This window comes from Mesorhizobium sp. M1D.F.Ca.ET.043.01.1.1 (genome assembly GCF_003952385.1).
Lineage (GTDB): Bacteria > Pseudomonadota > Alphaproteobacteria > Rhizobiales > Rhizobiaceae > Mesorhizobium.
The window spans coordinates 6,969,465-7,084,807 of the sequence record NZ_CP034444.1; the positions used below are offsets into that span (position 1 = coordinate 6,969,465).

At 59.5% G+C, this 115,343-nt stretch carries 85 protein-coding genes and 11 pseudogenes (2 of these 96 cut by a window edge); 69 read left to right on the top strand and 27 right to left on the bottom strand.

The annotated features are described in order from the left end of the window. On the top strand, window positions 1–572 hold the 3' portion of the coding sequence (locus tag EJ067_RS33640) for a TniB family NTP-binding protein (RefSeq protein ID WP_126089342.1). 352 nt of this gene lie to the left of the window's left edge; only the last 572 of its 924 coding nucleotides appear in the window; the start codon falls outside the window, past its left edge; it ends in the stop codon at window positions 570–572. Window positions 573–583: 11 nt separating this feature from the next. Next, window positions 584–1,702, top strand: a complete 1,119-nt coding sequence (locus tag EJ067_RS33645; RefSeq protein WP_189510250.1) for a TniQ family protein — start codon at window positions 584–586, stop codon at window positions 1,700–1,702. Here EJ067_RS33645 and EJ067_RS33650 read toward each other — a convergent pair. Next, entirely contained in the window at window positions 1,635–2,573 is a 939-nt protein-coding gene (locus EJ067_RS33650) for a recombinase family protein (protein WP_126089344.1), read from the bottom strand. The genes EJ067_RS33645 and EJ067_RS33650 overlap by 68 nt on opposite strands. 532 nt (window positions 2,574–3,105) lie before the next feature. On the opposite strand from EJ067_RS33650, the gene EJ067_RS33655 reads away from it, so the two are divergent. Further along, window positions 3,106–4,062 carry a DUF1403 family protein gene (locus EJ067_RS33655; RefSeq protein WP_126089345.1) on the top strand — a complete coding sequence of 319 codons (957 nt, stop codon included), beginning with the start codon at window positions 3,106–3,108 and terminating at the stop codon, window positions 4,060–4,062. Window positions 4,063–4,064: 2 nt separating this feature from the next. Beyond that, entirely contained in the window at window positions 4,065–4,763 is a 699-nt protein-coding gene (locus EJ067_RS33660) for an SMC-Scp complex subunit ScpB (RefSeq protein ID WP_126089346.1), read from the top strand. A gap of 8 nt (window positions 4,764–4,771) precedes the next feature. On the opposite strand, the gene EJ067_RS33665 is transcribed toward EJ067_RS33660, so the two are convergent. Then, on the bottom strand, window positions 4,772–7,384 hold the full coding sequence (locus tag EJ067_RS33665; protein ID WP_126089347.1) for an AAA family ATPase: 2,613 nt from the start codon (window positions 7,382–7,384) through the stop codon (window positions 4,772–4,774). Window positions 7,385–8,039: 655 nt separating this feature from the next. On the opposite strand from EJ067_RS33665, the gene EJ067_RS33670 reads away from it, so the two are divergent. The 6 genes from EJ067_RS33670 to EJ067_RS33695 all read left to right on the top strand — a co-directional run bounded on the left by EJ067_RS33670 (window position 8,040) and on the right by EJ067_RS33695 (window position 18,186). Further along, window positions 8,040–9,299 (top strand): DNA repair exonuclease, encoded by a 1,260-nt coding sequence (locus EJ067_RS33670; protein ID WP_126089348.1) that lies wholly within the window; start codon window positions 8,040–8,042, stop codon window positions 9,297–9,299. Then, the gene (locus EJ067_RS33675) at window positions 9,296–12,766 is read left to right on the top strand and encodes a YhaN family protein (protein WP_126089349.1); all 3,471 of its coding nucleotides are present in this window, start codon (window positions 9,296–9,298) and stop codon (window positions 12,764–12,766) included. The genes EJ067_RS33670 and EJ067_RS33675 overlap by 4 nt, the downstream gene beginning before the upstream one ends. Window positions 12,767–13,485: 719 nt before the next feature. Beyond that, the gene (locus tag EJ067_RS33680) at window positions 13,486–16,548 is read left to right on the top strand and encodes a type ISP restriction/modification enzyme (protein ID WP_245468110.1); all 3,063 of its coding nucleotides are present in this window, start codon (window positions 13,486–13,488) and stop codon (window positions 16,546–16,548) included. A gap of 100 nt (window positions 16,549–16,648) precedes the next feature. Continuing rightward, window positions 16,649–16,930, top strand: a complete 282-nt coding sequence (locus tag EJ067_RS33685; protein ID WP_126089350.1) for a hypothetical protein — start codon at window positions 16,649–16,651, stop codon at window positions 16,928–16,930. A 17-nt stretch (window positions 16,931–16,947) separates the two neighbouring features. Next, the gene (locus EJ067_RS33690; RefSeq protein WP_126089351.1) at window positions 16,948–17,904 is read left to right on the top strand and encodes an HrgA protein; all 957 of its coding nucleotides are present in this window, start codon (window positions 16,948–16,950) and stop codon (window positions 17,902–17,904) included. 57 nt (window positions 17,905–17,961) lie between these two features. Continuing rightward, the gene (locus EJ067_RS33695; RefSeq protein WP_126089352.1) at window positions 17,962–18,186 is read left to right on the top strand and encodes a hypothetical protein; all 225 of its coding nucleotides are present in this window, start codon (window positions 17,962–17,964) and stop codon (window positions 18,184–18,186) included. A gap of 38 nt (window positions 18,187–18,224) precedes the next feature. Here EJ067_RS33695 and EJ067_RS33700 read toward each other — a convergent pair whose 3' ends face one another. Next, window positions 18,225–18,935 carry a topoisomerase DNA-binding C4 zinc finger domain-containing protein gene (locus tag EJ067_RS33700; protein WP_189510253.1) on the bottom strand — a complete coding sequence of 237 codons (711 nt, stop codon included), beginning with the start codon at window positions 18,933–18,935 and terminating at the stop codon, window positions 18,225–18,227. An 87-nt stretch (window positions 18,936–19,022) separates the two neighbouring features. Between EJ067_RS33700 and EJ067_RS33705 the strand changes: the two are divergent. The 4 genes and pseudogenes from EJ067_RS33705 to EJ067_RS33720 form a co-directional block, all read left to right on the top strand. Continuing rightward, window positions 19,023–19,331: pseudogene (locus tag EJ067_RS33705) on the top strand (CapA family protein); the annotation flags it as partial. 330 nt (window positions 19,332–19,661) lie between these two features. Then, window positions 19,662–20,129 carry a hypothetical protein gene (locus tag EJ067_RS33710; protein ID WP_126089354.1) on the top strand — a complete coding sequence of 156 codons (468 nt, stop codon included), beginning with the start codon at window positions 19,662–19,664 and terminating at the stop codon, window positions 20,127–20,129. A gap of 2 nt (window positions 20,130–20,131) precedes the next feature. Further along, window positions 20,132–20,815 (top strand): DUF2971 domain-containing protein, encoded by a 684-nt coding sequence (locus EJ067_RS33715; RefSeq protein ID WP_126089355.1) that lies wholly within the window; start codon window positions 20,132–20,134, stop codon window positions 20,813–20,815. A gap of 362 nt (window positions 20,816–21,177) precedes the next feature. Then, the gene (locus tag EJ067_RS33720) at window positions 21,178–23,316 is read left to right on the top strand and encodes a hypothetical protein (protein ID WP_126089356.1); all 2,139 of its coding nucleotides are present in this window, start codon (window positions 21,178–21,180) and stop codon (window positions 23,314–23,316) included. An 81-nt stretch (window positions 23,317–23,397) separates the two neighbouring features. Here EJ067_RS33720 and EJ067_RS33725 read toward each other — a convergent pair whose 3' ends face one another. Next, window positions 23,398–24,165, bottom strand: a complete 768-nt coding sequence (locus EJ067_RS33725; RefSeq protein WP_245468111.1) for a hypothetical protein — start codon at window positions 24,163–24,165, stop codon at window positions 23,398–23,400. A 231-nt stretch (window positions 24,166–24,396) separates the two neighbouring features. On the opposite strand from EJ067_RS33725, the gene EJ067_RS33730 reads away from it, so the two are divergent. Continuing rightward, complete coding sequence (locus EJ067_RS33730; RefSeq protein ID WP_126089850.1) at window positions 24,397–25,419, top strand: IS110 family transposase; 1,023 nt, start codon at window positions 24,397–24,399, stop codon at window positions 25,417–25,419. Window positions 25,420–25,916: 497 nt separating this feature from the next. Then, window positions 25,917–27,041, top strand: a complete 1,125-nt coding sequence (locus tag EJ067_RS33735; protein ID WP_210211679.1) for a TIR domain-containing protein — start codon at window positions 25,917–25,919, stop codon at window positions 27,039–27,041. 254 nt (window positions 27,042–27,295) lie between these two features. Here the strand turns inward: EJ067_RS33735 and EJ067_RS33740 are convergent, their stop codons facing one another. From EJ067_RS33740 to EJ067_RS33760, 5 genes are all read right to left on the bottom strand, one after another. Next, complete coding sequence (locus EJ067_RS33740) at window positions 27,296–28,687, bottom strand: aspartate ammonia-lyase (protein WP_126089357.1); 1,392 nt, start codon at window positions 28,685–28,687, stop codon at window positions 27,296–27,298. 8 nt (window positions 28,688–28,695) lie between these two features. Then, on the bottom strand, window positions 28,696–30,105 hold the full coding sequence (locus EJ067_RS33745; protein ID WP_126089358.1) for an aldehyde dehydrogenase family protein: 1,410 nt from the start codon (window positions 30,103–30,105) through the stop codon (window positions 28,696–28,698). A gap of 153 nt (window positions 30,106–30,258) precedes the next feature. Next, on the bottom strand, window positions 30,259–31,662 hold the full coding sequence (locus EJ067_RS33750; protein WP_126089359.1) for an aspartate aminotransferase family protein: 1,404 nt from the start codon (window positions 31,660–31,662) through the stop codon (window positions 30,259–30,261). A gap of 123 nt (window positions 31,663–31,785) precedes the next feature. Continuing rightward, the gene (locus tag EJ067_RS33755; protein WP_126089360.1) at window positions 31,786–33,147 is read right to left on the bottom strand and encodes an ArgE/DapE family deacylase; all 1,362 of its coding nucleotides are present in this window, start codon (window positions 33,145–33,147) and stop codon (window positions 31,786–31,788) included. Between the two features lie 366 nt (window positions 33,148–33,513). Beyond that, window positions 33,514–33,930, bottom strand: coding sequence for an Lrp/AsnC family transcriptional regulator (locus EJ067_RS33760; RefSeq protein ID WP_210211680.1), 417 nt, complete (start codon window positions 33,928–33,930; stop codon window positions 33,514–33,516). A gap of 251 nt (window positions 33,931–34,181) precedes the next feature. Between EJ067_RS33760 and EJ067_RS33765 the strand changes: the two genes are divergently transcribed. From EJ067_RS33765 to EJ067_RS33875, 21 genes and pseudogenes are all read left to right on the top strand, one after another. Then, window positions 34,182–35,438, top strand: coding sequence for a sarcosine oxidase subunit beta family protein (locus tag EJ067_RS33765; RefSeq protein ID WP_126089362.1), 1,257 nt, complete (start codon window positions 34,182–34,184; stop codon window positions 35,436–35,438). A gap of 9 nt (window positions 35,439–35,447) precedes the next feature. Then, complete coding sequence (locus EJ067_RS33770) at window positions 35,448–35,714, top strand: sarcosine oxidase subunit delta (protein WP_126089363.1); 267 nt, start codon at window positions 35,448–35,450, stop codon at window positions 35,712–35,714. Next, on the top strand, window positions 35,711–38,674 hold the full coding sequence (locus EJ067_RS33775) for a sarcosine oxidase subunit alpha family protein (protein WP_126089364.1): 2,964 nt from the start codon (window positions 35,711–35,713) through the stop codon (window positions 38,672–38,674). Before EJ067_RS33770 ends, EJ067_RS33775 begins: the two co-directional genes overlap by 4 nt. Continuing rightward, window positions 38,667–39,221, top strand: coding sequence for a hypothetical protein (locus EJ067_RS33780; protein WP_126089365.1), 555 nt, complete (start codon window positions 38,667–38,669; stop codon window positions 39,219–39,221). The genes EJ067_RS33775 and EJ067_RS33780 overlap by 8 nt, the downstream gene beginning before the upstream one ends. A gap of 425 nt (window positions 39,222–39,646) precedes the next feature. Next, window positions 39,647–40,165, top strand: coding sequence for a GNAT family N-acetyltransferase (locus EJ067_RS33785; RefSeq protein WP_189510255.1), 519 nt, complete (start codon window positions 39,647–39,649; stop codon window positions 40,163–40,165). A 711-nt stretch (window positions 40,166–40,876) separates the two neighbouring features. Continuing rightward, a complete protein-coding gene (locus EJ067_RS33790; protein WP_189510868.1) occupies window positions 40,877–41,092 on the top strand; it encodes a hypothetical protein in 216 nt (71 codons plus the stop codon). A gap of 52 nt (window positions 41,093–41,144) precedes the next feature. Then, complete coding sequence (locus EJ067_RS33795) at window positions 41,145–43,568, top strand: FAD-dependent oxidoreductase (protein ID WP_126089367.1); 2,424 nt, start codon at window positions 41,145–41,147, stop codon at window positions 43,566–43,568. 28 nt (window positions 43,569–43,596) lie between these two features. Further along, a complete protein-coding gene (locus EJ067_RS33800) occupies window positions 43,597–45,135 on the top strand; it encodes a trimethylamine methyltransferase family protein (RefSeq protein WP_126089368.1) in 1,539 nt (512 codons plus the stop codon). 188 nt (window positions 45,136–45,323) lie between these two features. Further along, the gene (locus EJ067_RS33805; RefSeq protein WP_126089369.1) at window positions 45,324–45,650 is read left to right on the top strand and encodes a hypothetical protein; all 327 of its coding nucleotides are present in this window, start codon (window positions 45,324–45,326) and stop codon (window positions 45,648–45,650) included. Between the two features lie 31 nt (window positions 45,651–45,681). Next, window positions 45,682–46,737: a GlxA family transcriptional regulator gene (locus tag EJ067_RS33810; RefSeq protein ID WP_126089370.1), complete on the top strand. Its 1,056-nt coding sequence runs from the start codon at window positions 45,682–45,684 to the stop codon at window positions 46,735–46,737. A gap of 224 nt (window positions 46,738–46,961) precedes the next feature. Then, a pseudogene (locus EJ067_RS33820) lies at window positions 46,962–47,147 on the top strand (ABC transporter permease); the annotation flags it as partial. Continuing rightward, a pseudogene (locus EJ067_RS33825) lies at window positions 47,140–47,729 on the top strand (ATP-binding cassette domain-containing protein); the annotation flags it as partial. The pseudogenes EJ067_RS33820 and EJ067_RS33825, both read left to right, overlap by 8 nt. Window positions 47,730–49,058: 1,329 nt before the next feature. Continuing rightward, complete coding sequence (locus EJ067_RS33835; protein ID WP_126089372.1) at window positions 49,059–50,126, top strand: GlxA family transcriptional regulator; 1,068 nt, start codon at window positions 49,059–49,061, stop codon at window positions 50,124–50,126. A gap of 916 nt (window positions 50,127–51,042) precedes the next feature. Continuing rightward, window positions 51,043–53,085 (top strand): hydantoinase/oxoprolinase family protein, encoded by a 2,043-nt coding sequence (locus EJ067_RS33840; RefSeq protein WP_126089373.1) that lies wholly within the window; start codon window positions 51,043–51,045, stop codon window positions 53,083–53,085. Window positions 53,086–53,102: 17 nt separating this feature from the next. Further along, a complete protein-coding gene (locus EJ067_RS33845; RefSeq protein WP_245468112.1) occupies window positions 53,103–54,800 on the top strand; it encodes a hydantoinase B/oxoprolinase family protein in 1,698 nt (565 codons plus the stop codon). 239 nt (window positions 54,801–55,039) lie between these two features. Then, a complete protein-coding gene (locus EJ067_RS33850; RefSeq protein WP_126089374.1) occupies window positions 55,040–56,179 on the top strand; it encodes an extracellular solute-binding protein in 1,140 nt (379 codons plus the stop codon). Between the two features lie 144 nt (window positions 56,180–56,323). Continuing rightward, window positions 56,324–57,193 (top strand): ABC transporter permease, encoded by an 870-nt coding sequence (locus EJ067_RS33855; protein WP_189510257.1) that lies wholly within the window; start codon window positions 56,324–56,326, stop codon window positions 57,191–57,193. Then, complete coding sequence (locus tag EJ067_RS33860; RefSeq protein ID WP_126089376.1) at window positions 57,190–58,014, top strand: ABC transporter permease; 825 nt, start codon at window positions 57,190–57,192, stop codon at window positions 58,012–58,014. The genes EJ067_RS33855 and EJ067_RS33860 overlap by 4 nt, the downstream gene beginning before the upstream one ends. Continuing rightward, window positions 58,011–59,132: an ABC transporter ATP-binding protein gene (locus tag EJ067_RS33865; protein ID WP_126089377.1), complete on the top strand. Its 1,122-nt coding sequence runs from the start codon at window positions 58,011–58,013 to the stop codon at window positions 59,130–59,132. Before EJ067_RS33860 ends, EJ067_RS33865 begins: the two co-directional genes overlap by 4 nt. A gap of 281 nt (window positions 59,133–59,413) precedes the next feature. Then, window positions 59,414–60,535 (top strand): ABC transporter ATP-binding protein, encoded by a 1,122-nt coding sequence (locus EJ067_RS33870; protein ID WP_126089377.1) that lies wholly within the window; start codon window positions 59,414–59,416, stop codon window positions 60,533–60,535. A gap of 493 nt (window positions 60,536–61,028) precedes the next feature. Next, entirely contained in the window at window positions 61,029–62,681 is a 1,653-nt protein-coding gene (locus EJ067_RS33875; RefSeq protein ID WP_126089378.1) for an MFS transporter, read from the top strand. Between the two features lie 482 nt (window positions 62,682–63,163). Here EJ067_RS33875 and EJ067_RS33880 read toward each other — a convergent pair whose 3' ends face one another. After that, a complete protein-coding gene (locus EJ067_RS33880; protein ID WP_126089379.1) occupies window positions 63,164–63,658 on the bottom strand; it encodes an Lrp/AsnC family transcriptional regulator in 495 nt (164 codons plus the stop codon). 441 nt (window positions 63,659–64,099) lie between these two features. Then, window positions 64,100–64,315 (bottom strand): annotated as a pseudogene (locus EJ067_RS33885) (transposase); the annotation flags it as partial. Between the two features lie 264 nt (window positions 64,316–64,579). Here EJ067_RS33885 and EJ067_RS33890 point away from each other — a divergent pair. Then, on the top strand, window positions 64,580–65,800 hold the full coding sequence (locus tag EJ067_RS33890; RefSeq protein WP_189510857.1) for an IS110 family transposase: 1,221 nt from the start codon (window positions 64,580–64,582) through the stop codon (window positions 65,798–65,800). Between the two features lie 90 nt (window positions 65,801–65,890). Here the strand turns inward: EJ067_RS33890 and EJ067_RS35875 are convergent. Beyond that, window positions 65,891–66,023 (bottom strand): annotated as a pseudogene (locus EJ067_RS35875) (IS256 family transposase); the annotation flags it as partial. Between EJ067_RS35875 and EJ067_RS35880 the strand changes: the two are divergent. After that, window positions 66,010–66,171 (top strand): annotated as a pseudogene (locus EJ067_RS35880) (tyrosine-type recombinase/integrase); the annotation flags it as partial. The pseudogenes EJ067_RS35875 and EJ067_RS35880 overlap by 14 nt on opposite strands. A gap of 243 nt (window positions 66,172–66,414) precedes the next feature. Here the strand turns inward: EJ067_RS35880 and EJ067_RS33905 are convergent. Beyond that, window positions 66,415–67,168, bottom strand: a pseudogene (locus EJ067_RS33905) (IS256 family transposase); the annotation flags it as partial. 191 nt (window positions 67,169–67,359) lie between these two features. Between EJ067_RS33905 and EJ067_RS33910 the strand changes: the two are divergent. Both EJ067_RS33910 and EJ067_RS33915 read left to right on the top strand, forming a co-directional pair. Continuing rightward, window positions 67,360–68,394, top strand: coding sequence for an IS110 family transposase (locus EJ067_RS33910; protein ID WP_126089381.1), 1,035 nt, complete (start codon window positions 67,360–67,362; stop codon window positions 68,392–68,394). Between the two features lie 490 nt (window positions 68,395–68,884). Further along, window positions 68,885–71,385 (top strand): annotated as a pseudogene (locus EJ067_RS33915) (FAD-dependent oxidoreductase). 199 nt (window positions 71,386–71,584) lie between these two features. Here EJ067_RS33915 and EJ067_RS33920 read toward each other — a convergent pair. The 3 genes and pseudogenes from EJ067_RS33920 to EJ067_RS33930 all read right to left on the bottom strand — a co-directional run. Next, window positions 71,585–72,870: pseudogene (locus tag EJ067_RS33920) on the bottom strand (ISL3 family transposase); the annotation flags it as partial. Between the two features lie 79 nt (window positions 72,871–72,949). Further along, a pseudogene (locus EJ067_RS35600) lies at window positions 72,950–73,263 on the bottom strand (Crp/Fnr family transcriptional regulator); the annotation flags it as partial. Between the two features lie 65 nt (window positions 73,264–73,328). Beyond that, window positions 73,329–73,700, bottom strand: coding sequence for a MucR family transcriptional regulator (locus EJ067_RS33930; protein ID WP_126089853.1), 372 nt, complete (start codon window positions 73,698–73,700; stop codon window positions 73,329–73,331). A 446-nt stretch (window positions 73,701–74,146) separates the two neighbouring features. Between EJ067_RS33930 and EJ067_RS33935 the strand changes: the two genes are divergently transcribed. The 8 genes from EJ067_RS33935 (at window position 74,147) to EJ067_RS33970 (ending at window position 82,519) form a co-directional block, all read left to right on the top strand. Beyond that, complete coding sequence (locus tag EJ067_RS33935; protein ID WP_189510259.1) at window positions 74,147–75,007, top strand: DUF6502 family protein; 861 nt, start codon at window positions 74,147–74,149, stop codon at window positions 75,005–75,007. Then, window positions 75,007–76,041, top strand: coding sequence for a DUF5666 domain-containing protein (locus tag EJ067_RS34870; protein ID WP_189510261.1), 1,035 nt, complete (start codon window positions 75,007–75,009; stop codon window positions 76,039–76,041). Before EJ067_RS33935 ends, EJ067_RS34870 begins: the two co-directional genes overlap by 1 nt. 591 nt (window positions 76,042–76,632) lie before the next feature. After that, the gene (locus EJ067_RS33940; protein WP_126089383.1) at window positions 76,633–78,042 is read left to right on the top strand and encodes a glycosyltransferase family 1 protein; all 1,410 of its coding nucleotides are present in this window, start codon (window positions 76,633–76,635) and stop codon (window positions 78,040–78,042) included. Then, window positions 78,039–78,866 carry a hypothetical protein gene (locus EJ067_RS33945; protein WP_126089384.1) on the top strand — a complete coding sequence of 276 codons (828 nt, stop codon included), beginning with the start codon at window positions 78,039–78,041 and terminating at the stop codon, window positions 78,864–78,866. Before EJ067_RS33940 ends, EJ067_RS33945 begins: the two co-directional genes overlap by 4 nt. Window positions 78,867–79,283: 417 nt before the next feature. Next, complete coding sequence (locus tag EJ067_RS33955; RefSeq protein WP_245468113.1) at window positions 79,284–79,571, top strand: gamma-butyrobetaine hydroxylase-like domain-containing protein; 288 nt, start codon at window positions 79,284–79,286, stop codon at window positions 79,569–79,571. 9 nt (window positions 79,572–79,580) lie between these two features. Beyond that, window positions 79,581–81,317, top strand: coding sequence for a fumarate reductase/succinate dehydrogenase flavoprotein subunit (locus tag EJ067_RS33960; protein WP_126089386.1), 1,737 nt, complete (start codon window positions 79,581–79,583; stop codon window positions 81,315–81,317). Window positions 81,318–81,327: 10 nt separating this feature from the next. Then, complete coding sequence (locus EJ067_RS33965; protein ID WP_031256548.1) at window positions 81,328–81,561, top strand: ferredoxin family protein; 234 nt, start codon at window positions 81,328–81,330, stop codon at window positions 81,559–81,561. A gap of 1 nt (window position 81,562) precedes the next feature. Then, on the top strand, window positions 81,563–82,519 hold the full coding sequence (locus EJ067_RS33970; protein ID WP_126089387.1) for a HEAT repeat domain-containing protein: 957 nt from the start codon (window positions 81,563–81,565) through the stop codon (window positions 82,517–82,519). On the opposite strand, the gene EJ067_RS33975 is transcribed toward EJ067_RS33970, so the two are convergent. Further along, window positions 82,502–83,347, bottom strand: coding sequence for a Crp/Fnr family transcriptional regulator (locus EJ067_RS33975; RefSeq protein WP_126089388.1), 846 nt, complete (start codon window positions 83,345–83,347; stop codon window positions 82,502–82,504). The two genes, EJ067_RS33970 and EJ067_RS33975, sit on opposite strands and share 18 nt — an antisense overlap. 333 nt (window positions 83,348–83,680) lie before the next feature. On the opposite strand from EJ067_RS33975, the gene EJ067_RS33980 reads away from it, so the two are divergent. Genes EJ067_RS33980 through EJ067_RS33990 form a run of 3 tightly spaced genes read left to right on the top strand, consistent with a single transcriptional unit; the run spans window position 83,681 to window position 86,714 of the window. Further along, window positions 83,681–85,093: an ABC transporter substrate-binding protein gene (locus EJ067_RS33980; protein ID WP_126089389.1), complete on the top strand. Its 1,413-nt coding sequence runs from the start codon at window positions 83,681–83,683 to the stop codon at window positions 85,091–85,093. Between the two features lie 8 nt (window positions 85,094–85,101). Next, window positions 85,102–85,884, top strand: coding sequence for an ABC transporter permease (locus tag EJ067_RS33985; protein WP_126089390.1), 783 nt, complete (start codon window positions 85,102–85,104; stop codon window positions 85,882–85,884). Then, window positions 85,884–86,714, top strand: a complete 831-nt coding sequence (locus EJ067_RS33990) for an ABC transporter ATP-binding protein (RefSeq protein ID WP_126089855.1) — start codon at window positions 85,884–85,886, stop codon at window positions 86,712–86,714. Before EJ067_RS33985 ends, EJ067_RS33990 begins: the two co-directional genes overlap by 1 nt. A gap of 162 nt (window positions 86,715–86,876) precedes the next feature. Here the strand turns inward: EJ067_RS33990 and EJ067_RS33995 are convergent, their stop codons facing one another. The 7 genes from EJ067_RS33995 to msuE form a co-directional block, all read right to left on the bottom strand. Beyond that, window positions 86,877–87,707: an ABC transporter ATP-binding protein gene (locus EJ067_RS33995; RefSeq protein WP_126089391.1), complete on the bottom strand. Its 831-nt coding sequence runs from the start codon at window positions 87,705–87,707 to the stop codon at window positions 86,877–86,879. Continuing rightward, window positions 87,704–88,528 (bottom strand): ABC transporter permease, encoded by an 825-nt coding sequence (locus tag EJ067_RS34000; RefSeq protein ID WP_126089392.1) that lies wholly within the window; start codon window positions 88,526–88,528, stop codon window positions 87,704–87,706. Before EJ067_RS34000 ends, EJ067_RS33995 begins: the two co-directional genes overlap by 4 nt. Next, window positions 88,525–89,367, bottom strand: coding sequence for an ABC transporter permease (locus EJ067_RS34005; RefSeq protein ID WP_245468114.1), 843 nt, complete (start codon window positions 89,365–89,367; stop codon window positions 88,525–88,527). Before EJ067_RS34005 ends, EJ067_RS34000 begins: the two co-directional genes overlap by 4 nt. 1 nt (window position 89,368) lies before the next feature. Then, on the bottom strand, window positions 89,369–90,460 hold the full coding sequence (locus EJ067_RS34010) for an ABC transporter substrate-binding protein (RefSeq protein ID WP_126089393.1): 1,092 nt from the start codon (window positions 90,458–90,460) through the stop codon (window positions 89,369–89,371). Between the two features lie 28 nt (window positions 90,461–90,488). Beyond that, window positions 90,489–91,418 carry a TauD/TfdA family dioxygenase gene (locus EJ067_RS34015; protein ID WP_126089394.1) on the bottom strand — a complete coding sequence of 310 codons (930 nt, stop codon included), beginning with the start codon at window positions 91,416–91,418 and terminating at the stop codon, window positions 90,489–90,491. Window positions 91,419–91,488: 70 nt separating this feature from the next. Next, window positions 91,489–92,814, bottom strand: coding sequence for an LLM class flavin-dependent oxidoreductase (locus EJ067_RS34020; protein WP_126089857.1), 1,326 nt, complete (start codon window positions 92,812–92,814; stop codon window positions 91,489–91,491). A gap of 174 nt (window positions 92,815–92,988) precedes the next feature. Then, window positions 92,989–93,546 carry an FMN reductase gene (gene msuE / locus EJ067_RS34025; RefSeq protein ID WP_126089858.1) on the bottom strand — a complete coding sequence of 186 codons (558 nt, stop codon included), beginning with the start codon at window positions 93,544–93,546 and terminating at the stop codon, window positions 92,989–92,991. 692 nt (window positions 93,547–94,238) lie between these two features. On the opposite strand from msuE, the gene EJ067_RS34030 reads away from it, so the two are divergent. The 13 genes and pseudogenes from EJ067_RS34030 to EJ067_RS34090 form a co-directional block, all read left to right on the top strand. Beyond that, complete coding sequence (locus tag EJ067_RS34030) at window positions 94,239–95,363, top strand: substrate-binding domain-containing protein (protein WP_126089395.1); 1,125 nt, start codon at window positions 94,239–94,241, stop codon at window positions 95,361–95,363. 103 nt (window positions 95,364–95,466) lie between these two features. Further along, a complete protein-coding gene (locus EJ067_RS34035; protein ID WP_189510263.1) occupies window positions 95,467–97,011 on the top strand; it encodes a sugar ABC transporter ATP-binding protein in 1,545 nt (514 codons plus the stop codon). A 62-nt stretch (window positions 97,012–97,073) separates the two neighbouring features. Then, window positions 97,074–97,991, top strand: a complete 918-nt coding sequence (locus EJ067_RS34040; protein ID WP_189510265.1) for an ABC transporter permease — start codon at window positions 97,074–97,076, stop codon at window positions 97,989–97,991. A gap of 54 nt (window positions 97,992–98,045) precedes the next feature. Continuing rightward, window positions 98,046–99,164, top strand: coding sequence for a carbon-nitrogen hydrolase family protein (locus EJ067_RS34045; protein ID WP_126089398.1), 1,119 nt, complete (start codon window positions 98,046–98,048; stop codon window positions 99,162–99,164). A gap of 207 nt (window positions 99,165–99,371) precedes the next feature. Next, complete coding sequence (locus EJ067_RS34050; protein WP_126089399.1) at window positions 99,372–100,088, top strand: GntR family transcriptional regulator; 717 nt, start codon at window positions 99,372–99,374, stop codon at window positions 100,086–100,088. 181 nt (window positions 100,089–100,269) lie between these two features. Further along, a complete protein-coding gene (locus EJ067_RS34055; protein WP_126089400.1) occupies window positions 100,270–100,737 on the top strand; it encodes a VOC family protein in 468 nt (155 codons plus the stop codon). A gap of 10 nt (window positions 100,738–100,747) precedes the next feature. Next, window positions 100,748–101,485, top strand: a complete 738-nt coding sequence (locus EJ067_RS34060; protein WP_126089859.1) for an SDR family NAD(P)-dependent oxidoreductase — start codon at window positions 100,748–100,750, stop codon at window positions 101,483–101,485. An 11-nt stretch (window positions 101,486–101,496) separates the two neighbouring features. Further along, entirely contained in the window at window positions 101,497–102,252 is a 756-nt protein-coding gene (locus tag EJ067_RS34065) for an SDR family oxidoreductase (protein WP_126089401.1), read from the top strand. Window positions 102,253–102,269: 17 nt separating this feature from the next. Then, window positions 102,270–104,459, top strand: coding sequence for a thiamine pyrophosphate-dependent enzyme (locus EJ067_RS34070; RefSeq protein WP_126089402.1), 2,190 nt, complete (start codon window positions 102,270–102,272; stop codon window positions 104,457–104,459). 17 nt (window positions 104,460–104,476) lie between these two features. Next, the gene (locus EJ067_RS34075) at window positions 104,477–105,760 is read left to right on the top strand and encodes a pyruvate dehydrogenase complex dihydrolipoamide acetyltransferase (RefSeq protein WP_126089403.1); all 1,284 of its coding nucleotides are present in this window, start codon (window positions 104,477–104,479) and stop codon (window positions 105,758–105,760) included. Between the two features lie 120 nt (window positions 105,761–105,880). Beyond that, window positions 105,881–106,690 (top strand): 3-oxoacyl-ACP reductase FabG, encoded by an 810-nt coding sequence (gene fabG, locus EJ067_RS34080; RefSeq protein ID WP_126089404.1) that lies wholly within the window; start codon window positions 105,881–105,883, stop codon window positions 106,688–106,690. Window positions 106,691–106,734: 44 nt separating this feature from the next. Further along, on the top strand, window positions 106,735–107,523 hold the full coding sequence (locus EJ067_RS34085) for a shikimate dehydrogenase (protein WP_126089405.1): 789 nt from the start codon (window positions 106,735–106,737) through the stop codon (window positions 107,521–107,523). Window positions 107,524–107,697: 174 nt separating this feature from the next. After that, window positions 107,698–107,924 (top strand): annotated as a pseudogene (locus tag EJ067_RS34090) (hypothetical protein); the annotation flags it as partial. Here EJ067_RS34090 and EJ067_RS34095 read toward each other — a convergent pair. Continuing rightward, window positions 107,870–108,739, bottom strand: a complete 870-nt coding sequence (locus EJ067_RS34095; protein WP_126089406.1) for an NAD(P)-dependent oxidoreductase — start codon at window positions 108,737–108,739, stop codon at window positions 107,870–107,872. The pseudogene EJ067_RS34090 and the gene EJ067_RS34095 sit on opposite strands and share 55 nt — an antisense overlap. Window positions 108,740–108,800: 61 nt before the next feature. Beyond that, window positions 108,801–109,730, bottom strand: coding sequence for a 5-dehydro-4-deoxyglucarate dehydratase (locus EJ067_RS34100; RefSeq protein ID WP_189510267.1), 930 nt, complete (start codon window positions 109,728–109,730; stop codon window positions 108,801–108,803). Between the two features lie 142 nt (window positions 109,731–109,872). On the opposite strand from EJ067_RS34100, the gene EJ067_RS34105 reads away from it, so the two are divergent. From EJ067_RS34105 to EJ067_RS34120, 4 genes are all read left to right on the top strand, one after another. Next, window positions 109,873–110,889 carry a substrate-binding domain-containing protein gene (locus EJ067_RS34105; RefSeq protein ID WP_126089408.1) on the top strand — a complete coding sequence of 339 codons (1,017 nt, stop codon included), beginning with the start codon at window positions 109,873–109,875 and terminating at the stop codon, window positions 110,887–110,889. Window positions 110,890–110,968: 79 nt separating this feature from the next. After that, window positions 110,969–112,399 carry a sugar ABC transporter ATP-binding protein gene (locus EJ067_RS34110; RefSeq protein ID WP_126089409.1) on the top strand — a complete coding sequence of 477 codons (1,431 nt, stop codon included), beginning with the start codon at window positions 110,969–110,971 and terminating at the stop codon, window positions 112,397–112,399. 12 nt (window positions 112,400–112,411) lie between these two features. Next, window positions 112,412–113,389 carry an ABC transporter permease gene (locus EJ067_RS34115; protein WP_245468115.1) on the top strand — a complete coding sequence of 326 codons (978 nt, stop codon included), beginning with the start codon at window positions 112,412–112,414 and terminating at the stop codon, window positions 113,387–113,389. Then, window positions 113,386–114,330 (top strand): ABC transporter permease, encoded by a 945-nt coding sequence (locus EJ067_RS34120; RefSeq protein WP_126089410.1) that lies wholly within the window; start codon window positions 113,386–113,388, stop codon window positions 114,328–114,330. The genes EJ067_RS34115 and EJ067_RS34120 overlap by 4 nt, the downstream gene beginning before the upstream one ends. A 25-nt stretch (window positions 114,331–114,355) precedes the next feature. Here the strand turns inward: EJ067_RS34120 and EJ067_RS34125 are convergent, their stop codons facing one another. Next, window positions 114,356–115,343, bottom strand: the 3' portion of a protein-coding gene (locus EJ067_RS34125; protein ID WP_126089411.1) for a mandelate racemase/muconate lactonizing enzyme family protein. It continues 158 nt past the right edge of the window; the window shows 988 of its 1,146 coding nt (coding positions 159–1,146); its start codon lies beyond the right edge, outside the window; its stop codon occupies window positions 114,356–114,358.

Here is a 115,343-nt window from a genome sequence, read left to right on the forward strand (position 1 = left end):
CGCTCGGCGCGCCGGGGCCGATGACGGACTCCACCTATCGTCTGAAGGAGGTTTGCCGGCGCCTTTTGCGCAGCATGTCTGTGCGCATGCCGATCATCGACGAAATCCACGCCATGCTTGCCGGCAGCTTCCGCCAGCAGCGCATATTTCTCAACGTCCTCCGCTTTCTCGCCAACGACCTGAGGGTTCCGCTGATCTGCGCCGGGACCAATCTGGCCCGGCAGGCGCTGCTGACTGATCCCCAGCTCGCCGAGCGTTTCGAGGCCTTCCACCTCGACCGTTGGGCCGATAATTCCCAGCTATCACAGCTTTTGACGAGCCTGGGCGGGATCCTGCCGCTGCGCCGTCCCTCGGATTTGGCAACGACGGCTGTCCGCCGAAAAGTACTCGACCTGACCGACGGCGTGACCGTGCGGATCTTTCGCCTGATGGAGACGGTGGCGGTCGAGGCGATCCGCAGCGGTAGCGAGTGCATCACCGTCGGCAGTTTCGACGGCGACGATCTCGTCCTGCCGCTTGTGACGATGACGCGCCACATGGAAAAGGGGCTGCAGCGCCGGGCGAGCCGGTGAGGCCCGTCCGCGTGCTGCCCGTTGCGCCGCGGCCATTCGACGACGAATTGCTTTCCTCCTGGCAGGGGCGCGTGGCCTGCCGCTACGGATGTACGTGGCGCGACATTGAAAGTTGGCTCGATCCGGACATCCATCCGGGACGGCGAAGCGGTCTGATCGGGCAGGACTTCGACCCCGGCGACGCAATAATCATGCTTTGGGCTCGCGCCTGTCGGATGGATGCGGGCCGGCTTGCTCAAATGGCGCTGCGCCGGCAGGCGCGCGCGCTCAACTGGTACATCCAGGATCGCTGGCACCAAGGCGTTTGTCCCGCGTGCCTCGACGAGGATCACGCAGGCAACCGGGATCATTATCTTCGCCGCGCGTGGGCTCGGGTCGAGGCGATGGTCTGTCCCCGGCATTTGATCATCCTGCAGGACACGTGTGGCCGTTGCTTCGCCCGGGCGGGCTTTCGCTTCGACTGTCGAGAGGGGAGGGCGCGTCTCGCCTGTGGGATCTGCTCGGCTCCTGTGCATTTCGGCGGCGTTGGCGTGGCCGTTTCGGAACGGGAAAGCTTCCTGCTTGAACTCGCCGACACCGTCGCATCGGCCGTCGATGAGGGACCGCAGGGGACGGCGGCCAAAGACATCATGCGCGCCGCGCTGTTGTTGTGGGCGCCGTCGCGGCCAGGCGGAAAGCCTCTCATCGCATGGCTGGGACCCCCGCGCCCGAGAAGCAACGACATGCCGGCCGATTGCACTGACCCGCTCGCCACCGCAGCATTGCCAGGGAGGATGGCAACCCTGTTCGGGATCGCCCGGCTGCTGGACCTGGCCGATGCCAGAAGCCGCATCGGGCCGCCGCCTGCCTTCCTGATGGAAAAATTCGCGCAAGATGACCTGTCGCCTTCTGCCGCGCAGCGGGTCGTGCGCCGGCCGCAGAAGGACGAGTGCCCCGCCGTCACGTACACGCCGCGCTCGGACGCCGAATATCGTGTTTTGGCCGACGAGATCCTTGCCAGCGGTGAATGGAGGGCCGTGCAGGGCGCTGGCCGCATCGTACGAGAGCAGGCGCTGGCGCGCCTCATGACCGAGGCGCTGGATCGGGCACCACGAGCCCGAGCCGACGTGCCCGGTCCAGCAGCGCCTTGACCGAGGAAGCTTGCCACTGGCGCCCGCCACGCGGCGTGCGCTCGTGCATCCGTTCCAACTGAGCTCCGATTTCGAGCAGGGTAAGATCCGGGTCGGCGAGCGCAATACCGGCGACGAGGGTCATCAACCGGTCCTCCGGCGGACGGCGGCGGGCACGTTTGATCAGGGCGGGTTCGGCGATGCGCTCGCGAACCAGCCGATGCACCGCGCGCCGTAGTCGCTCGATCGTCCAGTCGTGGCCTTTTCGGTTGAGCACCCGCACGACGTCGTCCCAACTGTGCTGCGGGCGCAAGCGGCGTACGGTCGGCAACCAGGTTTGCGCCGAGCTGATGAGATCGTCGATATAGGCGCGCTGGCGTGCGGCAGATATTGCCCGGACAGCTTCGGGGCGGCGTTCGCGAAGTCCGGGATTGCCGGCCAGCCGGCCGCGCGCCTTGGCTGCCTTCATGCCAGCCTTGGTGCGTTCGGCGATCAGCGCGCGCTCGAGCTGAGCGACCGCGCCGAGCACCTGCAGCGAGAACACGCCTTGCGGCGTCGAGGTGTCGATCGGATCGCGCAGTGAGCGGAAGTGTGCGCCGCGCGCCTCCAGTTGCTCGATGACCTCCAGCAAGTGGCTGACGGAGCGGGCGAGACGATCCAGCCGCACGACGATGAGAACGTCGCCAGCGGCGATCTCGCGCATCAGCTTGGCCAGCACCGGCCTTGAGCGTGAGGCGCCGGATCCGTGCTCTTGGTGAACGACACGACAGCCGCTGGCCTTGAGCTCGTCGACCTGGGCGTCGTTGAGCTGGTCCTCGGTCGAAACCCGTGCATAGCCGATCAGGCGGCGCGGAAGGGGAGGGGAAATGGGCTGGGTGCGTGAACTGGCCATTTGCGGGGCATTTTTGGGCCGGTTTTTACAGAATTGCAATGTGTCAGGAAACGTTCCTTTGCAGGCGTGTATTATCGACCGATTTGCAGGCCCGTAGAGCGTGATCGAGGTGTTAGGAGGCGCCCAAGGACTCGGAAAGGGTCAAATCGAATCTACGGGGCCGCCAGGGCCGAAGGCGCCGAATTCCTGGCTTTCGGGGGATGGTCGAAGGAAATGCAGCCGCTCATGGCCCGTGGTGGCATGAAAACCGGCATTCGTGACGTCGGCGGGGCTCCGAATTCCACCTATCCTGGCCTACCCGTCCACCCAATTGGGGCGAGAATCCACCGAACAAGGATGAGGCAGACACCTGAAACCGCGGAAATGCGGGCTTTTCCACCGATCCAGGACCAGCGACAAAGGCCGTTTCAAGGCACTCATTTAGAAACGACTGATAAGGCAACATTATCATTCGTTATGGTGCGCCGACAGGCTGTGCGTTTTGCGCCGAAAATTATAGCACAAAGCGCACCGGCATTTTACCCTCGAAGGTATGATTCGCCTCGATCCCGCGTCCGCCAGCCTGGCTGCGCCGCCCGCCGTTCCCGCCTGGGCGCTCGCGGCCGATGGTGTTCTGCATGACGCAGACGCTGCTTTCCGGGCCGGCGCCGCGCTGGCTTCGCTCGACACGCTTGGCCGCGCGCAGCCGGCCTGGGCCGGCGCCTGGCGCCAGCGGCTGGCGCTTCGCTGTGCCGCCGCTAGCATGCGGCTCGCCGGCCGCGCCGAGGACGAGGCCGCCTTGCGCGACGCCTGGCAGCTTTGTCCGGCCGGCGCCGATCCCGGTCCCGCCGGCGCCATTTTTGGCGCCTGGCGCCAGCTGGCGCTGCAGCCGCCGGCGGTCGGCGCCGATCGGCTGGCAAAAATGGTCGAGATGCTCGGGCTCGCGTGGGACGACGAGGGGCTCGCCGAACTCTGCAGGCACATCGAAAATCTGGTGGAGGGGCAGACGCCGGCGCCGTTCGCCGCGGCGGCGACCGCCACCCGCGTCATCGCCATGCGCCCCGATGCCGAGCTTTTTGGCTGGTGGCTCGCCGACCTGGTGCTGGCGCAAAGCCTGCGCTGGCCGCGGCCGCTGCCGCTGTTGATGACGCAGGCCTTTGGCCCGGCCTTCCGCACCGAGGCTGTTGGTGGCAAGCGCATCCGACCCGGGGACAAGAATTTTGAACGCTCGGTCTGCGTCGCGCTGGTTCAGGGGGCGGCCGAGGCCTGCCGGCTGGCCGCCGAGCTGTCGCGCCGCGCCGAAAAACTCCTGGCAGTGGCGCCAAAACTGCGCGCCAAGGGCGCCGGCGACGTGATTTTTTTGCTGCTGAATGCAGATGCCGTCGCCGGATCGCTGGTCACAAAGAACCTGTCGCGCTTTGCGGCGCGACGGCTGTTCGAGCGGCTGCAGCAGCTCGAGGCCGTGCGCGAGCTCTCCGGCCGTCCCACCTTCCGGCTGTTTGGGCTGTAGCGATGAGCCAGGCCTCCGTTCGCCGCAAGCCAGACGATCAGCCGGCGCTGCTCGACACCGAGCTCGAGCACCTGCCGCCGGAACTGCGCTGGCGCGAGTGGATGGGTCGAGTCGAAGCGGTGATCTTTGCGGCAAATGAACCCGTGCCGCGCGAGGTGCTGGCGCGGGTGGTGGGAAGAAACTGCCACATCGATCTGATCATCGACGACATTCGCGCCGAGCTCGCCGGCCGCCCCTACGAGCTGGTCGCGGCCGCCGGCGGCTGGCAGCACCGGACCAAGAAAGCCTTTGGCGACGTCATCCACGCCGCCTTCGGCACGCCGGCGGGGCAGGGTGCAAAAGAACTGTCGCAGGCGGAGGCGCTTGTGCTGATGTGCATCGCCTATTTCCAGCCGATCACCCGCGGCGAACTGTCTTCCTTCTTCGGCAAGGAGGTGTCGCGCGATCTGATCGGCGTGCTGCGCGCGCAGGAGCTCATCGCCTCGGGGCCGCGCAGCCCGCAGCCGGGCGCGCCCTACACCTATGTGACGACCAAGACCTTCCTGTCGCAGTTCGGGCTCGACACGCTGCGCCAGCTGCCGGATTTCGAGGCGCTGGAGGACGCAGGGCTGCTGTCGAAAGAAAAGCTGCTCGCGGGCGACATCATGCCGGGGTTTTCGGACCCCGGCGAGAGTGGTGCCTACGCCGCCATCGATGAATAGAGGGCCTCTTAGGTGATGGCTTTTTGGCGTGTGCGCAAGGATTCCGCCCAATCGGTGAGGGCCTTAATATCGTCTGAAACTTCAGTCGGCGCCGGCGGCTCTTCATTTCGGACGCGAGAGGGATCATGGGCTTCGATGATGTCGCTGCACTTTTTGAACGCGGTACGGAAGGTCTCTGCGTCGGCTTCTAGGAGAACTGACACCTTCTTCAGGTTTTTCGTGTCGATGTAATCGCGATGACGTATCAATACACCTGCAAAGACGATCTCTTCCAGGGCGCGTTCCCAGGTAGCGCGGAGATGACCATAGAGCCTGATTGCTGCATTGCGATACCCATCTTCGTCATTGGCGTCGTAGAGCGCTTTTGCCGCCCGTTGGTCTTTCTCAAGCCGGTCGACCCGCGCCCTTACCCCCGCATGATCCCAAGGGAGACCATCTCCTACTATGCCCGTTCCATTCGGACCGCGCGATAGATTGGACATTTTCGTCGGAAGGCCTTGGCGGAATGCACCGTCATTCAAGTCGTTTACGAACACCAAGTCGTGCGTAAACACGATGATCTGCCGTTCCTTTGCCTCTTCCACAAGCCGATGCGCAACTTTCCGCCGCCATCGGTGATCGAGGGACGTCACCGGATCGTCGAAGATCAGTGCAGATTTATGGGTGGCAGTTGCCAGCTCGGTGAGGAAAGCCGCCAGAGCTACGCAGGTTTGTTCTCCCTCGCTCAACACCAGGTGCACCTTAGTTCTGGCATTGGCAAAGAGGCGGATTTGATAGTTCGGCGAGCCATACTGGCCGCCGGATCGGACTACCTCGACACGGACTTTCTCCGCGGCGAGCCGAACGATTTCGCGCTGAAAGCGGTCACGCATTCGGGGTGTGATAATCTCGTCTGCGAGTTCGTTACCGAGTTTGGTGATCGCCGTCGTCGACGTCTGGCCTAGGCACTTGGCCAGGCGATCCAGCTTCACAAGCCGATCTATCTCCTTCCCGGCGATGTCGTGTAAGTGGCCAGCAGCGGCTCTATCTTTCAGCTCGTCGTGCTCCGCCTGCAGGATCTTGCGGCCTTCAAGGTCTGCAGCGGCTTCCAACTGACGAGCATAGACGCGTGCTTCGCTTTCAATCTCCACTAGTTCTGCTTCGGGAAGGGCAGCTTGTGGCGACAGCGCCATCCCACCAGGGCTGACAAGATCCCTGAGGCACTGCAACCTACGCAAATCGGCTGACGCCATGAAGCGCAGTACTGCCGCCGCCGCAGTTGGATGGTGGATAGCAATACGTCGCCGGATCTCGCCTATGAACCTGATGTCGGGGTGCCTGGATCGGAAGTCCGTGAGCGCGGTGTCGTAGGCCTTCTCAGCAGCCGTAGCCTGCTTTTCCGTGTCCTCGCGGATGAACCTCTCAAAGGTCACCAGGCGTGCGCCCGCGTCGGCGTTCAACGGTTGATGGCAAAGTACGCAGTGCTCTCCCTCCACTGGCGGGAACTGCTGTTCAACGTGCTTCGAATAATGTCTTGCAGCCTCCCAAAGGGCTCGCCATGTTTCGGCGCCGACCCCAGGAAACGTAGCATCCTTGAAGGCGGTCTCGGCCGACAGCAAAGCCGCCGCGCGCTTAACCCTTGCATCGTCCGCAAGGCCCTTCAGCGCGTTGAGGGCGTCGTCCGTGTAGACTTCCTGTACCTTCTTGATATAGCGCAGGACTTTCGCGATGCCATCGGCGAATTGGTGCTGTTCGGTCGCCGCCTCGACTGGATTCTTTGCCAGGTCTTCGGCGAGCTGCTGAAGACGCGCCCGTTCGGCATCAGTCATGGTGGCTAGGGCACAAAGGCCATCGAGCTTGGTGTTGTGTTTGAGCTGAGACATGATCCGCCCGACAGCTGTGGTCCCCTGCCACGTTGGCGTGTCGAAAACCGGGTCTTTCAGTGCCTTCAGATGACCTTCCTCGACCTGGATCGAGGTCTTGAGTTGGGTGCAAATTCCAGCAAGATCATCCGGAATATCGAGCCCGAATGGCCGGAACGCGACCTCGTTTTTATCCTGGATATGGACTGCACCGCATTCTCGGTCGAACACGCTCACCGCAGAGAGTACCGGATCCGGGTTTGCATTGTCCTCCCAAGGGAGAACGGGTTGCAGCACCCCATCTCTAGAAATGGTGAAGTTCGCGGTCGCTTTGCCTCCGAAGGAAAGCGAAAATGCATCTGGCATTATTTCGCCGGCTTTGCGCGCCCGGCAAGCGCGCTTGAGTACTCGGCCGTATCCGGATTTGCCAGCGCCGTTTGGCCCATAGATGATCGTTAAACCCTTTTGTTCGAACGCAAGCGTCTGCTTCGGAGCAAGTTGATTGACCCCTACGACGTCACTGAGCGACGATAGCGTGATAGCGGATCCATTTCCTGGGTTAGCCGGCAAATGCGCCGACTCAAGTGGCGCGGCTTCGAGCTCGATATCAGGCGCGCCATGCTCCTTCTTGCATAAATCGAAGATCTCACTGACGCCCGCCGCATCAATAGTGCCTGACGTCACAATGCGCCGGAGGGCATCCCTCTGCCATGCCGGCCTGCTTTGCGACCAATCGAGAATCGTTTGAAGAACAGTCTTACGCGGTGCGGGCTGATGCATGGCACGATTTACCTGAGGAGGTCGTGTGGAATGGCAGGAGACCGCAACCTATACTAGCGACGCCGAGAAGCAATCATGGGGTCAGCACAAGAGGCTGGAAGGCTCCCGCTCCGCCGGTGCTAGGTGGCATCGGTTAGAATAGACGAACCAGGAGCGTACGAATGGAAGAGATTTCTACCGTTGGGATCGACCTGCGAAGTCGGTGTTCAGATTCATGCGATTGATGGCACCGCAAAGTGGTCGTCTGGCGCCAGCGCTGCCAGCAGATGTTGAAGTTTTTTGCCACCCTGCCTCGTTCGGTATGGAAACGTGCGAGCGCCAGCCCGATCCCGCGACCGGCCCCAGTAATTAACATCGTCCTGGTCATGCCGCGGCCCTATCTCGAGTCCATGAATGAGGGGTGACAGACATGCGATGCCCCGGACACGGCTCAGCAATCAATCGCGAGCCAGCCGAGGGCAACGCGGTCCGCACACGGAGCCGTTTAGCGGTCGAGTGTTGATGTTTATCATAGGATCTAGCTCGCCTCCCGTTGCCCAACGCTGTCGGACTTTGCTACCGAGGCCTAGGAGACCGCTAGCCGTGACGTTCGGGCGACTAGGCCTTGGTGTCCGCATTTGCCTGAGCTTCTGTTCGGGCCTGGAGAGCGCCGCGGATGGCATTTCGATTTGTTCATACAGCCGACATCCATCTCGATTCGCCTTTGCGCTCGCTTGCGCTGCGCAATCCCGAGCTTGCCGAACTCGTCGGAGATGCCAGCCGCCAGGCATTCACCGCGATAGTGGATTTGTGCCTTGCGGAGGATGTCGATGCGCTTGTGATCGCCGGCGACCTTTATGATGGCGACCAGACCTCGATGAAGACGGCGCGCTTTCTGGCTTCCGAGTTGACGCGCCTCCATCAGGCCGGTGTCAGGGTCTACATGATCCGCGGCAACCACGACGCCATGTCGCGGATTTCGAAGCAACTCGTCTTGCCCGACACGGTGACCGTCTTTGCCGGCCGCTGCCAATCCGTGGTCCAGCCTGGCTCTGGAGTGGACGTTGCGTTCCATGGGCTGAGCTTCGCCAGTCCCAAGGCGCCCGAAAGCCTGCTGCCCAAATATGCCGGCCCACAGGAGGGAACTGCGAACATCGGCATCATGCATACGAGCCTGGCCGGCTCCCCAGGTCATGACGTATATGCCCCTTGCAGCGTCGCCGACCTGCACGGGCACGGCTTTGACTATTGGGCGCTGGGCCATATCCACGTTCGTCAGGTCTATTCCGGTGCGAGCACGCTCGTGATGCCAGGAATCCCTCAGGGGAGGGACATCAATGAGGCGGGTGAGAAATCGGTCACGCTGGTCACCATTCGCGACGATCGCTCCGTCGAGATCGAGGAGAGGCTCATTAGTTTCGTGCAGTTCGAGCGGGTGAGCGTCGATCTAACCGATGCGTCGGAATGGAGTGAGGCCGTCATTCGTATCCGAGCAGGATTGGAGCAATCCCGGGAGGTTACCAGATCGCGCTACCTTGTTGCTCGCGTTAGCTTGGTCGGCACAACCGCCCTTTCATGGTCGCTGATGCGCGACCGGGACCTGGCCGTCGCAGAAGCCGAACAGGCAGCAGAACAGGTGGGCGACACCTGGGTGGAGAAGCTGGAGCTTGATCTTTCGGCTCTTGCTGCCGGAGATTCGGGAACTGCCGCCGATCCTACTTTGGAACTCGCGCAGTCCATGCGCGCCAATGCGAACTCGGAAGCATTTCGATCCGAAGCGCGGGAATTCGTATTGAAGACGATCGCGGACCTGCCGCCCGATGCGCGCGGCTTCGCCGGCAAGGACGAAGCAGGCCTCGAACAGTTTCTCGACGATGCGCTTGCCGGAAGCGTTGACCTGGTCACGGCCCGGCTCAAGGCAGGTGCGACGCGATGAGATTGCGGCGCCTTGACCTGACCCGCTACGGCAAGTTCACCGATCAGGCGATCGACTTTGGAGAGAAGCCGGTTGCAGGTCCGGATCTGCATATCGTTTTCGGCTTGAATGAGGCCGGGAAATCGACCGCGCTCTCTGCCTACCTGGATCTTCTCTTTGGCATCGAAGAGCGCAGCCGCTACAATTTCCTGCACGAATATAGCTCCATGCGCATCGGCGGACTGCTCGAATTCGAGGCGCAGACGCTTGCCGTTTCACGCACCAAGAGTCGCAGCAACTCACTCTACGACGCCGAAGGCCGGCCACTGAGCGAAATTGCCATTTCGCCGCACCTCGCTGGCTTGTCCCGCGACGCCTACAGCAGCATGTTCTCGCTGGATGACGAGACGCTGGAGGCAGGGGGCAAGGCGATCCTTGAATCGCGTGGCGATCTCGGCAAGCTCCTTTTCACCGCCAGTGCTGGGCTCGGCCATGCCAGCGATGTGTTGGTCGCCTTGGGAACGGAGGCAGATGGGCTTCACCGGAAACAGGCTCAGACGACCGATATCGCGCTGCTGAAGAAACGGTTCGCGGAACTCAAGTCGCGCAAGGAGACGATCGACACGCTGGCCTCGACATTCGAGGCGCTCGAGGCGGAACGGGCGGAAGCCCAGGAGAAGTATGACCGCAGCCTGACTGAACGCGCGGTGTTGTCGGCCCGGCTCGCCACGATCGACCGATATGTTCGCGCCGCTCCGCTCCTGGCCGAAATAAAACGCAAGGCAACCAGGCTGGCTGACCTGCCTGACCCCCCGTCTCCAAAGAGAACCTGGAGTGGCAGCGTCGCGGAATTGATCGATCAGGACGCGCGCTTAAGAACGCGTCTCCAGGCGAATGCCGACGAGATCGATCGGGCAAAGGCAAAGATCGAAGTAATCGACGTCGACGGCACTGTGCTGGCGATCTCGGAGCAGGTGCGAGGACTTGCCGACCGGAAGGCGCGCTATTTGTCCGCGGGCATGGATCTGCCGACCCGCAAGATGGAAGTCCAACTGCTCGACCAGACGATAGCTAACTGTCTCGCCGCGCTTGGAAGGTCGGCCGAACAGGATCCGTCCCGGCTCATCCTGCCGGCCTTTGTGGTTGGCACGCTTCGCAACATGGTCGAACAGCGCTCCGGCATCACGACGAGCCTGCGGATGGCCCGCGATGAGGCCGCTGCCGCGCTCGACGGGCTCAATGCGGCCCGAGGTCGCGTTGGCGAGGAGAGGGCGGTCCCCGAGCCCGCAAGAGCCCGGCTGATGGCAGCCGTGTCGGAAGCCAAGGCCAGCGGTCACAAACGCGAAATCGCAGAGGCGCGCGGGTTCGAGGAAGAGCGTCAAACAAGGCTGGCCGATGCGATGCGGCACCTTCGGCCGTGGTCGGGAGATGCAGAGGCACTTTCCAAAATGCCGGTCCCAGTGCCGACGCAGATGGCTGCCTGGAAGAAACTGGCCGCCGACCTTCAAAGGGACAGGGCAGTCTTTTCCGAGCGTCTGGCTGAGCATGAACAAAGCCGGATCTCAACGTCGGCTCGTCTGACTGCTGTCCGCGCCTCGGCCGACATCGCTGACGATGACACAGCCGCAGCCATTCGGCGTGAGAGGGAAGAGGCCTGGCGAAGTCACCGGGCGGACCTAAAGCCCGAAACCGCAGACGCCTTCGCCGTGGCACTGGCCAGGGACGATCAGGTCGGTGCTGCGCGATTGGCTCACGCCGGCGAGCTTGCGGACCTGCGCGTAATCAAGCAAAAGGCGGCCGAAACCGAATTGGCGAGTGAGCGCGTCGCTGCCCAGCTCTGCGAGCTGGAAAAACGCACTGAAACGGCGTCGATTGAAATCAAGCAAATGGCCAGCACCCTGCTTAAGGATTGCCAAGCGCAGTCGCTCGACCTCTTGATCGGACTTTTGGAGGAGCGGCTGTCCGCGCGCGCTGACGCGCTTGGCGCCTGGGACGACATCCTGCTCGCACGCGCGAGAATTGAACGAACAACAGCTGAAGGAGAGCGGATCCATCTAGGATTGGCCTCGGCTCTTCGAAGCGTTGGAATTCAGCCGGAAGCCGGTGAGGCCCTGGAGGCGATGGTGGTCGCTGCTGACCGTTTTCTGGACAGGCAGGCGAAGGTCGACGCGGAACGCGCGGAAGCGCTAAGAAGCGTCGCCGCGAAGGAAGAGGAGCTGGCCGCCAGGCGGCTAGCCGTTGAAATTGCAGAGCGGCGGGATGTTGCATGGCAGGCCGACGTCAATGAAACGCTGAAGGGGACTTGGCTCGAAGACGGCATCGCCGGAACCGGGCTCGGCAGCGTGCTCGATCAGCTGTCGGACCTGTCAAAGGCGCTGCAGGATCGTGAGGCCATGCGTACCCGCATAGGCAAAATGGAGGCTGACAGGACTGGCTTTGCTGACGAGGTGGCCCGGCTTAGTGCGCAGGCCGGGGATCCCACAGGTGACGAGGCGCCGGAACAGGCGAGCGCCAGGCTGACCGAGCGTCTGGAGCAAGCGCGGCGCGCGCGTGAGGCGAGGGCGAATCTCCTCCTCGATGTTCAAAAGTTGCGAGACGTTCAGGAGGCATTGAGCGCCGAGATCGCGGCACACCAGACGACCAAGCAGGAGGTGCTCGACGCTTTCGGGGTGAAAACTCTGCCCGAGGTCGCAGAGCGTGATGAACAACTTCGCGAGCGAGACAGCCTGCAGCGCGCAGTGGCCGAGCTTGAAGAACGAGTGACGAGCGAGGTCGCCCTCGAGGACTTCGCCCAGGCGCGCTCATTGCTGGAGAGCGTCGATCTCGATGGGCTGGCAATTGAAAAGGCCGAAATCGAGCGGCACCTCGCCGACCTCGATGAAGCCATACAACAGCAACTCGTCCGGCGTACCCGAGCGACCGACAAGCTCGACGCGATTGGCGGCGACAGCCAAGTTGCCCGGATCGATGCGGAGCGCCGCACCGTTCTTCTCGAAATCGAGGAGAAGGCTGCCCGCTATATCGAGTTGAAGCTTGGCGTCATGTCGGCAGCAAGCGCGCTCCGGGTCTATCGCGAACGTCACCGCTCTGGAATGATGAGCCAGGCCTCGGACGCCTTCGCACTGATAACGCGCGGCCAGTACACAGGCTTGACGACCCAGCCGGCAAAAGGCGGTGACGTCCTCATCGCCACGCAGCGGGATGGCCAATCGAAGGTCGCAGACGCTTTGTCGAAAGGCGCGCGTTTTCAGCTCTACTTGGCTCTACGCCTCGCGGGATATTACGAGTTTGCCAAGCTCAGGCCCTCTGTTCCGTTCATCGCCGACGACATCATGGAGACCTTCGACCATCTCCGGTCGGAGGAAGTTTTCCGCCTGTTTGGCGAGATGGCCAGCGTAGGCCAGGTGATCTATCTCACCCATCACCAGCACCTATGCGAGATTGCGAAGTCGGTCATTCCCGACGTTATGATCCACGAGCTCGGGTGATCTACGCGGCATTGCCGTTGGCCCGCACTCGCCGACAAGCGACACTTTACCGACCGCACTCGGACCTTCATCATGTCCCCGTGGACGTAGGCTCTGCTGCTTCTTGATTGCAGTCATTGTCGACGACGGGAAAAAATAGCGGAGGGCGTCCGTCCTCGATAGAACCTGAATGGTAGGAGATTCGGGCACCGTTTTTTCTGGTGGAGGCTTCCTGCAAAGCATCTCGTCTTCGGATGCGATCCAGGCAGCGTTGGGCGGGCGCGTCCGGGCCTTGGTGGAGGTCGGTGTGAAGGCACTCCTGCGAGCGCTGCTGAAATGAGTCCAAGAGACGACCGCCTTTATCGTCGGTTCGTGGGGGCGGCAATATTGTTCGGAATTGACTGAAAAAATGCCTGCAAATCTAGAGCTCTTTGAATAGGTTCAACAGAAAGTGGCAGTTTGGCCTGATTCACCCTAGGGGTGAGACGGCGCGGAGGGGAATATTGGCCGCAGGGACAGTTGCAGGTGCGGTGTCGGCCTATGGCGCATCGCTGAAACCGAAGCTTTCGAATCCGGCAATCGGCGGGCAGCCCGAGGAGCAGCTTCGCGGGCCTCTTGAGGTGCTGGTCAAGTCGCTTGCGGAGGTCGAAGGTTTCGCAGCCGGCGCTGTCCACCTGGTCGGCGAGACCCGCCTTGCCGACATCAAGACCCGGCCAGATTTCGCGGTCACGGCCAACAAGGTGCTGGTCGGATTCATCGAACTAAAGGCACCGGGCAAGGGTGCCGATCCGCGCCGCTTCACCGATCCGCACGACAAAGAACAATGGGGCAAACTGAAATCGCTGCCCAATCTCCTCTATACCGATGGCCAGTCCTTCAGCCTGTGGCAGGACGGTGAGATCGTCGGCAAGGTCGTCGCGCTCGAAGGCAATATCGAAAGCGATGGGGCGAAGCTCGCCGCCCCCGACGGGCTGCTGCCTCTGATCGTCAACTTCCTGACCTGGAAACCCATACCGCCCGCCAACGCCAAGCAGCTCGCGCAGATTTCGGCGCGACTGTGCCGCCTTTTGCGCGATGAGGTGATTGAACAACTGGAGCGCAAGAGCCAGGGACTGACGGATCTCGCCAGAGATTGGCGCAGGCTGCTGTTTCCGGAAGCCAACGACTACCGTTTCGCTGATGGCTATGCGCAGGCCGTGACGTTCGGCCTGCTCGTCGCTCGCGCCATCGACATTTCGCTCTCCGGCGGCATCCACCAGGCAGCCTATCAGTTGCGCGGCTCCAATTCGCTGATCGGCACCGCCCTCGGCCTTCTTACTGACGACCCCGAAAACCAGAAGGCGTTGGAGACGTCGCTCGCCACGCTGACCCGCGTGCTGAACGAGGTGAACTGGCACACCATCAGCAAGGACAAGCCGGAAGCCTGGCTCTATTTCTACGAGGATTTTCTCGAAGTCTACGACAACGATCTCAGGAAGCTGACCGGCTCCTACTACACGCCGCCGGAGGTGGTGGCAGCGATGACGCGGTTGGTGGACGAAACCTTGCGCGGGCCGCTGTTCTCGCGCCCGGCGGGCCTGGCATCGACCGACGTGACGCTTGCCGATCCGGCGATGGGCACAGGCACCTTCCTGCTTGGGGTCATACGCAAGATTGCCGCCACGGTCGAGGCCGACCAGGGCAAGGGCGCGGTGCGCGGCGCGGTCGAGGCGGCGATGAGTCGACTGATCGGGTTCGAGCTCCAGTTCGGCCCCTTCGCCGTCGCTCAGCTTCGCCTGATCGCCGAGTTGCAGGCTCTGACGAAGCCGGATGCCAAGACCCCGCCGAAACTACCCGACTTGCAGCTTTTCATCACCGACACGCTCGGCAACCCATATATCGAGCAGGACACACTGGTGCAGAGTGGCCCTATCGCGCAATCGCGGCGGGAAGCAAACCGGATCAAGCAGCAGCGCGACATCACCGTCGTGCTCGGCAATCCGCCCTACAAGAATCAGGCAAGTGGCATGGGCGCCTGGGTGGAGCAAGGCGCGACCGGTCGCCCCGCGCCGATGGATTGGTGGGCGCCGCCGCCGGAATGGAAGCTTGGCGCCTACACCCATCACTTGAAGAACCTCTATGTCTATTTCTGGCGCTGGGCAACGTGGAAGGTGTTCGGCACCGGCAACCGTGCAGCGACCGGAACCCCCGACCGGGACGAGGAGGGCATCATCTGCTTCATCACCGTCGCCGGCTTCCTTGGTGGGGATGGATTTCAGAAGATGCGCGACGATCTCCGGCGCACCTGTTCCGACATATGGGTGATCGACTGCTCGCCGGACGGACACCAGCCGGAAGTCCGGACTCGCATCTTCCAAGGCGTGCAGCAGCCCGTCTGCATCGTGTTGGCGGCGAAGCCGCTCAGCAAGGATCGGAACACGCCGGCCAGGGTGAGATTCCGCGCGCTACCCAAGGGGCCGCGCGGGGACAAGTTCACCGCGCTGGAGACCCTGACGCTCGACGCGTCAGACTGGCAGGATTGTCCTGCCGACTGGCGCGCGCCGTTCTTTCCGGCAGCGAGTGACGAGTGGGTAACGTTCCCGCCGTTAGATAGGTTTTTCGACTGGTCGAGTCCCGGCATAAAGACACATCGGACGTGGGTTATCGCTCCCGACCCCGAGTCTTTGTCTCGGCGTTGGGACGCATTACGCCGCGAGACAAACATCGAGAAGAAGGAACGGCTGTTTCACCCCGACCGGGATCGATACCTGGACAAGGTTGTGTCTGTCGGATTGGGCGATCACGGAGTGAGAGCCAGTGCAGTTATCAAAGACGAAGAATCGATCGTTTCCCCCTGTCGATACGGATTTCGATCCTTCGATCGCCAGTGGATCGTGCCAGATCATCGCCTTTTGAGCATGGCTCGGCCGACATTGTGGAACTGCTACTCCGCGCGCGAAGTCTACCTGACTGCCTTGGAAGCATCGTCTCCAAAATCCGGACCAGCGATCACCTTCACGGGGCTGATTCCAGATCACGATCACTACAAGGGCTCATTCGGCGGCCGGGTATATCCGCTGTGGCGAGATGCGGCGGCGAAGGTTCCGAACGTCCCGACGCAACTGGCTGGCGTGCTAGCCGACGTTTACGGCCATGCGGTCTCGGCCGAGGATGTCTTGGCCTATCTGGCGGCGGTTATGGCGCATCCGGCCTTTACCGCGCGGTTCCAGAACGACCTCGTACAGCCTGGCTTGCGCGTGCCGTTGACTGCAGACCCGGCACTGTTTTCGGAAGCCGTCGCGCTCGGCCGTGAAGTCATCTGGCTTCACACCTACGGCGAGCGTTTCGCCGATCCGGCAGCCGGACGGCCGAAGGCGCCGCCGCGCATGGCCGAGGGTGCCCGGCCGTTCATTCCGGAGGGTGGCAGCATTCCCGGTCCGCCGGAGCCGCTGCCCGACACCATGGAATACGATCCGGCCAAGCGTCGGCTGCATGTCGGCAACGGGTTCGTTGACAACGTCTCGCCGGAAATGTGGGCCTATGAAGTCTCAGGCAAACAGGTGGTATGGCACTGGTTCAGCTACCGCCGGCTTGACCGCACGCGGCCACAGATCGGCGACAAGCGGCCGCCATCGCCACTCGACAGGATACAGCCCGACCATTGGCTGGCCGAATACACCAGCGACCTGATCGACCTCCTCAATGTGCTGGGGCGGGTAATCGCGCTAGAGCCGACGCAGGCCGACCTGCTGGCAAGCATCCTGAAGGCCGAGCTCATCAAGGCCGATCACCTGAAGGTGGTGTTGGGTGCCAGAAATAACTGACAGTGTAGCGTCAGGAAACCGGGGATAAGCAGGTTTCCGGCCATCGCTTGGCCCGTTTAGCTGGGGCATAGTGCAACCAGAGAATCGTATCGGCAGGACAATGGCCAGGAATCAGCTCGACCTTTTCGGCGCAGCCCAGCCCGAGCTTTTCGACGAGGACGCGCCGACCGTCTATTACCACGGCGACCCCGACCGTGTGCGCGCGCGGCTGCACAGGCTGATCGCCGAGGCGCGGGCGGCTGACACGTTGCCGTGGGACCCCGACAGCGTGCGGCTGTACCGCAAGATCGTGCCGCAGATGGTGCTGTGGCTGCCCGAAGACGAAGCAAAGCAGCTTTGCTTCGATTTCGAGGAGGAGATGCGGCGTCTGCTGGCGGCGTAAACTCGGGGCTGTCATTCATGGCATTAGAATTGAAGAACAGGGTTGTTGAACTTTTGTCAGCGAACCCAGGGAAGAGATTCAAAGCCAGGGACATAGCGATATGGATCGCAGAAACATATCCCGAGGCGGTGGCAGCGAAGATAAAGCGCAGCGTAGCAATCCAGACCCATGATCAGCTTCTTTATCAGCTTGTCGCCGAGATCGGCGCTAACCGTCCCATCTGGCAAAAGCAGCTTCCGCAATTGCGCAGCACGGAAGGCGTGCGACCGCGCCTCTTCTATTGGTCCGACAAGACCGAGGAACAGGAAGTGGCTGATGTCGAGAGCGGCAAGGAGCCTGTCCTTGAGTTCGCGACCGCGCCGGAAGGTGCTGTTCCCGCTGCCGCCGGCGAAACCCAAAAGAAGGTTCTGCGGCGAAGTGAACATGATCTGTATCCGCTGCTGATAGAATTTTTGGAAGCGGAGCACGGTGTTCAAGGCCATCGCATCGATGAGAAGAAATCTTCCAACACGTACGGGAGTGGCGGCAACAAGTGGTTGTTTCCTGACGTGGTGGGGATGGAAAACCTGTCGGACGGCCTTCACCCCGAGGTTGTGACCGCAATCCGGGAGAGCCGCGACAGGCAAATCCGACTCTGGTCGTTTGAGGTAAAGCTTCTCATCAACCGTTCGAATGCCCGCGAGACCTATTTTCAGGCCGTTTCGAATTCCTCATGGGCCAACTATGGCTACCTTGTTGCCGCTAATTTCGAAGGTTCCGAAACTCTCAAGGAATTGCGAATTCTGTATGCGATGCACGGCATCGGCCTGATCAGCCTCGATGAGGAAAATCCTATCGAGAGCGAAATCCTTGTTCCGGCGCGCGAGAAGCCAGATATCGAATGGCCTATGTGCAGCCGCCTCGCAACCGAGAACAAGGACTTCAAGCAGTTCATGACGAAGGTCCGCCACTTCTTCCAGACGGGCGATATGTAGTCGACAATCCTCCCACCACGTAGAGATAAATCGAAGGGTCGATTGTAGGGGGCGACGATGGATCCGAGGAGAAGGTTAGGCGAGAAGAGGGAAAGGCTTCGCTCGTCAAGGGTTCCCTTCATTGAAACCTATCGAGAGGCGGTCCTTGAAGAGCAGCCGCTTGGAAAGCCTCTGGAACGCGAGGTCATCGTTATCCGGATCGAGAAAAGCCATTTTGTGCTCTACTCGTTGCTTTTTGGGTTTTTCCTGGCCCTCATCATCGTTGGCATAATTTCCGGGTAGATGCCCTATGTTGAGGGGTGGTTGGCGTGGGCGGACGGTCAGCCGGCCACCGAACAAGAATACCTGCATCGCGGATATTCGGAGCAGCCCAGGAATTCGCCGAACCTGCCGCTCTTTCTAACAAGGTGACCGCGACAACTCTCTGTCGGGCATGGGGGCTTTGGCGCTTTGTTGTGATGTTTCTGTTTCTTGAATTCCCAAGGATGGATGTTGTCCTTGAAAGCCCATATGCCCCGCTTTGCGCGTTTGGCGTCCTCCAGGGCATCGAGGTAACGCTGATCGGGTCCGTATCGCTCCAGAACCCAAGCCCAGCCATTGACGACCATCTCTAGCTCGACGTTTCTCGTCACGCGGAAGGGCGCTCCAAACGTCGTTATGACATGAGGGCATGACGACGGTGTTCTGAACTCGCCGTCGGCGTAATCCAGCGTCAGATAGGGGACGCAAACGACACGGCCGTACGTGTCTACTGACCGCCCAGTATTCATCTTCATCAAGATGGCAAGTTCGACCCACTTGCCGCCGATCAAGGCGGTGAGGAAATCCCTGGCCTCTTGGCCCCCGGGCTGTTCAATTTCCGGAGCATCGATGAACCCGAATCTAGCGGTTATCTCAATCTCGGCTTGATCCCTTGGGTTTCCTGTGACCTCGGAAACCTTGACCCGAGTTAGAAACCCGTCACCATCGAATATCTTTAGCACCGGAACACTAATCGTGTCCGTTTGTGGATCCTCAGGCACAATGATCACGGAATTTACTTCTTGAGTCATTGTAGCGGCGGCCAAGGGATAGTGATAGGGATAGGGATACTATATCTTCCACGTTTCGTTTAGGAAGCCGATATTGCCTTCACGATTTTCGAGACCACGGTGTTCGGCCAGCATGGTGGATGACCGATGAAGGGTTCCTACTTTGGTTGTTCGGCACCCGTGGTGCTGGATGCGCTGAAGGACATCGGGTTCAACGCCCTAGCGCTCTCCAACAGCCATGCCTTCGATCTCGGCCCGCTTGGCGTTCTGTCGACGCTCGAAGAGGCGGCGGAGCGAGGCTTCCATCACGCCGACATCGGTGTCGATGCCGAGGATGCGCGTCGCCCGGGAATGAAAACCTTTGGCGCGAGAAAGGTGGCGCTTGTAAGCCGGGAGCCGAGATGATCGAGGACTTGGCGGCCCGTTCACGCTCGCACGGCCTGTCGATCGCCGTCAAAAAGGGTGCCGAAATGCTATGTGGCCGCTTGCGAGCTGAACCGACTGCTTAGCGCCTTCAATACAGTCGTTTAGGCCGGTGTCATCAGTTCCTAAAGCTGCCTTTCATCCGGAACCGGTTTCATCGTCAGGCTGGGGATTGCTAGGAATGGCGGGTTTGGATGAGTGCTTCCACGTCGGGACGCTGACAATAGAGTCGAGATATGGCACCCAAGAGAGCATGATTTGCAGACACCCGAAGTAAGCGCGGGATTGACGGAGGGGCGGTCGATGCATCCACGGTTTCTGGAGAAGGTTGGTGGCCTTCACACCTTGTACGAGAAGCTGATGGCGATGAAGCCGCACGCCGGTACACCGCCACCAACAAAGATTCCCGTCAGCGGCGTCTACCTGTTCAGCGAAGGTGACGAGCCCCTGTACGTTGGCCGTTCAAACCGGCTGCGTGAGCGCTATTTTCTCCACACCCGAAACGGGTCGCGCCACAACCAGGCGAGTTTCGCCTTCCGGATTGCAGTCCAATTGCTAGACCTCCCCGCCGCCCGCTATACGAAGGAGGGTGGTCGCAAGGAAATCGCGCTCATGGAAGATTTCATCCGGGAGTTTGCGGCAGCCAAGACGCGCATTCGCAACATGAACTACCGCTATGTTGAGGAAACGGATCAGACGCGGCAGGCGCTGCTTGAAATCTACGTCGCAACGGTTCTGGACACTCCATACAACGACTTTAGGACTCACTAACCATGCGGCGGCTCTACCACTTCCTGAAGGGCCAATATGCGGTCGCCGCCATCGAGAAGCGGCGCCTACGCATCTCCCGCATCGAAGACCTCAATGACGCTTTCGAATTCATAGGCATCGCGCTCGACGACAAGCGCGACCGCATCCACCTGTCCTCGTATCGTCGCCGGCTGGACATGGAGCAGGGCATTATCTGCATGAGCGAAACTTGGTCCAAGCCGCAGATGTGGGGGCACTATGGCGAAAGTTTTCGCGGGATGGTGCTTGGGTTTGACATTTCGGAAGACGACTTCTTCAAGGTCCGTTACCGCAAAACCAGGCCGCGCCTTGCCGACCTCGGACTGTCGTCGTATGCCGAAATCGGACCTGAGCACCTTAAAGACTTGGCGCGGATAAAGTCTGACGGCTGGGCATATGAAGACGAGTGGCGCTGGCAACTGCCACTGGTCAATCCCGAGGTCATCCAGGGCCAGACGCACTACTTCCAGCCATTCGGGCCCGGCCTGCGGCTGAAGGAAGCCATTGCCGGTCCAAAGTTCCGCGAGCGCTCCTATGAGCAGATGCGGGAGATGGTGAAAGGGATGGGCGTCGAGGTAATGCTGGCACGGGGCGACTTCGCAAAGTTCGAGGTCACCCGTCAACGCCAGTTTAGTTTATGGCCGCCTGTTGATCCGCAGACACCTTAGCGGCAACAAAGCGTTGGCAGTTCGGGAGTTCGGCTGGGTAGGAGCGAAAAGAAGGCAGGCTGCTCGCCCAAGACGTAGCTCAACGTCTGATATCACGGCGGCGACCGGAAGGAGTCATCCTGCCTTCGACCCCGTTGTGGCTGTCTGGAACGCGCCTTCATTTCGGCCATTCGAGGTGCCATCGGAAGCCGCCCAATGCGGACGTAGGATTTGGCCTCCGCTTAGGCTGGCATGAGGGATAGTATCGACGGTACGCTCGTCTATGAGTTGCGGTGGAGGCTGCGAACTGGCATCGCTTGACTTGCACATGGGCAGGCGGCCAGAAGCAGGCTGACTTGTGTTAGGGTTTGGATCGAAACGAAATGACGCTCGACATCAGGGGAAGCATCAAGAACACCAAGCTCAGCTTGAACCAATACGTGGTCTTTGAAGAACTTATCGCCAATGCGATCGATGCCTATCTCATTCGGCGAGCGAGCGACCAATCCGCGCCGGACATGAATATTGCAATCGAAGTCGATTTCTTGCGTGCAGACTTGCTCGACGATCGCGAACTAATGAACGTTTCGTGCGGCGACAACGGATGCGGTCTCGGCGACGACCAACTCAAGGCCTTCCTGACAAAGGATACGTCCTACAAGGACGATCTCTCCATCTCTGGCATCGGAAAGTGCAAGGGCGCGGGACGCATCCAGTTCTTCCATCATTTCGCAGCGATGAGGATCACCAGTACCTACCGGGACGGTGACTCTCTCCTGAAGCGCGAGTTTCGGTATTCCGAACCGCAGAAGCAAATCGAGGCTGATGATTTTACCACGGCGCCGGTCGCTGAAGCCGACATCGGGACCGTCATCCGGCTTGAGCAATTCAAAGAGGCGGTTCGCCCGCGCGTATCCCACGGTGAGGCCCTCAGCACCCTCTTCTCGGCGCCGGGGCTGAAAAAGCAGATGCTCGTCGCTTTCCTGCAGCGGCTCGTCGGACTCGGTGAACAGCTCGGCAACTTCGAGATCCGGTTCACCACACGGCACTGGAAGGACGACCAAGCGAAGATCGAAGCGCTACGGCTCGCCGACCTGCCGGCAGTCACTGCCGAGCGTGCTGTTGATGTCGAAGAGCGTGATCCTGCATCAGGGGAGCGTCTCGGCACGCGGCAAACATTCAACCTCTCCCACTATCAGCTCGATGCCGAACAGTATGATCTTCCGCGCAACGCCATCGCCTTCTGTGCCAAGTCCACGCCTGTGAAGGACATCACGGGTCACTACCTCAGGACGCGTACCGAGCAAAACAACCCGGTCGGCGGTTTCCATCATATCGTGCTGATCGAGGCTGACTATCTGGACGCACGCGTCAACGAGCAGCGCGACGACTTCGACAATATTCCCGACGAGATTCCGAGCGGCGATATGTTTTCGGCGGAAAAATTGTCCTACGCTGACATTCATGAGGCGCTCGACCCGGTCATCGACGAGATGGTCACTCCTGCCGACTGGAAGAAAGAGGCGGTGCTCAAGGAGGCCACCCACCAGTTCGGTATCAGCGAAGCGATGCTACAGGATACCAAGACCAGGATCGTGTACGGCGAATCCGCCCAGTCGGTCGCTGAACGCGTGTTGAGCAAATACCAGAAGGCCATCATCGACGAGACCGCCGCGATCTTCAGCCTCAAGGAGGAGATCATGGCAGCCGAGCCGGACTCCGACGAGTTCCGCAAGAAAATCCATGAGCTTTCCTGGAAATATACGTCATCGCTCAAGAACTTCGACATGGCGAACCTGTCGCAGCTAATCGTGCGTCGCGCCGCGATCGTCGATATCCTCGATCTCGCCTGCGGCCAGCGGCTTGCCATGCAGGTGGCCGCCGACGGCGCCAGACGCAAGGATGAGCAGATCATCCACAGCATCTTTTTCCCGATGCGCAAGGACAGCACCGAAACGACTGATCACGATATCTGGTTGCTGAGCGAAGAGTACCAATATTATGACTATATCGCGTCGGATTTGCCGCTCGCGAACATCAGATGGAACGATGACACCAATGTATTTGAGAGTGACATCGACGAGGCACTTCGAAAAATTCTTGCGAAACGCACGAGCGACAACGGGGGCAAGCGTCCCGACATCGCGGTGTTCAGTAAGGAGGGCTCGGCGATCATCGTCGAATTCAAGGCGCCTGGTGTTTCCACTGACGAGCATATCGGCGATCTCTCCGAATATGCTCAGCTGCTTGCGGCGAAATCCGGCGGCAAACTCAGAAAATTCTATGGCTATCTGATCGGCGATAGCGTCAATACGCTGCGTCTGAGCGGGAACTGGACGCCGTTCCCGACCGGCAAGGGCTGGTTCCAATCAAGCGAACTGAAGGATCCCGAGACGCGGCAATCGCTGGGTGAGACCTATTTCGAGATACTCCATTTCAGTGATGTGATCGACCGCGCCAAAAAACGCATTGGCGTCTACCAGGACAAACTCAAACTGGACTTCCGTCGCGACAACATTTGAACTGCGACCGCGCCCTTGGGTCCGCCTAGCGCGTTTGAGTTCCGGGAGCGGACTGGCAGGACTCGGCCCCTCGGGCACCAGCTAAACGTCGACGATAACGGGAGGTCCTAAGCCGCCAACCTGTAGTCGTTTCAGTGATGGGCTGCTGAGATCGACTTCAATTTCTGATGTGAAGGGAACTGCGTAAGTTTCGGCGTCGAATCCCCTGAAAGCGACCCCGGCAGCCTTCATTGCCTTAAATACCTTGCAAACGGCGGAAACGAAGATGGGCATCAAGTCCAAATAGATTTGATCCTTCGGGTATCGGTCACGTAACCCGCGGTCGCGGATTGCCGGAAGTTTGAGCTGCATATCGATGCCTTCCATCCTCCGCACAGCCTTGTCGCTGCCGACGATGGTGTCGAGGTAGGGCGAGGCGCATGAAGGGTCAAGCCGAGCGTCCAGATCGTCCAGCCTGACGTAATGGGACATCTGGATTGGAATGCCATGAAGCGTGGGGTGGCTCGCAAGAAGGAAGGAAGCCCCGCACCAGCGATCCAGATCGGTATCGAGGTACAGACGCCGATTCAAACTGTGGAACAGGGGATGATTACGATGATGGATTGCATTGCGTACCGCTAAGAGCACGGTGGTATCGCCGTTACCGAAATATGGGAACAGGCCCTTCGAGACATCATAGAGCGTGTGAAAGGCCTCAAGCTTCATTTCGAAAGTGCGATCCAGGTTGTCAATCGCCTCCTCGGGATCAACTTTGAATAGCTCACCAAAGCGCATGTGCGTCTCGACATACATTCGCATGATGTTCGCTAAGCTGCCGATCGCTCTTTCTATGATCTGATTGCTGCTCAATCGTGTCGTTCCGATATGGTGGCCATCGTGCAGTCGCCACGACCAAGCCGTTGTCCCAACGACGCGTGCCGGGGAGCGCTTCTTGTAGACCGACGGTCTTGATTGACAAGATCAATGGCAGCCTTCCGACCTTTGAAGTCCAGCAGCCGCCAGTCCCGCTTCTGATGCGGTGGACGGCTCTCCTCCCGCCCTGCGGTATGATCGTGGGGCCAGAGCTGGAGGAGATCTATGATGGGCAACGTTACGACGATTGGTCTGGATATTGCGAAGTCAGTGTTTCAAGTTCACGGCGTGGATGCGGCGAGTGAGGTTGTCTTTCGCAAGAAGCTGACGCGTGGGCGCGTGCTGGCATTCTTCGAGAGCCTGCCACGTTGCCTGGTCGGAATCGAAGCCTGCAGCTCGTCGCACTATTGGGCAAGAGAGCTAACTTCACGTGGCCATGATGTGCGGCTGCTGCCGGCACAGTATGTGAAGCCTTATCTGAAGCGGCAGAAGAATGATGCTGCAGACGCAGAGGCGATCTGCGAGGCGGTGACACGGCCAACCATGCGCTTCGTGCCGGTGAAGACTCCCCAGCAGCAAAGTGTGATGATGCTTCACCGGGTCCTGTTGATGCTCAACCGCCAGCGGACACAGATATCGAACGCGTTGCGAGCGCACCTATCCGAGTTCGGGATCGTGGCGCCGATCGGGCGGAATGGGGTCGAACAATTGCTCGTGGTCGTCAACGACGAGAACGACGCCAGGATACCTGCCGACGCGCGGCTATGCCTGCGCATGCTCGAGGCGCAGCTCAGGGTCGTGAAGGCGCAGATCCTGGAGAATGATCGAAGGGTGCGGGCGAGTGCGCGAGAGACCGAGCTTGGTCGCAGGTTGATGGAGATTCCCGGCGTAGGCCCGCTACTGGCGAGTGCGTTCGTCGCGACCGTCGCCGATGTTCACGCATTCAAGTCGGGGCGCTGCCTATCGGCCTGGATCGGACTCGTGCCGAAGCAGAACTCTAGCGGGGGAAAAGAGAAGCTTGGCAGCATCTCAAAGGCCGGCAATCGCTACCTGCGTCAATTACTCGTTGTCGGCGCAATGGCGGTCATCCGCTATGCCGAACGGAACGGGACGAGGAGGCCATGGCTTGTGCAGTTGATGGCGCGGCGAACAGCCAAGGTTGCGGCGGTTGCGTTGGCCAATAAGACCGCCCGGATGGTTTGGGCATTGATGACGAACGGCGAGCGCTACAGAGAGCCGGTCATCGCATAAACTGAGACAAGGCGAGCAGTCGCCGACGAAGTTGGAAAGGGCGGACAGGAGCTAATGCACAAAGCCGGTTGAAACCGCCGGATCAGGAAAACCCACTGGGGCCGTGCACTTCTAGTGCGAGCTTTCGATCGGGACCTGAGCCGCGCGAATGGCATTATGGCCAGCGGCACATGAAAGGCCGCACCTACAGGTCGGATACATGGCCGCACCAACCAACAAAGGCAGAAGCTCAAATATCCCCTTGCCAACGGAGAGCCGTCCATACACGGCCCCGACGCTGCCTTGGCGCGCGCCGAGGCCAGCGCCGTAAGCCCTTCGACCCGAATTGAATCACATCCCGGAATCCGGTGGCAAGCCGATCGCCGCAGTCCACAGCGGAAAGGCTATTTTCATGACGTCGATGTTGAGAAGGGTGATGCCGGTGGCCTACCTTTGCGTAAGCACACTGAGTCCGCGGACGTTGACGCCATGGTCACGCCGAAACTATGGGGTCGCCGATGGAAGGGCAGGAACTGATCGAGATCGCGGATCGGCTGAAGGTCCTGGCAGATGGGCTTGAGGTCGACGAACTCACCCAAGGATTGCGACGCATCGGCGCGGTGTGCGAGCAGGTCGGGCAGGCCTGGAGTGGGTCCAACCTCGGCTACCATTCCGTCGTGTACTATGCGGGTTTGGCACGGCCTCCCGCCGACGCACATTTCAGCATCGAGTCTGGGATAGCAGACGCGTGGCCGTTGGATGGCTCGGTCGGGACCTGGGAAGAGTATCGCTATGACGACGTGGTGGCGGAGATTAAACGCCGTGGTGGCAATCCCGATCTGAAAAAGATGGAGGTCGAATCTCGTGCGGTGGCGCAAGCGGTCGATGAAGCGAAGCAAACGATCGCCTCTTTGCTCTCCGAGGCGTTGCGCGACCGTCCAGACAGTTTCCTCGAGGATGTGAAATCAAAGATCGCAGACGAGCGCGTCCTTTCAGAGCAGGATGGCGCGCGGGCGATGCTGCCCCGGGGCCAAATCATCTCGCGTGACATGCGCGCGATGACGCAGGGCATGCGCTTAGCGCCACACCAAGCCGTCACGCTTAAGATGGCGTTACTCGGGGCACCGGGCATCGTCGCGCGTAAGATCTCCGGTCTTGCACGGCAGGCCGGTTCCCATCTTCTCCGGGTGGAGGGGCGGAAGCGAAAATCCGCGCTGGTGGGCACCAATGTGTTCATTGGCCACGGCCGCAGTCTCCTTTGGCGCGCGCTCAAAGACTTCGTCCAGGACCGGCTGCATTTGCCGGCCGACGAGTTCAATCGCGTCCCCGTGGCAGGCGTTACAAATATCGCCCGGTTGTCCGAGATGCTCGATTCCGCGGCGATCGCTTTCATCATCCTCACCGCCGAGGATGAAATGAAGGATGGCAAGCTACAGGCACGCATGAATGTCATTCACGAGGTCGGCCTGTTTCAAGGTCGACTCGGTTTCACCCGGGCGCTTGTGATGCTTGAGGAAGGATGCGAAGAGTTTTCTAACATCCAGGGCCTTGGCCAGTTGCGGTTTCCCGTAGGCAATATCACAGCTTCGTTTGAGGACGTTCGACGTCTCCTTGAGCGCGAAGGTCTGATCGATACCCACTAGGCTGTCATCGACGCACGCCTGGCGCCCCTGCTAAGAGCGGTCGGGCCGGCTTCCATCCCTAACGCTTTAGGCTTTGGCCGTAGACGCGATCGATTTCGCTTGTCCCTGCCCGAGTTTAGGTCGCTGCTTTCCCGCAATCCGTTGGGACAGAAGGTCGTCAGAAAACTCAGCATTGGCAACGTGCGCACGACAGCGACGTCCTGACTTCATTTCGGACTGCCACACAGATAATTCCGGACATAGCAAGCCTCAAATTAATTTGATTCAAATATCGCCGTTACTTGGATTGGATTCAGGATGCCTTCCGACTCGATCACCTGCCTCAATCCGATGCCTTCGACAAGCGCCCGGTGGGCTAGCTTGGCGGCTTTGCTGTATCCTAAGACTGGGTTCAGAGCGGCGGCTAAGATCAATGAATTGTCGTGCAGCGATCTGCAGCGCTCGGCGTCGGCTTCAATGCCGTCAATGCAACGTATTCGTAAGAGGTCCATGCCTTTTGCAAGCAGGCGTATGGATTGCAGAATGTTGAGAACGATTACAGGTTCCATTGCGTTCAATTGCAGCTGCCCCGCACTGGCAGCAAGCGTGACGGTCAGGTCATTTCCAATCACCTGGAACCCGATCTGATTCATCATCTCCGGGATAACCGGATTGACTTTTCCCGGCATGATGGATGAGCCGGCCTGCAGTGCAGGGAGACGTATTTCGCCGATTCCCGCGCGCGGCCCACTAGAGAGCAGGCGAAGGTCGTTGCACACCTTTGACAGTTTTACGGAGATGCGCTTCAATGCGCCGGAGACAGTTACGAAGGCACCGGTGTCCGACGTAGCCTCGACCAGATTGCGCGCGGGACGAACGGCTACACCTGAGATGTTTGATAAATGCGCACAGGCGATACCTGAAAACCCTTTCGGGGCATTTACGCCTGTGCCTATCGCGGTGCCGCCCAGATTGACTTCTGTCATCAGCTGAATAGAGCTCTCAAACAGAAGAATGTCATTCTCGATAGTTGCGGCGAAGGCATCAAATTCCTGACCAAGATACATCGGCACCGCGTCCTGGAGTTGGGTGCGTCCTACCTTGACAATGCCGGCGAACTCCAATCCTTTTTGCCGGAATGCCGCAGCAAGCTCGCGCTGGGAATTAAGCAACGTCTCGCAACAGCGTAGCAGGGTTAGCCGAATCGCGGTCGGATATACATCGTTGGTTGACTGGGAAAGGTTGACGTGGTCGTTTGGATTGATCGTGTCGTAGTCGCCCGCTCGGTTGCCGATATCCAACAGTGACAAGTTGGCGATCACTTCATTAAAATTCATGTTAGTCGACGTGCCTGCGCCGCCTTGCATCATGTCGACTGGAAAATGTGGCTTTAGAACATCCCCGGCAATAATTCGGTCGCAAGCCCGGGCGATAGCCGCTCCGATGCCGGGCTGGATCAGACCAAGCTCCAAATTCGCCTCAACAGCAGCCTTCTTGACCATTGCCATGGCCGCTATGAACTCCGGGAAGTCATGCAGGCGGATGCCCGAAACGTCGAAATTCTCGGCCGCTCGGAGTGTGTGAATTCCGAAGAGAGCATCAGAAGGCAGGTGCCTTTCGCCAACCAGGTCGCTCTCAACGCGCGTGTCCGCTTCCACAGTCACCATTTGCTGTTTTATCCGCGGTTGATACAAACAACTTTGGGCTGGGTCATTTCCTCATAGGCGAAGCGCACGCCTTCCCTGCCTATGCTGCCGTATTTAGAGCCTCCGAACGGCATGGCATCGAAGCGGTAATCGGAGGAGTCGTTGATCATCACCCCGCCAGCCTCGATCCTGTTTGCCGCCTCAAGCGCGACAGACAGGTTGCTGGTGAAAATGCCGGCATGCAGACTGTATTCCGGCTGATTGGCCATCTCGATGGCTTCGTCGAGGGTCCTGAAAGGAGCAAGCATGACCACCGGCGCGAACACTTCCTCATGCCATAGCCGGCAGCTCGTCGGAGTGCCTTCGAGAACGGTGGGGTGGTAGAGGGAGCCTTCACGCTGGTGGCCGCAAAGCAGTTTGGCGCCGGCGTTGATAGCGTCATTGACCGCTGCTTCGGTGCGTTCGGCGACCTCCTGCGATATCATCGGACCGACATCGGTGTCCTCGTGGAAAGGATCGCCTGCCTTGAGCCTTTTGGTTGCGCCGACAAAGGCATCGCGGAAGCGTTCATAAAGTTCGGACTGCACCAGGACACGTTGAGCGCCGATGCAATTTTGCCCGGCAGCCCAGAAGGCGCCGGATACGCAGCCTTCGACCGCCTTGTCGAAGGCGCAATCGTTCATCACGACGACCGGCGCATTGCCGCCCAGTTCCATCGCGAGTTTCTTCAGTCCAGCTTTCCGGGTAATGGCTTCCCCGGTGGCGAAGCCGCCGGTGAAGGAGACCATGCGGACGTCTCGTGCAGCAACCAGGGCTGTAACGAGTTCTCTGTCGCCGTGAACAACGGTAATGACCTCCCGCGGCAAGCCCGCCTCCAAAAGCGCGGCGACAAGATTAATCGCGGAAAACGGTGTCAGATTTGACGGTTTGAGCAGCACGGCATTACCGCCGGCGATGGCAGGACCGAGTTTATGAGCGACAAGGTTCAGGGGGTCGTTGTACGGGGTAATGGCAGCGATGATGCCAAGCGGCTCACGCGTGAACCAGCCCTGACGCTGTTCTGATCCTGCATAGGCGTCGAAGGGCACGATCTCGCCGGCGTTGCGTTTCGCCTCTTCGGCGGAAAGCTTCAGCGTGTTGACGCAACGAAGCACTTCCTTGCGGGCCTGATTGATCGTCTTGCCGGATTCGCGGACGATGGTCTTAACGAATGTATCACGACGACTCTCGACAATTTGCGCGGCGGACTCGAGGATACTGGCACGCCCATGCCTTGGCAGGTTGCGGGAAATCTCGGCCCCGCGACGAGCCCCCGCCACAAGTTCACCGATCTCGCACGCATCTGTTGCATCGACCGTTCCAACAAGCGATCCGTCATAGGGGCTATTGACGGTGATCGTCGCCAAGCTGGTCGTGACGTGAAGTTTGGCAGCGGTCATAAGCCGGCTTCCTCTTTCGTTGTGGCGCGCCCTGCGGCGGGTCCCCAGGCTTGCCGGACAGGCGAGGTTCAAGACCCTGCCCCACCAGTTCCACTGCAGCGAATTGACCATGCCTGGGCAGTTGGTATGGTCGCTACGAGCGCCCGTGATCAGTCAGATCTTCTGGCCCTCGAGAACAAGATCGTCGATCACGCCACGCACCGCCTTCTCGGCAATCCCGACAATCTCGTCGACTTCAGCCTTGGTGGTCACGAGCGGCGGCGCGAAGCCGAGGATGTCGCCATGCGGCATGGCGCGGGCAATGAGGCCGCGCTCACGCGCCGCCTTTGAAATGCGGGCGCCCACCTTGAGCGCCGGATCAAAACGCTTGCGGTTGTCGCGGTCGGCGACGAACTCGATGGCGCCCATGAGGCCGACGCCGCGGACTTCGCCGACGATCGGCAGCTGCGCGAACTTCTCCTTGAGCTGCGCCTGAAAATAGGCGCCCACGTCGCGGGCATTGCCAGGCAGGTCTTCCTTCTCGACGATATCGAGCACCGCGTTGGCCGCGGCAGCCCCAATCGGGTGACCCGAATAGGTGTAGCCATGCGAGAATGCGCCAACCTTGTCGGCCCCGTCCTCCAGGACCTGGTAGACCTTCTCGCCGACGATCGCCGCAGAAAGCGGGAAATAGGCCGAGGTCAGACCCTTGGCGATCGTGATGAGGTCCGGCTCGATCCCGTAATGCTGTGAGCCGAACATCGAGCCGGTACGACCGAACCCGGTGATCACTTCGTCAGCGATCAGAAGCACGTCGTGCTTCTTAAGCACCGGCTGGATCGCTTCCCAATAGCCTTGTGGCGGCGGCGTGATGCCTCCCGTGCCGAGCACCGGCTCCCCGATGAAGCCGCCAACATTGTCCGGCCCGAGCCGTTGGATAAGCTGATCGAGTTCCTCGGCGCGCCGTGCTGAGAATTCGCGCTCGGTCTCGCCCGGGTTCGCCCCCCAGTAGTGATGCGGGACGCCGGTGTGCTCGATCTGCGGCAATGGCAGATCCATGTGGTCGTGATAAAAGCTCATGCCAGTCATCGAGCCGGAGATGACGCTGCAGCCGTGATAGCCGCGCTCGCGCGAGATGATCTTCTTCTTGGTCGGCTTGCCACGCAAATTATTGTAGTACCAGACAAGCTTGGCCTGGGTCTCGTTGGCGTCCGAGCCGGACATGCCATAAAACACCTTGCTCATCCTGCCCGGCGCCATCTTCACCAGCCGATCGGACAGGATCGCAAGCTCATCGGTCGTGTGCGCGGCATAGGAATGGTAGTAGGCAAGCCGATACGCCTGGCGGGAAATCGCCTCGGCGACTTCGGTGCGGCCATAGCCGACGTTGACGCAATAGAGCCCGGCAAAGCCATCGATGAATTCGTTGCCGTGCGCGTCCTGAATGCGGATGCCCTTCCCCGTCTCCACGATCGTCGGGTCGCCGAGTTTGCCGCTGGCAAAGTCCTTGAGTTGTGTGAAAGGGTGAAGGACAGAGTTATGGTCCTTTTCGCTGATGTCCTTGATGTTGATCCTCATAAGACCTGCCTTTTGCTGCCGCATCTGCGGCGAGAAATATTAATGGTGACCGAACCCTGCTTGGATGGGAAAAGCGCAGAACATCAGGGACCTTTCGCTTCGACGTATGCTGTCGGTAGAAGGCTATGCCTGCTCGACCGCGACCTCTATTCCACACCAAGAAGCGGCAAACAAAGCTATAGCCTTGGTCACACGCAACAGCGACGATAGGCTCACGCGCTCATCAACGGCATGAATGTGCTCGGCGACCGGTCCGTAGACAAGGCTGGTCATGTTGCCGTGTAAGGTGAAGACTGCAGCGTCGAGGTAGCAAGGCATCACAAAGCGCTGAAGTTCCCGATGGGAACTTTCAGCCAGGGAATGCGCTCGAGCCAGAAGCGCTTCCGCTTCGCCTCCTGGCGTAAGAACATATCCGCCCTGCTTCACGCCGACCCACTCGATCTCTGGCTCGGGACATCCTTTCAAGTGCGGGTCGTTCGAAAATGCCTGTCTGAGGAACCTCTCAAACCTGGAGGCTCGCGCCTCTGCCACCTCGCCGGGGTAGAAGCCGATCCGGCCTTCAAAACGACACTCGCTTGGCACGGAGGCAAGCCACTCGCCTCCGGATATGGTGCCGATCGTCAAAGCTATTGGGTTGTCAACCCCAGCGAAATCGGGCTGAGATATGGGTCTCTCCGCAATCCACTCTTGCTCGAGCTGGCGGAGACGCTCGATAGTGCGAATAGCGATATCGATCGCGCTCCTACCCGCCGCAACCTCGAAAGGGTGAGCGGGAACCCCCCGGACTGTGACAGCAAATTTCAAGACCCCGGTATTCGCGCTGACAAGCTTCTCGTTTGTAGGCTCCGAAATCAGAACTGCATCGGCGTGGAAACCCTCGGCTAGGACCATTGCCGCTCCATTGCCCGTGGTCTCTTCTTCAATCACTGACTGAAACTGAACTGGACCTTTCAGTTTATAGCCCGCGGCCGATAGCGCATCGAGCGCGAACAGGTTTGCAGTCAGGCCAGCCTTCATATCGCCCGCGCCGCGGCCATAAAGCCAGTCCCCGTCGCGGGTGGCCGAGAACGGCTCATATTTCCAACGGCCGCTTGTGCCGACCGGCACAACATCAACATGTGCGTTGAGCGCTAGAGACCTACCGCCTTCGCGCGGCGTCCGCTTCAAGCCTACAACAACGGTCGAATCTTTGAGGGCAAAGCTCGTCGGTGAGAAAGCCGGATCTTTGCCGATACGATCCGAATCGATCGCGAACCTTTGCACGTCATAGCCACGTTTTTGGAGCGCGTCGGATACTATCCTTTGAACGCCTGCTTCCATGCCTCGCAGGGAGGGGGTACGGACCAACTGCGCCAAAAACTCGACCTGCTCATTGAAGTGGCCTTCAACTGCCTTGATGATCCGGTCTATATCCGAGGGCGCCAAGGAAGAGTTGTCGCGTGCAATACCACCAGCGGGATGCGGCACAGAACTTCGTTCGTTCACGTTTGCTCTCCTGACGTACTTAATACGATGTATCTCTCCCCTGTGCGCAGCGTAAAGCTAACGTCTGCTATCGACATGGCATATTTTCTGCTCTTATTGCTAGGGCGACTTTGGCACTTTGATACCTTCGCGGCGAAACGGGCGTTTCAGAAACGTGATGTTGTTCGTGGCGGCGGATGTGGGCGCAGGCCCGCGCCTATAGAGACCTTTGTATCCCGGGCAAGCACCAACAAAGTGTACGGATAGACGTACACCTATGGAATTGGAACCGCGCCGCGCCGGCGATTCGACCGGTGTCACTGCCCGGCGACAAGCCTAGACGTCAGGCAGACCGTCACGGATAACTACCGAAGGATGCGAATAGCGTTATACTGCCCCAAGCAAGATACTGGTCTCTGTCGAGGCAACTCCGTCAATGCTTCGTACTTCTCGAAGTGCACGGTCGAGATCGGAAAGGCTTTCGGCGCGGAGCTCTGCGATGTAATCCCAGACCCCATTCGTCGTATAAAGAGACACAACTTCAGGAATTCCGTTGAGCGCCTTGATGAGCGCCGCGGGTTTCTTGCTAGTGGTCCTTACCCCCATCACTGCGCGCAAAACCGTCTCGTCCAGTTCTTGTCGAGTGCGCACCGTGAACCCGCGCACTGCACCGGAAGATATCAACCGGTCTAGACGCTTCTGGATCGTGCCTCTCGAAACCTGCAGTTTCGCAGCAAGGACTGCAACTGGCATTCGCCCATCCAGGCGCAGAAGCGCAATTAGTCGCCTATCGAAATCGTCCATTGTCTCCACCTCTCGCAATCTGCCCATTTTGATATCGCAATCTGCAACCGAATACTAGCAATTCGTGAGCAAATCGATGCTTTACGCCAGCCATGGCGCCGAAGTAGAGTCTCGAAGGTCAACCCTGCTGAAAACCGATCCCTTCACTACAGACGTAATTCATTCACTGAAGATGTCGGTGGGCTCCCAGGGTGGGGGTAGGCGGGATTTGCTCCCGGCAGGGTACCGAGTCCGACTGTGCGGGGAATTGCATGCGTCACTATTCCGCCTTCTCCATTCTCCGCAATGGCCTATCTGGCAACAAACACTGGTCGCGTGCTTGGCGCGATCCGGCGCCGAAGCCAGCTTACGAGGTTGTCATCGTGGGTGGTGGCGGTCATGGCCTTGCCACCGCCTACTACCTCGCCAAAGAGCATGGAATACGAAACGTCGCCGTCCTCGAGAAGGGTTGGCTCGGGGGCGGCAACACGGGTCGCAACACGACTATTGTTCGTTCAAATTACATGATGCCCGGCAACACCATGTTCTATGAGCGATCGATGCAGCTTTGGGAAAATTTAAGCCAAGAGCTAAACTACAACGTAATGATGTCGCGGCGCGGTTATTACTATTTGTTCCATTCGCCGGGGCAGGGGGATACGGCACGTCGACGCACCAACATCATGCGTGCAAACGGCATCGACGCCGAACTTTTCGATCGCCCAGAGGTCATGAAGCGACTTCCGTACCTCGATTACTCTGAGAACGCGCGCTTTCCCATATACGGCGCAGCATACCAGGGGCGCGCCGGCACCGCACGCCATGACGCAGTTGCCTGGGGCTACGCACGCGCGGCTGACAGACAGGGGATCGATCTCATCCAGCAGTGTGAAGTGACCGGCTACCTATGGGACGATGGACAGATAGTTGGAGTCGAGACGAGCCGTGGCCCGATCCGCGCAAGCAAGGTAGCGCTCGCGGTTGCTGGCCACACAAGCCATCTGGCAGCCAAAGCAGGGCTTCGCCTGCCGATAGAGACACACGTCCTTCAGGCATTTGTCACCGAACCCCTGAAGCCTCTCGTTGATCACGTGATAATATTCGGGGCGGAGCACTTTTACATCAGCCAGTCTGATAAGGGCGGGCTTGTGCTAGGCGGCGATCTTGATGGGTTCAACTCCTATGCTCAGCGCGGTGGACTGCCAATCGTCGAGCATACGCTTCAAAGCGCCAAAGCATTGATGCCATCTCTCTCGCGGCTAAGGCTTCTGCGGCATTGGGCGGGCGCCATGGATATGACAATGGATGGCTCTCCCATCATCGGCAAAATGCCCGTCGACGGACTTTGGCTGAACGGCGGCTGGTGCTACGGCGGTTTCAAGGCGACACCTGCATCCGGATTTTGCTTCGCTTGGACTATTGCAAGAGGAGAATCGCATCCGGACAGCGCAGAATTCACGCTGAAGCGCTTCGAGCGCGGCTACCAGATCGATGAAACGGGCGCCGGACCCCACCCAAAGGCGCATTGAGGTTCGCCCATGCTGAGAATTGAGTGCCCGGTCTGCGGGCTTCGGGACGAAACTGAGTTTGCCTACGGCGAAGATGCTACTGTTCGCCGACCAGATATGGACGAAGCGGATGTCAAGATTTGGCACGACTACGTGTTCATACGCGATAACCCTCGCGGTCCGCATAAGGAATACTGGCATCACGTCGCAGGGTGCAGACAATGGATTCGGGTTGAACGCGATACACTGACCCACGAAATCCTTGGTTCTATCTTGGCTCGAGAGGTGGCTGCATGACAGCGCGACGGCTCCCAAGTGGTGGACGTATCGATCGGTCTCGTAAGGTCAGCGTCCAATTCGACGGTCGGCCGTTGCCGGCATATGCGGGCGACACCCTAGCCTCAGCTTTGCTCGCAAGCGGCCAGAAGATTTTAGGTCGCAGTTTCAAATATCACCGGCCCCGCGGCCTGGTTGCAGCGGGTGTCGAAGAGACAAATGTGCTTGTTCACCTTCGGGACCGCGATCGTCATGAACCCAATGCGCAGGCAACGATGGTGGAAGTCTCCGAAGGTCTGACTTCGACGTCCCAAAACGCTTGGCCGAGCCTTCGGTTTGATCTCGGCGCAGTGAATGGGCTCATGTCGCGATTCTTAGGCGCAGGCTTTTACTACAAGACCTTCATTGGCCCCTTCAACGGGACCAAGTTTTGGATGTTCTGCGAAGGTTTTATCCGCAAGGCCGCTGGGATGGGCCGGGCCAAGGTGCTCGCCGATCCCGATCACTATGAAAAAATAAATGCTTTCTGCGATGTCCTAGTCGTGGGTGCCGGTCCCGCAGGTATCGCTGCTGCGCTCGCGGCGGGTCGCAAGGGCGACAGTGTCATTCTGGTCGAGCAGGACTGCGCCATTGGCGGATCACTTCTCAGCGAGCCGGCTGGTTCGCCTTCCGATGCGTGGCTCGCGAAGGCTCAGTTCGAATTCAAAGATATTCCTAACGTTCGTGTGCTGACGCGTACCACGGCATTCGGTGCATATGACTGTGAGGTGTTCGGCCTTGTAGAGCGAGTACAGGATCACTTGCTCGTGCCTGAGCAGGGAAGACCACGGCAGCGTTATTGGGTTGTGCGAACCAAGCGGGCCGTCTTTGCGACAGGCGCGATCGAACGACCCATGGTTTTCGCCGGCAACGATGTACCCGGCGTCATGCTGACCTCCGCTGTTCGGAGTTACCTGAACCGGTATGCTGTCCTGGCCGGGGAAAGGATCGTCGTAGCGACAAACAATGACAGCGCCTACACCGCTGCCATCGAACTCGCAAATTCCGGTGCCATAGTTACAATTTGCGATATGCGCAACGAAATCCCCGCACAACTTGGCCAGGATGCGAAGCGCGCGGGCATAGTCGTTTGGCCCGGTCATGCAGTCCTGAAAGCGGAGGGTGGGAAACGCGTAAAAGCAGCACAGGTTGTTCCCGTCGGCCGCGATGGTAAAGCAATCGGCAGAGGCGTGCGGGTCGATTGCGATATTGTCACCGTTTCCGGTGGCTGGACTCCAACTCTGCATCTGTGGACCCAGCGCTTCGGAAATCCACGATACGACAAGGATCTGGACGCATTTGTACCGCCGCCGGAAAAAAGAGCCTTCACATGCGTTGGCTCGCTCATCGGTTGCCCATCGCTTCGCGAAGCCCTCGCCCAAGGCGATAGGGCCGGCGGAGGCACCGGAGAGGAACCCCGACTATTTGGCCGGTCTGATTTCTGGGGTCGCAACCTTCTGCCGGTGGCTATCATCACCAAGGCAGATGGTAGCACTCCCGGTAAGGCGTTCGTGGACTTCCAGCATGACGTGAAGCTGGCTGATATCGATCAGGCCCACTTGGAGGGGTATGTCTCGGTTGAACATCTGAAGCGCTATACAACCTCAGGCATGGCGGCCGACCAGGGCAAGACTTCGAACCTCAACGCACTTGCCCGCATGGCCGAATTGCGAGGCCTCACCATGTCCTCCGTTGGCACCACGACCTTCCGCCCACCGTATACGCCGGTCACCATTGGCGCCATCGTTGGTCATGATCACGGTTTGAATTTCCGCCCGACAAGACTTTCAACCATCCATGGCTGGCATGAGGAAAATGGGGCCGAGATGATCGACGCGGGTGCGTGGCTGCGGCCATGGTACTATCCGACCAAGGGCGAAGATATCAATGACGCTTATGTTCGTGAAGCCGCTCACGTACGCAGGCATGTCGGCATTGTGGATGTCTCCACGCTCGGTAAAATCATAGTGCAGGGACCTGATGCAGCGGAATTCCTCAATCGCGTTTATGTTAACGGCTTCAAGACGCTTCCCATTGGAAGGCTACGCTACGGCGTAATGCTGCGCGAGGATGGCTTCGTGTTTGATGATGGCGCAACCGCGCGCCTTGGCGAATGCGAATACTTCATGACGACCACCACCGCGAATGCGGCTAAGGTGCTGGCCAACGCGGAATATCTCCTTCAGACCACCTGGCGCGATCTTAGGGTGCATGTCACGTCGGTCACAGACCAGTGGGCGGCTATCGCGATTGCTGGCCCGAAATCCCGCAGCGTTCTGAGCGATTTGACAGGCACGGATCTGGGCAATGACACACTACCCAACAATCACTTCACTCATGTCAAGATCGCCGGAGTGGCTTGCCGCCTTCATCGCATGAGCTACTCAGGTGAGCTGGCCTATGAGCTTTACGCTCCAGCCAAGCGTGGCCGTACGATCTGGGAGACTCTTATTGCGGTCGATGCTTCATATCAACTCAAGCCGTATGGTCTCGAGGCGATGGGCGCCCTGCGCATCGAGAAAGGCCACATCGCCGGTTCGGAAATCGAAGGGCGCACGACCCTGAAGGATTTAGGTCTGGAGGGCTTCGCTTCGGGCAAGAAGCCCTTTGTTGGCTCCGTCCTGCGGAAGCGTCCTGTCCTTGAAGACGCAATGCGCCCTTCGTTAGTAGGACTAGAAATCGCCGGCGATATTGGCGCGCGGGCAGGCTCCCTTCTTTATGGGCTAAATGCTCCCACCAAGGGCCATGGTGAAGGCTGGGTGTCTGCTGTGACATACTCTCCGAGTCTCAAAAAAAATATCGCGTTGGCGCTTCTGTCGCGGGGACCGCAGCGTTTCGGCGAGACGATCCAGGTCGTCGATTTCGTGGGCAATCAAAGACTGGAAGCGAAAGTGGTCTCCCATCATTTCTTCGACCCTGAAGGACATCGCCAGAATGGGTGACAGGCTTGATTTGCCCGTCGGTGGCGCAACCAGTCACGACCGGGATGTCACGATCAATGAAATAGAACTGGGGTATCTGACCCAGCTCGCAGGCTGGGGAAAGTTCAACGAAAGGGCGAACGAAGCTCTTCGAGCAAAAGGCCTCGCGCTGCCAGATGGCTACCGTTTATCGGTGCACCGTGGGTCGACGACAGTTTGGCGTATTGCGCCTGATCGGGTGCTGGTTCGGTCGGACACCGCTCTTAGCTTTGAAAGCGCGACAGATCTTGCAGTGCTGGATTTGTCTGACTCCCGTGTATGTTTGATGCTGGAAGGGCCAGGCGCTAGCGGGCTTCTCAGTCGCGTCGCTTCTCTGGATTTCTCCGATATGGCTTTTGACATTGGCTCGTTCGCCCAGACGGCTATCCACCATGTCAGTGTCCTCATCGACCATTCCGGTCCCGATCAGTTCGCAATCCTCATCCCAACGACATATGCGACGTCACTCACCAGTTACTTCGCAGATCATCTCATGGGCAGGGAGGCGACCAAGTCAGGAAATGGTTAAATTAGCGAAGGAGTGACACTCCGATGGTCTTGTATCTGTCCTTTCTGCGATTAACCTCTCATTGCCTCCAAACGAGCACTGCCTGCGAGGAGCGTCCCATGGAACGCAATCCGCTGAGCTCCGACCCAGCTCGATGCGTAGATGTGGTCGAAGGTTCAGCACCGAGCGATCCCCGCCATTGTGCGCCTATAGCTAATACAGCTGGCATCAGATCGGCCTCGCTCCGCCCACCTTCAAAGTATAAGCGGATCGCCTGTCCAGCTCGATCTCCATCTGACGTCGCTCTCTTCGAACTTCTTGATACGGGCGAGTAACAGTGGCTTGGGGACATTCAATGGTTGACCCTAGAGTCTCGCTCTACCACCTCCGAGAGCTACCTCAACGACTAGGCGAGGGCCTAAGGTTTCAGCTCACGAGAGATATATTTGACCATCATCTCGATCGCAACGTCTGCCAGTATTCGTATACGCATCAAGGACGGCAGTCTGGCCACCATTAACAAACTGGAGGATAAAATATTGGCAACTCCTAATCTCATCGAAAGTGACAAACTTGACCCAGCCTATGTAGACGCGATTCGCGACGGGCTGAGGGACTACAATCAAAGCAAGATCGGCCTGCCTGGCGGCGTGCCGCTGGTGATCGCGGCTGAAGACCCTGAATCGGGTACAATTGTGGGTGGTCTGATCGGATCGACAGTTCACGCAGTTCTTTATGTGGAACAGCTCTTCATCGACGATGCGCACCGTGGCACGGGCCTAGGCGCACGGGTCCTTGCCGCCGGCGAGGAAGCCGCACGCCGGCGTGGATGTCGTACTGCTGTACTTTGGACAGCCACGTTTCAGGCGCCCGCATTCTACGAGCGTCGAGGCTGGGAAGCATTTGGCGAAGTGGAATGTGCACCTCCCGGCGAGAAGGTAATTTTCCTGCGTCGATGCCTTTGATCATGAAGGCAATACGGCCTCTCAGTTGGCGTACGTCGCATCATACCGATAGGCGCCGCAGGCAATCAACCGCCGGGGATGGCTTGGTGTTATCGCCGGTCGAGGTGATATCGATCACGCGCGCATCGATCTGACCACAAAGCTCACACCGCCTGTGCCAGTCGGATCCTTACGCGACAACCGAGGGCCTCAGGCACAACATAGCGCCGATATGGCCAGTGCACAGATCGTCGACGAGCCGCTCCAAAGTGGGGCGCTCCAGTTTGCGGCGCTTTCGACACTCTGGCCGACTGACGCTCAAGATTCGACAATGATCATTTTCGTAGCGCCACGACTTGCGGCGCCAGCCAACCAATTATGAGCAGTGCGGTTGGAGAAGCCTGCAGGCAAGCGGACGACCTCTCCGTCGGAAAGAACCTCGAAGAGCAGCCTTTCACAGCAAATGTTTTCGCAAGCTGGGCGCAAGTCAGCAACACTTCCATAGCGCCTTGCCTTATTGTCAAAGGGCTAATCCTTCGGCGGGCAGGAGCTGTGAAAAACTACTGGTACGCGTGTCGAAAGCTTACAACGTGTACAATGCAGAACGGATCTGGCTCGTGGCGATCCGAGCGGGATGCGGCCTCACAAGAGCCGAAGCCTGGAGTTCACTATTGGGCCGCCCGCCCTAGGGTGGCGGCTCGAAACCATCGTGTGTTAGGGGAGGACTAAAAGGTGACAACAAACCACCGCATTCTCGATCTCCTGAGGCGCTGCCGATCTCCTGAGGCGTTGCCGCATGCCGCTCGAAACCATCTCATCGACGGGCTTGTCGATGGCGGCGTCAGCCGCCGCGACTTCGTGCGCCACGGCAGCCTGCTCGGACTGTCGCTGCCACTTCTCGGCCGCATCGGCTTTGCCGAAACGCACCGAGTTTTGAAAGGCTGTTGATAGGCTCACCTGCATTCACGAAACCATGTCTAGCGAACATAGGGCCAGCTTGATGAAGTCGCATTACCGTGTGGTGGTTATTGGAGGGGGAATAGTCGGCGCGAGCGTGCTGTACCACCTTACAAAACTTGGCTGGAATGACATCGCGCTCATCGAGCGTCGTGAGCTGACGGCCGGGTCGACCTGGCATGCTGCAGCAAGCTTCCACGCGGTCAATGCAGATACTAATCTGGCGGCGCTTCAGAGCTATACGATCGGACTCTATCGAGACCTGCAGCGGGAGAGTGACCACCAATTGGGGGTTCGCACGCCCGGAGCAATAACCATAGCAGGTACGCGGGAGCGGTGGGAATGGCTCCAGGCTGCTTTGTCAGGATTTCGCACTATCGGGCTTGATGACGTAGCGCTGATTTCGCCCGAAGAAATCAAGAAACGCTGCCCGATCCTCGACACAACGAACATATATGGGGGCCTTTGGGATCCGAATGACGGCTACGTTGATCCTTACGGCACTACGCACGCTTTTGCATCCGCAGCGAAAAAGGCGGGAGCGGAAGTTATTCTGCGTAATGGGGTGATGGAACTGCATGCGCGGCAGGACGGCTCGTGGACCGTCGTGACAGAAAAAGGAACGGTCACAGCTGAGCACATTGTGAATGCTGCCGGACTCTGGGCCAAACAGGTTGGGATGATGGCTGGTGTCGACCTGCCGGTCGTACCAATGGAGCATCACTATCTCATCACCGAGGCGATCCCCGAACTTTCGGCAATGAGCGAGGAGATGCCGGCCGTTGTCGATTTGGAAGGGTTCACCTACGCGCGGCAGGAAGGCAAGGGGCTGCTTCTAGGAGTTTACGAACGCAATCCAAAACACTGGAATGTAGAAGGCGCGCCGTGGGATTTTGGTATCGAATTGATCCCAGCGGACATTGATCGAATTTCTCCTGAACTGTCGATTGGGTTCGAGCGCTATCCTGTTCTTCAGAGTACCGGCATTAAGCGATGGGTTAACGGGCCAATCACTTTCACCCCTGACGGAAACCCCCTAGTTGGGCCTGTTCCTGGCCTGCGAAATTACTGGTGTGCATGCGGTGTCATGGCCGGGTTTAGCCAAGGCGGCGGCATAGGCCTGGCATTGGCGCAGTGGATCACGTCAAGTGAACCTGAGGCCGAGGTTTTTGGCATGGATGTTGCCCGGTACGGCAAGTTCGCATCGAATCGTACTTATCTCAAAGCCACCACCGGACAATTCTATGCTCGGCGCTTCTTGATCAGCTATCCTAATGAACAGCTCCCGGCAGGCAGACCGTTAAAGACGCCGCCGGCCTATGACGTCATGTCCGCGCAAGGGGCACGGTGGGGGGCTTCATGGGGAATGGAGGTGCCGCTCTATTTCACGCCGAACGACCCTGGATTCGCTGAGACTCCGACACTCAATCGCTCAAATGCCTTTCCTTTGGTAGCGGCGGAATGTCGGGCAGTGCGCGAGGGTGTCACCCTCCTCGATACTACGGCCTTTTCCCGCTACGAGATAAAAGGGCCGGGAGCGAAGGATTTTCTCGATCGTCTATTGGCCTGTCAGCTTCCTAAGCCCCATCGCGTGCGGCTGGCTCCGATGCTGTCTGCATCTGGTCATCTAATGGGCGATCTTACCGTTCTCAACTGGGATGATGAAACTTTCTGGCTAATGGGGTCGTACTATCTGCGGTCTTGGCATATGCGCTGGTTCGACCAGCACAAGCCAAGCACAGGTGTTGCGATCACCGACATTTCGGATGCAGTTTCTGGCCTATCGATCACCGGCCCAAAGTCACGCGAATTTCTAGCGAGCTTAACTCCTTCAGATCTGTCGAACGCGGCCTTTCCATTCATGGCGTGTCAGCAAATTGACATTTGCCGCAGCCGGGCCAATGTGGCACGCCTCTCGGTGATGGGGGAACTAGGCTATGAGATCAATGTGAACGCTGCCGAGCAAAGACAGCTCTACCTTGATTTGTTGTTAGCCGGCCGCGAGTGGAACCTTCGTGAAATCGGTTTCAATGCGTTGAGTTCTCTGCGTATCGAGAAAAGCTATGGGATCTGGTCGCGTGAGTTCACTCGCGCTTACACACCGGCCATGTGCGGCCTCGACCGCTTTGTTGCCTTTGATAAAGGCGATTTCATTGGAAGAGACGCGGTACTGGGCGAGCGTGATAAAGGGCGGCCAAAACAGCGGCTGGTTACTCTCAAAATCGATGCCAATGGCGCCGACGCTTCAGGCTTTGAGCCTGTCTTCGCGGGCGGGCATCTCGTTGGTCAAGTGACATCGGGCGCGTACGGGCACGTTTCCGGCCTAAGCTTAGCACTCGGATACGTTGACAGTGTCGCCGTCGATGAGGGGGCCACCCTGTCAGTCGACGTGGTCGGGAAGCCACGCCAAGCCGAGATAATTCCTTCCTCTCCGATCGATCCAAACGGGGCGAGGTTGCGTCAATGAAACGGTTGCGAGCAAGGGGCCGGCACTCATGACAAAGCGAGTTCAGAGATTGGGGCATCGCCCCCGGCGCGAGGTCGGTTCGGCAGGAGTTCCGTCGGGAAAGGTTGCCTACCGCAGATTGACCAATCCTCTCCAGCCGCAGCGGAGCTTTTCCGACGATCAAATCGCCGCATTGCACGATACCGCGCTGCGCGTTCTAGAGAACTTGGGCATGCGTGTGCTAAACGAAGAGGCTCTCGAGTATTTTCGAAAGGCCGGCGCAAAAGTCGATACATCCAGTTCAACTGTTTTCATCGATCGAGGTCTCGTTCGACAGGCGCTGGCAAGTGCTCCTGCGTCTTTCGCGCTAGCAGGCGGTTCCTCGGACCGCAACATCCAAATTGGCGGCTCAAGCACGGCATTTGTCTGCATCGGCGGCCCCCCGAATGTGATGGATATAGAACGCGGTCGACGCGCCGGCACGCAAGAAGACATGCGAACTTTCCTCAAGCTCACGCAGCATTTTGAGATAGTGCACCTCCTGAGTGTTAATGTCGAACCTCAGGACGTGCCGCTTGAATTACGCCACCTAGTTCAGACTGAGGGCCAATTGACTCTCAGCAACAAGCCGCTGTTCGTTTATGCTCGCGGGTCGAACCAAGTAAAAGACATGTTCGAGATGATCCGCCTCGCACGCGGGGTCGATGAGGAAGATTTTCGAGCTCGCCCGTACTGTTTTACGGTCATTAACACCAACTCTCCGCGCCAGCTCGACGTTCCGATGTGCCAAGGCATTATCGATTTCGCGCGTGCCAAGCAGGTTGCGATCATCACTCCTTTTACCCTCGCCGGTGCAATGGCTCCGATCACAATTGCAGGCGCCCTCGCACTACAACATGCTGAGGCGTTGGCTGGAATCACACTGTCTCAAATCGTGAACCCAGGGGCACCGGTCGTTTACGGCTCGTTTACGTCTAACGTCGACATGAAATCCGGATCTCCCGCGTTCGGCACACCAGAGTTTGTGCGAGCGGCATTCGGCGCAGGGCAATTGGCGCGTCATATCGGGCTGCCTTGGCGAGGCTCCGCTGCAACTGCATCGAATACACCAGATGCCCAAGCCACTTACGAATATCTAAATTCGGTTTGGGGGTCGGTCCTGGGCGGCGTCAACATGATGCTTCATGCTGCCGGATGGCTAGAAAGCGGCCTGTCGGCATCACTGGAGAAATTCATCCTTGATGTCGAAATGCTGCAGACGATTGCAGAAATCTTTCAGACGGCAGATTTGGATACAGACAATCTTTATGAGGCGATCGCTGAAGTCGAGCCGGGCGGCCATTTCTTCGGCGCGCCCTACACCATGTCTCGCTACCAAACCGCATTTTATTCGCCGCTTGTGTCGGATTGGCGCAATTTCGGGCAGTGGTCTGAAGACGGCAGCAAAACCGCTACTATGCGTGCAAATACCATATGGAAGAAAGTAGTCGAAGATTTCAAAGCCCCCTCCCTGCAAGAGGGTGCTGAGGAAGCTCTTAGAGAATTCGTTGCGCGGCGTACCCGCGAAGGAGGAGCGTTTCCCGCATAGGCTGCCCTGTAGAAAGGCGAGAGGTACAGAACCTAATTGGCGCAACACGTTGCTTACGCATAAGAGGGCAGTCGCCTCCACAGTGCTTGGATCATACAAAAAAGTCAGCCATTAACTCGCTGATAATCTACCATCCGAGCGCTGAGCTCCTCTGTAGACTAGGCATGCACTCGGGGTTGGATTTCGAAATGACAGATTCAAGTAAGAATCCCCCGTTTAGCGCCAGCAAGCGCCGCAAGATTATGCCATTTGACGCGGTTCGCGCTGGAAATGATCACATCGATAGTTCGGGGCAACGGGAAAAAGCCGCACGATTGAACCAGCATCGGCTCGGTTGTGGGGCTATGGTGGAAGCGGAGTGGCGGGCCTCGGCTATTCGCGAACCTAATCTTCCCAAGATGCGACGGTATCGATTGGATCGCATCCGTGCAGCTGACGAGTACCCTGCGGTTCTTTATAAAGAAGATCGCACAGATGACCTGATACTCGATTGTGCGGTTAGTTTTGTATTCTGACTAATGCCAACTTGGTTACTACCACGCTCAAATGAACGCTCCGCCCAACATCTTCGCCTTGCAGGCGCTGGCCCCAACCGAAACGGCCGCCCTCCGACCGCTCGACGTGGCGGTGCTCGTGCTTTCTGGCTTTTCGCACCTCGCGCTTCACGCCTATATCGAGCCGTTGCGCATGGCCAACGCTATCGCGGGGGTGTCGTTGTTTCGCTGGTCGATCATCGGCACGAGTAAGCAGCCCGTCGAAGGGACCAACGGACTTGCAATGGCAGTCGACACCTCGATGGACGAACTTTCAGCAGGCATGGGCGATCGAAGAGCCGATCAGGTCGTCCTTATTGCAGGTGAGCCCGTGGAAAGGCAGCTTTCGCCGCAACTCAATACTTTTCTGCGCGCCATTGCCCGGCGTGGGATACCGATTTCGGCCATAGGCACCGGAACTTGGCTGCTCGCCCAGACTGGTCTCTTGGCAGACACGCGATGCACGATCCACTGGTCGCGGCTCGCCGCGTTTTCCGAAGTGTTTCACACGTCCCGGATCCGGGATTCCTTATTCGTCAAGGACGGGCAGTATTCAACATGTGCCGGCGAACTGGCGGCGTTCGATCTCGCGGTGGACCTCATCGGCAGCCACGCTGGGGGCTTCATTGCGCAGGAGGTTTGCCGCCATGCGACAGTGGAAGGTCAACGTTCGGGTTCAAAGCGTCAGACAGGGCCATCGCGACTGGCGTTTGCCGGAGTGAGCCCCAAGCTGGAGTTAGCGATGCGGACCATGGAGGAGAATGTCGAGTTTCCGTTGTCACTCGGCGAGGTGGCTCAGCGGGTAGGGATCTCTCGCCGCCAACTTGAGCGGCTGTTTGCTGCCCATATAGGAATAACCCCCGTTCGTCATTATCTCCGAATCAGGGTCGAGCACGCAAAACGGCTGATCGAGGGTACGCGGATGCCGATCATTGATATCGCAATGGCCTGCGGATTCATATCGGCCTCGCATTTCGCAAAGAGCTTTCGAGACTTCAACGGCATCTCCCCGCAGAAATGCCGGGCAAAGGTTCCGTCATGGGTTGGACCGGGGTTGGGGTACACCTGACATGATATGCCACGTAATAAATACCAAGTTAAGCCGCCAGGAGCCAGGCGCACCTTGCGCTCGCGCATGAGAGGTCATGACGCCTAGGCCCGCGCGGCCGTGGTTATGCCGGCTAACAATGGCAGCGAAAGGCCAAGTAGGCTACCATGACGGATGAAATCGCAGCGGCTAACACGGCCGTCTACAAGGCCCTCAATTAGATGGTTTTCGAGCGGCATGCGGTTCTTTCCTTCATGGGCTTCGGCATCCAGCCGCCGTCCCCCGACGGGGCGCTCTCCATCTCCAGCAATTACGGCAACGATGGGCGGCGGCTTCTGGTGGACGGGCTGTTCGATGCTCTGGCGATCGCCTCGCTGGTGATCGGCGTCAACCTGGTTGCCGATGGCGTCCACGGAGCGTTCAATGACTGACAGGAACGCGCTCGAGCTCAAGGATCTATCGGTCGCCTATCGCGTCGGCGGCCGCAACCGCGCGGTGCTGCGCAACGTCAACCTCACCATCAAGCCGGGCGAGGCGTACGGGCTGGTCGGCGAATCCGGCTGCGGCAAGTCCACGGTGGCGCTGTCGGTGGTGCGCTATTTGCCGCGCAACGGTTCGATCACCGGCGGCTCGATCGCGCTCGACGGCGAGGATGTGATGAAGCTCGATGCCGAGGCGCTGGGGCGCGCCCGCGCGGAAAGCGTCTCCATGGTCTATCAGGACCCGGGCAAGGCCCTGAACCCGTCGCTGCGCATCGGCCGCCAGCTCACCGCGATCTTCGAGCTGGCCTGCGTTTCGGGACAAGCGGCGAGCGATAAGGCGATCGCGATGCTGAACCTGGTGCGCAGCTCCGATCCGGCCAGCGTCATGCAGCGCTATCCTCACCAGTTGTCAGGCGGCATGCAGCAGCGCGTGGCGATCGCCATGCCTTGGCAAACGATCTGTCGATGCTGATCCTCGACGAGGTCGTGCGAGATGAAGATGTAGCTGACGTCCTGCTTCGACTGCAGGTCGGCCAGGAGGTTGAGGATCGCCGCCTGGACCGAGACGGCGCTCATCATCTATCGGCAACGTCGCGATCACACATGTCTCATCGTGAAGAACAAGGTCGGTCAAAACCCCCGCCGGAGTATCGTAGGCGATACCCTTGATCTCATCTCGGTAATGGTCCACCGGATCTGTCCATCCGCGCCATCCTCAATCGCGCGGGCAAGAGGACAGGGCAGGACAAGCTGGACGCATAGTAAAGTTGTGCAGTCTTAGCACCACCCACAATATCGCGCCGTACCGCGAGAACGCGCGAAGTGCGGTTGAGCAACTTTTCAACGGAACCGCGGGAATTCTCCGAGGTCAGCTTTGTCGACAGCTCGTTGCCTAGTCTACCGCGGCACGTTCGCAGCGGGTTAACTTGTGCGAAGGGGCACCCTGGATCACTCACATTTCGCACGAGAAATGATGTCATTCGGCCTGGCGCTGATGCGTGGCGGTCACAGCGTTCGATGCACATCATGCGTACCGGTTGAGTAGTATATCGCACCCGTGTCATTGCCGTACGCGTTCTTTCTCATCACTGTCTGAGGCCGATCGCACACCCAGCAGAAGCTTTTTCAATGTCGCAACTCCGAAGATGGAGATTTTTCAGATGCCAGCGGAAACAGAAACACTTATCTCACCTGATTTGCTAGAATTCCAATTACGATCTCACCCGAACCGGGCTACACGCAAGGCAGCCTGGGCTATGAATACCGGCACACATATTCCAGTGACCCATGGTTGATTAGAGACAACAGTTTCATGACTTCACAAGTTGCAGTGGTAGTCGCTAGCCTGAAAGGAAGCAGCCATGAGTCTCAAAAGCAATGGTATCGGTACGCAGGACCGCAGCGGCCTACATACTTTCAACACAGCTCAGGGAAGACGTACCCGCATAGAAGTCACGCATGATGTGAGATCGACTTTACATTAGATGACAAGCAGCCGATTTATTCGTTAGCAGCACTCTACCAGATTCTGCCCGAACGCTCAACAACTGCTGCTTGGCCCGGGATGCGAGTTATTCACTGTTGCGAGGTAAGCGAGCGCGACATGGAGGATCGAACGACACGTTGAGGGGAGAAAGTTCGGCTCTCCACCGAGGTGGGACGGCGCCAAAACGCCCTATCCAGGACCTGAGTTCAGTCTATACCCGGTTTATCGACCGCGACGAAGTGCAAAACCTTCGCTCGGGTGCTGCCGAATACGGGTCCGACGGGCACAGAACCAATAAGCAAGTCGGTCGCGCAGTTCTGGCTTCGCCGCTGGAAGCTTGAGCGATCAAGGCAGCAGAAAAGGACACCCAAGGGATGCTAGACGCACAGTCCACATGGCAAAATTTTGTCTTCTACCTCTTGCCCACCTTTTCGCTCCAGGCCCTCTCGTCAGCACTGGAAGCATTGAGGCTCGCCAACGAAGTGGTGGGGCGGGACGTTTATAGGTGGCAAGTGATTTCGGACGACGGGCAACCTGCGGCCTCGAGTTGCGGTTTATCGGTTTGCGTCGATTCTTCGTTGGCCTTCGAACGTGAACGGGCTCGGCGTTCGATGTCACCGCCGACTGTCGTCGTCGTGGGCGGTCGCAACGCTCCTAGTATGCACAGACAGCTTGATGCATGGCTACGAGAGTGTCGCAACCGCCGCGGCAGCCTCGTAGGCATAAGTGGCGGTACTATCGCGCTCGCTCGAGTAGGAGTTGCAGAAGGGCGACGTTGCGCAGTGCACTGGGAGCAATTCCCTCTGTTCTCCGAGCGGTTCCCACTTGTGCTAGCCACTCAAACCGCCTTTGAACGGGACGGAGACCTATACACTTGCGCGGGCGGTGACGCCCCCTTCGACATGTTTTTGGATTTGGTCGGCGGCCATCATGGGACGATCGTTGCCAACCGTGTTTGCGAAAAAGCCATCGCGTTCAGGACCCGTTCCGCAGGTGATCGCCAACGTCTACCGCTTCATTCTCGAGTGCAACTAAACCATCAGACGGTCATCAAGGTCATTGAGTTGATGGAAGCAAACCTCACGGAACCATTGCTGCTAGATGATATTGTGCGGTCGGCGGGCCTGTCCCGCCGTCAAATCGAGCGGCTGTTTAGGCGCGAACTGGGATGTTCACCAAGTCGGTATTATTTGGATCTTCGTCTAGAACGTGCTCACTTGCTACTCATCAGTTCGCGACTGCCGGTCCTTGAAATTGCGATTGCATGTGGCTTTGTCTCTGCATCGCACTTCTCGAAAGCATACCGGGAGGCGTACGGGTCCGCCCCGCATCATTCACGATTTCCAGTTTGCCAACAAAGAAAAATAAGATCCCGCGGCCCAGATGATATGAGAAGCCTCCAAATCGATCGGCGGCTAAGTAACGAAATAATGCCCAATTAACTTCGGTGGTTGCCGCCCATGTGATCGAGTGCGGTCTTCTGTCAGGCCTCATTGGTGCGGCACTTTCAAAAGCCGCGGGCCCGTATGGTGATCTGCGTAACGGGTCCAAATCCGCCAAACGAGCTCTACGCTCCCAGTTAATTTCTGGTCTTCCCGGTCCAGATCGCTTCGATCATTTTGCCCATTCAGGTCATCGACCCTCACACCTCCTTACCAGTCGGTCCCGGGGCAGTGACCATTTCCGCCGTCATCCACACGCCGAATGAGCTCGCCTCCGTCGGTCGTTTCCCACTCCCGGCCGCGCGAACCGCCTGGGCGAACGGCCCGGCCGCTTCATGGCGCAAAACGGCTGCGCTGGGCGAGGTTCACCTAACCAACGCTGTCTCGACTTCGCGCAGCGCCGAGAGACGTGGCCGGCCAAACCGAGACCGTTTGCGCAGAGCGGATTTGCCTGCGCATGGGTTGCCGTTCTCGAACGCCTCGTCTCAGAGATCGCTAGGCTGTCCTTGCACAATCGAGAATGCCGTCCCCAAATTGCTTGCCCGCATCGTGGCGCCCTTCGGCGGACAGGTGTTTTTGCGCTGTTCAGTCGTCACTGAGCTCGGCGGCGAGCGCAAGCGCCTCAGCCACGCCCGCGCTTCTTATTTTCAACTTTGGACAAGGCATTCCGAAGAAAAACTTTCCGTTTGCGAGGCGATCTTCGGCAGCACTTCCTCCCGCAACGTCGATAAACTCCGGGGAATCGTACTTACGGCGTCAGGATCTGGAACCACAGGGGCAGCGTCGGCGATCATCGAGGTCGACGTTAGGCGCTTGTTTAAATGGAGAGACGCGGTACCCGGACGATGGTCAGCAGCAGGCCTATAGCAAATTAATGGCTTGAGGCAGTGCGGTTAATAATTGAAGAGGAGGGTTAATGGCTACGCGAGTTGGTGTTGATGTGGGTGGAACATTCACGGATTTGATCTTCTACGACGACACCACGGGTGAAGTCTGGCCCGCCAAAGTTTCGACAACGTCCGCCGATCCCGTTGAAGGGGTGGCCTCAGCAATCGCGGAGGCGATTCCGCCTCGCGCTATGAGCGAAGCTGCATTCTTTATTCACGCGACGACCGTTCCGCTCAACGCTTTGCTTGAACGGAAGGGCCCCAAGATGGCTCTCCTCTGCACACGGGGCTTTCGAGATGTTCTCGAGTCACGTCGGGGAGATCGTGGGGACGCGTACAACCTATTCTGGAATCCCCCTTCGCCTTTAGTGTCCAGGCGGCTGCGAATCCCGATCACGGAACGCATCACTGCCGACGGGGCAATCCTAACTCACCTTGACGAGAAGGACGTCTTCGAAGCTGCAAAAGCGCTCGAGGCAGAAGGTATTGAATCGGTCGCGATCTCATTCCTTCACTCCTATGTGAATCCCGCACATGAAATTGCGGCAGCAAAAGCGTTGCGGGAAGCGGGGTATCGTGGGGAACTTTCGCTCTCGCACGAGGTCTCCGGCGAATATCGTGAGTACGAGCGCACCTCCACCACGGTTGTTGATGCATTCGTGCGGCCGCGTATGGCCAATTATCTTAAGTCGCTCGGAGAACGGGTGAGAGCGACGGGATTCAGGGGAAAGATGCTGGTCACTCGCTCTGGCGGGGGAGCGATGACCTTCGAGGAGGCCGGACGACGACCGGTCGAGACGGTTCTGTCTGGACCAGCTGCTGGAGCCGAGGGCGCCGCGGAGCTTGCACGACGGCTTGGCCTAGGCGATGCCATTTCGATAGATGTAGGTGGAACGAGCTTCGACACTTGCTTCATCAGAGGCGATCGGCCACCCCTTATGTACGAGGGCAGTGTTGTTGGCCTCCCTGTACAGGTCCCGTGGGTGGACCTTCGCACCATCGGGGCGGGCGGCGGATCGATCGCGTACGTTGACCGCGGGGGGCTCATGAAAGTCGGGCCCCGGAGTGCTGGTGCGCAGCCGGGGCCTGCGTGCTATGACCGAGGTGGCACGGCAGCAACGGTAACAGACGCCGCACTGGTCCTCGGAATGCTTGGTCAAGCGAAGCTTTCGACTGGGCTGATGCTTAAACGCGAGAAGGCAGAGGCGTCGCTCCTTGAGCTCGCAAGGGAATTGGGTCTCAACGACATCAAGCAGACGGCACGCGGGATCCTGACTATTGTGACTTCAAATATGGCCAATGCCATCAGGGAGATCACGATCGAGCAAGGTCATGATCCACGCTCAGCCTCGATCATCGCTTTCGGGGGGGCGGGGCCTCTGTTTGCAACGCTTATTGCCCGAGAGCTGGGAATCCGAGAGATAGTGGTCCCGCCCCATGCTGGAAACTTTTCTGCATGGGGCCTTTTGGGTGCCGATATCACGCGCACAGCTGCGCGGACCCGTATCCTCAAGCTAACAGATACGAGTCTTCCTGAAATTAATCGCGCACTTGCTGCCTCTTTCGAAACGCTTGGCTCGGACGCCGTTGAGGGAAGCATCACGGACAGCCAGGACAACGAGGTTGCCCTCGACCTTCGCTTCGTCGGACAAGAGCACTCGCTAACGGTTCCTGTTCCGTTTCGCGATGGAGAAGTCCGTGCTTCGATCGACCAGATTCGTAAACTATTCGTCGCCGAGTACACTAAGACCTTTGGCCATGCACTGGAGGATGACCTAGAGGTCGTCGTCATGCGGGCCACGGCTCGGACGCCACTCCCGCCGAGGACTGAAAAAGCGGTTCCGGGGGCGTCACTGAGGCCACCGGAGACGTTCGACGCCTACTCTTTCACGGAAGATGCGGTGCTGCCGTTTCAGATAGTGCCGCGGACGTCCTTATCTGCAGGCGACGCGATCACGGGCCCGGCGATCGTCCTTGAACAAACCGCGACAACTTACCTGGATGTCGGATTTTCTCTTCGCGTTGGTGACGAAGGGTCGCTTTTGCTTACTGATAAGAGGACACGGTCATGACGGAGCAGCGTTCAGCGATGAAGAAAGCGACACAGGCCATGATTGAAGACGTTGATCCGATTACAACAGAAATCATCAGACACACTCTAAATTCAGTAGCTGAGCAGATGAAGCGGACACTAATCCGCACTGCATTCTCCCCTGTAATCTATGAAGTTCTTGACTTCGCGGTTTCGATTTACGATCGGAAGGTACGATTGCTGGCCCAAGCACCGACACTGCCGATCTTCATGGGAACGTTGAGCTTTTGTGTCGAGGCCGCCGTCAAAGGCGTCGGAGGGGAAAGGGCACTCGAACCTGGCGACATTCTCTACATAAACCTGCCATACGCAACGGGAACTCATCCGCAGGACGCGGCTCTCATTATGCCGGTCTTTGCAGGTAGCGACGAGCTGATCGGATACGCTGCCGTGAAGGCTCACCTCCTCGACGTGGGGGGGAAAGAACCGTACTCGACGGATACGGTTGACCTTTTCCAAGAGGGGACAATTTTTCCCGGCGTCAAACTGTATAGGCGGGGGGAGCGCGTCCTGGACATATATCGTACCCTGCTTGCAAATTCACGCATGCCCATCGCCATCGGCGGCGACGTCGAAGCTATGGTGGCGTCCCTCAGAGTCGGGGCAGTTGGCATGAGGGACGTGGTAGAGCGGCATGGCGGTGAGCGCTTCTCCGGGGCCGTTGAGCGAATGCTAGATCATGGCGAAGCGCTTGTGCGTAGCTACCTACAGGAAATTCCAGACGGCCGTTACTCTGCCTTTGGACGGATGGACAGCGACGGGATCAGCGATGAAGAGATCGAGTTTGAGGTGATCGTCGAGATCGCTGGCTCGAGTGTTACGGTCGATTATTCCAATGCTCCTGAAGCTCGAGGGGGACCGATCAATTGCCCGCGCCCCGACACTGTCTCAGCCACTTCCGTCGCGATTATGATGCTGGCAGGGAGCGGCGACCAGCCGAACCAAGGGCACTTCCGCCCAATAGAGGTCATTACGCGACCCGGATCAATGTTTGAACCGCTCCCCCCTTCTCCATGCTTCCTGGTCGGTTGGGCGACTCTGCAGGCGATGGAAGTTATCTACAAGGCGCTCGCCACTGCGCTGCCGGAGCGGGTCCCGGCGAGTAGTGGGGGCTGTATTCTTACGGTGGTACCCTGGGGGCTTCGGTCAGGCACGCGTGAACCATGGGCAGACGCCTTTGTATGCCCAGTTGGACAGGGAGCTCATGCCGCCGGAGACGGCGCAAACAGTTTGATGCACATCTCGGAGACTTCGACACGCTTTCCTTCTGCTGAGGTCTGGGAAGCGAGAAATCCCTGGCTTTTTGAGAAGGTTGAACTAGCACAGGATTCCGGTGGCGCTGGTCGCTATCGCGGCGGTCTTGGCCTTGACATCAGCTTTCGAGCACTTGAGGACTCGTGGGTTACAAGCGTGATCGAGCGGACGAAGAACCCGCCTTGGGGTCTCGCAGGCGGGGACAAGGGGCGGCCAAACCGCGCAGTGCTACGCCTACCGGACGGACGAACTAAGGAGATTGGAAAGGCGACGCGCGTAGAGGTTCCGAAGAACGCGGTTTTCGAAATCCAATGTGGGGGTGGAGGAGGATATGGACCGGCATCGGAGCGGGAAGCGGAGGCTGTTAGGGTCGATGTAAGAGAGGGTTACATCAGCGATGGTCATGCGCGAAGACACTATGGGCATATCTTGCCCGCCTAGCACAACACGGCGAGGTTTTTGAGAGGGACGCAAGGAATGCGTTGGCCTTTCCTGCCCAAGTACTGGTATCGACAGTAACGCATCGCGACCAGAGCTGTAATGCAGATAAATGATAATTTCTCAAGCAAAGCTCTAAGCAATGCCTTCAATGCGACGAGGTAACGCGCTACTGGCGAGCCTTTTTTGAAGCGATGGGAATACAGACTTAAACCTAACCTGATGGGAGTGAGGTAGGAGCGATGAAAAAGAGCGAAAAAGAGCTGTGGGAACTGAGAGTAGCCAATGCACAACGCAACGTGATCAACCGGCGACGATTCCACTCGATGGCTGGCGGGCTCGTTGCACTGTCGCTGGGAGGATTGGGATCGGCATGGGCCAGCGGCGAGGCCTCGGTCAAGCAACTGACCAGCGGCACCATCACGTTAGGCGGTTGGCCCGACTGGATTGGAAAGGACAACATTCCCGACTTTCGGAAGGCATATCCTGACGCGGACGTGCGATTGGCGTCAATCCCTGGCGAGGAGGACCGGATCGCAAAGCTCGCGACGGATCCCGCGGCGGTGGACATAATGTTGCTCGTCGAGAACGACGTTCAGCGCCTCATCGACTTGGGCGTGTCGGCTCCAGTTGATCTGGGCGCAGTGCCGAACTACGCCAACATCGACGAGGCCTTTAAAGTCGGCTATGCGGCGGCATCGCAGCCCCGCTGCGTCACGACTGACTACGGCAAAACGGGATTCGGCTACCGCCGCGACATCGTCAAAGAGGATTTGAAATCGTGGGCCGATGTCTGGAAGGTAGCAGAGAAATATAAGGGCAAGATCACGTTCCTCAACCAGCCGCAATTTGTCATCGGGACAGGGCTCATCGTCAACGGCGACTCGATTTCGTCGACGGACGGCAGCACTGTGAGGCGCGCCGCCGACAAGATCATCGAGATTAAGCCCTATTTGAAGCGGTTCGTGGACACGGACATTTCGAGGGGGTTGGTCGACGGTTCAGTTGCGATCGCGATGAGCTGGGACTATGATATTTATTTGGCCCAACAGGAGAATGAGAACATCGTTTGGGTCGCGCCCGAGGACGGCATATACGGCTATCTCGATGTCTGGGCTCCCGTCAACACGTCCGAGCGGCTGCCAGTTGTCTGGAAGTTCTTCGACTTCTTCTTTCAGCCGCGCCAATATGGAAACTTCGTCAACACGCTGGGGACCGCGTCCTGCATGGAGGCTAGCAAGCCGTTCATTGACAAGCGGATGGCGAATTCGGAAATACTCAATCCGCCCAAGGAAGTGCTCAAGCGGGTGCAGTATCCGAAACCACTGGGGGAGGGTCAACGGATCTGGGATCGCGAATGGCTGCGTATTCAAGCCGCCTGACATCGAACGAGGATTCCGCGAATGGGAAAACGTCCAGACCGAACAACGCCCAACGAGTATGCTGATGCTCCTGTGGGCAGGGAAATATCGTCTTTGGCGCGTTGGCGAAACTTGCTGCCACGCTCAGCTCGGTCTGGATTTTCGATGAAGCGGCCGCAACTCTCCGGCTTGTCGCGCGGCTTGGTTTCCTTGCCAAACCTGGTCTGGGTACTGTTGTTCTTCCTCGTACCTAGTGCGCTGATGATCCTGTATTCGTTCGCTACGCAGGATACATTGACTGCCAAGATATCCTTTGGCTGGACTTTGGAAAGTTACGAGCGGTTTAACGACTCGATCATTTTGCAGGCCCTGGTTCGGTCTCTCTGGATCTCCGGGGCTGCAACGTTTATTTGCCTGTTGATGGCATATCCGCTGGCATATTTTCTCGCTTTTCGAGCAGGCCGGTTCAAGCCGTACCTTGTAACGCTGGTAATAATCCCCTTCCTCACCTCATTCGTTATTCGAACTTATGCTTGGGTGGGCATTCTCGATACTAACGGGATTTTAAATGATGCCCTCATCTCACTTGGAGTGCTGGATCGACCTTTAGACCTACTTTTCAGCCCTTCTGCTATTATCATAGGCATCGTTTACAACTATCTCCCGCTAATGGTTCTGACCCTCTTCGTAGTTCTGGATCGTATACATCCTCATGTGCTTGAAGCAGCGCGGGACCTAGGCGCGAGCAGCATATCCACTTTCCGCAGGGTCGTTTACCCTCAAGGCTTACCGGGGATGATCGCGGGAATCATCGTAGTGGGAGCGCCTGCCACCGGTGAGTACGTCATTCCCACCATTCTCGGTGGCGGCAAGACTCTTATGTACGGCAACGTTATCGCCAACCAGTTCGGTCGCAGCTTCGAATGGCCCTACGGCGCAGCGCTCTCGGTCATCCTGGTAGGCCTACTCTTAGCCGCGATTGGACTCTGCATAAGGGTCGTCGGGCGCATCGAGCTTGAGAGGATGCCGTTGTGACCCGTGCGCTGCGACAGGTACCCCTCTACAGCTTCGTGATCCTAGTCTACATGTTCCTGTTCGTTCCCATTGTTCTTGTCATTGCGAACTCCGTTAACGGCGATGCCAACATGGCAGAGTGGGGAGGGTTGACAACTCGCTGGTTCAAGCAAATGTTTGAGGACGACGTGGTCCTCGAGGCGATCCGCAACAGCCTCCTCATCGCGACAGCCACTACAGCGATCTCGACCGCAACCGGAACACTAGCCGCGATCGGGCTCCGGCGTGCGGGTTGGACCGTCCGCGCAGTCACCAACGCCTCGACTTACTCGCGGCTGCTTATGCCAGAACTCGTTCTCGTAGTTGGCTTGCTTGTGACGTTCCAGGCAGTGAACTGGCCACGCGGGTTTGGCACCGTCGTCGTTGGACACGCCAGCCTCTACACTGCTTATGTGATCATGATCGTGAGCGCTCGGTTGGCACGCCGCGACCCATATATCGAGGAGGCTGCCCGTGACTTGGGCGCAACCGCCGCGCGTGCCCTGATTCGGGTGACTCTTCCGGAGGCAATGCCCGCGATTCTGACCGCTAGCCTGCTGGTGTTCGCGTTTTCCATGGACAACGTCATTACGTCTCTCTTCCTTTCCTCTGACCTTAACACGCTACCGCTTGTGCTCTTCTCGTTGATGCGCACGAAAATCACCCCTGAGGTGAACGCGATTGCGACATTCATGATTGCGCTTTCGACGCTGGTCATCCTGCTTGGCCTATCTGCCTACTATTGGCTGCGCTCCGCGCGGAGGCGCCGGAGTATGGGTCGCGATCAGGGGGCCAGGTCATGAGTACAGTGAGCGCCCGCACAAACGCCGGGGCCGTCGTCCAAGCTCCTGCTGTTTCCAGGCAGGACTTCCTCGAACTCCGCGGCCTGTCTAAGTCGTTTGGCTCTGCGCACGCGATCGACGCAGTCGACCTGTCGCTCGCGCAGGGGGAGTTCTTCTCAATACTGGGTCCCAGCGGGTGCGGAAAGACAACGACGCTGCGCCTCATCGCTGGCTTCGAACGACCGCGGAGCGGGCGGATCCTCCTTGAGGGGCGCGACATCACAGACCAACCACCCGAAAAGCGACCGATCAATACCGTCTTCCAGAGCTACGCGCTTTTCGCGCATCTCGACGTTGCAGAGAACGTTGCCTTCGGACTGCGAGAGGACGGGGTGCCCAAGAAAGAGCGGCTTGAACGGGTAAACGAGGCCCTCTCGCTGGTACGGCTGGAGGAATTTGCATCGCGACGCCCGAACGAGCTCTCGGGCGGTCAGCAACAGCGCGTTGCGCTAGCGCGCGCCGTTGTGAAGCGTCCGCGCATCCTGCTGCTCGACGAGCCGCTCGGGGCACTCGATCTGCAACTGCGCAAGACTATGCAGATAGAGCTTAAGGCGCTCCAGGAGCGGCTCGGGATGACATTTGTCTACGTAACCCACGATCAAGAGGAAGCCTTGACCATGTCCGATCGGATCGCGGTGATGCGAGGTGGACGTGTATGCCAACTGGGATCCCCGGAGGACATCTACGACCGCCCAACAACTCGCTACGTAGCCGACTTTATCGGCGCGTCAAACTGCCTCCCAGTAACTGTTGCGCATGGAACACGCGAATACTCCACCGCGAACGGCATGCGAGGCCCGCTACCGGATGTTCCTGACCTCCCTCAGGGTGAACGAGCGTATCTCGTCATCCGACCTGAATGTTGCCAACTTGAGCCGGCCGCGGGTACGGGTCTGCTGGGGAGCGTGACCGAGGTACTATTCAAGGGGATGTATCGCTCTTACCACGTGCGCATTGAGGACGGTACGACCTTCACAGTTGCGGACCCCCACCGGCCCAGCGAGTCTCGACCATGGACCGTAGGCGATCAGGTGAGAGTGAGTTGGCCCGTTAATGAGTCTTGGTTGGCCACTGATTAGTCGTGATCGGCGAGGGTGCTGTCGACGCAGCAAGGCCATAGACGCGAGCTATCGCGCCTGATGTCGAAGTGAACTCCAGATAAGAGGCGGAGCAAAATGCCAGTTGTGACGATTCAGATCGTCTCGTTGATGCGCACGAAAATCACCCCTGAGGTGAACGCGATTGCGACATTCATGATTGCGCTTTCGACGCTGGTCATCCTGCTTGGCCTATCTGCCTACTATTGGCTGCGCTCCGCGCGGAGGCGCCGGAGTATGGGTCGCGATCAGGGGGCCAGGTCATGAGTACAGTGAGCGCCCGCACAAACGCCGGGGCCGTCGTCCAAGCTCCTGCTGTTTCCAGGCAGGACTTCCTCGAACTCCGCGGCCTGTCTAAGTCGTTTGGCTCTGCGCACGCGATCGACGCAGTCGACCTGTCGCTCGCGCAGGGGGAGTTCTTCTCAATACTGGGTCCCAGCGGGTGCGGAAAGACAACGACGCTGCGCCTCATCGCTGGCTTCGAACGACCGCGGAGCGGGCGGATCCTCCTTGAGGGGCGCGACATCACAGACCAACCACCCGAAAAGCGACCGATCAATACCGTCTTCCAGAGCTACGCGCTTTTCGCGCATCTCGACGTTGCAGAGAACGTTGCCTTCGGACTGCGAGAGGACGGGGTGCCCAAGAAAGAGCGGCTTGAACGGGTAAACGAGGCCCTCTCGCTGGTACGGCTGGAGGAATTTGCATCGCGACGCCCGAACGAGCTCTCGGGCGGTCAGCAACAGCGCGTTGCGCTAGCGCGCGCCGTTGTGAAGCGTCCGCGCATCCTGCTGCTCGACGAGCCGCTCGGGGCACTCGATCTGCAACTGCGCAAGACTATGCAGATAGAGCTTAAGGCGCTCCAGGAGCGGCTCGGGATGACATTTGTCTACGTAACCCACGATCAAGAGGAAGCCTTGACCATGTCCGATCGGATCGCGGTGATGCGAGGTGGACGTGTATGCCAACTGGGATCCCCGGAGGACATCTACGACCGCCCAACAACTCGCTACGTAGCCGACTTTATCGGCGCGTCAAACTGCCTCCCAGTAACTGTTGCGCATGGAACACGCGAATACTCCACCGCGAACGGCATGCGAGGCCCGCTACCGGATGTTCCTGACCTCCCTCAGGGTGAACGAGCGTATCTCGTCATCCGACCTGAATGTTGCCAACTTGAGCCGGCCGCGGGTACGGGTCTGCTGGGGAGCGTGACCGAGGTACTATTCAAGGGGATGTATCGCTCTTACCACGTGCGCATTGAGGACGGTACGACCTTCACAGTTGCGGACCCCCACCGGCCCAGCGAGTCTCGACCATGGACCGTAGGCGATCAGGTGAGAGTGAGTTGGCCCGTTAATGAGTCTTGGTTGGCCACTGATTAGTCGTGATCGGCGAGGGTGCTGTCGACGCAGCAAGGCCATAGACGCGAGTGGAGCTGATTGCATCGTGTTAACGCACTGCGCGGCGCTGCTTAGGTCGTTCAAATCTAGAAGCTGATCTCAGCCGGCGCACGTTCAGAGGCGCACGTACCGCCGCCAGGGTGATCATCGTTCACACAGTCGCCTTTGCCCTTGCCCCTTCGCCTCCCAAGGCAATCAGGCTGCCGTCGAGCAAGTCTCGGCGGCAGCCGCCCCGGGGTGTCGGCAGAAATGAGCATGGCCTATTGATTTCCAGATCCATGTTTTCCAGGTGACTAAGCGGTACGCCAATGCACCTTGCAATGAGCCGATGAAATGGTGCTTTCGCGCCATGACATTGGATCCTTCAGGGAGCGATTTGGTCGCATCAATAATGCCCTGATCCTGCCCCGCTGCATGGGCAATTGCGGCAGGGAATTTCGGGCTGACGTCTACCAAATCTTGAAAGGTTCGGCCGATGGGCACGGTGGTGAGCGCGGACGCAGATGCAGTTTCGTCCGCGACGTTCGCTCCTCTTAAGAACGCAACGTTTCGTGCAGTTTGGCTCGCCGCGCAGGTGTCAAGCCTGGGTTGGCTTTTTCAGACCGTGGCGGTCAGCTGGCTCATGGCAACCACATCGAGGTCAGACGTGATGGTAGCGCTCGTGCAGGCTTCCACGACGCTGCCGGTCTTCCTGTTGTCGATCTTTGCCGGCGCTATTGCCGACAATTTCAGCCGTCGTCACGTCATGGCGATCGGCTGGTGCGTGATAGCATTGTCATCGATCATGCTGACCGTCCTTGTGGGGCTCGGAATTAACAATCCATGGATGATCCTGGCATGCAGCTGTCTTGCCGGATGCGGTGCCGCCTTCACCGATCCGGCCTGGCACGCGTCGGTCGGCGACATTCTTCGAAAGCGCGAAGTTCCCGCTGCCGTCACACTAATCTTGGGTGGCTACAATGCAATGCAGAGCATCGGGCCGGCGGTCGGCGGCATCATTGTCGCCTTTTTCGGACCGCTGACTGCATTTGCCCTCGCGACGCTGACCTATTTCGCGATGCTATGGGTCATAGCTCTCCGCAAATGGAGCGGTCGTTCTTCGCCCCTTCCGCGTGAGCCGTTGACCACGGCAATTCATGACGGGGCGCGCTTCACGGCGCTGTCGGGAGAGATCAAGGCTGCGATCGCGCGCGGAACTCTTTTCGGACTGACAAGCATTTCCATCCTGGCGCTGCTGCCTCTCGTCGCGCGCGATCAACTGGGGGGAGGACCTATCGTCTACGGTGTCCTGATGGCCGGGTTTGGCGCCGGTGCCCTGTGCGCGGGCATCTCCAACAATGCGTTGAGACGGCAGCTGTCGCAGGAGCGGCTGACCACGCTGGCATGCATTTCCTGCGCCGCCTGCTGCCTGGCTCTTGCTTTCACGCCTTCGATCGCGGTGGCGACGATTGCCTTGACCCTCGGCGGGGCAGGATGGGTCGTCACCTGGACCGGGCTTGACGTCAGCGTGCAACTGTCGAGCCCACGATGGGTCGTCGGGCGTACGCTCTCGATCTACTCTGCGCTTGCGTCAGGCGGCGTTGCGGCCGGAAGCTGGCTGTGGGGCGTGGTGGCTGAAAACTATTCCCTCACGCTGGCGCTGGAGAGTTCCGCCGGCGCCCTGCTGCTGGTTGCCGCCACCGGACTCCTGTTGCCAATCCGTCAATGGAAGGAGTCCGATCAGGATTCGCTTGATTTCGAGACCCCGCAACTCGCCCTCGACCTGAAGTCGAGGAGCGGTCCGATCGTGATCAAGATCGAGTACGCCATCCCGGAAGCGAACCTCGAGGAATTTCTCGATCAGATGCGAGAACGGCGTCGCGTGCAAAGCCGCGCAGGCGCCAGGCACTGGAATCTTCAGAGGGATCTGCAGGAGCCATTGAATTGGACGGAGACATTCCGCACGCCGACCTGGATGGACTATCTTCGCCTCAACCATCGCCTCACGTCGGTGGACAAGGAACTGGACCAGCGCCTTCGCGAATTGCATGCCGGCCAGCTCCCCCCGCGCACAAGGCTTGCCATGGAGCGCCCGACTGGGGCGCCCCACAAGCGCGAACATCCAACGAGTTTCTTTTTTCGGCGCTAATGGTGTCAATAATCGGCGCTTTGTGCCATTTTCGTCTGAAAACGGGATGATAGATCAAAGCAGTCTTGCGGGCTCAGCTGGAGCCAAATGATGCTGTTGGCGCGCTCCCGCGGCCTTACATGTGTACGCTCGTCTAACTTGACGATTGTTTTTTTAGCACGACGGCACAACCTCAAACTGTCGTTGCCGAAGTCATCACAGTGGATCGCTCGGCCGGTTGCTTATTCCATTTCCCGCAGCCTCAGTTCCCATCTCCGACGCGGTTGACCGCCTGGAAAAGCCAATGTCACATTAAGCGCATGACGGTGGTGTTTCTCAACCCGGAGGGCCGCCGGACACCGTATGCGATTGTCCGTCCCCGAGCAGATGGTCCACGACAGAGGTAGCAGCGCCAGGATCGAATCCTGATTTCCGAAAACAGTTTCGTGCGCCATTGCCATCTCGATCTCTCCCGACAGTTAGGACGGGCACCGTCCCGGTTCTCAGCCGGGTGCCGTCCGCGACATTAGCTCACTGCTCACGCGGACATTCTGTTCGTCCTTCGCCGTCCGGGTCACGACATAGGTAAAGTACTTTTCTACACCAAACGCGGTGCCAAGAAACGTTTCAACTATTTCATTGTATCTTTCCATGTTTTCCACAATAAACTTAAGATGATAATCAAAAGATCCAGTTACCTCATAACATTCTACTACTTCTGGAATGTCGCGCACTTGGCGCTCAAATTTCGCGTAAGTCTCACGGTTTTGCCTGGTCATTACCACGTGGGCCAAAACGATCTGAATAGTCTGCAGTTTTTCAATTGCTATTTCTGCCGTATAGCGGCGTATTATTCCCGCTTTCTCAAGCTTCTTAACTCGTTGCCAGCAAGGCGAAACGGAAATGCCGACAATGTCGGCGAGCCGCTTCACGGGAAGACGCCCATCATCCTGGAGCGCCTCAAGGATACGATAGTCGATGCGGTCGAGCTTATTCATGTGTCATCTCTTCTTGAAGCGACCCCAAACGTGATGCCGCATGCCGCTCCGGCTTCCGCCATTGCCCGTTGGACGGGCTCGTCCATCTAGCAACGACGCATCGTCCTATGCCAGTTCAGGTGTAGCAACAATTGCGGAGAGATTACAGCACTTCGAAGGTTCGGAATTGGTTGGGTCGAGCCCAGCAGTCTGCCTTGAAAAGGCTGCGGTCTGAAATCGGCTTGTAACATAGCCTTGCATCATTCGCGGACGCATCGCGCTGCGGTCCAAAGCAGGAAGATCAGTGTTCTACCAATCCGTGCTGGCTGGCCGCACGGGGCCGCCAGAAACTTCCGCCACTAGGAGAATGGAGCGGTTACGCGCGCGGCCCATTGATAGTGTCCCACTGAGTGGTGTAGCTGGCGGCGATGGTCGCCGTGTTTTCCGGCAGTGCCGGGCTGATCAGCGCGCCACAGCGGGCAGGCTGATGAGAGGATCATCGCTCAAATGTCCGACGCTTTCCAGCGTCATGTAGCGAGCGCGTTGGACTGCCCACTCATCGTGCTGTTCGAGCAGCAAGGCACCGACAAGGCGCACGATGGCGTCGTCGTTCGGGAAGATGCCGACGACGTCGGTTCGCCGTTTGATCTCGCCGTTGAGCCGCTCGATCGGATTCGTAACCGGTATGAAGATCTCGGTGCCGATGACCGGCTGCGGTTTCCAGGATCGCGGCGTATGGTGCGACCATCCGGGACGGAGGCACCGGGAGCACGAAGGTGCGGGCAGGCCGATCCACACGATGAGCCGAGAGCTCGTGTTAGTAGCTGGCCGCCTCTGCGACTCGCCCGGTTGCGCCGTGAGCGCGAATCCGTAGTTGTCGTGTCGCCCGCCGCTCCCGTCGTTTCGCTCTGACAGGAGGCGCATATGCGACGCGTGATTGGAATGGACATCCACCGAACCTTTGGGGAGGTGGTTTTCTGGGAAGATGGCAGACTTCGACATGGAGGGCGGGTCGACATGACCCGAACGGCGCTGGAGGGCTTTGGTAAGAGCCTTCTGGCGACAGACGAGGTGATAATCGAGGCGACCGGTAACTGCATGGCGGTGTCACGGGTGTTGTCACCCTTCGTGAAGCGGGTGGTCATCGCCAACCCACTTCAGGTGAAGGCGATCGCCCATGCCCATGTGAAGACTGACAAGGTCGACGCGGGCACTCTGGCCAGCCTGTACGCCGCAGGCTATCTGCCGGAGATCTGGACGCCGGATGCCGCCACCGAGCGAATGCGCAGGCTGGTCGCACACCGCTACCAGGTTGTGCGGCATCGAACACGGATCAAAAACGAGGTGCATGCGATCCTTCATGCACATCTGATCCCGAAGTGTCCGCACGCCGATCTGTTCAACGTCCGCGGCCGCGCCTGGCTGGCGCGCCAACCATTGCCCGACGATGAGCGGTTCGCGATCGAGCGGCATGTGCGCGAACTCGATCGGCTTGCCGAGGACTTGGCGACCCTCGACCGGGAGATTGCCGAGACCACGCTGGACGATCCAGCGATCAGGCGTCTGCTCACCATCACCGGCGTCAACCTGGCCGTGGCAGCGGGGCTGATGGCGGCGATCGGCGACATCGCTCGCTTCAAGAGCCCTCAGAAGCTGGTCAGCTATTTCGGCCTCAATCCGCGTGTGCATCAGTCGAGCCTCGGCGCCGCCCATCATGGCCGGATCAGCAAGGTCGGACGCAGCCACGCCCGCGCGATGCTGGTGGAGGCCGCCTGGGCGGCCGCTAAGGCCCCGGGTCCGCTGCATGCGTTCTTCGTCCGTATCCGGGCCAGGCGCGGCCATCAGGTTGCCGCAGTCGCTGTCGCGCGCAAGCTGACGGTTCTATGCTGGCATCTGCTGACGAAGGAGGAGGACTACCTCTGGGCGCGACCAAGTCTCGTCGCCCACAAGGTGCGCAGCATGGAATTGCAAGCCGGCAAGCCGCAGAAGAAAGGCAACAGTCGCGGACCCGCGTATGCCTACAATGTCAGGGAACTCCGGAACCAGGAGATGCGCGTAGCCGAACAGGCCCAGAAGGGCTACGAACACTTTGTCGAGGCTTGGCGCCCGCGCCCGCCAAAGGAAAGGGCGCGCGGGCGCCTCAATCCGGCAAGGCATGAATAAGGCTGCCCGGCGGCGCTTTCAGCCGATGCGCCACGCTTCGCCACGAGGTCGCCCGCGCCGTTGAAGAATACCACGACCGGAAAGAAAGCGCTTGTCGATCTCATCCGTGGAGTGCAGCTTTGCCGATGTTCCTTCGGGAAGGTCATGTAAGCGAGCACGTCCGGCTCGGCGTCGTCGAGGATGGCGGCCAACTCGGCACCTTCGGGCGGATCTGGTTTGCGAGCCGCGACGCTCTCGAGCACCGGCTCGCGAGGTATGTCGAAATCGCTGCCAGAAACTGTCCGTCGCTGCAGCGGAAAAGGGTCACACTGCATACCTTGCGTCATACCGCGGCAATGCGACTGCTGCGTGCCGGCGTCGACACCTCGGTGATCGCGCTGTGGCTTGGCCACGAACAGATCGACACCACCCACATCTACTTGCACGCCGATCTGGAGCTTAAAGAACGCACCCTGGCGAAAACCACGCCGGCCAACACGGCGCCAGGACGCTACAGACCGCCCGACAAGCTTCTCGCTTTCCTCGAGGCGCTGGATTATGCCGACCCCATCGCAGCGATCACCGCTTCCGAAGCCGACATCCACCCCCAAGGTCGGCATAATCCAGACATCGGCATAATGGACCCGGCAGCGCTGCCCAGGTAGCAGAGAGCACCTTGGTGACGGCGGCCTTCAAGCCTTCCTGAGCATCGGGAGACGACCAGTTTCACACCGCGCAGGCCGCGCCGGGTGAGCTTGCGCAGGAACGCCGTCCAGATCGGCTCGGCCTCCGACGTGCCGATCTCCATGCCCAGAACCTCGCGGCGGCCATCGGTGTTGACGCCGACCGCGAGGATGACGGCGACCGAGACGATGCGTCCGCCGCGGCGCACCTTGAGGTAGGTCGCGTCGATCCACAGATACGGCCAGTCGCCCTCAATGGGGCGATCGAGGAACGCCTTCACCTTGCCGTCGATTTCTTCGCACAGGCGGCTGACTTGGCTCTTCGAGATGCCGCTCATGCCCATCACCTTGACCAGGTCGTCGACGGAGCGCGTCGAGATGCCGTGAACGTAGGCCTCCTGGATGACCGCCGTCAGCGCCTTCTCGGCCGTGCGGCGCCGCTCCAGGAAACCTGGGAAGTAGGAACTCTTCCTGAGCTTGGGGATGCGCAGTTCGATCTTGCCGGCCCGCGCCTCCCAGTCCCTGTCGCGATAGCCGTTGCGCTGGGCGGTGCACAGCGGCGACTTCTCGCCATAGGGGGCGCCAGTCGCGGCACCCACCTCCATCTCCATCAGTCTCTCGGCGGCAAAGCCGATCATCTCGCGCAGGAGATCAGCGTCAGGGTCTTCTCCACCAGCGCGCGCAGGTTCATCATGTCGTCGGTCATCGGTGATCCTTCCCGTCAGGTGTTGGCTTCGACAACCAGACCCTACCGGAAAGCGCCGATGACCACCGCCCTGCCCACCTACACCACTTAGCGTAATCGCGGGTGGCGCCTCTCGTAATCCGAGCGGCAGTTCCCCAATCTGACCATGTCGATGAATCGGTCAGCGCCGAAGCGCAGGAAGGAGAACTGCCATGACGAAGTATGCAGCCCTGGATGTCTCGATGGAACAGACCGCCATCTGCGTGGTCGATGAGAACGGTCGGAAGGTCGCGGAGGGAAAGGTTCCAACCGATCCTGACGCCATCTCGGACTGGCTGACCGGGAAAGGCGGAGAGATCGAGAGGATCGGCATGGAAACTGGCCCGCTAGCGGTCTGGCTGTGGAATGAACTTACGAAGCGCGGGCTGTCGATCGTGTGTCTCGATGCACGACACGCAAATGCTGCCCTCTCGATGATGCCGAACAAGACGGATCGCCATGATGCAGCCGGCCTGGCTCAGATCGTGCGCACGGGATGGTTCAAGGAAGTCCGCATCAAGAGTCACGGCGCCTACGTTGCGCGGGCGCTTCTGTCGGCACGTGATCTCCTGGTCGGCGTCCGCGGCAAGATCGAGAACGAGATACGAGGGCTATTGAAGACCTTCGGCGTCATGTTCGGGAAGAAGGTGGGTGGCTTTGCCCGTCGTGCCGAGGAGATCGTCTCCGGCGAGCTGGTGGCCGCGCCCGAGATCAAGGCAATCGTAGAGACGATGATGGAGGCCCGCAGATCCATCATTGAGCGGATCAAGGTTCTCGACGCGCGCGTTCGCGCTGCCGCGAAACAGAATGCCATGGCCCGCCTGTTCATGACGGCTCCCGGCGTCGGCGCCGTGATCGCGCTGTCGGTTGCCTCGACCTATGACGATGCTTCCCGCTTCCGTCGATCCTCCAGCGCCGGCGCCTATCTCGGTCTCACGCCCAGGCGCTATGAATCCGGCGAGGTCAGTCGAAACGGCCGCGTCTCGAAGCGCGGTGACAAGCTCACGCGAACCCACCTATATGAAGCCGCCAATGTGATCCTCACGCGACAGGTTGGCTTCTCTTCTCTGAAGGCCTGGGGCCTGCGGATCGCCAAGGGCGCCGGCTTCAAGAAGGCAAAGGTCGCGGTGGCGCGCAAGCTCGCCGTCATCCTCCACGCAATGTGGAAGACGAAGGAGCCGTTCCGCTACGCGGCTGCTGCAGCCTGAGGAGGAGCCTCGCCGCCCTACACAAGCCCAGTTTCCCGAGATGCGTCCTGCCGGGACGCTGCGCGGATGAGGTCGCTCCCTGGCATGCGGTCCAACGGAACCGCGAACACCACTTCGACCCACCCGTTCCAACGCAAACATGCGGCGATCCTTGCGATCGACCCCGGAGAGAACCCTGAGCCCGGCACGCGCTACATCAATGACAAGAAAGGAGCGCATTGACAGAGGCGATTAGAGAACCTCCAGGGACGTCACCGGCCCACATTCGGCAATCGGGCCGTCGGTGTCGATCGTTTCCAGCTGCCAAACGGGACAATCTGCAGAAAGCTTTTTTGCCTCCAAGGTAATCTTCAGAAACACTTCTCCTCGAAACGCCGGTAAAATTTTTAAAAGCACAGTTTTTCTCGGCAGCAATAACGGCTGCCAGGCAAATCCCAGTTAACTGACAGGGTAGTTCCGAAAAAGCGGCGTGAAGCGAAGGTAGGTCACAGTGGAAGAAAAGCAACTAAAGGGCCAGTCGACCTCCCAGTCGGTCCCCTCCCATGCTTCGTGTCTAATCATTGGCGGAGGCGCAGCCGGGTGCTCTGTTGCCTACCATCTCGCCAAACTAGGCTGGCGCGACATCGTTCTCATTGAGCGCGAGAAGCTCACCTGCGGAACTACATGGCATGCCGCAGGACTCCTTAGCCTCGGCCGCGTTGATCCGGACTGGCAGAAGCTGCTCATGTACTCTGCTGATCTCTATGAGCGTCTTGAACCCGAAACGGGTATTTCCACGGGCATCAAGCGTAATGGATCTTTGTTCGTAGCAACATCCGCGGAGCGAGAGCTCGAACTGCGACGTTTGTGTCCCCCAATCAACCGAAACGGAATGGAAGCGCACCTCTTGTCACCGGAAGAGTGCTCCGATCGTTACCCTGGGCTTGAGACCTCAGATGTCCGCCTAGGGATGTTCGTTCCGCGTGACGGGCAAGCAGATCCGACAAACGTAGCTCTGGCGTTGGCAAAGGGTGCCCGACAGCAAGGTGTTCGGATTGTCGAGGGTGTCAAAGCTACAAAATTGGTTGTGAAGAACGGTCGAATTCGGGGCGCGGAAACTACGAGTGGAAACATCGATGCCGACGTTGTGGTGAATTGTGGGGGAATGTGGGGGTCCGAAATTGGCGCGATGGCTGGGGTTAAGGTTCCCCTCCACGCGTGCGAGCACTTTTATGTCGTTACGGAACCGATCCCTGGTTTAAAACGCGATCTTCCGGTTCTGCGTGTCCAAGACGAGTACGCATATTATAAGGAAGATGCCGGCAAGCTTCTGCTTGGTGCCTTCGAGACTAAAGGAAAAGCATGGGGAATTGACGGTATCCCAGAAGATTTTTGCTTTGATCAACTGCCTGAGGACATTGATCATTTCGAACCTATCCTGACAGCCGCTGTAAGCCGACTGCCGATGCTAAAAAACGCCGGCATACGAATTTTCTTTAATGGGCCCGAGAGCTTTACGCCGGATGGCCAATTGATTATGGGCGAAGCTCCGAATGTCGCTGGGTTTTGGTGCCTATGCGGCTTCAATTCAGCTGGCATTGTTACTTCTGGGGGCGCCGGTAAGGCACTTGCCGAATGGATCGACTCGGGTGAGCCTACAACTGATGTTCGCGACATGGACATCCGCCGCTTTCAGACTTTTCAATCCAATAGGACCTATTTACGTCATCGAGTGCCCGAAATCCTTGGTTTGCAGTTCGCAAACACATTTCCTTACCGAGACTATGCTTCGGCGCGTCCGCTTCGGCAATCGCCCATATTTAATGAGCTCGGTGTAGCAGGTGCGTGCTTCGGTGAGCTGGCAGGTTGGGAAGTTGCCAACTGGTTCGCACCTGCCCAGGGGTCACATTTTGAAATGCCCATTACGGAACTCTCGTGGGAACGCCAGGCGTGGTTTGATTTGGCGGCCGCGGAGCATAGGCGTATCCGAGAAGTTTGCGGCGTCTTCGATTTGACGTCCTTTGGAAAAATCCGCGTGTTGGGCAAAGATGCCTTGGGCGTTCTACAGAAGATTTGCGCCAATGATATGGACGTGCCCGTCGGGAAAATCGTCTACACTCAATGGCTGAATGCTCGGGGGGGATCGAAGCAGATGTTACCGTAACTCGACTTTCCGAAACCGAATTCGTTATTATCACCCCAACTAGCACCGTACGCAGAGAGCTCAACTGGCTGCAGCGAAACACGCCTGTCGAGGCCAGTTGTTGGTCGATAGATGTTACGTCAGGCGAAGCTGTATTCGCGGTAATGGGGCCGAAAGCGCGGGAGGTCCTCTCTAAGTGTACAAACGCAGACTTGTCTAACAGCAGCTTTCCGTTCGGAACCGCACAGGAGATCGAGTTTGGCATGGTTGTTGTGCGCGCCCACCGCATCAGTTACGTTGGTGAGCTGGGGTGGGAACTTTACGTCCCGACGGATCAGGCACGCCATGTCTATAGCGTTCTCATGAGCGCCGGTCAGCCGTTGGGTCTCCGGCCCTGTGGATTTCGAGCTCTCGACAGTTTGCGCATCGAAAAGGCCTTCAGGGAGATCGGCCACGACATCACAGGTGACGACCACATTCTTGAGGCGGGCCTTGGATTCGCAGTTAGGACCGAAAAAGCAAAATCGCGGTTCGGTGATTTTGTTGGACGAGACGCTGTACTTTCGCGGAAAGATCAGGGTCTTACACGCCGCCTGATGCAATTCAAACTGCTTGATGCCGCGCCGTTGCTGTATGGGCATGAGCCTATTTTTCGTGACGGCGAACCCGCAGGAGAAGTATCGTCTGGGGCTTATGGGCATTACGTTGGATCTGCCATTGGGCTAGGTTACGTCCATTGCGCGGCTGACGAGCGAGCTGAAGAGGTAATTAGTTCACGTTTTGAAATAGACGTTGCGGGCACACGTTGCGTGGCCAGCGCTCACCTTCGCCCAATATATGACCCGACCGGTGATCGTATGCGATCCTAGATCTGGATATGGGTTGCAGCTCTGCCAGATGTTGTTACGGAGCATCGCCAGCTTGACACTGTTTCGTGCGTGCCACATGCGCCTCTGCAGCTGCCCGAAATGCCTTGCCGCGGACCGTGGCATCAGCGCTGGGATCCGCCATGACTTTTACAAAGCGTAGGCACTGCGGCTGTCGCGCTGTACTTAAAGGGGCTCTGCCTCAAAGTGCGTGGCGAAGTGGCAGCATTCTTGCCCGAAGCAATTCGGCGCCAGCACGTCCGTACATCGCTCGCTTGAGTGTCTTCAGGCGATTGATCTGGCCCTCGGCCTGGCCATTGCTCCATGGCAGCTCAATTGCCGCGTAGACGGCGTCGATATCGCGGCGGAGGACGCGTGCGAAGCGCATGATGGGAACAAGATCAGAACCGATCGCGTCGTCAATCCAGGCCTCAAGCGGTTCAGGCAGCCCCCCACGCAAGATTCCATTGAAGCGCATCGCCAGGCTGCGCATGGTGGCAAATGGGTGCGATCCCCGCTTCAAGGCATCGACCTTTCGCGCCTGTTGATCACTCAGCCGCTCTCGGGGCTTAATGCAGAGTGCCGCAGCCACCACGGGTGAGATCGCATGACCAGTATCCGGGTCCCTCACTGGGCCGAGGCTGATGGATGTTGCCGTTGGGATATTGGCTGTCGGATCGTCGGCCCGGCGCCACGCTCCGAGCAGCCGCTCCAGGTTCGAACGGCTGCCGGTGTATCCTCGGAGCTTGACATCATGGAACAGGTGGCGTCCGCACCGATTTCCGTCCTTCCAGCATTGAGCCAAGAACTGCTCGAAGTACCAGGGCGATGTTGGGTTGAACGACCGTCTGCGCCGATCCGGTGGTGTCTCGAATTAAGCCATTTCGACACGGTACGCCGTTTGTAACCGGTTCGCCGCTCGATCTCGCAATATGTCAGCCCTTCGTCTCGAAGCGCGTGGATGGTCGCGAACACTTCGTCTCGGGATTGTCGATGGGCGATACCAGCATGACGCCGATGCGCTGCAGCATCGACGTTTTCCTTCTCAGACAGAATGGACCTCCCGTTTGAGCGCCCTGACAAGTTCATCTGCTCCTCGACCGCCAAACGAAAGTTCTGCACAAGATGGAACCGGTCAGCGACTTGGATCGCCTGTGGAGCGCCCTCGCGAACCGCCTGCGCGTAGAGCCCGCAACGGTCTCGGCTCACGACTCCGATGGAAGGGTTCTTTCGCAACCAGTTTGCGGCGCTTTCGACACTCCGGTCTTCCAGAATGTCGACGACAGCCCGACGCTCAAGATCGACAATGATCGTTCCGTAGCGCCACGACTTGCGCCAACTCCAATCATCGAGGCCAATGACCTTGGCCGGTGGCGCTAAACCAGCAGCGCCGCGTTTCAGATGACGCAGAATTGTATCGTCACTCATCGGCATGCCGAAACGGCGCATCAACCGCTCGGCGGGTCATCCTCCGGTCGCATGACCCAAGTGTCTGGCAATCTCGGGTCTGGTGAGAAACTGAAGCTGCCGTTTGTCGCATCGCCTGCTTGGGATCGCGAGCACGCGTTGAACGTGCCTCGGCGGTCAGCGTGCTCTCGGCCTGGAACGGCCGGCCCAGGAAAGTCGGGCGCGAACTGCAAGCCGACAATCTGCTGGCGGCCGGTCAACTTCACGACACCCGAAAGCGCATTCGAGAAGCGCTCGACGCTCCGGAAATCACCCATCAGTTCCTTGCCGGCCTCCGCCTTGTGCCGTTTCGTCGACCTGGCAAGGGCGGCAAGCTGTTCGGAGTTGAGCGCGCCGCATATACCGCGACGCCGCGCCTCGCATGAAGCGCAGAGCACCGGGACGCCTGCCCGTGTGAATGTCTTCGCGCACGATGGAACAGCTATAGGTGTTCCCGTCGCCCGCCAGCAACGCCCGTAGCGTCGCAGTCGTTCCGGAGCCTATTTTATCTTTCGGCCGAGACCCATGGATTTGGCCAGGTTCGAGCGGGTTGCCGAATAGTTCGGCGCCACCATGGGGTAGTTGGACGGCAGGTTCCATTTCGCTCGATACTGATCCGGCGTAAGGCCGTACTGAGCCTTGATGTGCCGCTTCAGCGATTTGAAGCGCTTGCCGTCTTCGAGGCAGATGATGAATTCGGGCGTGACGGATTTTTTCGCCCGGGCGACGCCCTTGATCTCGTGGGGCTGAACATCGAGCGATCCGATCGAGATGAGTTTGATCGAGGCATATATCTTACCTATGAATTCCGGGAGTTCGGCCGCGGGCAACGGGTTGTTCGCAATATAGGCGGATACGACGCTTGCAGTCAGGGAGACGGCTGAATCGACGCCGTCCTTGCCCGAGACAACGCTATCCGCGCCTGAAAGGTTCTTCCCGTTGCGATGTGCAAGGTCGACCCGGTCAACATTGCCCGCTGGCCGGTCGAACCCATCCAACGCCCTGGTTATGGCCGGCTTCGCATAAGGCCTTTTCAAAAGCGCTCTCCTCTTGCCGGTCAAGCCCTGGCGGTGATCGATGCGAGATTCTGCCTCGCCACAAAATATTGTGGGAAAATTTCACACGTGTCAACCGGAGGGCGACGTCGACTTGCGAAACCGGGAGCCGGCGACGGGATATGAACGCAATCCCTGCGAATTCGGGATAGCGGGTGGACAGGCTGCATTGCTGGCCCATCTATTGTGGAAGCATTTCCCACGGGCTATTTTCGGCAAATTTTCGGGGCATGGGTGAATTGATTGACGGGTGAAGGACGGCGATGAGCAAATCGGCGGAACAATATCTGGATGCCGCGGGCGTCCAGAGCGCGTTGAACCGGGTGCTTCGCCCGTTGGTGCGACTGGCGATCAAGTGCGGGGTGACGTTTCCCACCTTCGTCGACCTGTTGCGGCAGATCTACGTCAACGTGGCGGAGCACGAGTTCACGCTGCCCGACAAGCCGCAGACGGACAGCAGGGTAAGCCTGCTGACGGGCGTCCATCGCAAGGAGGTCAGCCGTCTGCGCGGCGCCGGCGCCCCGGTCAGGGTCATACCCGACTCAGTTTCAAGGACAAGCGCGATCGTTGCGCGCTGGCTTGCCGATCCGATGTTCACCGACGCCAGGGGCGCGCCATTGCCCTTGCCGCGAATGGCCGAGACCGGCGAGGCGTCGTTCGCGGGTCTGGTGGAGTCGGTGACGCGCGATCTGCGGCCGAGGGCGGTTCTCGACGACTGGCTCGATCGCAAGCTCGTGGAGACCGATGAAGAGGATCGCATCGTCCTGATGGAATCGGCAATGGCGCCGCGCGACGACTGCGAGGTCAGGCTCTATTACTTTGCCCGCAATCTTCAGGACCATGCCGCCGCTGCCGTCGCAAACATCCTCGCCGACAAACCGCCTTTCATCGAGCGAGCCGTCCACTATGACGGTCTCTCGGAAGACCTTGCCAGGTCGCTCGAAGCCTATAGCCGCAAGGTCATGGTCGAGACGCTGCTCCACCTCAACAGGCATGCGAACCAAGCGGTGAAAAGCGATCCCGGCGGGACTAGCCGATGGAATTGCGGCGCCTACATCCTCACCTCCGACGGCGCATCGTTCGCCGGCGAAGACTCTTCCAAGCCTGCCGGCGGAGACGCCTAATGGAATGGAGGTTGACGAGGCGGAATTTCCTGGCGCTCGGCGCCGCCTTTCCGGCGGCGCTGTTCAGTGCTTTCGCGAGGGCGACGGACACGTCGGGCGACCGGGGTATCGGCGGCACCGGCTGGACGGCGGGAACCGGGGACGATCACGGCATCGGCGGCACCGGCATCGTGGGAACCATACAGCGCTTCGGCAGCATCTTCGTCAACGATGTGCGGGTCGCGTACGGTCCGGAAGTGCCCGTTTGGATAGACGGCGTCACCGCCACCGCGAGCAGCCTCAAGGTAGGACAAGTCGTGCGCGTGGCGGTGACACAGGATGCGGATCGCGTCGTCACGGGGCAAATCCATGTCACCAGCGAGGTCGTCGGACCCGTCGAGCGCACAAGTCGCGGCTCGATCCTGGTTCTGGGACAGAGCGTGGATACCGGCGGCGTTGCAGCGATGCCGCCGGTCAGGAAGGGCGATATCGTGGCCGTCCAAGGTATTCGCCGGCCGGACGGGAAAATCGTCGCGAGCCTGATAGAGGCCAGGCCATCCGAGACACGTTACCTGGTTCGCGGCCTGGCGGTCGTGAAGTCGGGGTCACTGCTGGTGGGGCGGCTTAATATCGGGCCGCGATCATCGCAGCTTGCGAACCGCCGCGTCGAGCTGACCCTGGCCAAGGCCACCGGCGGCTATAAGGTGGTGCGCATCGAGGCGGAGACACCGGTTCCGCAGGCCGATGTCGCGAGCGTGCTCTACGAGACCTTCCTGCGGCGTCAGGGACGTCGGCTGGAATCGGGTCTGGGCGTTTCCGTCGAAGGCGACGATTCGAAATCGACGGCAGTGGTGCGCGCGTTCCTTGCGGTCGGATTCGACCGGTCGGGCAATATCGTATCGGCCTCACGTCAGTCGAATGTCGGCCCGCACTCGCCAGGCCAGCCTGGCATGCCCGGTCAGCCGCCGGGTCCGCCGAACGGCGCCCCCAATGGACCCGGCGGGCCTGGTGGTCCCGGCGGACCGGGCGGCCCAGGGGGTCCAGGCTCGCCTTAAGGGCCAGGATAGGCCGAGGGGCAAAGGATCGCCGGGACCTTGCCCGGCGGCAATGTTGAGTGTTTTGCGGCGCCGGGTTCTCGAAATCACCGCTGTCTCGGGATGGCGTGGGATCCGGCCGGTCTGTCTTTTGCGAGGGGACAGAACCGGCCGGCGCAGTCGCACGGGCTCTTGTACCGGGGTGGGTGGTTCGAGCTTTTTTCGGTACGGCTGCTTTTCCGCGGATCATGCGGGGGGCAGGTGATCCGCTGAAATTCAGTCCGGGTCTGCGCGCGGCAGGCCCGGTCGAAACGGCTTGAATGATATTGTGGGAAAATTACCCACATGTCAAGCTTCATTGGATGAGAGGCGGGCCGGCGTTTTCATGCAAACTCTTGACGTGGGTAATTTTCCCACGTATTTGCTCAAGCCATCAGAAATTGATTGTCTGACCGGTCCAAAGATCAGGTGCGGGTCTCGCCGAGTTCGCAACGGTGAGCTGCGGCTGGCTTTTGTCATCCGGCTTGCGGGCAAAATAGACTTGAAGGTAATCCATTGAAGAAACTGTACATCGACGCGAGCTTACCTTTTCGATGGGGACCTCATCCGCCCGTGGGCATACCGCGCGTCGAGACGGCACTTGTCCGCCAGGCGCTTCGATGGCGCGCCTCGCCGGTCGGCTTCTTCATCGTCGACGCGCAGGGGCGGGGCCGAATGCTGGGCGAAGCGGAGCTTCGCTACCTGAAGCGGCTGGTCGAGGGTGAGCTGCCGCAAGCCGTCGGCGGAGAGGACAGGCCGTATCTGGCCCGCCTCGGGAAGGTGCTGTCGATCATGCGCGATGCGCCCTTCGATTTCGGACGCGAGTTCGACCGCGTGGCGGCGATCTTCGTCTCGGGCTCGGAAAAGCGGCGCGGGATCAAGTTCCAGCTCTCCAAGACAGCCATTCGACTGTTCAAGATGATGAAATCATGCCTGCGCGCGAGGAGGACCGAGACGAAGGACCCGCTGAAGGACGACAACGCCGTATGCTTCCTGTCGAGCGCAAGCGTACATGAGATTGCCGCCAAGAAGCTCGCGGGAAAAACCAGCTGCGGCATCTTCACCATCATGCACGATCTCATCCCGATCGACTTCCCGCACTTCGTCGGGCCTCATCATGCGAGGGGCTTCGTCCGCAACACGGCGTGGCAAGTGGAAAATTCCGACCTGCTCGTCTGCGTGTCGAACTACACGGCCGACAGGGTGAGATGCCATGCGAGAGCTTCCAATCCCGCTCGGATTCCGGAAGTGGCGGTCGCTTCGCCCGGCGCCTTTCTCAAGGAAGGCGTCGCAGACGGACGGATGCGCCCCGAGAGACAAAACCAAGGCCGGAAGTTCGTTCTTTATTGCTCGACGATCGAGATCAGGAAGAACCACATTCTGCTGCTCAAGGTATGGCATCGGCTTCTGCCTTTGCTGGGCGACCGGCTGCCGACGCTGGTTTTCTGCGGCCGTTGGGGGTGGATGTATGATGAGCTGGTGGCCTTCATGAAGGCCAATCCTCAGCTTCGCGACCATGTTCAGTTTCGCTCCAATCTCAGCGACCGGCAGCTGGCGGAACTCTATCGGGAGGCCGAATTCAGCGTCTATCCGTCCGCAGTGGAAGGCTGGGGCCTGGGGGCCGCCGAGTGCCTCGATTTTGGCCTGCCGGTTCTGATCTCCGACGCCCCGTCGCTGACCGAGGCAACGCAAGGGTTGATGCCGACGCTTCCCGCGCACGATGTCGAAGCCTGGTGCGCCGCCGTCGCCAAAGCCTGTTCCGATCCGGGCTGGCTCGCCGAATTGCGTGAGACGATCGCGTCGCGTTATCGCCCGATCCGCGAGCGGGATTTTTTCACGACAATAGTTGGCCATGTCGCCGCGTTCGATACTAGCGATCCAGCACCCATGATCCGTCAACCGGAGCACCCAGCGACGCGGACGGTTTCGCGAGCGGGCGAACTGCCGGCCGAGCAGCCGGCTTTTCGGCGGGTGGAACCGTGACCATCATGAATGTTTCAGCGTCCATCGGTTCCCCGACGCGCTTTGGCCAACACACCGTCGGCGTTCGTGTCATGGGCACCCCGAGATCCGGTACAAATCTCGCCAAATATCTGATCGAACGCTATCTGAAGGTGCCAGTCGTCTTCGATCAGGGGTTCTGGAAGCACGGGATTTTCCCGGCCCTGATGAACGGGCGCGATCTGCTGTATGGCGACCTGCCGATTGTCGTGATGAGCAAGGATCCGGTCAGCCAAATTCTCTCCTGGTACCGGCTGGCAAGGAACGACACCATTTTCAGGCCGAAGAAAAGCCTGGGTTCCTTCCTCCGCGGACCGTTCGAGGTCAGGCAGGATTTTACGCGACCTGGCAGTATGGAATACCGGTTTAAGACACCATCCGACTACTGGAACCAATTTTACTTTGCCATGGATGCGTTGGTGCGAAGTGGCGTTCCTGTCCATTTCGTCTGCTACGAGAACCTCGTATCGTCGCCAGCCCTGTCTCTGCACATGCTTTCTCATTTCCTGGACCGCTCGCCGCGATTCGACATTGGTCATACCGTGGAGCTTCCGCATTATGCGCTCGGCGCCAGCAATGACATTGACCTGACTGAAAGCTCGCCAATCGATCGGCCTCCGTTCGACCCGGTGCGTGCGGAGTTGGCTTCCGCACTTGCCCGGATCGGGTGGCGCAACGCGCGCGCGATCCTGCGCGGCATCGATGACGACGTGCTTGAAGCAACGGGGCGGACCGGGTTTCGCAGGTCGTGCCGGGAGGCGGTCGGCGCGAAAGCAATGCTAAGGTCGCTTGTTGGCTTTTGGTGAGGTCCAGGGCCGACGACCCTCGATGATCTGAAAACGTGGGCCGAGTTCGCCTCCGATCGACCACCGCATTGCACAATTCCGGCCCGCCGGCACAATAGGCGCTTGTCCGCCGGTTTGTTGACCATCCTTGTTATCGACGAGAACCGCATCCGCGCTTCGATCATCGAGGCCGGCGGGACGCGGGAGGCCATATCGATACAGGCGGCGCGAGTGATCACGTCTTCGGGCTATTCGCCCTGATCGGCACGCCTGACCCCAGAGAAGTCACCGGTCTCCGAGGCTGTCGGTCCGAAGTCCCTCAAATGCAATGCGGCAAACAGGACTTATCGCGGTTTCAATAGCAGCTGGGCGGAGGCAATTTATTGCGTGTTCATATTCCGCTGGTGCCTAAGATGGGGCGAACCATCAGGGAACCCCGTGAAACCTCGTGAGCTCAAGGTCATTGCCGCGCGCAGCCTTCTCTCCGTTACATGGGATGACGGTAAGGTCTCGTGCATCCCGGCTGCCATGCTGCGGGCGCGCAGCCGGGCGGCACAGCAGGTGCGGGCGCACATCGAGGGTAACGAACATTCGTTCGAGACCGTTACCGTGACGAGCGCAGAGGCGATCGGTTCCTATGCCATACGTCTGGTTTTCTCCGACGGTCACGACCGGGGCATCTATCCCTGGAGCTATTTGCGCGAAATCGCCGATTCTGCGGCGTGAGGAACGAGAATGGATAATTTTGTCGAAAGGCTGTCGGAAGTCACCTGCGATGTGCTGGTGATCGGCGGCGGCACGGCCGGACCGATGGCGGCGCTCAAGGCGAAGCAGAAAAATCCCGCTCTGAATGTCGTTCTGCTCGAAAAGGCCAATGTGAAGCGTTCGGGAGCTATCTGCATGGGCATGGACGGGCTGAACAACGCCGTCGTCCCGGGATATGCGACGCCCGAGCAATACACCAAGGAGATCACCATCGCCAATGACGGTATCGTCGATCAGGCGCCGGTCTTCAAATATGCCTCGCGCTGCTATGACATCATCCAGGAGCTTGACCGTTTCGGCATCCGTTTCCAGAAGAACGCCAATGGCGATTTCGACCTGAAGAAGGTCCACCATCTCGGAACCTATGTGCTGCCGATGCCGAATGGCGATACCGTCAAGAAGGCGCTCTATCGGCAGATCAAGCGTGAAAGGATATTGGTCTCCAACCGCTTCATGGCAACGCGCCTGTTGACCGCGAGCGACGGCAGGATCGCGGGCGCCACTGCTGTGAACACGCGCACGGCTGAATTCCTCGTGCTGCGTGCCAAGACCGTGATCCTGTGCATGGGCGCGGCGGGCCGGCTCGGATTGCCGCATTCCGGCTATCTCTTCGGAACCTATGAGAATCCGACCAATTCCGGGGACGGTTATGCCATGGCCTATCATGCGGGCGCCGCGCTCGCGAATCTCGAATGCTATCAGATCAATCCGCTGATCAAAGACTATAACGGCCCGGCTTGCGCTTACGTTGCCGGTCCGTTCGGAGCCTATACCGCCAACAGTGAGGGTAATCGCTTCATCGAAAGCGACTACTGGTCGGGACAGATGATGCAGGAATTCTACAACGAACTACAATCCGGCAAGGGGCCGGTGTTCCTGAAGCTCAACCACCTTCATGCCGACACAGTCGGCGAGATCGAAGAGATCCTGCACAAGGTCGAGCGCCCGTCGCGCGGCAGGTTCCATCAGGCGCGGGGCACCGATTACCGCGAGAAGATGATCGAAATGCAAATTTCCGAAATCGGCTTCTGTTCGGGTCACAGCGCGTCGGGCGTTTTCGTCGATGAATTCGCCCGGACCACGGTGCCGGGCCTCTACGCTGCGGGCGACATGGCGAGCGTGCCCCACAACTATCTGCTCGGCGCCTTCACCAACGGAGCCGTCGCCGGCGAGCATGCTGCCGAAGTCGCGCTGGAAACCAACCTTCCGGATTTCGACAGCGAGTTCGTCAAGGCGGAGCGCAAACGCGTGTTGGCACCGACGCGGCGTGAAGACGGCATCCCGCCCAACCAGCTAGAATACAAGACCAGGCGGCTGGTCAACGACTATCTGCAGCCGCCCAAGGTGACGGCCAGGATGCGCATCGGCCAGGCGCGGCTCGCGGAGGTCAGGGATGATCTCGAAAGCGCCGTTATCGCCCGTGACGCGCATGAACTGATGCGTTCGCTCGAAGCGTCGTCCATTCTCGACTGCGCCGAGATGGCGGCCCATGCCTCGCTCTTCCGCACGGAAAGCCGCTGGGGGCTCTATCACAACCGCATTGACTATCCGCAAAGGGACGACGCCAACTGGTTCTGCCATACACTCGTCCGCAAGTCCGACGGCCAAATGGTTTCTGAGAAGCGGGCCATTCAGCCCTACATCGTTCCGATCGAGAACGAGGAGCGGACAGCCTATGACCGGCTGCGCGTTTCCAATCACGCCTGACGAGGAAAACATGCCGCTTGCGCTTTCACCCACAACCGTTCCCGTCGTCGTGGACGAGGCAAAATGCATCGCCGACAAGGGCTGCACGGTTTGCGTCGATGTCTGCCCGCTGGATGTCCTGCGCATCAGCGATCTCACTGGCAAAGCCTATATGAAATTCGACGAGTGCTGGTACTGCATGCCGTGCGAGAAGGATTGCCCGACCGGCGCTGTAACCGTCAACATCCCCTATCTTTTGCGCTGACATGACTGCATTCGATCCCTTCGAAGATTTTGGTGATATCGACGAAATCGCCGAGCGTCTGAACGATGCCGACGCGGCCGTGCGACGGCTTGCGGTGATCGATCTTACGGAGGCCGCGAGCTCTGATGTACTGCCGCATCTCCTCACCGCGGTTGCCGACCCCGACGCGACAGTGCGTTTGCAGGTGGCGATCGCACTGCCTGAGTTCGATGCCGTTGAGGCGGCAGCGGGACTTGCACGTCTGGCGGCGGATCAAGATTTGACGGTGGCCTGCGCGGCAGCCGACAGCCTAGCTGAACTGAAGGATCCGGCGGCGGCTGAACCGATTATGCCGCTCGTCACTCATGCAAGCGCCTTCGTCCGGGCTGCGGGTTTTCGCGGGCTGAAAGCCTTGCGTTCGCGTGGGGCGCTCGGCCCCGCTCTGGCGGCCATGCGGGACGCAGATGCCAATGTGCGCGCCCAAGCGCTCGGCGTCGTCGGCTATCTCAAGCTGGAAGAGACTTTGCCGTCCCTAATCGCCGCGACGCGCGATGCCGATGCCATCGTTCGGTCCGTTGCAGTCAACGCCTTGTCGTTCACGAACCAGCCTGCGGCGGCGGCCGCGGTTACTGTGGCCCTGGACGATGAGAACTGGCAGGTGCGGGCCGCGGCGGCCGAATCGCTCGGCCGTATCGGCCAGACCTCAGCCGCCGACGGACTGACCGCCAGCCTTCGCGACGAATACTGGCAGGTTCGGCAAAAATGCCTGAATGCGCTCGGCAAGCTCAAGGCACAATCAGCCGTATGGCAGATTTCCGCGCTGTTGACGAGCGATATGGCCTCGGTCCGCAAGGAGGCTGCGGCAGCGCTCGGTGAAATCGCCGATCCGTCGTCGCGGGATGCTCTCACGGCACAGGTCGGCGACGCCGATCCGGACGTACGCAAGACCGTTCGCTGGGCGCTAACGCGGCTCGGTTAGTGGAAGTCGAAAAGCGGCCTCACCCGCCGCGCGCTTGGAAACCATTTCCATCAGCGCGTGAGGACGTTCGATACGGATGTGGCGCGGCGTCACCGTTACCAGCCCTTCCTTTTGGAAGCGCTTCATCATCATCGTCACCCATTGGCGTGTCGAGCCGACCATGGCCGCAATCTGGTCGTGCGTCACCTTGGCATTGATGACGATTGCCCGCCCATCGCGCACGCCATGCAGTTTACCGAGATTCATCAGGAACTGCGCCAGACGTTCGATTACCGAACGCGTGCCGAGCATTTGAGCCATCGCCGAATAGCATCTGCCCTTCGCTGCAAGCCCCTGCAGAAGGCAGAGCGCGAAATTCGGAAGCTCAACGACGAGCTTCTTCAACGCAGTGGCCGGGATGAACAGCATCCGGCAATCACTCAATGCTTCTGCGGACCAGATATGGATCCCGCCGCCGGTCATCTCGGGACCACCAATGAAATGTCCCGCTGTCCAGTAGGCGAGGGTGATTTGGCGTCCTGACGGTGCCGTGTAGAAGACGTGAACCTTGCCACTTTCGATGATGAAAATGCCACCGTGCCTGTCGCCTTGGGTGAAGATCGCCTGACCGGTCGCAAAAGCGAGACGTCGGCCATGCATCCTAAGTTTCGCCCACTCGTCTGATGTTAGGGAATCGAGAAAATGCGCGCCGTCGTCGAGCCCTTCCGCGCTTTCGCTGAGAAACAGCGCCCGATCGCCGGGAAGAACGACCTGCTGCGGCAATTCGGGAGCCGGCTCATGCTGCCTACGCTTAGCTTCGAAATCGGTTGAAAGCATTTCGAGGCCCATATCCGGCTCCTTCGGCGTTCATTCACGCGAAGAAAGTATATAATTTCTATAGACGAAAAAGGAATATAATTGCGCCTTTCATGGTTGACTTAGATTTTCTTATCCTCTCCGCGCCAGGGCGACCCTGCATAAGCACTTGATCATAAAGAATAATTTTAGATCGACGGCGGAGCCGACCGGGCTCCAGCGATCGAACCCCGGGCCGAACCCGTGCAAGTAATTGCTTATGCCTTCCGGTGGCCGTCACATAGCTTTGGGTGACATCGATTGGCAATCGCCCCGGGTCAGCAAGTAGCGACCGAATGGCGGCACATCAAATCACGAGGTAGGATCATGCATATTCGCACAAAGTTGGCTGCCGTTGCGCTTATGGCGGCCGGATTCGCTCATAGCGCGGATGCCGAAACCATCCGCGTCGCCATCGGTACGCAGGACACCACCATCAATACCGCCACCGGCGGATTGCTGATCCGTGAGTTGAAGCTGCTCGACAAATACCTGCCGCACGACGGCAAGTATAAAGACGTCACCTATGACATTCAGTGGAAGAATTTCACAAGCGGCGCGCCGATCACCAATGAGCAGATCGCCGGGAAGCTTGATTTCGGCGTGATGGCGGATTTCCCCGGCTCGTTCAACGGTCTCGCCCATATCAAGGCTGGAAGAAAGAGCTTGTTCATCACAGTGCTGTCCGGCAGCGTGAACGGCAGCGGCAACGGCATTGTGGTGCCGACCGCTTCGCCCATCCAGTCAATTTCCGAGCTCAAGGGCAAGACGATCTCCGTTCCATTCGCATCGACCTCGCACGGCATGCTGCTGCGGGCTGTCAAGGCTCAGGGCCGGGATTCCGAAAGCGACGTGAAGATCATCACCCAGGCGCCCGAAGTTGCCGGCGCGGCCCTGCAGGCAAAACAGATCGAGGCGCATGCAGATTTTGTCCCATTTGCCGAACTGTTCCCCTGGCGCGGCTTCGCCCGCAAGATCTATGACGGATCGCAGGCAAAGACCCCCACTTTCCACGGAGCCCTGGTCGATGCCAACTATGCTGAAAAATATCCCGAGATCGTTGTTGCCTATCTCCGCGCCTCAATCGAGGCCGATCGGCTCATCGCAAAGGAGCCGGAGAAATACAGTGAGCTGATTGCCAAGGTGACGGGTGTCGAAACCGAGGTCGACTACCTTTTCCATGGACCGCTCGGGCTTCAGACTCGTGACCTCACATGGAAGCCGGAATACCGCCAGGCTGTCGCCACTGCGATCGACACCTTGAGGCTGCTGAAAAAGACCGACCAGTCACTCGACGTGAACAGCTTTGTCGATGACCGCTTCATAAAAGCCGCGTTCAAGGCGTCTGGGCTCGACTATGATGCCGCGCTCAAGAACTATGCCCAGTTGCCTTTGAACGCCAAGGATGCTGCCACCGGTGAAGTAATCAGCGAACCCAAGCGCGTTGCCGAGATCTGGGTCCAAGGTGAGCCGCTCGTCCGACACTATGCGTCGCCACAGAACGCATTCAGAGCGCTTAAGGCGATTGAAGGTGAGGGGAAGCCGATCAGGGTGTTTTATGCGCAGGACCGTGAAAGCGGCATCAAGCTGCTCGGCAATCAGGCCTGGTTCGTGCGTGCCGACGGCGGCGAAGTCAGCGCCTTCCTGCTGAAGGAAAACGCCGAGAAATGGGCTAGGGATCACGGTGGCAAGGTGCTGGATTTCGCCGCCGCCAAGGACTCAGTAATAGCCAGCAATTGAGGCTGGCCATGACGAGTTTCCATCTAGGGCGTTGGTCGCGCCGGGCCGGATCGCTCGCCATCTGCCTCATCCTCTGGCAGATCGCATCGAGCATTAGACTGAACCTCGGCATTGTCACGTTCCAGAATGTGCCGTTGCCCGTGGATGTCATGTCGGCGGCGTTGGATTTCCTGCGCTCGCCCAAGTTCCTTGCCGATGTTTCGAGCAGCCTGGAGCGGGTCCTGGCGGGCTATGGCATCGCCGCTGTGATCGGTATCGGCCTCGGCCTCATCATCGGTCGCTCACGGTGGCTCGGGGACTTCCTGCAAGCCCCGCTCGAGCTGCTGCGGCCGATCCCGGCCGTCGCCTGGATTCCGCTTGCTGTTCTGATGTTTTCGTCCTCGGAACTCTCGATGATTTTCATCACCTTCATGGGCGCATTGTTTCCCATCTTGCTCAACACTGTCCATGGCGTTGAAAGTGTCGATCCAAGGCTGATCGCCTCCGCGCGCAGCCTGGGGAGTACCCGGACCGCGATGCTGTTGGAAGTCATTGTTCCAGGCGCGGCGCCGAACATCGTCACGGGCCTTGCCATCGGAATGGGCACGGCCTGGTTTTGTCTCATCACCGCCGAGATGATCTCCGGCCAGTTCGGGATCGGTTACTACACTTGGGAATCCTATACCCTGCAAAACTATCCTGAAATCATCGTCGGCATGATCCTGATCGGGCTATTCGGAATGGGAAGCAGCGCCCTCTTGCGAGCGGCAGGGGCCGCGCTTCTCCCATGGCACACGAAAGACAGCAAATGATGACCGCCCATCAGCGCAGCTTTCGCGCGGCAACGGGCCGTATCGAGGCCAGTCATGTTTCGATCCGGCTCGGTCAGGGCAGCTGTGCGTCCGAAGTCGTCAGTGATGCAAGCTTCGTAGTCTCTCCCGGCGAATTCGTCTGTCTTCTGGGGCCATCCGGCTGCGGGAAATCAACCCTCCTCGGGGCCTTGGCGGGACATATCAAGCCAGCTGCCGGCATCGTTTCCGTCGATGGAGAGCCCGTAAAAAATCCCCATCCGGAACGCGGTATCGTTTTCCAGCACCACACGCTTTTTCCGTGGAAGAATGCGCGAGACAACGTCGCTTTTGGCCTAAAAATGCGCGGCGTCAAGCGCGGGCAGCGGCGTCTCGAGGCAGAGAAAATGCTCGATCTCGTCGGTCTGAACGGCTTTGCAGGGCGCTATCCGGGTCAGCTGTCCGGCGGCATGCAGCAACGCGTCGAGATCGCGCGTGTTCTCATCAACCAGCCACGGCTCCTGCTGATGGACGAGCCCTTCGGGGCGCTCGATGCCCTGACGCGGCTGCGGATGCAGGAATTGCTGCTCGATATCTGGGAGCAATTCCGCAAAACAATTCTGTTTGTCACCCATGATATCGACGAAGCCCTGCTTCTCGCCGACAGGATCATCGTCATGCAGGCGCAGCCCGGCCGGATCCGAGAGGAAATCACCGTACCTTTCGAGAGACCGCGCATGACCGAGATCATCGCCTCGGGCGACTTCATGCGCCTGAAACAGCATTGCCTGCAACTTCTTCACAGCGACAGGCGAGAGGATACTTTGCCCCGGCTTTCTCCCTTGGGCTTGTGAGTGAGCGTCGAGGGACTCTCGGCAGCCCCACCCTTCAACGGTTCATGGACTCGGGAATTCATGGCCTCCGGCTTGGGACGGAACGAACAAGGGCAGTTGCTGGCCAGGACTGCGACTCTCCCTGTTCAGCGAGGGTGAGAGCCGCTTTGAGGGGTGCGGCGGTCAGGCGCTGCGGCGAACTTCGGCGGCTGCATCGTTTCCGGTTCGCGACACGCCGAGGCGGGACAACACCTCGTCGCGAAGGCCAATGAAATTCGGATCGGAGCGGTCGCGGGAGACTGCGTCGGTGACGGGTAGGATCGTGGCGATCCGCCCGGGATGGGGATGCATGACGACGATCCGATCTCCAAGGTAGACTGCTTCATCGACGTCGTGCGTGACGAGCACGGCGGTCGTGCCCTCGTTCCGGACGATTCTTTGAAGTTCGTCCTGCAGGCGCAGCCGGGTCAGAGCGTCGAGGGCCCCGAAGGGCTCGTCGAGCAGCAGAAAGCGCGGCTTGGTGACAAGCGCCCGGGCGATCGCCACACGCTGCGCCATGCCGCCGGACAATTGGGCAGGATAGGCTTTGGCAAATTGCTCGAGGCCGACGAGATGCAGATGGTCGCGAACCAGTTGGCCCCGCTCAGCCGCGGCCAACCCGCTTTGGCGCAGCGCCGCAGCCACATTGGCCTCGACATTGAGCCAGGGCAAAAGCCTGTGCTCCTGAAAAACGATCGAGCGATCGAGACCCGGCCGTTCCACCCTCTGTCCATCGACCCGGATCTCGCCGTCATAATCAGTGTCGAGGCCGAGGACCAGCCGCAGCAAAGTGGATTTGCCGCACCCCGACGATCCCACGATGCTGACGAACTCGCCCTCGCCGACTGCAAGATGGACATGCGACAGGGCCTGGACCTGCCGGCCGGCGACCCTGAACCTCTTGCTGACGTCAGCAATCTCCAAAGCGTGGCTTTGGCCACGTCCCCGTTCGGACGTGCCGACAGGGTCGCTCATGGGATCCTCCAGCGCAAAAGGCGATGCTCCAGGGCGCCGGCGACGACATTGAAGACCACGCCGACGCCACCGAGCAGCAGAATGCACAGCAACAGTAGATCCATGTGGAACAGGTGCTGGCCCTCGTTCATGCGCCCGCCGAGGCCGGGTGCGATGTTCAGCAGAAGCTCGGCGCCCACCGTAGCGGTCCAGGCGTAAATCAGCGCCGAATGCAGGCCCGTGAAGATTTGCGGCAGCGCACCCGGGATGGCGATGAGCCAGGCAAAGTCGAACCAGCCGAAGGTCAGGACGTCGGCAAGCTCGCGATAGCTCCGCGGAATGCCGGACACTCCCTGCCAGGTGTTGATCAGGGCCGGCTGAAACGCCGCGAGCGCGATGAAGACGACCTTGCCGGCCTCGCCGCCGCCGAACCACATCGAGATGAGGGGAACCCAAGCGAACAGGGCGATCTGACGGTGTACCAGCAGCACCGGCCCGAGCAGGCGTTCAATGATGCGGGAAAACCCGATCGCCAAGCCAAGCGTGATCCCGACCACACTGCCACAGGCGAAACCAATCAGGTCGCGCTCCAGGCTCGCCAGTAGATTGAAGCCAAGGCCGCCGTCGCCAAACTCTGCAATGCCACGGGCCACCACCGCTTCGAGCGGCGGCACAAAACGCGTGTCAGCGAGGCCGGCGTGCGCGAGCAACTCCCAAATCGCGAGCAGCGTAATCGGTAAGGCAAGCGGTCGCAGATGTCGGCCGATAAAGCGGAAGGGCGGCGGGGCGATAGGAACGCCGTGCGACAGCCGCTCCAGACCCATAATCGTGATCAGGCTCATCGTGGGGTCTCCGGACGCCAGCGTTGCAGATGGTTTTCGGCAAGCGTGAGCAGGCCATGGATCACCAATCCTATGAGGCCGACGACGATCATGGCCGAAAGAACGAGTTCCAATTGAAAGAGCTGACGGCCATAGGCCATCAGGTATCCGAGTCCTTCGAACGATGCGATGAGCTCTACCGCAACCAGGGTCTGCCAGCCGTTTGCAAGGCCTTCGCGCAGCCCGGTGAAGATTGACGGCACAGCGGAAGGCAGCACGATCATCGTAAGTTTCGACCAGCGGCTGAACGAAAGGACGCGGCCAAGCTCCACATAGGCTTCCGGAACGTCGCGCACGCCTTGGCAGGTGTTCAGTACGACTGGAATGAAGGCTGACCAGCCGATGACGAGGATCTTCAGGCCTTCGTCGATCCCGACTATCAGGATGATGATCGGCATCCAGCCGAGGGTCGGGACCTGGCTGAGGGCCAGGAACAGCGGATCGACGAAGTCGCGAAGGGTCTTTGACAGGCCAACCGCGGTGCCGAACACCAGGCCCGCCAGCGCACCCGCAGCAAATCCCTCCGCAACGCGCTCAAGGCTGGTGACCGTGCTGGAAAGCAGCGAGCCGTCCTGAATGCCATCCAACAAAGTGTCGAACACGACCCAGGGCGGCGGCAGGATCTGCTCCGGCAATTGGCCTAGGAGAGCTGCCACCGTCCAGGCCGTCAAAAGGCCCAACGGCACCACCAGACCAAGAACCAGGATGCCGGCAGCCGGGAGCATGCTGCCCCGATTGGGAGCAAAGCCGGCGGTGCTGTCCCCATCGCCAGTCTGGGCCGCGCGGTGGCCGGCGCCCATCTTAGTTGCTCGCCGCTTTGGTGTGTTCGACTTCGCCCTCGCTCGCTTTCTGGCCTTTCGCGTCGAAGGTGGACCAGTAGTTCTCGAGCTTCAGGTCTACCAGGGCCTGCTTGAGGTACTTGGTCTCGAACCAGCTGTCGATGTCGACGTCCTTCTTGATCAGGCCGTAGGCTTTGGCGCGCGCGGCCTGATCTTTGTAGCGCGCGACAATGAAGTCATCGACGACAGGCGACAGGCGGTGGGCCAGGCGCTCGTCTTTAAAATCGGCCTCGAAGCTTTCGACCGGCAGGCCTGCTTTCGACCAGAGCTCGAAGACTGCCTGGCGATTAGCCTCATCCGAGCCGAAGCGCGCGCCCTTGACGAAGGCGCGCACGACCTTGGCGGTGAACTCTGGGTGGGCCTTCTCGAACTCCGCGGTGACGAGGAGCCCCGAGTTGCGCCCGAGGGTCGGGTCGTCGTTCTTGGTCGAGTAGATGATCTTGACCGCGCCGCGTTTGGCGAGGTCCAGATATTCCGAGCCGCCGAAGGAAGCCTCGACATTGCCCGAGATGAGCGCGGCCGTGGCGGAATTCGAGTCGAGACTGACGAAGCGGATATCTTTTTCGGCGAGGCCATGCTTTTCGAGGACGCGGTCGGTGGCGATCTGCAAATTGGTGCCGCGGAACTGCGCCACCTTATGGCCCTTCAGGTCCTCCACCGTCTTGAGCTGCGAATCCGGGGGTACGGCGAGATAAAGCGCATCATGACTCCCGGCCGAGGCCAGATACTTCGTCTGCAGGCCGCGCGAGCGGCCGACGATCGAAGGCAGATCACCGAGGCCGGCAGCGAAATCAAGTTGGCCGGCGGCGAGCGACTCGTTGAGAGCCGGGCCGGCGCCGCGGAAGAACGTCCATGTGATCTTTGTGTCGGGCACGTCCTTGAACTCGGCCTCGACAAGCTTCTGCACATTGGCCACGGCGACATAGTCGCCATAGGCATAAGGCCGGTCGTCGATGCCAGTTCCGGGATAACCGATGCGGATGAGGGTCTCGGCCGACGCGGGACCGGTGGCGAGAAGGCCGCCGATCAGGGCTGCGATATGCGCGAATTTCATGAGTGAGGATCCTGGCTGGAGGGGAGGGTCAGGCGGCGCGGGTGACGGCGTCGCGAACTAGCTTCTTACGGGTGACGCTGTGGCGGCCATCGACGCTCACCGGTACGTCGCCGTCGAGAGTGGTGCGGCGCACGACACGGGCGCTGTCGCCATAGTCGTTGACGGCGTAATGCTGGGTGGCACGGTTGTCCCAAATGGCGACGTCGTTCGCTCGCCAGCGCCAGCGCACCGTGTTTTCGATGCGCAGGACATGAGACTGGAGGAGGGCGTAGAGCTGCTCGGAATCGCCCTTGGAATAGCCGACGAAACGCTGCACGAAGGAGCCAAGTATGAGCGAGCGCTCGCCGGTTTCCGGATGGACGCGCACCACGGGATGGTCGGTCTCGTAGACGGTGGAAGCAAAGACCTCTTCATAGTGGCGGCGATCGGCCTCGCTCGCATGCGGGCGCTGTGCGGCATAGTCATAGGCATTGCTGTGGGTTGCCCACAGCTGTTCGGCGGTCGCCTTGAGTGCCGGTGGCAGGCTGTCGTAGGCGGCCACTGTGTTGGACCAAACCGTATCACCGCCGACCTCGGGAATAGTCACACCGCGCAGGATCGAGATTTTGGGATAGGCATCGACGAAGGTAACGTCTGTGTGCCAGGCATCGGCGCGGCCACCGCGCGACGAGTCAAGTTCAAGGATCGAGGTCGTGCCATTGCGTACATGCTCGGTTGGATGTGGAACAAGATTGCCGAGGCGCTTGGAAAAACGCTCCTGCTCGGTATCGGTGAGCTGATCCTGGTCGCGAAAGAAGATCACCTTATGCTGCAGAAGCGCTGCATTGATGGCTGCTATCGCCTCGTCGGAAAGGTCGCCCGAAAGCTTGATGTCGGCGATCTCGGCGCCAATCCGAGCAGCGACCGGTTTGATCGTCAGCGCGGATAAGGTAGGGCGAGGTTGGGTTGATGTGGTCATGAGGGACTGCTCCTTGGTTGGGCCGCCGGCGTGGCTCGGCCCTTGCCGGTTGGTTGACGGGGGACTTCGGTTATTCGGCCGCCTGGCTGCCGGGCTCGCGGTGAGGGGCCCGATGACCGGGGTGCTTCAGGCCGAGGTTCTCGCGAAGGGTGCAGCCCTCATATTCGGTGCGGAACAGGCCGCGGCGGCGCAGCTCCGGGATGACCAACTCAATGAAATCGTCGAGCCCGCCCGGCACGGTCGGCGGCATGATGTTGAAGCCGTCGGCGCCGCCCTTGTTAAAGCGCTCTTCGAGTTCGTTCGCGATGGTCTCGGCCGTCCCGACGAGCTGCCAATGGCCGCGCGCCCCGGCGATAGTCTCGTAGAGCTGACGGATGGTGAGATTTTCTCGCCGGGCAAGATCGATGATCAATTGCTGGCGGCTCTTGCCCCGCTCGGTCTCGCTCAGGTCCGGCAGCGGCCCGTCGAGCGGATAGGCGGAAAGATCGATACCACCGGAGAGGTTCGACAGCAGCTCCAGCCCGACGTCAGGATGGATCAGCGACTGGATCTGCGCGAATTTTTCGCGGGCCTCGGCTTCGCTTCGCCCGACCACTGGAAAGACGCCCGGCATAATCTTCAAATCATCGGGATGGCGGCCATACTTCTCAAGCCGTCCCTTGAGGTCGGCATAGAAGCTCTGCGCCTCCGGGAGCGTCCGCTGGGCGGTGAAGACGACCTCCGCGGTGCGGGCCGCCAACTCCTTGCCCGCCTCGGACGAGCCGGCCTGGACGACGACCGGGTGACCCTGCGGCGAGCGCGAGACCGTCAGCGGTCCGCGCACCCGGAAATGCCGTCCGCGGTGACCCAGGATATGCAGTTTCTCCCGGTCGAAGAAGAGGCCGCTATCCTTGTCGCGCAGGAAGGCGTCATCCTCCCAGCTGTTCCATAGGCCGAGCACGACATCAGCGAATTCTTCCGCCCGTGCGTAGCGGTCCTGATGCGCGAACTGGCTGATATTGCCAAAATTCTCCAATTCGAGCGGATTGGACGAGGTCACGAGGTTCCAGCCGGCCCTGCCGGCGCTGATCTGATCGAGCGAGGCGAATTTTCGGGCCAGGTTGAACGGCTCATTGAATGTGGTGGAGGCTGTTGCCACCAGGCCGATGCGCTCCGTCACCACGGCAAGCGCCGACAGGAGCGTCAGAGGCTCGAAGCCGACGGCCCATTCGTCGGTCCGGGAGAGGGATTTGAGATCATCCGTATGGGCCGCGACCCCATCCGCCAGGAAGATCAGGTCGAACTTCGCGCGTTCTGCCGCCTTGGCAAATGCGATGCGCTGCCTGAGGTTGGTCGTCGCATCCGCGGCGGTCTCCGGGTGGCGCCATGCCGCCACATGGTGGCCAGCTGGATACATAAAGGCGCCAAGCCGCAGCTTCCCAACCTTGCTCACCTTCAGTCTCCTTTCAGCAACGATGACAATTCACGAGGAGCACGGCGCTTTCACCGGAGTGGACGATCTGCGTGAATTTCGGCGGCGGTGGCGTCGGCCAACAAGTTGCCGGTGTCGGTCCTTTTCGGCCCACAATGCCTAGGCGGCCAGACTGACGTTGCCCGTCTCTCCGACCAGCCGACACGCTTCGATTACTGCTTGTTCCGTGCGGTTGCGGATGGCTTCGGATATGATGACGCCATCGGCGAAGTCCCGGTCGGAGGCGTAGATGCCTGTCGGGATGGTCAATGCCTCGAAGAAGCCGAAGAGCGGCCGAAGCTGATGTTCCACGACGAGGGAATGACGTTCTCCGCCTCCAGTCGCCGCAAGGATAATTGGCTTTCCTTTGAGCGAGGATGGATCCAGCAAATCGAAGAAATGCTTGAACAGTCCAGTGTAGCTGCCTTTGAACGTCGGCGAGCCGACCACCAGGACTGCGGCGCTCGACAATTGCTCGACGATGTTTCTGGCCGATGGATCAAGGTCGCTAAACCGCCTGGCCTGCGCAAAGGACGGGCCGAGATCCTCGACATCGAAAGTAGTCGAAGCAGCGCCGATCTTCTTGGCAACCTGCCCGACTATCTGGTCGACGAATAGCCTGGTCTTCGAAGGACGAGTAAGATTGCCCGAAACCCCTATTGCTAACTTTTTCGACATTCCTGGCTCCTTCAATCAGCGACGTCACCTAACTCTATAGATTTGATAGAAATCAAAGAGACAGTTGATTTCAAAAACCAGCCGCCAAAGGGATGGAGTTTGCGGAACATTGGCTGCAATTGGTTCATTCGATGCAGACTGACGCGTCCGGTCAACTGCGATCGCGTATCTGGGCTCGAAACAAGAGCAGTTCGAAATCGATGGGGGTGGAAGGTGCTAGGTTGGCATCGGTAGGATGTACAAACTGAAGTGTTCGAATGGAACAGATTGCTAGGCACATGCGGTCCGGGCGGCGGAGATCAACGCCGAACTTCGCAACCGGCTGCGGGCGCCTTTCCGACAGCCAGAACTGAACATGCTTCCAATATTCAAGCCCAAAACGCCTCTGCTACGCGCCGCCTGACCCCGGAGAAATTGCCGGTCTCGTCCAATATGGGCTGCACGAGATCGGTAACTCCGTTCGCTGCGAGAAAGGCCAGGCCGCGCGCCGGCAGGTTCGGACTCAGCCAAGCGCAAATGTATCCGATGACGGTGGGTTACCGCTGAAAATGTATCCTATCCCGCATTAATTCCGGTAAAAACCCTGTTTTTCTGATTTATTGGATACAACGTATTGACCCAGCCATCGAGGTCGGTCATATTCCTCTCAAGAAACCTCGTCAGAGGTCGTGTTCAAACAAGGGGAACCAACCATGAGACGGAACCGAATATCGAGTGCTGCATCGCGTGAATTTGCTCTGGCCACATCGGTTTTGTGCCTGATGATGGGTGCGGCAGCCCACGCGGAAGATATTGCCGCGTTCAATAAGCGCGTTGATGAGGTCGTATCCAAAGCGTCGGCGCCGCAGGTGGTCACTCCGCCGAAGGCCGGTCCGGCGGCGGCTAAGGATAAGAAGATTGTGATCGTGCCCTGTTCAATGGGCGGCGAGGGATGCGCAGGCCCGGCAAGGGCGTTGCAGGAGGCCGCTAAAAAGCTTGGTTGGGAGGCGCTACTAATTGATGGCGCCGGCGATCCTTCCAAGATGGCCGATGCCGTGCAGAAGGCGATCAGCATCAAGGCCGACGGTATTGCCCTTCAGGCCATCGACGCAGTCACGATTGCCGGGCCTCTGGCTCAAGCCAAGGCGGCGGGGATCAAAATTGTCGCCTATCAGTCGCTGAACAAGGACGGTACCATCGACGTGTCCTGCCCTATGGCGAAGGATGAAACGGCGGAAGCGTTCAACGCTGGCTATTTTATGACCGCCTATGCGTACAAGGAGGCTGGGTACAGCCTGAAGGCAGTGCAGATGCGGGGTGACGAATACGGGATCGCCGTCGCGCGTCAGAAGGGTGCCGACAAGTTCATCGAGGAGTGCAAAGCCGCCGGTGGCGACTGCGAGATCCTTGAATCGGAGAATTTCCTCATCACCGACCTGACCACGCGGGTACCGCAGCAGGCAGTGAGCCTGGTTCGGCGCCATCCCGACTACAACGTCTTTTGGGCCGCCTATGACGCGGGACTCTACTTCATGATCCAGGGTCTGCAGGCGGCCGGTCTGACTGATCATGGTTTCGCGATCGGCTTCGACGCTAGCGCGCCGAACCTTGACATCATCCGTAAGGGCGGCTTCCAAAGGGCGACGGCTGCGGCCTCCCCGCCGTGGCTCGGCTACTGCCAGGCTTCGGCCCTTAATCGGCTCTTCACGGGAGCCCCGATCGTCGACGAGGGCGTTCACACCAAGTTGCTGACCAAGGATAATGCTCCTGCAAGCGGACCGTATGTCGGGGATATCGATTTTCGACCCTTCTACGAGAAGCAGTGGGCGGCAAAGTAGGGATCTGCCGGCAGCGGGCCTTCAGCTCTGCTGCCGGGTTTCTCGGGTTATGACAGGCTTCCATCGGGGCACCTCAGCCCAGCAGCGGAGCAATGATGTGACTATGGCTCTCCATGCCAGTCCGGCTGAGACGGCACCGCTTTTGACGGTACGGCGGCTCAGCAAAAGTTTTTCCGGACAGAAGATATTAGACGACCTTTCCTTCCAGGTGTTGCCGGGCGAGATCCACGCATTGGTCGGCGAGAACGGCTGCGGCAAGTCGACGTTCATCAAGTGCCTTGCGGGCTTCCATCAGCCGGACGATGGCGCGGAAATCGAGGTCATGGGCAGGGTGCTTTCCTTGCCCTATTCACCCTCCGACGCTGGCTCATTTGGCTTCAGCTTCATCCACCAGAATCTTGGTCTTGTTCCTACCCAGAGCGTTGAGGAAAATCTTGCCCTGTCGCGTGGTTTCCGGAAATCCTTTGGCTGGCGTATCCGCTGGCGTGACGAAAGGGAAAGGGCGCATCAGGCGCTCGCCGGCTTCGGGGAACACATCGATCCCGATACGCTGGTGGCCGACCTGCCGCAGGCTGATCGCACGCTGGTGGCGATCGCGCGGGGAATGCAGCGGTCCGAGGGTCATCCGGGTATACTTGTCCTCGATGAGCCCACGGCGGCTCTTCCAGCCGATCAGGTCCAGCATCTATTCGAGATGTTGCGGGAGATCGCGGCGAAGGGCGTGGGTATCGTCTATGTTTCGCATCGCCTCAACGAAATCCTCGAACTCTGTGATCGGGTGACCGCCTTGCGCGACGGTCGGCGCGTCGCGACCCGCCCAGTCGCCGGCCTAAGCGAACGCGAACTGGTGGAACTCATCATCGGCCGCTCGCTCGACAGCTATTATCCGCAGGTCGACCGTGTTCCCGAAAGCGAACGCCTGCTTGAGGTCAAGGGTCTCGTCGGAAATCGGGTCCGATCCGTGGACCTGGCAATTCGGCGTGGCGAGATCGTCGGCATTGCGGGCCTGCTGGGCTCCGGCCGAAGCGAGCTCGGCCGGCTTCTGTTCGGTGCCCAGCAGCGCCGCTCCGGCACCGTGAGCCTCGGCGGCGAGATGCTGGCCCTGGGATCCCCGTCGGACGGCCTCCGCAGCCGGATCGGCTATGTTCCCCAGGACAGGCTCGGCCAAGGCGGCGTCGGTCGAATGACGGTGGCGGAAAACCTTCTGCTGCCTGACATGGGTTCGGTTTGGAACGGCCTAGGCATCTCCGCTCGGAAGGAGCGGGAGATAGCTGACGACGTCATCCGACGCTTCAACATCCGCCCGCCCTACAGCGATGCGACGTTCTCGACGCTTTCGGGCGGCAATCAGCAGAAGGCTATCCTGGCACGTGCGCTTCGGCTCGCCCCGAAGCTCCTGATTCTGGATGAGCCGACGCAAGGTATCGACATCGGCTCCAAAGCCGAGATCTATGAAATCATCGCCAACGCCACCAAGAACGGCATGGCCCTACTGCTCGTCGATTCCGATTTCGAGGACCTATGTCGGCTTTGCGACCGAGTCCTCGTTATGACGGAAGGTACGATTGTGGCGGAACTGGCAGGCGCTACAAAAACAGCCAACCGCATATCGGAAATTGTTTATCTTTCTAAGGAGTCCCTGCAATGAGCTCTGCCGCGCTTACTTCCGGTAAGGCTCGATCCAGCGCATTTGCCGTTCGGCATGCCGGCTTGTTCCTTCCGCTTCTGATGGTAGTGTTCATCATAGCGTTCTCGATCCTCGCGCCTGGGACGTTCGCATCGCCTCGAACCGCCATCACCCTGTTGAGGACCGAGTCCGTTTCAGCCATACTTGCGATTGCACTGCTCTTCCCGCTGATCGTCGGCGAGTTCGACCTGTCCGTCGGCGCCAACCTTGGTCTCAGCGCAATTCTCGTGACGGGCTTGCCGTCGCTTCAGGGCTTCAATCTCGGCATCGCCATTCCCGTGGCCATAATCGCCTGCGGTACGGTGGGACTGATCAACGGGCTGCTGGTCGCCAAGATCGGCATCAACGCGCTTGTAGCCACGCTTGGGACAAGCGTAATCGTCACCGGAAGCGTGTTCTGGTACACCGACGGCAACGTTATCTTCAGCGACATTCCGGAAGCGCTGCCGCTCTTGGCGCAGGGCAACATTCTCGGCATTCCCATCCCCGCCTATTTCCTGCTCGGCGTAGGTCTGGCGGCCTGGTATACGCTGCAGCACACGCCCCTCGGGCGTTACTTCTACGCTATCGGCGGATCGAAGGATGCCGCGCGTTTGTCCGGTCTCAACGTCGACAATCTGACGGTGCTTTCTTTTGTGATCGCCGGCGTGCTGGCCGGCATCGCAGGCGTTCTCCAATCGGCGCTGCTCGGATCGGGCAATCCGAATGTCGGGCCGGCCTTTCTCCTGCCCGCCTTCGCGGCGGCCTTCCTGGGTGCAACGGCCATCCAGATCGGTCGCTTCAACGTACTTGGAACGATCATTGCCGTGTTTACCGTCGCCATTGGCATCAATGGCCTGCAATTGCTTGGCGTCCCATTCTATGTTGCGCCGATATTCCAAGGCCTTTCACTGATCGCAGCCGTCTCCGCCGCGCGAATGCTTCGCGGTAGCCGAATCTAAGTTCGCCGGACGTCCGTGAAAGGCGCTGGTAGAAAACACCAAGGAGCAGATACCATGACAAAGGCCAGAAAAGTTATCGGAGCCGTCGCGCAGGTCCGTCAGGAGTTTATGAACACTCCGGCCAATCTGGCCAAGGCCGTACGCGCCATTGAGGATGCCGCAAAGGATGGCGCCGAGATCATAGCCTTCAGCGAATGCTATCTCGGACAGTTCCCTTATTGGGCACTCTATTACGATGTGTCAGCCATAAATTTCACCAAGGTCATCACGGCACTCTACGAAGGCGCGGTTTCAGTTGGCGGCGAAGAATGCCGGGTACTTGCCGAGGCCGCACGCCGCAACCGGATACATGTCGTCATGGGCTGCAACGAACTCTCCGATGAGCCGGGCAGTTCGACGATCTACAACACGCAACTGTTCTTCAGCAAACAAGGCGAATTGATAGGTCGCCATCGCAAGCTCATGCCGACCTATGCCGAGCGCCTTGTCCATGGACGCGGCGATGGCCGTGACCTGCGCGTTCATCAGACGGATATCGGCAACGTCGGCAGCCTCATTTGCTGGGAACACCATATGACCTTGGCCAAATACACGATGGCAACACTGGGCGAAGAGATCCACGTCGCCTGCTGGCCAGGCTTGTGGCGTGTCGGAAGCGCTGCGAAGGGAGAGCGGCCTATCGAGGCCGACCTGACACCCCCCTTTAGTTGCGACGCCGAGGTGGCTATCCGCGAATACGCGATCGAGACATCGAACTTCGTGCTGAGCGCTTCCGCCTACTTGCCACCTGAGAATATTTCGGACGAATGGCGCGAAACGATTGGGCCGACTCTGAATGCCGATTATGCGATTGGGGGCAGCGCGATTGTTGCTCCCGGCGGTGGTTATATCATCCCGCCGGTGATCAACGAGGAAAGACTTCTGGTCGCCGAGTTGGATTTTGCGGTGCGCCGGCTCGCCAAGGCCCAGTTTGATCCGTTAGGTCACTATTCCCGACCGGACGTCTTCAGTCTTCAGCTGCACGATCCTCTTGGCCGCGAACTCAGGTATTCCGCGCCGCAATCGGCTTCCGCCGCACCTTCGCCGGCAACGCCTGAAAGGAACCAGCGCATTGTCGACGAAAGCGAAAAGAAGCACACGGTGATCGACGAAGTTTTGGTCGAGCGTGGGTGATCGCAGCTTCGAAATGCCGACGATTGGCCGGAGAACAGATACGACCTGCCAATTGTATCGTGGGTCCGATCGGCCAACCGTCTGGAGTATCTGTTGTGCCGTCGCGGGGTCCCGGGCCAGAAAGGCCATGGATGGCATAGGCTGCATCCGGAAAACGGGTGGCCTATTCTCTTGGCCCGATGAAGGGAGCGAAGTGTGCGAGAAGAAATGAATCGGGGGCAGAAACCTTCGGAGAAGCGTGTCATCGGCGTCGAAGTGACGGAGGCAATCCGTAACGCCATCGTATCTGGTGAGTTTCTACCAGGCAGCCGCATCCGACAGGAGACGCTCGCCTCGCGATATGGAAGCAGCCGCATCCCCATCCGGGAAGCCTTGAAGCGGCTGGAGAGCGAGGGGCTCGTCGTCGTCGTCCCCAACAGCGGGGCATGGGTGGCGAAGATCGATATCGCCGAGGTGGAGGAAACCTACAAAATACGTCAGCGTCTGGAACCTTTGGCGATCTTCGAGAGTGTCCAGCACATTTCGCCGGCGACTGTCGCGCGGCTCGGGACATACCTCGACCAGATGGAGGCGGAAAAGGATCCTGAGGAGTTTCTACGGCTGGACCGCGAGTTTCATCTCCTGACCTACGAGGGCGCGCGCATGCCTATGCTGATTGGGATGGTAGAGCGTTTCTGGAACACCACGCAGCATTACCGGCGCGTGTTCCTGGATGCAATCAACGCACGCGCAGAGTGGATAACCCACTATGAGCACCGGCTGTTGCTCGACGCCATCGAACAGAGGGACGCGGCCGGGGCGGAGAGGATCCTTGCAAGCCATTTGCGGAGGTCGCAAATCGAGCTGACGAAACGGCTGACGGAGGGGCCACCCGTCGAGATGGGCGGCGCGCTTTCAAATCGCAGCAGCATCCCTCGTTCTTGAGGTCCCGTCCGCGCTCGTCGGTCGAAGTTTATGGCGGTCGTAGGCGAAATCATGTGGCGCCTGTGTCCAATCGCGTCTCGGCTCGGGGTATGCCGGTCTCGTTCAAAGGCGCCGGACGAACTGACGAACAACCAAAAGCTCATGGAAGAGCTCGCCGTCTGAAGCAGGATCGGAGAACGACATGACAAAGATGACCGCACCGCTCGAGGTCGGGCTCGCGGTCCGGGATCTGCCGCGTATGCGCGCCTTCTATGAGGTGGCGATAGGCTTAAGCTTCGTTTCGGAAATCGAGGTGCCTGGCCCTAAGGCCGCGGAGGTCGCCCTTTCCGCGGGCGGATATGTTGTCGTCCGCCTCCAGACCGAGAAAGGCGAGCGCATCAAGCTTCTCTGCCCGGACCGCCTGCCGGACACCAGATCCGAAGAGGGGCTCATCCTGGAGCGGCCGGGCTCCAGCTATCTCACCTTCATTGTCGACGATCTCCAGGGGCTGCTGGACCGGATGATTGCATACGGCGCGGAATCAATGACCGGTCCGAAGGCTATCGAAGTACGCCCTGGCACATGGCTGGCCTTCGTGACCGATCCCGAGGGCCATATCGTCGAGATCGTCCAGTATGACGATCTCGACGGCTATCGCAGAGATCTGTGAGACAGAAGCCATGACTTTCGATTTTGAAAACCGGACGCTTGTGGTCACGGGCGCCAATGGCGGCATTGGCCGCGCGACTGCGGAACTCTACCGTTCGTCCGGCGCCAATCTGGTGCTGACGGATCTGGACCAGGCAGCATTGGAAGGATTTGCCGGATCGCTCGGAGACGGTAGCCGGATCGCGACCCTCAAGGCGGATGCATCGAGCGCCGAGGATGCCGAAAAGACAGTCGAACTCGCGACTCGCAAATTCGGAGGCATCGACTTTCTGGTTCCGTCGGCAGGCATATATCAGGCGAGACCTTTCGTAGACATGTCGGACGCGGACTGGCACCGCACCATATCGATCAATCTCGATGGCGTCTTCTATCTCTGCAAGCGTGCGTTGCCGGCGCTAAAAGACGGCGCCTGCATCGTCACGATTGCCTCGCTTGCCGCCTATCGGGGAGCCTATGCCAACGTTCACTACGGCGCGACCAAGGGTGCGATGGTGTCGATGACGCGTGCCTTGTCTCGCGAACTGGCTCCCAAAATTCGCGTCAACGGCGTCGCCCCGGGCATCATCGAGACGCCGATGATCGGCGAACTCCTGAAAACGCGCACGGACGAGAGCATTTCCCAGACGCCGTTAAGACGATTAGGAAGGCCGTCCGAAATCGCTTCGGTCATCGCTTTCCTCTGCTCCCCTGCCGCAAGCTTCATCACTGGCGAGACGATCCAGGTGAACGGCGGAATCTACATGGCCTGAGGACGCGCACAATGACAGGACTTCTTGAAGGCAAGCTTGCAATCGTGACCGGCGCTGCCCGTGGCCTTGGCGCTGCGATCGCCGCCGGGATGGCGGCGCAGGGCGCAATGGTCATCCTTGCCGATGTGGATGGTGTCGCAGCCAACACCCAGGCCGCGACGATCGCGGCCGGCGGGTTGAAGGCCGAGGGCCACACGCTCGACGTGACGGATCGCCATGCCGTGGGCAGTTTCGCACAGGGCATACTCTCTCGCTTCGGTGGTCTCGACGTCCTGGTCAACAATGCGGGCGTCGCCGGCCGTGCTTCGTTCGACCAGCCGGAAGCGGTCGATGTGTGGGACCGGGTGATCGGCGTCAATCTGGACGGCGTGTTCAACGTATCGCATGCACTTGTACCGGCGCTGGCAGCCCGGCAGGGCAATGTGGTGCATCTCTGCTCGGTCGCAGGCTTCGTGTCCGGTGGCTCCACAGCCGGCTATGTCGTCTCGAAAGGCGCCATCCGCTCGCTCACCCAGGTCATGGCCCGCGATCTCGCGCCGCACGGCGTCCGCGTCAACGCGGTAGCCCCCGGCATCATGATGAGCGAGATGGCGCTGGCCCAGCTCAGCCGCCAAGGTGGTGCCGACTGGTTCATGAACAGGGTGATGATGAAGCGCATCGGCGAGACTGCCGAAGTCGTCGATCCTGTAATTTTTCTGGCATCATCCATGGCAAGCTACATCACCGGCACGACCCTGCCGGTCGACGGCGGCTTCCTCGCGGCCTGATCCTCCGGAGACAAACAATGCCCGACTATGACGACCTCCTTCCGAAAAGCTCCTGGCGAGGAGTTCGGCCAACCGCCGCCGAACGCGCAGCGTTCGACGCCGGGCTAGGCGGCACGATGCTGGCGCAGCTGCACCTCATCCGGGCGTTCGAGGAGAAGGTGCTGGAACTGGCAGGGCAGGGGCTCGTCCATGGTCCAGCCCATTCCGCGATCGGCCAGGAAGGCGGCGCTGTGGGTTCCGCGGTTTCCATGAGGCCTTCGGACCAGATCAACGGTTCACATCGCGCCCATCACCAATTCCTGGCCAAAGCCCTGAGCTACGTCGCAAAGGAGGGTATCGATCCGAAGACCGAGTTCGGCACAGAAATCCGCGCCCTGGCGCAGCGCACCCTTGCGGAAATCCTCGGCCTGGCGCAGGGCTTCTGCCGCGGCCGTGGCGGCTCCATGCACCTGCGCTGGGCCGAATCCGGCAATCTGGGCACCAACGCTATCGTCGGCGGCGGCGTTCCCATGGCGGCCGGCGCAGCCTGGGCGCATAAGCGGGCCGGCAAGGGCGACGTCGTCTATACCTATTTCGGTGACGGAGCGACGAATATCGGCTCTGTCCTGGAGACCATGAATCTCGCAGCGGCCTGGAAGCTGCCGATCTGCTTCTTCATCGAAAACAATCGCTACGCGGTGTCTACCCACGTCGAGGAAGTGACTGCCGAGCCTCGCCTTTCCTCGCGCGGCTTAGCCTTCGGCATTCCGTCTTTCAAGGTCGACGGAATGGACGTGCTGGCCGTCCATCTCGCCTGTCAGGAGGCGAATGCCATCATGCGCGAGGGCGGCGGGCCGACGATCATCGAGGCCGATGTCTACCGCTATTTCCACCAAAACGGCCCGCTGCCCGGAAGCGCCTTCGGCTACCGTTCAAAGGAGGAAGAGGCGGAATGGCGCAGGCGTGATCCGATCCACGCCATGGCGAAGGAACTGCAGGAGCGCCAGGCCATCGGCGAGGATGCAGTCAAGGGGCTGCGGGACCGCTGCGTCAGCCTGATGAACGACGTCGCCGGTGAATTGATCGAGATGCACGACGGCAGGCGCCGCATCGTTCCGTCGCTGTGGCCGGAGGAGGGTTTCCGGGACTTCGGCCTGCGCGGCGATCTTTCGGAATTCGACGGCGCGCGCTTTGAGGAACTGGAGAGCTTCTCCGGCAAGGTCGTGGACGACGGCCGTTTCATCGATGCGGTCGCCGACGTCATGGCGCAGCGTATGAAAACGGACGACCGCATCGTAGTCCTCGGCGAGGATGTCCACCGGCTGAAGGGCGGTACGAACGGCGCAACGCGTGGCCTTTCGGCCGAGTTCCCGGATCGCATCCTCGGCACGCCGATCTCGGAAAATGCATTCACCGGTCTCGCCGGCGGCATGGCGGCCGACGGGCGCGTTTTGCCGGTCGTCGAATTCATGTATCCGGATTTCATGTGGGTGGCGGCCGACCAAGTGTTCAACCAGATCGGCAAGGCACGCCATATGTTCGGCGGCGACAGCGACATGCCGGTCGTGCTGCGAACCAAGGTGGCGATGGGCACAGGCTACGGCTCACAGCATTCCATGGATCCTGCCGGCATTTTCGCGACGGCTCCGGGCTGGCGCATCGTCGCGCCGTCCACACCGTTCGACTATGTCGGCCTTATGAACTCGGCGCTGCTTTGTCGCGATCCGGTCCTGGTGCTGGAACATGTCGATCTGTACGCATCGAAGGGACCGGCGCCCGCCGACGATCTCGACTACTTCATTCCGCTAGGTAAGGCGAAAGTCGTGCGGACGGGATCGAAGGTCTCGGTCCTGAGCTATCTCGCCATGGTCGCCAAGACGATGGCGGTGGTCGAGGAACTCGGCATCGACGCTGAAGTCATAGACTTGCGCTCACTCGACCGTGCCGGCCTCGACTGGCAAACCGTGGAAGCGTCAGTCCGCAAGACCGGCAACGTGTTGATTGTCGAGCAGGGCGCCTCCGGCACCTCTTATGGCAGTTGGCTCGCCGATGAACTGCAGCGCCGCTGCTTCGACTGGCTCGACCAGCCGATCGCGCGCGTCCACGGCGCCGAGGCATCTCCTTCGATTTCCAAGGTGCTCGAGGCGGCCGCTGCCGCCCGTCCGCGCGACATCGAGTCGGGTCTGCGCGCCGCTATGGCAAACCAGGGCCTAGCAGTCGAAGCCTGAGACAAGGGAAGACAAAGATGCCAATCGAAATCGTGCTGCCTGCGCTTTCGGCAGGGATGACAGACGCGGTCATCGCTCGTTGGCTGAAAGCCGAAGGCGATATCGTCGCAAAAGGTGAGCTCATCGCGGAAATCGAGACCGACAAGGCGACGATGGAGATAGAAGCTGTGTGCGACGGCCGCATCGGCAAGCTGCTGGTCAAGAACGGCGCCAGGGCGGAAGTGAACCAGATCATCGCCGTCCTGCTTGGCGAGCGCGAGGATGCTGCGGCCATCGCATTGCCGAGAACGGGGCCTGCTACTTCACCAGCCACTGCAAAGCCGGCTGAAACAGAACCGGCTACAGCCGCCACACCGGAATCCGTCGGCGATACGAGCACGACGAAGGTGGATGCGGGTGCGCGACGCAAGGCCTCGCCGTTGGCACGAAGGCTGGCGGCGGCGCAGGGAATATCGCTCGACCGGATCTCTGGCAGCGGACCAAGGGGCCGCATCGTTAGCATCGACATCGAACGCGCCGCTACGTCCGCTGCCACGCATCTCCAGGCAGCACCGGAGGCGAGCGAAATCCCACCCGCACCGCCGCAGCCCTCTAACGGCATACAAGTTGGCATCGGCGAGTACGAGTCGATTCCCCATAGTTCGATGCGCCGCACGATCGCCCGCCGGCTGGTGGAGGCGAAGACGACGGTGCCGCACTTCTATCTCAACCTGGATTGCGACATCGACGCGCTTCTCGCTCTGCGCTCACGCATCAACGAGACTCGGGAGGCTGTAGAGCGCATTTCGGTCAATGACTTCGTCATCAGGGCTGCTGCCGTCGCCCTTCGCAAGGTGCCGGATGCGAATGCGATATGGACAGACCAGGCCATGCTTAGGCTTTCGGATGTCGATATCTCCGTGGCTGTCGCGACGGATGGTGGCCTGATCACCCCGATCATCCGCAAGGCCGACGAGAAGAGCCTCGGCACGATTTCAGCCGAAATGAAATCGCTCGCTGCCCGTGCTCGCGAGAGCCGCCTGAAGCCCGATGAATTTCAGGGTGGCGGCTTTTCCATCTCCAATCTCGGCATGTATGGGATCAAGTCTTTCTCAGCGATCGTCAATCCCCCGCAGGGCGCCATTTTGGCCGTCGGCGCGGGTGAACGCCGGCCCGTGGAACGCAATGGCGAACTGGCCTTCGCAACGCTCATGACCTTGACCTTGTCGATAGACCACAGAGCCGTGGATGGCGCTCTCGGGGCTCGGCTTCTCGGCGCGATGAAGGCGGCAATCGAAGAGCCTATAAGCCTGCTTGTGTAGAGAACGAGCCACTGATCAGGCGGCATGACAACGTCTTGTCCGATCCAAAAGACACTCGGCGCGGGCATGGCTCGGAGACTTTGCGACAGTTCGAACGCCTTCCAGGACAGGGAGATCTGAATGCCCATCGTTGAAATCAATCCCGTCGAAATCGCGCGACGGCAGAGCCATTGTGGCCGGCGCGTCCTCGTGACAGGAGCCGGGAGAGGTATCGGGCGCGCGATCGCACTCGGCTTCGCAGAGCGCGGCGCCAACGTGGGTGTCGCCGACATGAATGATGATGACATCGCTGAAACAGTCGGGATCATCCAGGCTTCGAACCGGGGATCTGCTTTCGCGATTAAGGTTGACGTGTCGGATTTCGATGCACTTGACCGTGAACTCAAGAAGGCTGTCGCGAATGTCGGCGGCTCGTTCGACACAGTCATCAACAATGCAGGCATTTCGCCCAAACATAATGGCGTCGCCCACAAGGTGTGGGAGATGGATCCGGGCGAGTGGGCTCGTGTCCTGTCCGTCAACCTGACGGGATGCTTTAACACCATTCGGGCGCTATCCCCAGCGATGCGCTCCGCAGGTGCTGGGTGGATCGTCAACATGTCCTCCGTGGCGGGCAAGACGCATATGCCGATCGTTGCCTGCCATTACGCAGCGACCAAATCCGCCATCCTGGGGTTCACCAAACACCTTGCCGCCGAGCTTGCTCCCTATGGAATCCGCGTAAACGCGATCGCGCCGGGCCGCATCGAGACGCCGATGGTGATGGCGGTCCCAAAAGAAGTGAACGATGCGCAGGTCACCATGACTCCGATGGGGCGCCTTGGCAAACCGGAGGAAGTCGCCGATCTCGCACTCTATCTTTCGTCTCCAGAATCCAGCTTCATAACAGGGCAGACGATTGATGTCGCAGGTGGACTACTGATGACCTGATCCGCCAACCCGCAATTGACAAAAATAAACTCAAGGAGCGTGCAATGACGATCAGCGGGCACACGAAAGTCTTTTCCATTCTCGCCCAGCCTGTTCACCACGTCAGGACGCCGCAGGCGCTGAACGCTCTTTTCAAGGAACGGTGTTACGACGGGGTGGTCGTACCGATCGAGGTCGCTCCCGGCGACGCGATCGCCAAGGCGTTCGACGCCCTGCGCGCGTTCAACAACTGGGGGGGTACGCTTGTGACCATCCCTCACAAGACGGCGGTTCCCGCGCTCTGCGATACGCTCACGGAGAGGGCCCGCGTCGCCGGAGCGGTCAACGTTGTACGGCGGGAGCGGGACGGGAGCCTGACCGGCGAACTCCTCGACGGCGTTGGCTTCGTGCGGGGCCTTCGCGATGGCGGCTTCGACCCAAACGGCAAGGCAGTGTTCCTGGCAGGCGCTGGGGGCGCCGCTTCCGCCATTGCCTTTGCATTGGTTGAGGCTGGCGTTTCACGATTGACTGTCGTCAACCGTTCGCAGCCGAAGTCCCAGGAACTCGTCAGCCGCCTGCAAGAGCGATTTCCGACAGTGTCGTTTGCCACCGTCGGAACGCCCAAGGCACACGATATCGTCATCAATGGTACGTCACTCGGCTTGCGCGACGACGATCCCTTGCCGATCGATCCCCGACTGCTTGAGCCCGAAATGCTGGTCGCGGAGGTGATCATGTCGCCCGCGGAGACGGCCCTGCTGTGCGAGGCTAGGCAGCGGGGCTGCCTCGTTCATCCCGGCGGGGCCATGCTCCAAGGACAGCTTACAGAGATTTTCAGCTTTCTCACTGCTTGAGGCCACAAAGCTTCTTAAGCGGGCTCTGTCGCAAACTTGGAATGGACAGTGACCCGCCATTTTCAGCTTGCCCGCCATGCGTGCTCCCGACACCCCAATCCCGTTAGGTGGACGGTAGTCGATCGATCCGTGCAGCGGAACGCGGATGGGCGCGTCGCGCCTATCATACCTGATAACAATCGGATCGAACAGGATCACAGGCGTATCAAGCGCCGCGTTCGATCCATGCTCTGCTTCAAGTCGTAATCCTCTCCGGCATCGAGATGATCCATATGATGCGCACGCGACAGGCGAGGTATGCCTACAATCCCAGTCCGTCGATCGCCGAGCAGTTTGATATCTGGCCTCACGATAACTTACTGGTCCTATCAGGAGGGGATCCTGGGCGCACTTGGCTATAAAAATGGGCCAGTATATTCCCAGCCTCAGTATCAGAAGCGATAAATGCAAAAACCTGGCTGAGCGCAAAATAGGCTGCGCCTTGCGGTAAGGCGCTGCCGAAATATTCCGAAATTTGCTGCATTTCTGATACCCACCTTTGGCCCTTCGGAAGCATGTTGGGAACGGATTTCGAGAACGATCTCAGCAAGTCGGGCTGCGATTTGGCCAGTTCATTCACCAAGGCGACGCCGCAGCCGCTCTGTTCAGCGGCGAGCGCTGATATGCTTGCGATCGCGATCAGTCCTTTCGTGATCGCCGCGTAGCTTAACTTCAGCGCCGAGGCAGCGCCCAGGTCCGAATGCATGACAGAAATCTGGAGGCCGAGGTCCCCATACTCTTTCAGTAATGATGCGTTGGGCCCTGAAGCATATAGAATGGGACCCGGCGTTGTGACTGACCAGTCTGCAAGGCCAATGATGCCGCCATCGACGACCTTGATGTCGGCTTCGGACAAGTGGTTGGCGATGCGATGCATCAGCGCTGGCGATATCGCGTTCCAGTCACAGTAGACCGGCCTGCGAGATTGCCCTCGGCAAATTGAGGCAACGCGCTCAGCTAGCGGCAATGCCGCTTCGGACGGAACGACGGAGAAAAAGAAATCTGCCTCGCAGATTTCTGGCTCCTGGATCACCTCAATACCGGCTTCCATGGCTCGCTGAACCGATGCTTTACTACGAGGCGCAGACGTGACCACACGATGTCCCTTGGCGATCATACGTCTCGCCAGGGTGACCCCCATTTCGCCGACGCCTGCTAGCGCGATCGTTTTGCTCACATTGTCCCTTTCACAGCCAGAACGGATTGATCTTAAGAGACCTGAAGGCGTGTAGCTTGTCTCAAGCCACCAGGTTGGCCGTTCTTTCAATCAGCGCCTCCAATTGGGCGAATTCGAAAGGCGTAATGTCAACGAGCGGCGGCCTCGGCAGGCCGGCCGGGCGGCCTATGATTGTAGCGCCGGCGCGCAATATCGTAACCGCATATCCTGGCTTGTCGCCACGGATTCGGGAGTAGGGCGCGTAGAATTCCCTCAGGATCTCATCTGAACGGGCGCGATCATTGTTTGCCAACGAATGCTGGAATGCAGTGGCGATGGCGGGGACGAAGTTGAACACACCCGAAGAAAAGGTCGGGATACCCATGCCCGCGTAACTGTAAGCGAACATTTCGGCAGTCGGCATCCCGTTGATGAGCAACAGCCGACCGGCCAATGCCAGTCGTAGCGACAAAATGGTTTCAATTTTGCCGTGGCCGTCTTTGACGCCGACGAAGTTGCTACAGGCATCGGCCAACCGCTGGATCGTCTCCACGGCCAGCTCGCATGTACCCCGATTGTAGACGATGACACCTATTTCCACGCTATCGCAAACAGCACGAATGATATTGAACAACCCATCTTGCGTTGCTCGTGTCATGTAAGAAGGCATCAGGAGGATACCGTCCGCGCCGATAGCCTCCGCCCTTCGAGCACCCGCTGCCGCTAATTGAGCATTATACCCAACCGAGGCAATGACCGGAGTCGAAGTCCCGCGTGTTTCGATCGCCGTCTCGAGCAACGCATCATATTCTTCACCGCTCAGTGAAAAGAACTCGCCGGCGCCCGCGCCAGGAAAGATCGCGGCCGGCCCAAAGGTGTTCATCCATTCAAGCCTGCGCGCATAGGCATCGACGTCGATGCTGCCGTCGGAAGAATAATCCGTGATGGGAAAAGACAGGACGCCAGTCTGCAGGGTGGCTGAAAGGCCTTCGTTTATCTGATTTTTGCTCACGCTAAACGGTCCTCGTCCATCTTGCCCTGCGAAAAACGGGCTTCTTGAACTCGCGGGGCTAAAGGTCATGTTGACTTTCGTGCATAATGCATTATTTCTCGACTCGCAAGAGGGCGGGATTACGGCCCCTCGGGAGGAGACAATGACAATGAAAAAGAGTATCGCTGCGCTTGCGTTTGGACTGCTGACGGTGGGCCTGGGATTTCCAGCCGACGCTGGCACATCATCCAAACGTATTGCTTTTTCAGTAAATTATGCCGGCAACACATTTCGCCAGCAGATGATCAAAGCGTTCCAGAACGTGGCCGATAAGGCTACATCGGACGGGATCATCGCAGGCGCCAAGGTATTCGTGACATCCGAAAACTCGGTCACCGAGCAGGCTGCTCAGGTTCGTAGCCTTGTTCTGCAGGGATATGATGCGATCGTAATTACCGCGGCATCGGGCGACGCGCTCAACGGCGCCGTGAAGGAGGCCTGCGACGCCGGCATCTTTGTCGTGACCTTCGATGGCTTGGTCTCGGAGCCATGCGCTTACAAGATCGAAGTCGACTATCACAGCCTGGGGCTTCAACAGGGGGAATTTTTCAAGCAGCGTCTGCGTGATGGAGGCAATCTCCTTCAGGTGCGCGGAATTGCCGGAATCCCGGCTGAGCAGCAGATCAGCGATGGGCATTTCGACGGGCTGAAGGATTCGAAATTCAAGGTAGCCGGCACGGTCTATGGACAGTGGACGCAAACGGTGGCTCGCAAGGAGGTGGCGGCGATATTGCCGACCCTTCCCGAGATCGCGGGCGTGCTTACCGAAGGCGGCGACGGATTTGGCACCGCCCAAGCCTTCGCTGACGCGGGGCGTCCGGTTCCCGTTATCTTCCTGGGCAATAGGTTCGAAGAACTGAAATGGTGGAAGGAGCAGCGTGACGCTAACGGCTACAAAACGCACTCGGCCGCAAGCAATCCGGCTTCGTCCACATTGGCCTTTTGGGTTGCCCAGCAGCTGCTGGACGGCGCCAAGGTGCCGAACCACCTCCCTGACAATTTGGTCACGGTCGGTCCGGACGAGTTGGACTCTGCGCTTGCCAACATTAAGCCGGGCGAGGTGGTGAGCAAGTCGTATACCAAGGACGATACAATCAATCTGATCAAGGCCACTCAATAATTGCAGAGGAAGGCGACCCTGTCCGGCAGTGCAATGGGTCGGATGATTGGGTCGGGTTGGGACTTGGAGGCGAGATAGGGTGACGGACATCATTACACTGCGCAACGTCTCAAGATCGTTCGGTCGGATCGTTGCAGTCAATGATGTGTCTGTCACCTTTTCTCGGGGCCAGCGTGTCGGTCTTGTCGGTCACAACGGAGCTGGGAAATCAACTCTGCTTCATCTGATCACCGGCAATCTCACGCCTACCGGAGGCGCCGTGGAGCATGGCGGCCAGGCCGTTGCCTCAACCACCCGGGGCAGGGCAGACGTCCGCTGCGTGCAGCAGGAGCTGAGCCTGTGCGCCAATCTCACGGTCGCCGAAAACATGCGCATCACATTTCCCGCTTTGCGTGGATTGGGCTGGAGACGCTCCGCCCGGGCGGCCATCATGCGCTCCCTGAACGCAACATTTCCAGACCATGGCATCGATCCAAATGCTCTTGTTGCAAATTTGCCTTTGAGCAAACGCCAACAGGTCGAAATAGCACGCGCCTTCGCTGTGCTCGACGGTGAACCCATGCTCGTCATTTTGGACGAGCCGACCTCTTCGCTCGATCGAACCGCCAGCGAGCAACTGTTCAAGTACATCGAGCAGTTTGTCGCCAGCGGCGGATCGGTGATCCTCGTAACCCATAAAATGGACGAGGTCTTCAGGGCCACTGACCGTATCGTCGTGCTACGGGATGGCGCCAAGGTGGCGGACGGCCCCACGACGGACTTTTCCTTTGAAAGCCTTGTAGGAAAGATGGGTCATGCCGTAGCCAGCAAACCGGCTCCTTCGCGCCGATCCGGAGCGCCCGAAACGGCTTCGCCCAGGATCACGACGCGAGATGCCGCCGGCAAGCAGCTCATCGCCCGTGCAGGCGAGATTGTCGGTCTGGCCGGTTTGGCCGGTCACGGCCAAACGGAGATAATCCGCAACATTCTCGCTGAACACCGCGTGAACGGAGCGGCTCGAACGTCGATGCCGGAGGTAGCCCTGGTGGCTGGGGACCGCCGGAGCGATGGTCTGTTCGCGGCTTGGTCGATCAAGCGGAACATATCAATTTGCAGCCTACATCGGCTAGGATCGAGCATCGGCCTCAATCTCGGAGCTGAGCACGATCTCGCGCGCCATTGGTGCGAGGTGCTGCAGGTCAAGTGCGAAGGTGTCGATGCGCCCGTCATGTCGCTCTCGGGCGGTGGACAACAAAAGGCGCTGTTCGCACGAGCATTGGCGTCCGGCGCGGAGTTGATCCTGATGGACGACCCGATGAGGGGTGTGGACATCGGGACCAAGCGCGGCGTCTACGAGCTAGTCCGACAAGAGGCAGACAAAGGACGGGCCTTTATCTGGTACACGACGGAATTCGATGAGCTTCTCGAATGCGACCGCGTCTATGTGGTGCGCGATCATCTGATATCGGGCGAACTGGGCAGAGACCAGGTTTCGGAAGAGAACATTGTGGCGCTTTCTTTTGGACAGTAAACGGGAGGGGTGATGGTCGACGGCGCTATGAGGAGGAAAGGAGGAGCGGTCTCGCACCTGGCATCGCGCTTGCAGCCGGTGCTGCCAGTCATCGCCCTAGTTTTTCTGTTGACCTATATTGGCTGGAATCAGCCGCGCGCATTGTCCTATTTTGGCGCCAACCTCCTCCTAGGGCTCAGCCTGCCTATCGTCCTCTGCACTCTCGCCCAGGTATTTGTGATGGCAGTGGGCGACCTGGACCTCTCCATAGGATCGTTCGTCTCTCTCGTCGCTTGCATCGGTGCCACGATCCTACCGCAAGACCCGTTCCTGGCCACCGCGGCTCTGGTTTGCCTTGTTGCAGTCTATGCTCTTGTCGGGGCGCTGATTCAATTTCGAAGGGTCCCGTCGATCATCTTGACGCTGGGTCTCTCATTCGTCTGGACTGGACTGGCGCTTATCATTCTTCCCGTCCCTGGGGGGAAAGCGCCTGAGTGGGTGTCGTCGCTCGTCGGCTGGAAAACTCCTATCGTGCCAATGATGATCTGGATGTTCATTATCCTGGCGGCTGTGGGCCACCTAATCATCATTCGGTCCTCGTGGGGCACAATGGTGCGGGCGGCCGGCGCCAATCCGTCAGCGCTCGAGCGCTCCGGCTGGTCGCTTGTCCGCATGAAGGCCGGAGTTTACGCCGCTGCCGGTGTTTGTGGAATTGTGGCAGGACTCGTCCTGGTCGGAAACACCGTTGCGGCAAACGCAACTGTTGCCAATCAATACACGCTACTTTCGGTTGCCGCCGCAGTGCTGGGCGGCGCCGACTTTTCCGGTGGCCGGGTGTCCCCAACCGGGGCCGTGCTCGGGGGAATAATCATGTCGATCGTCGGGTCGCTGCTGATCTTCATGAACATCTCGACGGATTGGCAGGTCGCTACCCAAGGGGTCATTCTTATCGCCGTCTTGAGCTTGCAATTCCTGCTTCAAAGACTTTCAGGAACGCGGGTATCCTCATGAATTTGTTGAAATCGTCCTACTCCAAGCCTTGGGTGTGGTCATTCGTGGCGGCGTTTGCGACATGGCTAGCCTGTGTCTTGTGGGCTGACGGGCGCGGCGCCGTTGACCTAGTCCGGATCGCTTGCACCTTCGCTGCCTTTACATCCCTGGTTTCTTTCGGCCAAATGCTGGTAATCACGTCGGGCCCGGGGCAGATCGACCTTTCGATCCCTTCCGTCATTGTGATGGCGAGCACCATTTCGATGGTGGTGATGAATGGCGAGGACAGGCTGATCTTTGCTGGGCTTGCGGCGGCGCTCGCCGCGAGCCTTGTCGTGGGAGCGGTGAATCACGGGTTGATCCGCTTCATCGGGATTCCACCGATCATCGCCACTCTTGCTTCAGGGTTGATCGTGATGTCCGTTGCGACCTCGATCGGACGTGACTCAAAAATCAGCCCGCCGGAGATGTTCGCAGCGGCCGTTAACTTTAAACTTGCTGCTGGTTTTCCGTTGGTTGGTCTGTTCACTATAATTGTCGGAGTGGTGATTGCGCTGATGCTCGTACGCTCTCGATACGGGCGTGCGCTAGGGGCGGTTGGACAGAACGAACGGGCCGCCCGATTTTCTGGGATCGACGTTCAGCGTGTACGCCTGATCACCTATGCTGCCTCGGCGCTTCTGGCTGGCGTCACGGGCACGCTGATTGCCGGCTACGCCGGCGGCAACTCGCTCGACCAAGGCGCCGAATATCTACTGCAGACGGTTGCGGTAGTCGTCATCGGCGGGACGCTGGTTACGGGAGGACGCGCGAGCACCGCGGGGATCATCGGTGCTTCTCTCTTTATGTTCTTTCTCGTAGCCCTTTTGAACACAACCGGCGCCAACGCCGGAGTCCGTACGCTGCTGACTGGCGGCGTCATCATGCTGGTGACCACACTCGTTGGAAACCGCAACGGGTGATCCGGTCGACTCCAAGGGGCTGGCCTCAGCAGACCCGCCAGCTTTGGGCTAACCACGGCGACAAGTGTTCCGGAGCAAGAAACTCGAGGCCTAGTCCTTTCCCGTTAGGAAGCTCGATGCGGCCTCGAGCGTCGGGTCTGACTGTTCCCTGCAGGGTCATGAAGGGATTTTCCGCGCAATCCAGTTCCACCCATGGATACATCTCGGCGCGGCTATTGGAGCTGTCCGGCAGCACGGCTATCATCTGCAGAGCGGCCTGGAAACCGACGACACTGCCCCACACGTGCGGAATGACCGTGACGTCGTAGGCGCGCGCGAGTCCCACCACGTGCTGCATGCCAGTATAGCCGCCGCAGACCGTCAGGTCCGGTTGTATGATCGATACCGAGGTCTTCTCCACTAGCGCTCGAAACGCTTGTACCGTCGAAAGGCTCTCACCGGTTGCGATCGGTGTTTTGGATGCGCTAGCGACACGCGCATTGCCTCTCAGGTCGTCCAGCGCGACCGGTTCTTCCGCCCAGATCAGTTGGGCATTTGCCAGTGCGGCCAACAGGATCTCGGCATCCTGGGGAGAATAGCCGCCATTGAGGTCGATCATAAGTGCTATGCCATCGCCAAGCTGACGTCTCAGTTCCTGGATGAATTGGACGGTCGCCCGATTTGCTCCTCCAACGCGAGGTTTGACGGCACGAAACCCCGCATCGACGAAACCCAGGATTTCGTCCAGGAACCCAGCATAAGGATCTTCGCCTTGCACAAGGTACGGACCGCTGGCATAGGCGAAATGGCTTGTCCGCAATGCGCCGCCTAGCATCTCGGCGACCGAGAGCCCACGTGCTTTTGCCACCAGATCGTGGAGGGCAATATCGACCGCGGACACCGCCATCACAGAGATCCCTTGCCTATCATAGCCACGGCGCTTCATTAGGTCGTGCCAGATCGGGCCGATTGCTTCCGCGTCCCGTCCAATCAGCGTCGGCGCAATTACGTGGTTCAGATATGCGCTTGTCCCG

Coding starts and splice junctions, on each gene's coding strand:
- EJ067_RS33650 (WP_126089344.1), bottom strand. CDS start 2,573: ATGGCCAGTTCACGCACCCAGCCCATTTCCCCTCCCCTTCCGCGCCGC.
- EJ067_RS33655 (WP_126089345.1), top strand. CDS start 3,106: ATGATTCGCCTCGATCCCGCGTCCGCCAGCCTGGCTGCGCCGCCCGCC.
- EJ067_RS33660 (WP_126089346.1), top strand. CDS start 4,065: ATGAGCCAGGCCTCCGTTCGCCGCAAGCCAGACGATCAGCCGGCGCTG.
- EJ067_RS33665 (WP_126089347.1), bottom strand. CDS start 7,384: ATGCATCAGCCCGCACCGCGTAAGACTGTTCTTCAAACGATTCTCGAT.
- EJ067_RS33670 (WP_126089348.1), top strand. CDS start 8,040: ATGGCATTTCGATTTGTTCATACAGCCGACATCCATCTCGATTCGCCT.
- EJ067_RS33675 (WP_126089349.1), top strand. CDS start 9,296: ATGAGATTGCGGCGCCTTGACCTGACCCGCTACGGCAAGTTCACCGAT.
- EJ067_RS33685 (WP_126089350.1), top strand. CDS start 16,649: ATGGCCAGGAATCAGCTCGACCTTTTCGGCGCAGCCCAGCCCGAGCTT.
- EJ067_RS33690 (WP_126089351.1), top strand. CDS start 16,948: ATGGCATTAGAATTGAAGAACAGGGTTGTTGAACTTTTGTCAGCGAAC.
- EJ067_RS33695 (WP_126089352.1), top strand. CDS start 17,962: ATGGATCCGAGGAGAAGGTTAGGCGAGAAGAGGGAAAGGCTTCGCTCG.
- EJ067_RS33710 (WP_126089354.1), top strand. CDS start 19,662: ATGCATCCACGGTTTCTGGAGAAGGTTGGTGGCCTTCACACCTTGTAC.
- EJ067_RS33715 (WP_126089355.1), top strand. CDS start 20,132: ATGCGGCGGCTCTACCACTTCCTGAAGGGCCAATATGCGGTCGCCGCC.
- EJ067_RS33720 (WP_126089356.1), top strand. CDS start 21,178: ATGACGCTCGACATCAGGGGAAGCATCAAGAACACCAAGCTCAGCTTG.
- EJ067_RS33730 (WP_126089850.1), top strand. CDS start 24,397: ATGGGCAACGTTACGACGATTGGTCTGGATATTGCGAAGTCAGTGTTT.
- EJ067_RS33735 (WP_210211679.1), top strand. CDS start 25,917: ATGGAAGGGCAGGAACTGATCGAGATCGCGGATCGGCTGAAGGTCCTG.
- EJ067_RS33740 (WP_126089357.1), bottom strand. CDS start 28,687: ATGGTGACTGTGGAAGCGGACACGCGCGTTGAGAGCGACCTGGTTGGC.
- EJ067_RS33745 (WP_126089358.1), bottom strand. CDS start 30,105: ATGACCGCTGCCAAACTTCACGTCACGACCAGCTTGGCGACGATCACC.
- EJ067_RS33750 (WP_126089359.1), bottom strand. CDS start 31,662: ATGAGGATCAACATCAAGGACATCAGCGAAAAGGACCATAACTCTGTC.
- EJ067_RS33760 (WP_210211680.1), bottom strand. CDS start 33,930: ATGGACGATTTCGATAGGCGACTAATTGCGCTTCTGCGCCTGGATGGG.
- EJ067_RS33765 (WP_126089362.1), top strand. CDS start 34,182: ATGCGTCACTATTCCGCCTTCTCCATTCTCCGCAATGGCCTATCTGGC.
- EJ067_RS33770 (WP_126089363.1), top strand. CDS start 35,448: ATGCTGAGAATTGAGTGCCCGGTCTGCGGGCTTCGGGACGAAACTGAG.
- EJ067_RS33775 (WP_126089364.1), top strand. CDS start 35,711: ATGACAGCGCGACGGCTCCCAAGTGGTGGACGTATCGATCGGTCTCGT.
- EJ067_RS33780 (WP_126089365.1), top strand. CDS start 38,667: ATGGGTGACAGGCTTGATTTGCCCGTCGGTGGCGCAACCAGTCACGAC.
- EJ067_RS33795 (WP_126089367.1), top strand. CDS start 41,145: ATGAAGTCGCATTACCGTGTGGTGGTTATTGGAGGGGGAATAGTCGGC.
- EJ067_RS33800 (WP_126089368.1), top strand. CDS start 43,597: ATGACAAAGCGAGTTCAGAGATTGGGGCATCGCCCCCGGCGCGAGGTC.
- EJ067_RS33805 (WP_126089369.1), top strand. CDS start 45,324: ATGACAGATTCAAGTAAGAATCCCCCGTTTAGCGCCAGCAAGCGCCGC.
- EJ067_RS33810 (WP_126089370.1), top strand. CDS start 45,682: ATGAACGCTCCGCCCAACATCTTCGCCTTGCAGGCGCTGGCCCCAACC.
- EJ067_RS33835 (WP_126089372.1), top strand. CDS start 49,059: ATGCTAGACGCACAGTCCACATGGCAAAATTTTGTCTTCTACCTCTTG.
- EJ067_RS33840 (WP_126089373.1), top strand. CDS start 51,043: ATGGCTACGCGAGTTGGTGTTGATGTGGGTGGAACATTCACGGATTTG.
- EJ067_RS33845 (WP_245468112.1), top strand. CDS start 53,103: ATGAAGAAAGCGACACAGGCCATGATTGAAGACGTTGATCCGATTACA.
- EJ067_RS33850 (WP_126089374.1), top strand. CDS start 55,040: ATGAAAAAGAGCGAAAAAGAGCTGTGGGAACTGAGAGTAGCCAATGCA.
- EJ067_RS33855 (WP_189510257.1), top strand. CDS start 56,324: ATGAAGCGGCCGCAACTCTCCGGCTTGTCGCGCGGCTTGGTTTCCTTG.
- EJ067_RS33865 (WP_126089377.1), top strand. CDS start 58,011: ATGAGTACAGTGAGCGCCCGCACAAACGCCGGGGCCGTCGTCCAAGCT.
- EJ067_RS33870 (WP_126089377.1), top strand. CDS start 59,414: ATGAGTACAGTGAGCGCCCGCACAAACGCCGGGGCCGTCGTCCAAGCT.
- EJ067_RS33875 (WP_126089378.1), top strand. CDS start 61,029: ATGGGCACGGTGGTGAGCGCGGACGCAGATGCAGTTTCGTCCGCGACG.
- EJ067_RS33880 (WP_126089379.1), bottom strand. CDS start 63,658: ATGAATAAGCTCGACCGCATCGACTATCGTATCCTTGAGGCGCTCCAG.
- EJ067_RS33890 (WP_189510857.1), top strand. CDS start 64,580: ATGGACATCCACCGAACCTTTGGGGAGGTGGTTTTCTGGGAAGATGGC.
- EJ067_RS33910 (WP_126089381.1), top strand. CDS start 67,360: ATGACGAAGTATGCAGCCCTGGATGTCTCGATGGAACAGACCGCCATC.
- EJ067_RS33935 (WP_189510259.1), top strand. CDS start 74,147: ATGAGCAAATCGGCGGAACAATATCTGGATGCCGCGGGCGTCCAGAGC.
- EJ067_RS34870 (WP_189510261.1), top strand. CDS start 75,007: ATGGAATGGAGGTTGACGAGGCGGAATTTCCTGGCGCTCGGCGCCGCC.
- EJ067_RS33960 (WP_126089386.1), top strand. CDS start 79,581: ATGGATAATTTTGTCGAAAGGCTGTCGGAAGTCACCTGCGATGTGCTG.
- EJ067_RS33965 (WP_031256548.1), top strand. CDS start 81,328: ATGCCGCTTGCGCTTTCACCCACAACCGTTCCCGTCGTCGTGGACGAG.
- EJ067_RS33970 (WP_126089387.1), top strand. CDS start 81,563: ATGACTGCATTCGATCCCTTCGAAGATTTTGGTGATATCGACGAAATC.
- EJ067_RS33975 (WP_126089388.1), bottom strand. CDS start 83,347: ATGGGCCTCGAAATGCTTTCAACCGATTTCGAAGCTAAGCGTAGGCAG.
- EJ067_RS33980 (WP_126089389.1), top strand. CDS start 83,681: ATGCATATTCGCACAAAGTTGGCTGCCGTTGCGCTTATGGCGGCCGGA.
- EJ067_RS33985 (WP_126089390.1), top strand. CDS start 85,102: ATGACGAGTTTCCATCTAGGGCGTTGGTCGCGCCGGGCCGGATCGCTC.
- EJ067_RS33990 (WP_126089855.1), top strand. CDS start 85,884: ATGACCGCCCATCAGCGCAGCTTTCGCGCGGCAACGGGCCGTATCGAG.
- EJ067_RS33995 (WP_126089391.1), bottom strand. CDS start 87,707: ATGAGCGACCCTGTCGGCACGTCCGAACGGGGACGTGGCCAAAGCCAC.
- EJ067_RS34000 (WP_126089392.1), bottom strand. CDS start 88,528: ATGAGCCTGATCACGATTATGGGTCTGGAGCGGCTGTCGCACGGCGTT.
- EJ067_RS34005 (WP_245468114.1), bottom strand. CDS start 89,367: ATGGGCGCCGGCCACCGCGCGGCCCAGACTGGCGATGGGGACAGCACC.
- EJ067_RS34010 (WP_126089393.1), bottom strand. CDS start 90,460: ATGAAATTCGCGCATATCGCAGCCCTGATCGGCGGCCTTCTCGCCACC.
- EJ067_RS34015 (WP_126089394.1), bottom strand. CDS start 91,418: ATGACCACATCAACCCAACCTCGCCCTACCTTATCCGCGCTGACGATC.
- EJ067_RS34020 (WP_126089857.1), bottom strand. CDS start 92,814: ATGTATCCAGCTGGCCACCATGTGGCGGCATGGCGCCACCCGGAGACC.
- msuE (WP_126089858.1), bottom strand. CDS start 93,546: ATGTCGAAAAAGTTAGCAATAGGGGTTTCGGGCAATCTTACTCGTCCT.
- EJ067_RS34030 (WP_126089395.1), top strand. CDS start 94,239: ATGAGACGGAACCGAATATCGAGTGCTGCATCGCGTGAATTTGCTCTG.
- EJ067_RS34035 (WP_189510263.1), top strand. CDS start 95,467: ATGGCTCTCCATGCCAGTCCGGCTGAGACGGCACCGCTTTTGACGGTA.
- EJ067_RS34045 (WP_126089398.1), top strand. CDS start 98,046: ATGACAAAGGCCAGAAAAGTTATCGGAGCCGTCGCGCAGGTCCGTCAG.
- EJ067_RS34050 (WP_126089399.1), top strand. CDS start 99,372: ATGAATCGGGGGCAGAAACCTTCGGAGAAGCGTGTCATCGGCGTCGAA.
- EJ067_RS34055 (WP_126089400.1), top strand. CDS start 100,270: ATGACAAAGATGACCGCACCGCTCGAGGTCGGGCTCGCGGTCCGGGAT.
- EJ067_RS34060 (WP_126089859.1), top strand. CDS start 100,748: ATGACTTTCGATTTTGAAAACCGGACGCTTGTGGTCACGGGCGCCAAT.
- EJ067_RS34065 (WP_126089401.1), top strand. CDS start 101,497: ATGACAGGACTTCTTGAAGGCAAGCTTGCAATCGTGACCGGCGCTGCC.
- EJ067_RS34070 (WP_126089402.1), top strand. CDS start 102,270: ATGCCCGACTATGACGACCTCCTTCCGAAAAGCTCCTGGCGAGGAGTT.
- EJ067_RS34075 (WP_126089403.1), top strand. CDS start 104,477: ATGCCAATCGAAATCGTGCTGCCTGCGCTTTCGGCAGGGATGACAGAC.
- fabG (WP_126089404.1), top strand. CDS start 105,881: ATGCCCATCGTTGAAATCAATCCCGTCGAAATCGCGCGACGGCAGAGC.
- EJ067_RS34085 (WP_126089405.1), top strand. CDS start 106,735: ATGACGATCAGCGGGCACACGAAAGTCTTTTCCATTCTCGCCCAGCCT.
- EJ067_RS34105 (WP_126089408.1), top strand. CDS start 109,873: ATGACAATGAAAAAGAGTATCGCTGCGCTTGCGTTTGGACTGCTGACG.
- EJ067_RS34115 (WP_245468115.1), top strand. CDS start 112,412: ATGGTCGACGGCGCTATGAGGAGGAAAGGAGGAGCGGTCTCGCACCTG.
- EJ067_RS34120 (WP_126089410.1), top strand. CDS start 113,386: ATGAATTTGTTGAAATCGTCCTACTCCAAGCCTTGGGTGTGGTCATTC.